Annotated in this window: 102 protein-coding genes, 23 tRNA genes and 3 pseudogenes (1 of these 128 running past the window's edge); 100 read left to right on the plus strand and 28 right to left on the minus strand. The window is 53.5% G+C overall.

The genetic code is table 11. The features are described from left to right. Positions 1–195 precede the first annotated feature (195 nt). From IEV46_RS10710 to IEV46_RS10785, 16 genes are all read left to right on the plus strand, one after another. Positions 196–270 (plus strand) — tRNA-Asn (locus IEV46_RS10710). Positions 271–272: 2 nt separating this feature from the next. Then, positions 273–348, plus strand: a tRNA-Thr gene (locus IEV46_RS10715). Positions 349–352: 4 nt separating this feature from the next. Continuing rightward, positions 353–428: transfer RNA gene (locus tag IEV46_RS10720), tRNA-Glu, on the plus strand. 4 nt (positions 429–432) lie between these two features. Continuing rightward, a tRNA-Val gene (locus tag IEV46_RS10725) sits at positions 433–508 on the plus strand. A 19-nt stretch (positions 509–527) separates the two neighbouring features. After that, a tRNA-Tyr gene (locus IEV46_RS10730) sits at positions 528–612 on the plus strand. Between the two features lie 5 nt (positions 613–617). Continuing rightward, positions 618–692 (plus strand) — tRNA-Gln (locus IEV46_RS10735). 3 nt (positions 693–695) lie between these two features. Further along, positions 696–771 (plus strand) — tRNA-Lys (locus IEV46_RS10740). Between the two features lie 31 nt (positions 772–802). After that, positions 803–878, plus strand: a tRNA-Lys gene (locus IEV46_RS10745). A gap of 14 nt (positions 879–892) precedes the next feature. Then, positions 893–967: transfer RNA gene (locus IEV46_RS10750), tRNA-Gly, on the plus strand. 321 nt (positions 968–1,288) lie between these two features. Then, positions 1,289–2,191 (plus strand): arginase, encoded by a 903-nt coding sequence (rocF, locus tag IEV46_RS10755; protein WP_188432573.1) that lies wholly within the window; start codon positions 1,289–1,291, stop codon positions 2,189–2,191. A 333-nt stretch (positions 2,192–2,524) separates the two neighbouring features. Further along, positions 2,525–3,100: a sigma-70 family RNA polymerase sigma factor gene (locus tag IEV46_RS10760; RefSeq protein WP_188432574.1), complete on the plus strand. Its 576-nt coding sequence runs from the start codon at positions 2,525–2,527 to the stop codon at positions 3,098–3,100. 143 nt (positions 3,101–3,243) lie between these two features. Further along, a complete protein-coding gene (cdaA, locus tag IEV46_RS10765; protein ID WP_188432575.1) occupies positions 3,244–4,068 on the plus strand; it encodes a diadenylate cyclase CdaA in 825 nt (274 codons plus the stop codon). Continuing rightward, positions 4,061–5,257: a CdaR family protein gene (locus IEV46_RS10770; RefSeq protein WP_188432576.1), complete on the plus strand. Its 1,197-nt coding sequence runs from the start codon at positions 4,061–4,063 to the stop codon at positions 5,255–5,257. Before cdaA ends, IEV46_RS10770 begins: the two co-directional genes overlap by 8 nt. Before the next feature lie 28 nt (positions 5,258–5,285). Beyond that, positions 5,286–6,638 carry a phosphoglucosamine mutase gene (gene glmM / locus IEV46_RS10775; RefSeq protein WP_188432577.1) on the plus strand — a complete coding sequence of 451 codons (1,353 nt, stop codon included), beginning with the start codon at positions 5,286–5,288 and terminating at the stop codon, positions 6,636–6,638. A 501-nt stretch (positions 6,639–7,139) separates the two neighbouring features. Then, positions 7,140–8,966: a glutamine--fructose-6-phosphate transaminase (isomerizing) gene (gene glmS / locus IEV46_RS10780; protein ID WP_188432578.1), complete on the plus strand. Its 1,827-nt coding sequence runs from the start codon at positions 7,140–7,142 to the stop codon at positions 8,964–8,966. 782 nt (positions 8,967–9,748) lie between these two features. Continuing rightward, positions 9,749–11,293 carry a class I adenylate-forming enzyme family protein gene (locus tag IEV46_RS10785; protein ID WP_188432579.1) on the plus strand — a complete coding sequence of 515 codons (1,545 nt, stop codon included), beginning with the start codon at positions 9,749–9,751 and terminating at the stop codon, positions 11,291–11,293. 422 nt (positions 11,294–11,715) lie between these two features. On the opposite strand, the gene IEV46_RS10790 is transcribed toward IEV46_RS10785, so the two are convergent. Continuing rightward, positions 11,716–13,239 (minus strand): class I adenylate-forming enzyme family protein, encoded by a 1,524-nt coding sequence (locus IEV46_RS10790; protein ID WP_188432580.1) that lies wholly within the window; start codon positions 13,237–13,239, stop codon positions 11,716–11,718. Between the two features lie 505 nt (positions 13,240–13,744). Here IEV46_RS10790 and IEV46_RS10795 point away from each other — a divergent pair. The 9 genes from IEV46_RS10795 to IEV46_RS10835 all read left to right on the plus strand — a co-directional run bounded on the left by IEV46_RS10795 (position 13,745) and on the right by IEV46_RS10835 (position 24,738). Beyond that, positions 13,745–14,353, plus strand: coding sequence for a class I SAM-dependent methyltransferase (locus tag IEV46_RS10795; protein WP_188432581.1), 609 nt, complete (start codon positions 13,745–13,747; stop codon positions 14,351–14,353). 22 nt (positions 14,354–14,375) lie between these two features. Continuing rightward, positions 14,376–14,771 (plus strand): DinB family protein, encoded by a 396-nt coding sequence (locus IEV46_RS10800; protein WP_229736046.1) that lies wholly within the window; start codon positions 14,376–14,378, stop codon positions 14,769–14,771. A 226-nt stretch (positions 14,772–14,997) separates the two neighbouring features. Beyond that, the gene (locus IEV46_RS10805) at positions 14,998–15,234 is read left to right on the plus strand and encodes an AbrB/MazE/SpoVT family DNA-binding domain-containing protein (RefSeq protein ID WP_373284600.1); all 237 of its coding nucleotides are present in this window, start codon (positions 14,998–15,000) and stop codon (positions 15,232–15,234) included. Beyond that, the gene (locus IEV46_RS10810) at positions 15,234–15,563 is read left to right on the plus strand and encodes a type II toxin-antitoxin system PemK/MazF family toxin (protein ID WP_188432583.1); all 330 of its coding nucleotides are present in this window, start codon (positions 15,234–15,236) and stop codon (positions 15,561–15,563) included. Before IEV46_RS10805 ends, IEV46_RS10810 begins: the two co-directional genes overlap by 1 nt. A 249-nt stretch (positions 15,564–15,812) precedes the next feature. After that, entirely contained in the window at positions 15,813–18,230 is a 2,418-nt protein-coding gene (locus IEV46_RS10815; protein ID WP_188432584.1) for a type I restriction-modification system subunit M, read from the plus strand. Then, entirely contained in the window at positions 18,217–19,503 is a 1,287-nt protein-coding gene (locus IEV46_RS10820) for a restriction endonuclease subunit S (protein ID WP_188432585.1), read from the plus strand. Before IEV46_RS10815 ends, IEV46_RS10820 begins: the two co-directional genes overlap by 14 nt. Continuing rightward, the gene (locus IEV46_RS10825; RefSeq protein WP_229736047.1) at positions 19,500–20,693 is read left to right on the plus strand and encodes a restriction endonuclease; all 1,194 of its coding nucleotides are present in this window, start codon (positions 19,500–19,502) and stop codon (positions 20,691–20,693) included. The genes IEV46_RS10820 and IEV46_RS10825 overlap by 4 nt, the downstream gene beginning before the upstream one ends. After that, complete coding sequence (locus IEV46_RS10830) at positions 20,690–24,028, plus strand: type I restriction endonuclease subunit R (RefSeq protein WP_229736048.1); 3,339 nt, start codon at positions 20,690–20,692, stop codon at positions 24,026–24,028. Before IEV46_RS10825 ends, IEV46_RS10830 begins: the two co-directional genes overlap by 4 nt. After that, positions 24,025–24,738 (plus strand): M48 family metallopeptidase, encoded by a 714-nt coding sequence (locus tag IEV46_RS10835; RefSeq protein ID WP_229736049.1) that lies wholly within the window; start codon positions 24,025–24,027, stop codon positions 24,736–24,738. Before IEV46_RS10830 ends, IEV46_RS10835 begins: the two co-directional genes overlap by 4 nt. 61 nt (positions 24,739–24,799) lie before the next feature. Here IEV46_RS10835 and IEV46_RS10840 read toward each other — a convergent pair whose 3' ends face one another. Further along, positions 24,800–26,116 (minus strand): acetamidase/formamidase family protein, encoded by a 1,317-nt coding sequence (locus IEV46_RS10840; RefSeq protein ID WP_188432586.1) that lies wholly within the window; start codon positions 26,114–26,116, stop codon positions 24,800–24,802. A gap of 463 nt (positions 26,117–26,579) precedes the next feature. On the opposite strand from IEV46_RS10840, the pseudogene IEV46_RS10845 reads away from it, so the two are divergent. Continuing rightward, positions 26,580–27,476 (plus strand): annotated as a pseudogene (locus IEV46_RS10845) (APC family permease); the annotation flags it as partial. Between the two features lie 117 nt (positions 27,477–27,593). On the opposite strand, the gene IEV46_RS10850 reads toward IEV46_RS10845, so the two are convergent. After that, positions 27,594–27,661 (minus strand) — tRNA-Asp (locus IEV46_RS10850). Beyond that, a tRNA-Asp gene (locus IEV46_RS10855) sits at positions 27,660–27,728 on the minus strand. Before IEV46_RS10855 ends, IEV46_RS10850 begins: the two co-directional genes overlap by 2 nt. 53 nt (positions 27,729–27,781) lie before the next feature. Between IEV46_RS10855 and IEV46_RS10860 the strand changes: the two genes are divergently transcribed. The 5 genes from IEV46_RS10860 to IEV46_RS10880 all read left to right on the plus strand — a co-directional run bounded on the left by IEV46_RS10860 (position 27,782) and on the right by IEV46_RS10880 (position 34,420). Next, the gene (locus IEV46_RS10860) at positions 27,782–28,354 is read left to right on the plus strand and encodes an SDR family NAD(P)-dependent oxidoreductase (RefSeq protein ID WP_229736050.1); all 573 of its coding nucleotides are present in this window, start codon (positions 27,782–27,784) and stop codon (positions 28,352–28,354) included. Between the two features lie 25 nt (positions 28,355–28,379). Beyond that, positions 28,380–29,555 carry a dicarboxylate/amino acid:cation symporter gene (locus IEV46_RS10865; protein ID WP_188432589.1) on the plus strand — a complete coding sequence of 392 codons (1,176 nt, stop codon included), beginning with the start codon at positions 28,380–28,382 and terminating at the stop codon, positions 29,553–29,555. A gap of 573 nt (positions 29,556–30,128) precedes the next feature. Next, a complete protein-coding gene (locus IEV46_RS10870) occupies positions 30,129–31,736 on the plus strand; it encodes a peptide ABC transporter substrate-binding protein (protein WP_188432590.1) in 1,608 nt (535 codons plus the stop codon). A gap of 462 nt (positions 31,737–32,198) precedes the next feature. Further along, positions 32,199–33,104: a LysM peptidoglycan-binding domain-containing C40 family peptidase gene (locus IEV46_RS10875; protein ID WP_188432591.1), complete on the plus strand. Its 906-nt coding sequence runs from the start codon at positions 32,199–32,201 to the stop codon at positions 33,102–33,104. A 158-nt stretch (positions 33,105–33,262) separates the two neighbouring features. Next, positions 33,263–34,420 carry a C39 family peptidase gene (locus IEV46_RS10880; protein WP_188432592.1) on the plus strand — a complete coding sequence of 386 codons (1,158 nt, stop codon included), beginning with the start codon at positions 33,263–33,265 and terminating at the stop codon, positions 34,418–34,420. A gap of 145 nt (positions 34,421–34,565) precedes the next feature. On the opposite strand, the gene IEV46_RS10885 is transcribed toward IEV46_RS10880, so the two are convergent. Continuing rightward, complete coding sequence (locus IEV46_RS10885; RefSeq protein ID WP_188432593.1) at positions 34,566–34,937, minus strand: DUF423 domain-containing protein; 372 nt, start codon at positions 34,935–34,937, stop codon at positions 34,566–34,568. Positions 34,938–35,349: 412 nt separating this feature from the next. Between IEV46_RS10885 and IEV46_RS10890 the strand changes: the two genes are divergently transcribed. The 5 genes from IEV46_RS10890 to IEV46_RS10910 all read left to right on the plus strand — a co-directional run bounded on the left by IEV46_RS10890 (position 35,350) and on the right by IEV46_RS10910 (position 41,472). Then, a complete protein-coding gene (locus IEV46_RS10890; protein WP_373284604.1) occupies positions 35,350–37,245 on the plus strand; it encodes a heavy metal translocating P-type ATPase in 1,896 nt (631 codons plus the stop codon). A 374-nt stretch (positions 37,246–37,619) separates the two neighbouring features. Beyond that, entirely contained in the window at positions 37,620–38,876 is a 1,257-nt protein-coding gene (locus IEV46_RS10895) for an MFS transporter (RefSeq protein WP_188432595.1), read from the plus strand. Between the two features lie 75 nt (positions 38,877–38,951). Then, positions 38,952–39,653 (plus strand): winged helix-turn-helix domain-containing protein, encoded by a 702-nt coding sequence (locus IEV46_RS10900; protein WP_188432596.1) that lies wholly within the window; start codon positions 38,952–38,954, stop codon positions 39,651–39,653. 219 nt (positions 39,654–39,872) lie between these two features. After that, positions 39,873–40,487 (plus strand): sigma-70 family RNA polymerase sigma factor, encoded by a 615-nt coding sequence (locus tag IEV46_RS10905; RefSeq protein WP_188432597.1) that lies wholly within the window; start codon positions 39,873–39,875, stop codon positions 40,485–40,487. Next, positions 40,456–41,472, plus strand: a complete 1,017-nt coding sequence (locus tag IEV46_RS10910; RefSeq protein ID WP_188432598.1) for a DUF4030 domain-containing protein — start codon at positions 40,456–40,458, stop codon at positions 41,470–41,472. Before IEV46_RS10905 ends, IEV46_RS10910 begins: the two co-directional genes overlap by 32 nt. Positions 41,473–41,642: 170 nt before the next feature. Here IEV46_RS10910 and floT read toward each other — a convergent pair whose 3' ends face one another. The 5 genes from floT to IEV46_RS10935 form a co-directional block, all read right to left on the minus strand. After that, complete coding sequence (gene floT / locus IEV46_RS10915) at positions 41,643–43,148, minus strand: flotillin lipid rafts scaffold protein FloT (protein ID WP_188432599.1); 1,506 nt, start codon at positions 43,146–43,148, stop codon at positions 41,643–41,645. Next, positions 43,145–43,690 (minus strand): NfeD family protein, encoded by a 546-nt coding sequence (locus tag IEV46_RS10920; RefSeq protein WP_188432600.1) that lies wholly within the window; start codon positions 43,688–43,690, stop codon positions 43,145–43,147. Before IEV46_RS10920 ends, floT begins: the two co-directional genes overlap by 4 nt. A 120-nt stretch (positions 43,691–43,810) precedes the next feature. Beyond that, on the minus strand, positions 43,811–44,263 hold the full coding sequence (locus tag IEV46_RS10925; protein WP_188432601.1) for a hypothetical protein: 453 nt from the start codon (positions 44,261–44,263) through the stop codon (positions 43,811–43,813). 42 nt (positions 44,264–44,305) lie between these two features. After that, a complete protein-coding gene (locus tag IEV46_RS10930; RefSeq protein WP_188432602.1) occupies positions 44,306–44,599 on the minus strand; it encodes an antibiotic biosynthesis monooxygenase family protein in 294 nt (97 codons plus the stop codon). A 571-nt stretch (positions 44,600–45,170) separates the two neighbouring features. Next, complete coding sequence (locus IEV46_RS10935; RefSeq protein ID WP_188432603.1) at positions 45,171–47,408, minus strand: transglycosylase domain-containing protein; 2,238 nt, start codon at positions 47,406–47,408, stop codon at positions 45,171–45,173. Positions 47,409–47,967: 559 nt separating this feature from the next. Here IEV46_RS10935 and IEV46_RS10940 point away from each other — a divergent pair. The 14 genes from IEV46_RS10940 (at position 47,968) to sigB (ending at position 59,408) form a co-directional block, all read left to right on the plus strand. Further along, a complete protein-coding gene (locus IEV46_RS10940; RefSeq protein WP_188432604.1) occupies positions 47,968–48,393 on the plus strand; it encodes a DUF2621 family protein in 426 nt (141 codons plus the stop codon). Between the two features lie 139 nt (positions 48,394–48,532). Continuing rightward, the gene (locus tag IEV46_RS10945; protein ID WP_188432605.1) at positions 48,533–49,459 is read left to right on the plus strand and encodes an ABC transporter ATP-binding protein; all 927 of its coding nucleotides are present in this window, start codon (positions 48,533–48,535) and stop codon (positions 49,457–49,459) included. Further along, a complete protein-coding gene (locus IEV46_RS10950) occupies positions 49,456–50,580 on the plus strand; it encodes an ABC transporter permease (RefSeq protein ID WP_188432606.1) in 1,125 nt (374 codons plus the stop codon). Before IEV46_RS10945 ends, IEV46_RS10950 begins: the two co-directional genes overlap by 4 nt. Before the next feature lie 19 nt (positions 50,581–50,599). After that, on the plus strand, positions 50,600–50,974 hold the full coding sequence (gene acpS, locus IEV46_RS10955) for a holo-ACP synthase (RefSeq protein ID WP_188432607.1): 375 nt from the start codon (positions 50,600–50,602) through the stop codon (positions 50,972–50,974). 80 nt (positions 50,975–51,054) lie between these two features. Beyond that, entirely contained in the window at positions 51,055–52,578 is a 1,524-nt protein-coding gene (locus tag IEV46_RS10960) for an NAD(P)H-hydrate epimerase (RefSeq protein WP_188432608.1), read from the plus strand. 75 nt (positions 52,579–52,653) lie between these two features. Beyond that, the gene (locus IEV46_RS10965; RefSeq protein WP_188432609.1) at positions 52,654–53,682 is read left to right on the plus strand and encodes a LolA family protein; all 1,029 of its coding nucleotides are present in this window, start codon (positions 52,654–52,656) and stop codon (positions 53,680–53,682) included. A 243-nt stretch (positions 53,683–53,925) separates the two neighbouring features. Next, complete coding sequence (locus tag IEV46_RS10970) at positions 53,926–54,366, plus strand: hypothetical protein (protein ID WP_188432610.1); 441 nt, start codon at positions 53,926–53,928, stop codon at positions 54,364–54,366. Further along, entirely contained in the window at positions 54,353–55,591 is a 1,239-nt protein-coding gene (alr, locus tag IEV46_RS10975; RefSeq protein WP_188432611.1) for an alanine racemase, read from the plus strand. The genes IEV46_RS10970 and alr overlap by 14 nt, the downstream gene beginning before the upstream one ends. A 183-nt stretch (positions 55,592–55,774) precedes the next feature. After that, positions 55,775–56,026 carry a CopG family ribbon-helix-helix protein gene (locus IEV46_RS10980; protein ID WP_188432678.1) on the plus strand — a complete coding sequence of 84 codons (252 nt, stop codon included), beginning with the start codon at positions 55,775–55,777 and terminating at the stop codon, positions 56,024–56,026. A gap of 5 nt (positions 56,027–56,031) precedes the next feature. After that, complete coding sequence (locus IEV46_RS10985) at positions 56,032–56,382, plus strand: type II toxin-antitoxin system PemK/MazF family toxin (protein WP_009711015.1); 351 nt, start codon at positions 56,032–56,034, stop codon at positions 56,380–56,382. Between the two features lie 184 nt (positions 56,383–56,566). Then, positions 56,567–57,577 carry a PP2C family protein-serine/threonine phosphatase gene (locus tag IEV46_RS10990; RefSeq protein ID WP_188432612.1) on the plus strand — a complete coding sequence of 337 codons (1,011 nt, stop codon included), beginning with the start codon at positions 56,567–56,569 and terminating at the stop codon, positions 57,575–57,577. A gap of 258 nt (positions 57,578–57,835) precedes the next feature. Further along, a complete protein-coding gene (locus IEV46_RS10995; RefSeq protein ID WP_188432613.1) occupies positions 57,836–58,156 on the plus strand; it encodes an STAS domain-containing protein in 321 nt (106 codons plus the stop codon). Between the two features lie 15 nt (positions 58,157–58,171). Then, positions 58,172–58,660 carry an anti-sigma B factor RsbW gene (gene rsbW / locus IEV46_RS11000; RefSeq protein WP_188432614.1) on the plus strand — a complete coding sequence of 163 codons (489 nt, stop codon included), beginning with the start codon at positions 58,172–58,174 and terminating at the stop codon, positions 58,658–58,660. Further along, positions 58,623–59,408 (plus strand): RNA polymerase sigma factor SigB, encoded by a 786-nt coding sequence (gene sigB, locus IEV46_RS11005; RefSeq protein WP_188432615.1) that lies wholly within the window; start codon positions 58,623–58,625, stop codon positions 59,406–59,408. The genes rsbW and sigB overlap by 38 nt, the downstream gene beginning before the upstream one ends. Before the next feature lie 57 nt (positions 59,409–59,465). Here sigB and fdhD read toward each other — a convergent pair whose 3' ends face one another. Further along, positions 59,466–60,323 carry a formate dehydrogenase accessory sulfurtransferase FdhD gene (fdhD, locus tag IEV46_RS11010; RefSeq protein WP_188432616.1) on the minus strand — a complete coding sequence of 286 codons (858 nt, stop codon included), beginning with the start codon at positions 60,321–60,323 and terminating at the stop codon, positions 59,466–59,468. A 143-nt stretch (positions 60,324–60,466) separates the two neighbouring features. On the opposite strand from fdhD, the gene IEV46_RS18130 reads away from it, so the two are divergent. Further along, entirely contained in the window at positions 60,467–60,565 is a 99-nt protein-coding gene (locus IEV46_RS18130; RefSeq protein ID WP_229736051.1) for a cation diffusion facilitator family transporter, read from the plus strand. A gap of 195 nt (positions 60,566–60,760) precedes the next feature. Continuing rightward, the gene (locus IEV46_RS11015) at positions 60,761–61,810 is read left to right on the plus strand and encodes a CHAP domain-containing protein (RefSeq protein WP_188432617.1); all 1,050 of its coding nucleotides are present in this window, start codon (positions 60,761–60,763) and stop codon (positions 61,808–61,810) included. A 40-nt stretch (positions 61,811–61,850) separates the two neighbouring features. Here the strand turns inward: IEV46_RS11015 and nadE are convergent, their stop codons facing one another. After that, positions 61,851–62,681: an NAD(+) synthase gene (nadE, locus tag IEV46_RS11020; RefSeq protein WP_188432618.1), complete on the minus strand. Its 831-nt coding sequence runs from the start codon at positions 62,679–62,681 to the stop codon at positions 61,851–61,853. A 181-nt stretch (positions 62,682–62,862) separates the two neighbouring features. Here nadE and IEV46_RS11025 point away from each other — a divergent pair, with 181 nt between their 5' ends. From IEV46_RS11025 to IEV46_RS11035, 3 genes are all read left to right on the plus strand, one after another. Then, on the plus strand, positions 62,863–65,007 hold the full coding sequence (locus IEV46_RS11025) for a Tex family protein (protein ID WP_188432619.1): 2,145 nt from the start codon (positions 62,863–62,865) through the stop codon (positions 65,005–65,007). A 201-nt stretch (positions 65,008–65,208) separates the two neighbouring features. Then, entirely contained in the window at positions 65,209–66,048 is an 840-nt protein-coding gene (locus IEV46_RS11030; RefSeq protein WP_188432620.1) for a M23 family metallopeptidase, read from the plus strand. A gap of 201 nt (positions 66,049–66,249) precedes the next feature. After that, positions 66,250–66,699, plus strand: a complete 450-nt coding sequence (locus tag IEV46_RS11035) for a hypothetical protein (protein ID WP_188432621.1) — start codon at positions 66,250–66,252, stop codon at positions 66,697–66,699. Between the two features lie 103 nt (positions 66,700–66,802). Here IEV46_RS11035 and cmpA read toward each other — a convergent pair whose 3' ends face one another. Further along, the gene (gene cmpA / locus IEV46_RS11040) at positions 66,803–66,937 is read right to left on the minus strand and encodes a cortex morphogenetic protein CmpA (RefSeq protein WP_188432622.1); all 135 of its coding nucleotides are present in this window, start codon (positions 66,935–66,937) and stop codon (positions 66,803–66,805) included. Positions 66,938–67,001: 64 nt separating this feature from the next. Between cmpA and IEV46_RS11045 the strand changes: the two genes are divergently transcribed. Next, complete coding sequence (locus IEV46_RS11045; RefSeq protein ID WP_188432623.1) at positions 67,002–67,505, plus strand: SprT family protein; 504 nt, start codon at positions 67,002–67,004, stop codon at positions 67,503–67,505. A gap of 306 nt (positions 67,506–67,811) precedes the next feature. Beyond that, positions 67,812–67,976, plus strand: a complete 165-nt coding sequence (locus tag IEV46_RS11050) for a hypothetical protein (protein ID WP_188432624.1) — start codon at positions 67,812–67,814, stop codon at positions 67,974–67,976. Between the two features lie 286 nt (positions 67,977–68,262). Here the strand turns inward: IEV46_RS11050 and IEV46_RS18660 are convergent. Both IEV46_RS18660 and IEV46_RS18665 read right to left on the minus strand, forming a co-directional pair. Then, positions 68,263–68,445, minus strand: a pseudogene (locus tag IEV46_RS18660) (EamA/RhaT family transporter); the annotation flags it as partial. 151 nt (positions 68,446–68,596) lie between these two features. Further along, positions 68,597–68,833: pseudogene (locus IEV46_RS18665) on the minus strand (EamA family transporter); the annotation flags it as partial. 581 nt (positions 68,834–69,414) lie between these two features. Here IEV46_RS18665 and IEV46_RS11060 point away from each other — a divergent pair. The 3 genes from IEV46_RS11060 (at position 69,415) to IEV46_RS11070 (ending at position 73,303) form a co-directional block, all read left to right on the plus strand. Then, positions 69,415–69,981 carry a thioredoxin family protein gene (locus IEV46_RS11060; RefSeq protein ID WP_188432626.1) on the plus strand — a complete coding sequence of 189 codons (567 nt, stop codon included), beginning with the start codon at positions 69,415–69,417 and terminating at the stop codon, positions 69,979–69,981. A gap of 19 nt (positions 69,982–70,000) precedes the next feature. After that, on the plus strand, positions 70,001–70,906 hold the full coding sequence (locus tag IEV46_RS11065; protein ID WP_188432627.1) for an NAD(P)-dependent oxidoreductase: 906 nt from the start codon (positions 70,001–70,003) through the stop codon (positions 70,904–70,906). A gap of 153 nt (positions 70,907–71,059) precedes the next feature. Further along, complete coding sequence (locus tag IEV46_RS11070) at positions 71,060–73,303, plus strand: endolytic transglycosylase MltG (protein ID WP_188432628.1); 2,244 nt, start codon at positions 71,060–71,062, stop codon at positions 73,301–73,303. Positions 73,304–73,793: 490 nt separating this feature from the next. Here the strand turns inward: IEV46_RS11070 and IEV46_RS11075 are convergent, their stop codons facing one another. After that, the gene (locus IEV46_RS11075; protein WP_188432629.1) at positions 73,794–74,828 is read right to left on the minus strand and encodes a ThiF family adenylyltransferase; all 1,035 of its coding nucleotides are present in this window, start codon (positions 74,826–74,828) and stop codon (positions 73,794–73,796) included. 132 nt (positions 74,829–74,960) lie between these two features. Then, a complete protein-coding gene (gene moaD / locus IEV46_RS11080) occupies positions 74,961–75,692 on the minus strand; it encodes a molybdopterin converting factor subunit 1 (protein WP_188432679.1) in 732 nt (243 codons plus the stop codon). Between the two features lie 140 nt (positions 75,693–75,832). Here moaD and IEV46_RS11085 point away from each other — a divergent pair, with 140 nt between their 5' ends. Further along, complete coding sequence (locus tag IEV46_RS11085; RefSeq protein WP_188432630.1) at positions 75,833–76,273, plus strand: hypothetical protein; 441 nt, start codon at positions 75,833–75,835, stop codon at positions 76,271–76,273. Between the two features lie 107 nt (positions 76,274–76,380). Further along, positions 76,381–77,055: a Bax inhibitor-1/YccA family protein gene (locus IEV46_RS11090; protein WP_188432631.1), complete on the plus strand. Its 675-nt coding sequence runs from the start codon at positions 76,381–76,383 to the stop codon at positions 77,053–77,055. 55 nt (positions 77,056–77,110) lie between these two features. On the opposite strand, the gene IEV46_RS11095 is transcribed toward IEV46_RS11090, so the two are convergent. Continuing rightward, complete coding sequence (locus tag IEV46_RS11095) at positions 77,111–78,214, minus strand: aminotransferase class I/II-fold pyridoxal phosphate-dependent enzyme (RefSeq protein ID WP_188432632.1); 1,104 nt, start codon at positions 78,212–78,214, stop codon at positions 77,111–77,113. Positions 78,215–78,448: 234 nt separating this feature from the next. Between IEV46_RS11095 and IEV46_RS11100 the strand changes: the two genes are divergently transcribed. From IEV46_RS11100 to IEV46_RS11225, 26 genes are all read left to right on the plus strand, one after another. Next, on the plus strand, positions 78,449–80,350 hold the full coding sequence (locus tag IEV46_RS11100) for a molybdopterin-binding protein (RefSeq protein WP_188432633.1): 1,902 nt from the start codon (positions 78,449–78,451) through the stop codon (positions 80,348–80,350). Continuing rightward, positions 80,338–81,375: a GTP 3',8-cyclase MoaA gene (moaA, locus tag IEV46_RS11105; protein ID WP_229736053.1), complete on the plus strand. Its 1,038-nt coding sequence runs from the start codon at positions 80,338–80,340 to the stop codon at positions 81,373–81,375. The genes IEV46_RS11100 and moaA overlap by 13 nt, the downstream gene beginning before the upstream one ends. Before the next feature lie 57 nt (positions 81,376–81,432). Further along, on the plus strand, positions 81,433–81,915 hold the full coding sequence (gene moaC, locus IEV46_RS11110) for a cyclic pyranopterin monophosphate synthase MoaC (protein ID WP_308420303.1): 483 nt from the start codon (positions 81,433–81,435) through the stop codon (positions 81,913–81,915). Continuing rightward, entirely contained in the window at positions 81,912–82,421 is a 510-nt protein-coding gene (locus tag IEV46_RS11115; RefSeq protein ID WP_188432635.1) for a MogA/MoaB family molybdenum cofactor biosynthesis protein, read from the plus strand. Before moaC ends, IEV46_RS11115 begins: the two co-directional genes overlap by 4 nt. Positions 82,422–82,683: 262 nt before the next feature. Then, positions 82,684–83,406 carry a D-Ala-D-Ala carboxypeptidase family metallohydrolase gene (locus tag IEV46_RS18500; RefSeq protein ID WP_188432636.1) on the plus strand — a complete coding sequence of 241 codons (723 nt, stop codon included), beginning with the start codon at positions 82,684–82,686 and terminating at the stop codon, positions 83,404–83,406. 218 nt (positions 83,407–83,624) lie between these two features. Next, a tRNA-Asn gene (locus IEV46_RS11125) sits at positions 83,625–83,699 on the plus strand. Positions 83,700–83,705: 6 nt separating this feature from the next. Then, positions 83,706–83,797: transfer RNA gene (locus IEV46_RS11130), tRNA-Ser, on the plus strand. Between the two features lie 17 nt (positions 83,798–83,814). Continuing rightward, a tRNA-Glu gene (locus IEV46_RS11135) sits at positions 83,815–83,890 on the plus strand. A gap of 70 nt (positions 83,891–83,960) precedes the next feature. Continuing rightward, a tRNA-Val gene (locus IEV46_RS11140) sits at positions 83,961–84,035 on the plus strand. A gap of 25 nt (positions 84,036–84,060) precedes the next feature. After that, positions 84,061–84,137 (plus strand) — tRNA-Asp (locus tag IEV46_RS11145). An 11-nt stretch (positions 84,138–84,148) separates the two neighbouring features. Beyond that, positions 84,149–84,223: transfer RNA gene (locus IEV46_RS11150), tRNA-His, on the plus strand. Between the two features lie 17 nt (positions 84,224–84,240). After that, positions 84,241–84,315, plus strand: a tRNA-Gln gene (locus IEV46_RS11155). A gap of 9 nt (positions 84,316–84,324) precedes the next feature. Next, positions 84,325–84,400, plus strand: a tRNA-Lys gene (locus IEV46_RS11160). 154 nt (positions 84,401–84,554) lie between these two features. Continuing rightward, a tRNA-Leu gene (locus IEV46_RS11165) sits at positions 84,555–84,638 on the plus strand. A 20-nt stretch (positions 84,639–84,658) separates the two neighbouring features. Further along, a tRNA-Leu gene (locus tag IEV46_RS11170) sits at positions 84,659–84,745 on the plus strand. Positions 84,746–84,761: 16 nt separating this feature from the next. After that, a tRNA-Pro gene (locus IEV46_RS11175) sits at positions 84,762–84,838 on the plus strand. A 21-nt stretch (positions 84,839–84,859) separates the two neighbouring features. Beyond that, positions 84,860–84,933: transfer RNA gene (locus IEV46_RS11180), tRNA-Gly, on the plus strand. Positions 84,934–85,159: 226 nt separating this feature from the next. Then, a complete protein-coding gene (tsaE, locus tag IEV46_RS11185) occupies positions 85,160–85,621 on the plus strand; it encodes a tRNA (adenosine(37)-N6)-threonylcarbamoyltransferase complex ATPase subunit type 1 TsaE (RefSeq protein ID WP_188432637.1) in 462 nt (153 codons plus the stop codon). Further along, positions 85,618–86,331 (plus strand): tRNA (adenosine(37)-N6)-threonylcarbamoyltransferase complex dimerization subunit type 1 TsaB, encoded by a 714-nt coding sequence (tsaB, locus tag IEV46_RS11190; RefSeq protein WP_188432638.1) that lies wholly within the window; start codon positions 85,618–85,620, stop codon positions 86,329–86,331. The genes tsaE and tsaB overlap by 4 nt, the downstream gene beginning before the upstream one ends. Beyond that, the gene (rimI, locus tag IEV46_RS11195; protein WP_229736054.1) at positions 86,328–86,822 is read left to right on the plus strand and encodes a ribosomal protein S18-alanine N-acetyltransferase; all 495 of its coding nucleotides are present in this window, start codon (positions 86,328–86,330) and stop codon (positions 86,820–86,822) included. Before tsaB ends, rimI begins: the two co-directional genes overlap by 4 nt. Beyond that, the gene (gene tsaD / locus IEV46_RS11200) at positions 86,794–87,801 is read left to right on the plus strand and encodes a tRNA (adenosine(37)-N6)-threonylcarbamoyltransferase complex transferase subunit TsaD (RefSeq protein WP_188432640.1); all 1,008 of its coding nucleotides are present in this window, start codon (positions 86,794–86,796) and stop codon (positions 87,799–87,801) included. Before rimI ends, tsaD begins: the two co-directional genes overlap by 29 nt. A 308-nt stretch (positions 87,802–88,109) precedes the next feature. Then, the gene (locus IEV46_RS11205) at positions 88,110–90,338 is read left to right on the plus strand and encodes an alkaline phosphatase family protein (protein WP_188432641.1); all 2,229 of its coding nucleotides are present in this window, start codon (positions 88,110–88,112) and stop codon (positions 90,336–90,338) included. 170 nt (positions 90,339–90,508) lie between these two features. Further along, positions 90,509–91,252, plus strand: a complete 744-nt coding sequence (pxpB, locus tag IEV46_RS11210) for a 5-oxoprolinase subunit PxpB (protein WP_188432642.1) — start codon at positions 90,509–90,511, stop codon at positions 91,250–91,252. Next, positions 91,209–91,991 carry a LamB/YcsF family protein gene (locus tag IEV46_RS11215; RefSeq protein ID WP_229736055.1) on the plus strand — a complete coding sequence of 261 codons (783 nt, stop codon included), beginning with the start codon at positions 91,209–91,211 and terminating at the stop codon, positions 91,989–91,991. Before pxpB ends, IEV46_RS11215 begins: the two co-directional genes overlap by 44 nt. A gap of 4 nt (positions 91,992–91,995) precedes the next feature. Then, positions 91,996–92,943 carry a 5-oxoprolinase subunit C family protein gene (locus IEV46_RS11220; RefSeq protein WP_188432643.1) on the plus strand — a complete coding sequence of 316 codons (948 nt, stop codon included), beginning with the start codon at positions 91,996–91,998 and terminating at the stop codon, positions 92,941–92,943. Positions 92,944–92,954: 11 nt separating this feature from the next. After that, positions 92,955–93,734, plus strand: a complete 780-nt coding sequence (locus IEV46_RS11225) for a putative hydro-lyase (protein ID WP_188432644.1) — start codon at positions 92,955–92,957, stop codon at positions 93,732–93,734. Between the two features lie 301 nt (positions 93,735–94,035). On the opposite strand, the gene IEV46_RS11230 is transcribed toward IEV46_RS11225, so the two are convergent. The 3 genes from IEV46_RS11230 to abc-f all read right to left on the minus strand — a co-directional run bounded on the left by IEV46_RS11230 (position 94,036) and on the right by abc-f (position 97,976). Next, complete coding sequence (locus IEV46_RS11230; protein WP_188432645.1) at positions 94,036–94,509, minus strand: hypothetical protein; 474 nt, start codon at positions 94,507–94,509, stop codon at positions 94,036–94,038. A gap of 25 nt (positions 94,510–94,534) precedes the next feature. Further along, on the minus strand, positions 94,535–95,926 hold the full coding sequence (locus IEV46_RS11235; RefSeq protein WP_188432646.1) for a vWA domain-containing protein: 1,392 nt from the start codon (positions 95,924–95,926) through the stop codon (positions 94,535–94,537). A gap of 136 nt (positions 95,927–96,062) precedes the next feature. Continuing rightward, complete coding sequence (gene abc-f / locus IEV46_RS11240; RefSeq protein ID WP_188432647.1) at positions 96,063–97,976, minus strand: ribosomal protection-like ABC-F family protein; 1,914 nt, start codon at positions 97,974–97,976, stop codon at positions 96,063–96,065. Between the two features lie 200 nt (positions 97,977–98,176). Between abc-f and IEV46_RS11245 the strand changes: the two genes are divergently transcribed. Both IEV46_RS11245 and IEV46_RS11250 read left to right on the plus strand, forming a co-directional pair. Beyond that, positions 98,177–98,767, plus strand: coding sequence for a 5-formyltetrahydrofolate cyclo-ligase (locus IEV46_RS11245; protein ID WP_188432648.1), 591 nt, complete (start codon positions 98,177–98,179; stop codon positions 98,765–98,767). A 126-nt stretch (positions 98,768–98,893) separates the two neighbouring features. Next, on the plus strand, positions 98,894–99,196 hold the full coding sequence (locus tag IEV46_RS11250; RefSeq protein ID WP_188432649.1) for an Asp23/Gls24 family envelope stress response protein: 303 nt from the start codon (positions 98,894–98,896) through the stop codon (positions 99,194–99,196). Positions 99,197–99,460: 264 nt separating this feature from the next. On the opposite strand, the gene IEV46_RS11255 is transcribed toward IEV46_RS11250, so the two are convergent. After that, positions 99,461–99,667 (minus strand): hypothetical protein, encoded by a 207-nt coding sequence (locus IEV46_RS11255; protein WP_188432650.1) that lies wholly within the window; start codon positions 99,665–99,667, stop codon positions 99,461–99,463. Positions 99,668–100,037: 370 nt separating this feature from the next. On the opposite strand from IEV46_RS11255, the gene IEV46_RS11260 reads away from it, so the two are divergent. The 7 genes from IEV46_RS11260 to IEV46_RS11290 all read left to right on the plus strand — a co-directional run bounded on the left by IEV46_RS11260 (position 100,038) and on the right by IEV46_RS11290 (position 105,654). Then, positions 100,038–101,033 (plus strand): molybdopterin-binding protein, encoded by a 996-nt coding sequence (locus tag IEV46_RS11260; protein ID WP_188432651.1) that lies wholly within the window; start codon positions 100,038–100,040, stop codon positions 101,031–101,033. A 61-nt stretch (positions 101,034–101,094) separates the two neighbouring features. Beyond that, on the plus strand, positions 101,095–101,781 hold the full coding sequence (locus IEV46_RS11265; RefSeq protein WP_188432682.1) for a redox-sensing transcriptional repressor Rex: 687 nt from the start codon (positions 101,095–101,097) through the stop codon (positions 101,779–101,781). Between the two features lie 36 nt (positions 101,782–101,817). Next, positions 101,818–102,615 (plus strand): twin-arginine translocase subunit TatC, encoded by a 798-nt coding sequence (tatC, locus tag IEV46_RS11270; protein ID WP_188432652.1) that lies wholly within the window; start codon positions 101,818–101,820, stop codon positions 102,613–102,615. Positions 102,616–102,866: 251 nt separating this feature from the next. After that, positions 102,867–103,148: a co-chaperone GroES gene (gene groES / locus IEV46_RS11275; protein ID WP_188432653.1), complete on the plus strand. Its 282-nt coding sequence runs from the start codon at positions 102,867–102,869 to the stop codon at positions 103,146–103,148. Between the two features lie 50 nt (positions 103,149–103,198). Continuing rightward, positions 103,199–104,833 carry a chaperonin GroEL gene (gene groL / locus IEV46_RS11280; RefSeq protein WP_188432654.1) on the plus strand — a complete coding sequence of 545 codons (1,635 nt, stop codon included), beginning with the start codon at positions 103,199–103,201 and terminating at the stop codon, positions 104,831–104,833. A gap of 165 nt (positions 104,834–104,998) precedes the next feature. Beyond that, complete coding sequence (locus tag IEV46_RS11285; protein ID WP_229736056.1) at positions 104,999–105,358, plus strand: DUF4870 domain-containing protein; 360 nt, start codon at positions 104,999–105,001, stop codon at positions 105,356–105,358. Between the two features lie 89 nt (positions 105,359–105,447). Next, the gene (locus tag IEV46_RS11290) at positions 105,448–105,654 is read left to right on the plus strand and encodes a CDGSH iron-sulfur domain-containing protein (protein WP_188432655.1); all 207 of its coding nucleotides are present in this window, start codon (positions 105,448–105,450) and stop codon (positions 105,652–105,654) included. Positions 105,655–105,746: 92 nt separating this feature from the next. On the opposite strand, the gene IEV46_RS11295 is transcribed toward IEV46_RS11290, so the two are convergent. From IEV46_RS11295 to IEV46_RS11320, 6 genes are all read right to left on the minus strand, one after another. Then, positions 105,747–107,111: a 6-phospho-beta-glucosidase gene (locus tag IEV46_RS11295; protein ID WP_188432656.1), complete on the minus strand. Its 1,365-nt coding sequence runs from the start codon at positions 107,109–107,111 to the stop codon at positions 105,747–105,749. Continuing rightward, entirely contained in the window at positions 107,108–107,440 is a 333-nt protein-coding gene (locus IEV46_RS11300; protein ID WP_188432657.1) for a PTS lactose/cellobiose transporter subunit IIA, read from the minus strand. The genes IEV46_RS11295 and IEV46_RS11300 overlap by 4 nt, the downstream gene beginning before the upstream one ends. Positions 107,441–107,462: 22 nt before the next feature. Beyond that, positions 107,463–108,209, minus strand: a complete 747-nt coding sequence (gene chbG, locus IEV46_RS11305) for a chitin disaccharide deacetylase (protein WP_188432658.1) — start codon at positions 108,207–108,209, stop codon at positions 107,463–107,465. A 149-nt stretch (positions 108,210–108,358) separates the two neighbouring features. Continuing rightward, positions 108,359–109,666, minus strand: coding sequence for a PTS cellobiose transporter subunit IIC (celB, locus tag IEV46_RS11310; RefSeq protein ID WP_188432684.1), 1,308 nt, complete (start codon positions 109,664–109,666; stop codon positions 108,359–108,361). 52 nt (positions 109,667–109,718) lie between these two features. Continuing rightward, positions 109,719–110,018: a PTS sugar transporter subunit IIB gene (locus IEV46_RS11315; protein ID WP_188432659.1), complete on the minus strand. Its 300-nt coding sequence runs from the start codon at positions 110,016–110,018 to the stop codon at positions 109,719–109,721. A 279-nt stretch (positions 110,019–110,297) separates the two neighbouring features. Further along, positions 110,298–113,003 (minus strand): sigma-54-dependent transcriptional regulator, encoded by a 2,706-nt coding sequence (locus IEV46_RS11320; RefSeq protein ID WP_229736057.1) that lies wholly within the window; start codon positions 113,001–113,003, stop codon positions 110,298–110,300. Positions 113,004–113,317: 314 nt separating this feature from the next. Between IEV46_RS11320 and IEV46_RS11325 the strand changes: the two genes are divergently transcribed. The 3 genes from IEV46_RS11325 to IEV46_RS11335 all read left to right on the plus strand — a co-directional run. Further along, a complete protein-coding gene (locus tag IEV46_RS11325) occupies positions 113,318–113,527 on the plus strand; it encodes a hypothetical protein (protein WP_188432660.1) in 210 nt (69 codons plus the stop codon). A 390-nt stretch (positions 113,528–113,917) separates the two neighbouring features. Beyond that, positions 113,918–114,421, plus strand: a complete 504-nt coding sequence (locus tag IEV46_RS11330; protein ID WP_229736062.1) for a DUF4097 family beta strand repeat-containing protein — start codon at positions 113,918–113,920, stop codon at positions 114,419–114,421. Between the two features lie 396 nt (positions 114,422–114,817). Further along, positions 114,818–115,343, plus strand: partial view of a hypothetical protein gene (locus IEV46_RS11335; RefSeq protein ID WP_188432662.1) — the 5' portion only. 143 nt of this gene lie beyond the right edge of the window; the window shows 526 of its 669 coding nt (coding positions 1–526); its start codon is at positions 114,818–114,820; its stop codon lies beyond the right edge, outside the window.

Genomic DNA, 115,343 nt, shown 5'->3' on the forward strand with positions numbered 1-115,343 from the left:
GGTAACACGTTCAGCTGACGGATACGAATCGGTCGAGGACTTCTCCTGAGTTGCTTCTGAGGTTGGCTCAGTGTTCTGTATCCGGTTTTCAGGGTCGCATCCCTGGGCAACCCATATGGGAAAAATTCCTCTTGATATTCGAAGAGAAACGTTATATAATATGATTTGTCCGTTGAAAAATGGATTCGATCATGATCCTCAGTAGCTCAATGGTAGAGCGCCCGGCTGTTAACCGGTAGGTTGCAGGTTCGAGTCCTGCCTGAGGAGCCAATGCTCCCATAGCTCAGTTGGTAGAGCGCTTCCATGGTAAGGAAGAGGTCACCAGTTCGAGCCTGGTTGGGAGCTCCATCATGGCCCGTTGGTGAAGCGGTTAACACACCAGCCTTTCACGCTGGCATACAGGGGTTCGAATCCCCTACGGGTCACCAGTTCGGACGGTTAGCTCAGCTGGGAGAGCACCTGCCTTACAAGCAGGGGGTCGCAGGTTCGAGCCCTGCACCGTCCACCACCCAAGAAGGTGGCTTCACGGAGGGGTAGCGAAGTGGCCAAACGCAGCAGACTGTAAATCTGCCGGCTTTGCCTTCGTAGGTTCGAATCCTACCCCCTCCACCATCCATTGGGGCGTAGCCAAGCGGTAAGGCAACGGACTTTGACTCCGTGATGCGTAGGTTCGATCCCTACCGCCCCAGCCATGCGACCCATTAGCTCAGTCGGCAGAGCACCTGACTTTTAATCAGGGTGTCCCAGGTTCGAATCCTGGATGGGTCACCACTCCCACTATCCCTTATATTTTAATAGGGATGGGTCGTTAGCTCAGTTGGCAGAGCACCTGACTCTTAATCAGGATGTCGCAGGTTCGAGACCTGCACGACCCACCAAATACATATATTGTGCGGAAGTGGCTCAGGGGTAGAGCATCGCCTTGCCAAGGCGAGGGTCGCGGGTTCGAATCCCGTCTTCCGCTCCAAACAGACACCTGTCGAACTCGACAGGTGTTTTTGTAGTATTACAACATCGTTTCTATTGGACTGCATATGGATTCATTTAAAAAAAGTTACTTTGACTAACGGTTTTTGAAACCCCCATAAATCAACCTTGTCAACAGTTCCCAAATTGACGATTATCCCTAAAATACAGCTTTATACTCACTTTTACATTTAAATAATCATTTTTACTCAATATCATGTATAAATAAGGGTTTTACTGCAAATAAAAGGTCAGACCCGTATCGATATGATAAAATAAAATTAAAGGAAGAACAGACACTGAAGAGAAGGGGGTCTTTCACATGCACAACAAAAAGATCACGATCGTGGGTGTACCGATGGATCTGGGGGCTGACCGCAGGGGGGTCGACATGGGTCCCAGTGCCATCCGGTATGCTTCCTTAAAAGAAAAGCTGACCGGACTGGGATACGATGTGAAAGACAATGGGAATTTGTCGGTTCCTACTCCTGAATCATATGATGTGGGTTCATCCCAACTGAAATATTTGCGAGAAATCGCCCAGGTGTCCGAAGAATTGGCTGTCACCTTGGATAATGTGATTCAAAAGGGACGGTTCCCTTTGGTTTTGGGAGGAGACCACAGTATTGCCATCGGTACCATTGCCGGCGTGGCCAAGCACTACAAGCGGCTTGGAGTCATCTGGTTTGACGCACATGGTGACCTGAACACGGCTGACACCAGTCCCTCGGGAAACATCCACGGGATGCCTTTGGCTGCCAGCTTGGGAATGGGACACCCCGACCTCGTGAACATCGGTGGCTTTTCCCCCAAGATTTGTCCGGAGAATGTGGTGGTGATCGGAGCCCGTGATCTCGATGAAGGGGAACGGGTGTTGATCCGTGAGCAGGGGATCAAAGTCTTTACCATGCATGACATCGACCGATTGGGTATGGGAGCTGTGATGGAAGAGGCTCTGCGCATCGTCAACGATGGTACCGACGGCGTGCATCTGAGTCTGGACTTGGACGGGCTGGATCCCCATGATGCACCGGGGGTGGGAACCCCCGTTGTCGGTGGAATCACCTACCGTGAGGGACACCTGGCTATGGAAATGCTGGCAGCTGCCGATGTTCTCACATCGGCTGAGTTTGTGGAGGTCAACCCGATTCTGGATCATGGCAATCGTACCGCTAAGGCGGCTGTCGCTCTGATCGGTTCTGTATTTGGTGAAAAGGTGCTTTGAAAACAGGGAGAGGTTCCCGGCTCAACAAGAGTCGGGAACTTTTTGTGGATAAGACCCTTCAGATAGAAAAGAACTATACAATTAAGCCTACTATCCTAATCTATTCGATTTATTTTGCATTGAAAACCGGTTAAATGTGTTGAAACAAGTGGAATTTGTGGGATCAATCCATTACTATAATGATTGGAAAAAGAAACAATTTCATTCACATCCGGAAGGATGAGACGGATCTTTGCGGACAGGTGGCAAGGAATGATTTGATCAGAAAGCTTTTTGTGAAAAGATGGCTGTCAAACTTGGTCGATGCATCACTGGAAAAGGCGGGGAACAGTCATGGCGAATACCCAAAGAGACGAAAAAGAATGGATCGCCCTTGCACAGTCCGGAGATAAAAACGCCTTTGTCCAACTGATCCGGCCTTATGAAGATTCTCTTTATATGTTGGCCTATGGAAAGCTGAAGCACCCTCAGGAGGCGGAGGATATCGTTCAGGAAACCTTACTGCGTGTCTATATCCATCTGAACCGATTCAACTGCCAGAATCGATTTTCCTCCTGGATCTACCGGATTGCGTGCAATCTTTGTATTGACAGGATTCGAAAGAAAAAGGCCGATTTTTATTTGGATGCCCCTTTGGAGCAGGGAAAAGAAACCTGTCTGTACCAATATATCCCTGCAAGCGACAAATCCCCGGAGGAACTCTTTTTTGACGGGGAGCGACGTCGGGAAGTCCGACAGGCCATGCATGAGCTGCCCAGCCATTATCAGTCGGTCATGTTTATGAGGTATATGAAAGAAATGCCCCTGGCGGAGATTGGAGAAGCATTATCTGTACCCGTCACCACTGTTAAAACCAGAGTTCACCGTGGGAGAAAAGCCCTCGTGAGACGGCTGGCGCCCACTCATTGATTCTGTTGGATCCACAGTCCTGGGAGTCTCTTTCCCGGGGCATTTCTTTTTTTGGATTCTTACCGCATAATGAAGGGAAGAGGAGGATTTCGCCCAAATGGCTGGTGGCATACTATGGACTGTTGGGGTTGTGGAGGGGACCGATGAGCATACTTGTGAGCATACTGGATGGGATCACCCAATATGTTAATGTGATTGTTGATATATTAATCGTTTCCTATATTATTTATAAGTTGTTGATGCTGGTCAGAGGAACCCGGGCCGTTCAATTGCTGAAAGGGATTTCCGTTGTCCTCGCGGTCTGGATGTTGTCCAGTCTGTTCCAGCTGTCCACGCTTCAGTGGTTGATGGAAAATCTGTTCTCCTGGGGAATTATTGTGGTGATTATCATTTTTCAACCTGAACTCCGTCGGGCCTTGGAACAACTTGGACGCGGACGCTTTTTCAGTCGGAGTGCAGGTGAAGATGAGCAGATGATCACCCGGATCGTGGGAGATATGGTGAAAGCGGTCTCCTATCTCGCCAAACGGCGGATCGGTGCTTTGATTGTGGTCGAAAGACGGACCGGTCTCTCAGATTACGTGGAATCGGGGATTCGATTAGATGCCGATCTGAATTCAGAAATCCTTTCCAATATCTTCACACCGAAAGCCCCCCTTCATGATGGTGCAGTGATTATTCGGCGGGATCGCATAGCAGCGGCTGGCTGTTATTTGCCCTTGTCGGAAAATCCCTTCATCAGCAATGAACTGGGCACCCGGCACCGTGCCGGGATGGGGATCAGTGAGTTGACAGATGCCGTCACCATTATCGTCTCAGAGGAGACGGGGCAGATCTCCTTGGCGATTCAGGGACAATTGGAGCGAGGACTTTCTGAAGAAGAGATGATCTCCCGTCTGTACGAGGAGTTGAAACCCTCCGGTCGGCAGACGTCCTTCTGGAACCGGAAGGGGGAGAAGGATGGATAAATGGCTTCAGAACAACAATGTGATCAAATTGATTGCCTTTTTATTGGCCATCATGCTATGGTTGATTGTCAACGATGAGGGCAATCTCTTTCGAAGTAGGCAAGCCGACAATATTGTCACCAATGTGCCCTTGACGGTTCGATATGATGAAGACCGGTTTGCGATCCGCAAAATGCCCGATTCAGTGGATCTTTATCTTCGCGGGCATATCCCCTCCATGAAGAGGGTCACTCCCTCCCGCTTTGAAGCTTATGTCGACCTTCACAACCAAGGAGAAGGAACCCACCGGGATATTCCGGTGAAGGTGAAAGGGGTCCCCGGCGGGGTGGAGGCGGAGGTTCGTCCCCGGACGGTGGAGGTCACCCTGGAGTCCAAACAAAGCCGGGTGATGCCTGTGGAGGTGGAAGTGATCGGAAATCCCAAGCCAGGTTACAAAGTGGGGAAACCTGTTGTAAAGCCGGAACGGGTGGAGGTGAGGGGGATTCGGTCTGACCTGGAAAAGGTTCGGAGGGTCAAAGCGATGATCAATACCGAAGCCGCCACAGAAACGATCTCCAGATCCGTATCGTTACAAGTATACGGGGAGGATGGTGAATTCAGTGGGGTCGAAGTCAGCCCGCGGGAAGTGAATGTGGAGATCCCGGTGGCCAGTCCCAACCGAAAACTCCCCTTGGCTTTGGAATATTCTGGTGCTCCCCCCAAAGGAATGGCAGTCGAAAGCGTCAAGGCGGAACCGGATATGGTTACGGTGTACGGCAGCAAAGATTATCTTACCGGTCTGAAAACATATCCGGGACCGGTGTTGGATCTGTCGGCTATGAACCGGGATCGGACCGTTGAGATGGAAATCCCTGTCGGTGGTGGAGCCGTCAAAGTGGAACCTGAGCAGATCACGCTGGATGTCAAAGTGGTCAAGGGAAAAGAAAAGACCCTTCGGAATATCCCGGTAAAAATCAGGGGAGCCAAGGGGGAAATGCAAGTGGAGATAGTGGGTTCAAACCGGATTGAACTTACGTTGTTCGGTGCGCCCTCCAGGCTGAAGGGGCTGAAAGCAGGAGATCTGAAAGCCTATGGTACTCTCTCTGTGCAAACCCCGGGAGAATACCAGGTCCCTGTAAAAGTCGAAACGCCGGATTTCATCCAGATGGCGGACGGCCAATCTCCAATGGTGACAGTGCGGATTGAATAGAGAAGGATGGAGCATGAGGAGGAGAAACATGGGAAATTACTTTGGTACCGATGGCATCAGAGGAGTAGCCAACCGGGAGCTCACCCCCGAACTGGCTTATCGATTGGGTCGTGCCGGTGCCTATGTGCTGACACAGCAACGCAATCAACAAGGCGAAAAGCCCTTGGTGATAGTGGGACGGGATACCCGTTTGTCCGGAGAAATGCTGGAGTCGGCATTGGTTGCCGGGATGCTTTCCATTGGAGTCGATGTGGCCCGTCTGGGAGTGATCACCACACCGGGTGTCGCTTGGCTAACCAAGGAGCTGAAAGCCAGCGCTGGAGTGATGATCTCTGCTTCCCATAATCCCTTTGAGGATAACGGAATCAAATTTTTCGGCTACGATGGTTTTAAACTCTTTGATTCTCTGGAAGAGGAGATCGAAGCCTTGCTGGATGCCGAAGAGGACCAGTTGCCCCGGCCCGTGGGAGAACAAATCGGCCGGGTGGAAGATCGTGAGGATGCATATCAACTCTATATTCAACATCTGCAGTCTACCATCCAGACCGATCTCTGCGGGATGGATATCGTGGTCGATTGTTCCAATGGGGCCGCCTCCCGACTAGCCCCCATGCTCCTCCGCGATCTGGGAGCCGATGTGACTGCCATGTGTGCGGACCCTGATGGTGTGAACATCAATGTGGATTGCGGGTCCACCCATCCGGAAAGGTTACAGCAGGAAGTTTTGCATCGGAACGCACATCTGGGTCTTGCCTTTGACGGAGACGCCGACCGGCTGATTGCTGTGGATGAACAGGGAAAGTTGGTAGACGGGGATCAGATCCTTTGTATTTGTGCCGATTTTATGAAGGAACAGGGGGAGCTGAAGAAGGACACTCTCGTTACCACTGTCATGAGCAACATCGGTCTGTACAAAGCGATGGATTCCATGGGAATCCGGACAGAACAAACCCAAGTGGGCGACCGCTATGTGATGGAAAAAATGCGCCAAGGCGGCTTTAATCTCGGTGGAGAGCAATCCGGCCACATTATTTTCCTCGACCATAATACGACCGGAGACGGGATGCTGACCGCTTTGCAATTGTTGCGGGTGGTCAAGGAGAAGGCAACCACTTTGAACCAGCTGGCCCAAACCATGATCCGATATCCGCAAATTCTGGTGAATGTCCGGGTCAGGGAGAAAGAACATTGGGATCAGAATCAGGAGATCATGAGCAAGATCCAGGAAGTGGAACAAGCTCTCGGAAAAGATGGGCGCGTGCTCGTGCGCCCATCAGGAACAGAACCGCTGATTCGGGTGATGGCGGAAGGGCCGGACGAGGAACAGTTGGAATCATATGTAAATGAGATTGCTGATGTGATCCGGACCCAGCTTTCCTGAAAGGGCCAAACCCAGGGAAAGAAAAGACAGAATCATGAGCGGCCGGATTCGGTCGTTCATGATTTCTTTACTTTACAAATGGGAGGTTCTCGCATAGCATAATAGTAGCTTTTTTGGGAGGTGGTGGCCGGAAAGGAACAGGGAGGATCAAGGATTCCAAAAGGTTGTGAAGCGCCAGGACTGTGGAAGAAAGAGCCGCAGTTGACGAGGTGGAGGGGAATCGAGGTTTCGGCGGATCCCTCCCGGCTTTTACACCGAAGCCGAGGAGCCGGAACACAAAAGGACGGGGTGACCTGTCCCACAAAAGTTCCGGTACGGTGTATTATCTCCACGGGAAGTAGAGATGGCAAGGCATCCACAAGAACAAACGCTGTGTTTGAAAAAAATACAAGACAAAACCGCTGCTTCCATGACAGCGGCAAAACCATGATGACATGGGGCGCCGCTTTCCTTGAGGGAGCGGCAATGCCCCGTTGATTCTCCAGGGGGTTGTAGAAACCAATGTGTGGAATCGTGGGATATATCGGATCGAAGCCGGCCCAAGAAATCCTGGTGGAAGGATTGCGCAAGCTGGAGTACCGCGGTTATGATTCTGCGGGCATTGCCTTGTGCCGGGAGGGAAAACTGGAAGCGAAAAAAACGGAAGGCCCTCTCACCGCCCTGGAAAAGCGGTTGCAAGCTGATCCCCTGACCGGACATCTGGGGATCGGTCACACCCGTTGGGCCACTCACGGAAAGCCCTCCGATGAAAACGCCCATCCTCATATGGACCCGGGTCATCAGTTTGCTGTGGTTCACAACGGGATCATTGAAAATTATCTCGGGTTAAAGGAAGAACTTCAGAAAAAAGGATATACGTTTACTTCGGAAACGGACAGTGAAGTGATCGCCCATCTGTTGGCAGATCTGGATGACGGTGATTTGGTGTCCACGGTCCGCCGTGCGGTCCGACGGATGAGGGGAGCCTACGCCTTGGCTATCATCCGCTGTGGAGAACCGGACAAGATGGTGGCGGTCCGCTTGGCCAGTCCGCTGATCATCGGCGTCGGAGACGGAGAAAACTTTATTGCCTCGGATATTCCCGCGATCCTGGAACACACCCGGGATGTCTATGTGCTGGAAGACGGGGAAATGGCGGTGCTCACCCGGGAGTGGGTGGAACTGACTACGATCGGGGGAGACTCCGTCGACAAGGAACTCTTCCATGTGACCTGGGATGCTGTCACCGCTGAAAAGGACGGCTATGATCATTTCATGCAAAAAGAGATTTTTGAACAACCCCGGGCCATCCGGGATACCTTGGCCGGTCGGCTGAAGGATGGCATCGTCGATTTGTACGGGGAACTCTCCTTAGCGGAAGAAGACCTGAAAAAGATCGACCGGATTCATGTGGTCGCTTGCGGCACGGCTTATCATGCTGGTTTGGTGGGTAAAACCATCTTGGAAAAATGGGCCCACATCCCGGTGGAAGTAGATGTGGCATCGGAATACCGATATCGGAATCCGTTGATCACCTCCTCCACCCTGGTGATCGCCATCAGCCAGTCGGGAGAGACGGCGGATACTTTGGCTGCCCTTCGGGAAGCTAAAAAGGGAGGGGCGAAGGTGTTGGGCATCACGAACGTGGTCGGCAGCAGTGTCGCCCGGGAGGCTGATGAGGTCCTGATGACTTGGGCCGGTCCGGAGGTCTCTGTCGCTTCCACCAAGGCGTATACTACCCAGCTGGTCACCCTCGCTCTTTTGGGTCTGCATCTGGCTCGGGTTGTCGGAACCCTGGGCAGGGAGGAGTTGTCTGATACTGCCACTGCCATGCTCCGCCTGCCGGAGCAAGCCGAGTCTCTCCTGACGGACACGGTGGCCATAGAACAATTCGCCCGCGGGATTGCCGGCCAGGAGAATCTCTTTTTTATCGGACGGGGTCTGGATCATGCGGTGGTGATGGAGGGTTCCCTGAAGCTGAAGGAGATCTCCTACATCCATTCGGAAGCTTGTGCTGCAGGGGAACTGAAGCACGGTACCTTGGCTCTGATCGAGGAGGGCTTTCCGGTGATCGCTCTCGCCACCCAGCAAGCAGTTCGTGACAAAATGGTCTCCAATATCATCGAGATGAAGGCGCGGGGAGCCCATGTCCTGGGTCTCGCCTTGGAGGGAGACACTGAAGTGGGTAAATCCGTGGATGAGATTTTGACCATTCCGAAAACCCTCCCTCTTCTCACTCCGGTGCTGTCGGTCATCCCCCTCCAGCTCCTCGCCTATCACACCTCCGTCGTTCGCGGTCTCAACGTCGACAAGCCGCGCAACCTGGCGAAGAGTGTGACGGTGGAATAGCGGATAATCAGTTTCAAACGTGCCATGAAGTATTCATGGCACGTTTTTTATGTTGTGGATCAGATACAGGCCAAGTGAAACCACTTCGGTTTTACGTTCGGCTATCCTTCATTTTAGTATTCGGCTTTTGCCTAACCCGAGAGAGGAAAATGAAAATCATCCGTATGATTGTATCGGAGACGTTGAAAAAAGGAGGTTTTGATACTTCGATCCATAGATGGGAGGCGGTTTTCGCTGCGGAAGGGTTTACATCCGGGTTTGAACCCAATGATTTTCGGTCTGAACCCGGTTACGAATTCCATATCTAATCCCAGCCCAGCTGGGATCTTTCCCTTGCAAGAGTTCCGGAAACGGATCGATCCCCCCACCGACTTATTCCTGGGGATGAGTGCTTCAGCTGTTCTGGCGATTCAAAAACAATGCAAACTCCAATCCTCCTTTCAGACAGCATTTTCTGAACACCCCTAAAAGCATGATTTGGTGCTTACTGAAGAAAGGACAGTCCATTGATGAACCTTTGAGGAATCCAGCTGTCATCAGATTTTTATATACTCAATTAGTATGAATGAAACAATCCAAAATTATTAATACTTCCTTGCTAATTAATTTCTAATGTTATAGAATCTATTTAAAAATACATTATCAAGTACTACATATTGAAGGAGCGTAGGAGAATAGAGACATCCTATCCAGTGGTTTGAACTCATGAGTTCACCACCCTTGCAGCTGTCCACCATCGTTTTGGAGATGTAAAATTCACCATTATCCTTGGAGGTGGCGAAATGACTGTCACAATGGGGGCGATTTTGAGAAATCGCGCAAATCTCAGTCCGGAGATGGATGCTGTGGTCACCCCAAAAAATCGGTATAACTATCGCACTTTTAATCAGCGGGTCAACCAGTTGGCTCATTTTCTTCTGGCTCAAAATGTGAAAAAAGGGGATCGCGTGGCTGTGTTGTGTGGGACGGACCATTATTTTCCGACTGTTTTTTTTGCAACAGCCAAAATCGGTGCGATGGTTGTTCCTCTGAATTATCGGTTGAATGCATCGGAGTTGGAATGGATTATAAGGGATTGTACTCCCAAGGCGCTTTTTTATGATGGAGAGTTTTCACCGCTGGTTTCCGGTTTGGAGGGGTTGAGTTTTTTGAATTTGATGATCCAAACCAGCTTTGACGGGGAGATACATCCTCAATACGGGGAGGTGTTTCGGGAATATCCTGTTACCGAACCGGAGGTGGATGTATGGGGAGAGGATTCCTGTCTTCTGCTTTATACTTCGGGAACCACCGGCAAACCGAAGGGAGTGATCAGCACACATCAGAATTTGTTTGCTTCCGCGATGGCCACTGTCCATCCCTTGTCGGTTCAGGAAAAGGATCGATTGCTGGTCCCGACCCCCCTGTTTCATGTCAGCGGTATTTTTGCGATCACCACTGCTTCATTGATGGGGTATACGCTGATCCTGATGCCCCAGTTCCATCCCGTGCACATCTGGGATTTGGCGGAACAGGAAGGCGCTACGCAAATGGCGGCGGTTCCGATGATGATGAAGCTGATGTTGGCGGCTTTATGGGAGGAAGAACGGGATGTGGGCACCCTCCGGACGATTATTACCGGTGGTTCGGATGTGCCCGTTGAGCTGATCCAACAGTACGACGCGCTGGGTTTTTCCATCACCAATGTTTACGGGGCCAGCGAATTCACCGGCATCGCTGCATACTGGAATTCGGGGATGGGCCTGGATAAAATGGACTCGGTGGGAAAATCCTTGCTCGCCGATATCCGCATTGTAAATCCCGACACGGGAGAGCCGGTGCCCACAGGGGAAGTCGGGGAGATTATCTGCCGCGGTATGCAGGTGTTTCAAGGATATTGGAACAATGAACAGGAAACGAAGAAAGTGTTGCGGGACGGCTGGTACTATACCGGAGATGCGGGAAAGTTCGACGAGGAGGGCTATTTGTACGTCGTCGATCGATATAAGGATGTCATTTTGGTTGACGCCGGTGAAAATGTGTATCCGGCTGAGGTGGAGCGGGTGATCCGCCAATTGGAAGGGATTTCGGAGGTGGCTGTTGTCGGAGTCAAGGATAAGCTGTGGGGAGAGTTGCCCTGGGCTTATGTAGTGTTGGAAGAGGGTTCCACTCTGACGGAAAATGTAATTTTGAGCCATGTCCATCAAGAATTAGCACCCTATAAGTTGTCGCAAGTCCGATTTATCGAAAAGCTCCCTAAAAACGGCTTTGGCAAGGTACAGAAATTTAAACTGAGAGAGCATGCCAATGAGGAGAAAAAGAAAGAGGAAGAACAAAGTCAGGTTTAACCATTTTCCCTCTCGATACAGAGGTATGAGTGGAAGATGCCTGTGACCGTGGGAAATTCCCTTAAGTGTGTTTGGAAAGGAAATTAGAACCCTTGATTTTCCAAGGGTTCTTTTTAAAAGTTGACAGTGCTGCCGGTAACGGGCCACAACCTTGATTCCTCTGGTCCCCTGCTTGAAGAGAAAGAGTGAAGTTGAGAACCTAATCCAAGAGGTGATCTTTTCTCGCTTCCGGGGATGCCCCATATCAGCCGCGGGAAATGGTGGAGGGGAAGTGGGAGTGGATCTGCATCAAACCGGTCCGAAAGAAAATCTCTCTTTTCCCAAGGAGTTTATCAACGGGGAGGGTATTATCTCTTTGGGACTGACCCGGCGTAGTATGGATTAAAGAAGAGAGAGGGTCACTCCTCTCTCTTAGTTTACATTTAGGAAGCCAAAGAGCGGTACATTTCTTTCAACTTTCCTTTATCCACTTTTCCGGTCGCGTTTTTGGGCAGTTGATCGATCAGGATGACTTCGGCTAACTTGTGTTTTTCCATTCGTTCGCGGGCGAATTGCAGGACTTGATCCCGTGTCAGGTCGGTTCCGGCCTTTGGCACAATAAATGCGCAGGGCAACTCTCCCCAACGTTCATTCTGAACGCCGACCACGGAAACTTCAGAGATTTCATCCATTTGCTGAAGGACTTTTTCCACTTGACTTGGATAGATGGCATCCAGTCCGCTGAAATAAATCACATCTTTATAACGATCCACCAGATAGATCAATCCCTCCTCGTCCACCCGAACCGCATCTCCCATCAGCAACCACCCCTTATGAAACGCCTTTTCTGTCGCTTCGGGGTTCCGCCAATATTCTTTAAACACAGTGGGTCCGCGGAACGCCAGCTCTCCGATCTCCCCGGGAGGTACTTCTTCACGGGTGTGCCGGTCGAGCACTTTGACCTCTCCAAAGACAGGCTTTCCGACAGAGCCACTGGTATCGTAACCCATACCGGAGTCCCAAAAGGAGAGGATTCCGGCAGTTTCCGTACATCCGTAACCTTGGAATAAATGATAGCCGATGGACTCGTAATCACGGATCAGCGAAAGCGGCAGATTGGAGCCGCCCGTAGTGATATCTAGCAAGGAACCCAGGTTTCGATCACTGTTGAAGAACATCGGGAGCATGATGTTCAGCAAAGCCGGCGGCAGGAAAGTGGAATTGATCTGTTCTTTTTCAATCGTTTCCAAAAGTAGGTTGGGTTCCAATTGGGGAATAAAGACATAGGTATACCCACACAGAGGCTGAAAGCCGATCACACTGGTTCCAGAAATGTGAAATAAAGGTGTAGCATAGAGAAAGCGAAACCCAATTTGTCGGTTTCTTGCAGAGAACCCGGAAAATACACCTGCTGCACACAGGTTGTGATGGGTGATCACTACGCCTTTTGGTTTTCCGGTAGTGCCTGAAGTAAAGGTAATACAAACGGGGTCCTCGCTGCTCATATTTACATCAGGCGCGGAGGTGGGTAGGGATTGGAGTTCCTCTTCAAATTTAAAGTCCAAATCGTGGAAATAAGAGGTTTTCACAGTGGGGATGGAAGTATGTAAAGATTCCACGAGTGATTGGTAAGTATCATCAAAAAAAATCAATTTTGGTTCCGTGTGTTGGATGGACCACTCCAAGATGTCCGAACTCCAGCGGCAATTGATGGGGACGGTGATGGCCCCGGCTTTTGCCGCACCCAGATAAAGAATGGGAAACAAGACATTGGTATCCGAGAACAGGGCGATGCGATCCCCTTTTTGAATACCGAGCCCAAGAAGATAATGGGCTACTTGATTGGTGATTTGGTCGTATTCCAGATAAGTAAAGCGCCGTTTTGGGCCGATCAAGGCTTCCAAGGTTGGATTTAATCGGGCTCTGTGGCGCAATAATTCGCCAATCGGCATTTGAATGGGATACATATGGAATCACCTCTTTAGGAAGGTTCGCGTTTGGTTGTGAGCTTTTTCCGTATTTGGCTTTTGGCTTTCTTCTTCATTCACAGGGAATGAAAGCTTTCAAGAGATCTGTTTTCTCGTCTGTCACTTCCCTTTTATAAATAATTCTATACACTTTAGCTATATTATACATAAAGTGGGGATAGGGAACAATTTTAAATATTCGACATGAGGCGACGCTATCCGCCAAAATTAACATACAACCGCTCCGGAACCGGAGAGTTGCATACATAAATTTATATGGATTAACATTTATATCCTTATATTTATCGGAAATCAGGATCCATCCCATACTGCTCCTGCACCAGCTCCAGGATTCCCAATAGTAGATCTTTTTGAAAGATGGTAGCCGGAAAGGAAGAAGGACCACCGAGATTCCCTCTCTGTTTTTTAGTTTGGAAAAGGATGGGGATTGACGAACGTAGAATACAGAAAAGTGGGTATTTAATTTAAGGGAGGGGACATTTTCATGAGCAGAAATACGCTGGAAGATTGGAATGCTTATTATGCCAGCGGGGAATACCGGCAACATTGGGATTATTCCCATCCTTCCAGTGAATTGGTCGCATTTGTCGCCGCGGGTTCATGGCCGACGGGGGCGGCGGCACTGGATGTGGGATGTGGAGCGGGGAGGGAGGCGATCTTTCTGGCCGGACAGGGATTTCAGGTCACTGGCGTCGATTTGAGCGAAGAAGCCCTCCGGATTGCCCGGGATCGTGCCGCGGAAGCGGGAGTCCATGTGGAATGGAAGAAAGGGAATGCCTTGGAACTGCCGCTTCCCGATGCATCTGTCGATTTGGTCAATGATCGGGGCTGTTTCCACATCATCGGAGAAGAAGACCGACCCCGCTATGCTGCTGAAGTGGCCCGGGTGTTGAAGCCCGGAGGCAGGGTACTGCTCCGGGGGTGTCGTGGGAAACAGTGGGAAGATCAGCCCTTCGTCCTGGTCACCCGGGAAGCGCTGGAACGCCATTTCAGTGATGCTTTCGACATCAGTCCGGTCCTGCCTGTCCAACTGATCACAGACTCGATGCCGGAAGGGTTGAATGCCAATCTGGCGGTGTTGCAAAAAAAGTGATGCTAACAGAGTGGGCTCTTCCATGAAGCATCCTGCAAAGCAATGGGTTGATTATCATCACTGGGCGAATCAAAGGATCATCCACCGCTTGAAAGAATTGCCGGAGCAGGCTTACCATCAGAAAATGCAGAGTGTTTTTCCTTCCATTTCCGAAGTCATGGTTCATCTGTACGTCACCGACGATTTATGGTTGGATGTGATGTCGGGTCGGGACAGGGAAGAGTCCATCGCACGGGCGACCCGGACATCGGAAGAAACCAAGGGGACGGGCCTTGGGGAACTGGAAAAGCTGTTTGCCGACGAAATACCGGGATTTTCTCGACAGCCAGGAGGATCTCGATCGGCCGATGATTCTCGAACATCTACAAGCCGGACGGTTGGAACCCCATCTCTCCCAAGTGGTGTTGCACGTGGTTAACGGGCAACATCACAGCCATGTTGCGTCAACAGGGTCACGCCGGGGTGATGACGGATTATGTGGCGTATTTGTATGAGAGGAGTTCGTCGGAAGGATCTTGTACGAGATTTGGGGTGTAAAAGCCCCGTTTTTTTGATTTTATGTATCCCTTTCCGGAACGCTGTATACACTATGTATATACAATTGGTTTTGAGGTGATATAATGGATTCAAGAGGAGTGATTCACATGACAACGAGGGTTCAAAAATGGGGGAATAGCCTTGCGATTCGCATTCCCAAAGATATTGCAGATCAATTGGCTATTCATCAAGGTTCCGAATTGGAGTTGATTGTAGGAAACCATACAATCACACTAAAACCCAAAAAGAAAAAGCCTACGCTGGATGATCTTTTGGCAAAAGTAACACCGGAAAACCGTCACACTGAAATTGATTTTGGGAAAGAAGGGAATGAGTTAATCTGATGCCAACGCCTGAACGTGGGGATCTGGTTTATCTGAATTTTAATCCGCAGGCAGGGCATGGACAGGAAGTGGCGCGACCAGGAATTGTTCTTTCGCCAAAAGCATTCAATCAGGTCACAGGATTTGCGGTTGTCTGCCCAATCACCCGACAACAGAAAGGATATCCCTTTGAAGTCGCCTTGCCTGATGGCTTGGTTTTCAACGGGGTGATCTTGACAGACCAAGTGAAGAGTCTGGATTGGCGGGCCCGCCGATTCAAAATTAAAGGACGGGCCCCGGATCCAGTGATTGAGGATTGTTTAGACCTGATACATACCTTTTTGTCATAAGATCCTCTGTTGAAAATCGACAGTGGATTTTTTGTGAGGAGCCACCAAGAAGAATACAGAATCCGGGTAAAGAGAGATACAAAGGACCGATCTTTTCGAATAATGAATACATACGAGAAGATAATAGGATTTTCCCTAATACCTGCAGTATCGGCCGATTGAAGCTCCTGCTGAATCCAGGTAAACTGAATGGAGGACTGATTTTTGGATCTCACTTTTCCCTCATTCATAGAAGAAGGAGCATGATTCATGGCCAAACTGACTTTGTCCCAACTGGAACGACACCTGTTTGCCGCCGCCGATATCCTGCGGGGCAAGATGGACGCTTCCGAGTTTAAGGAATACATATTCGGCATGTTGTTTCTGAAGCGCTGTTCCGATGTCTTTGATGAGAAGTATGAGGAAATCATCCAGGAGAATCTGAAGCGGGGCCGTACCGAGGAGGAAGCCCGGCAGCGGGCGGAGCGGCCCATCAGCTACCGGGACACCTTTTTCGTCCCGGAGCAGGCCCGCTGGGATTACATCCTGAATGAACTCCACAGCGACCTGGGCAATGCCCTCAACAAGGCCCTCAAAGGACTGGAGGATGAGAACCGGGTCCTGGAGGGGGTGGTCGGTCACATCGATTTCAACCGCCGGGTGGGACAGACCCGCCTCTCCGATCAAAAACTGCGGGATCTGATCCAGCATTTCAATAAACACCGCCTCCGCAATGAGGATTTTGAAAATCCCGACCTCCTCGGTGCCGCCTATGAGTATCTGATCCGCGAGTTTGCCGACTCCGCCGGGAAGAAGGGCGGTGAGTTTTACACCCCCCGGGAAGTGGTTCGGCTGATGGTCCAGTTGACCCGCCCGGAACAGGGGATGCGGATCTATGACCCCTGCTGCGGTTCCGGGGGGATGCTGATCCACGCCCATCGCTATGTGGAGGAGCACGGCGACAACACCCGGGATCTGAGTCTCTACGGCCAGGATAACAACGGCGGGGTGTGGGCCATCTGCAAGATGAATCTCCTCCTTCACGGAATCAATGCCAACCAGGACATTCGCAATGAGGATACCATCGCCAATCCACTTCACGTGGATGGCGGGGAGCTGATGCGTTTTGACCGGGTGCTCAGCAATCCTCCCTTCAGCCAGAATTACAGCCAGAGCGAACTCAACTTCCGCGAGCGCTTTCGCTACGGCCTCTGCCCGGAAACGGGGAAAAAGGCGGACTTGATGTTTGTTCAGCATATGCTGTCCGTCCTGCGCAGCGACGGGATGCTGGCCACGGTGATGCCCCATGGAGTTCTTTTCCGGGGCGGGGCGGAGAAGGAGATCCGCAAGGGCTTTATCGAAGATGATCTTTTGGAAGCGGTGATCGGCCTCCCCCCCAACCTCTTCTACGGCACCGGTATTCCGGCCTGCATCCTCGTCATGCGTGCTCCCGGAGCCAAGCCCGATGCCCGGAAGGGGAAAGTCCTGTTCATCAACGCCGATGCCGAGTATCATGCCGGTCGGGCTCAGAACCATCTGCGTCCCGAGGACATCGAGAAGATCGTCTCCACCTTTGAAGACTTTGCAACGGTTCCCGGCTACGCCGCCGTGGTCACCCGGGAGCAGCTGGCGGAGAATGACTGGAACCTCAACATCCGCCGTTACGCCGACAACGCCCCCGCCCCGGAACCCCATGATGTCCGGGCCCACCTGGAAGGCGGGGTGCCCCGGACGGAGGTGGAGGCGAAACGCCCCCTCTTCGACGCCCACGGCTTTGACCCCGCTTCCCTGCTGGTGGAGCGGGGGGACGGATATCTGGAGTTCATCCCGGAGCTGAAGGAGAAGGGGGAGATCGCATTCCGGATCCAGTCCGACCCCGGCCTGCGCACCCGGGAAGAAAAGTTGAACCGGGCTTTTTCGGTTTGGTGGCAGGAAAGTGAACAGCACCTGATCGCCCTCCCGGAGAACCGGAAACTGATGGCCTTGCGGCAGGAGCTGTTCACCTCCTTCGCCCAGGCTCTCACCCGGGTGGGCCTCCTGGACCGGTTCCAGGTGACCGGCGCCATCGCCGGCTGGTGGTATGACGCCCAATATGACCTGCGGACCCTGGCCGCCCAGGGCTTTGCGGGAGCCGTCGATGCCTGGGTGACGGCGCTGAAAGCGGCCCTGGAGGACAAGGATCAGAAGAAGAAACAGAACCTCGACCCCCGCACCCACCCCCTCACCCGCCGCCTCCTCCCCGACTATTTGAAGCAGTTGGATGATCTGGAGGGGGAACGGGCGGAGCTGGAAGGAAAACTGGAAGCCGCCAAGAGCCATGACGCCGAGGAAGAGGGGGAAGGAGAGGAGACCCTCTCTGAAGCCGAAATGAAAGCGATCAAGAAGGAGCTGAACGCCCGCAAGCGTCAGCAGAAGCAGCTGGAAGACGCTCTCCTCCCCTACCTGGAACAGGCCCGGGCCGCTCTTTCCGAGGAAGCCTGCCGGGAGTTGATCCTGTCCATCCTGCGGGAAAACCTCACCATCCAACTGGACCGCTCCGTCACCGCCCACCGGCAACAGGTAGTGGCCGCGGTGGAAAACTGGTGGGACAAATACCACACCCCCCTGCGGGAGATCGAGCAGGAGCGGGACGAGGCGAAGGAGAAGCTGGAGGCGTTTTTGAGGGGGTTGGGATATGTACAAAACTAGACATCAGGAATTTATAAATAATTTACCAACTGATTGGGATATCGTTTCATTAAACTCCATAGGTGAAATTAGGTCGGGTGGTACTCCAAGCCGGGATAAGGAGGATTTTTGGAACGGAAAAATTCCTTGGGTCACACCCAGTGAACTCACTTCACTAAAAACCAAATACCTTCTGTCAACACAAGAGAACATAACGGAAAAAGGATTGAGAAGTAGTGCAGCCAAATTGTTACCGATTGGTTCGTTGTTAGTTACAACCAGGGCTACAATCGGAAATGTTGCTATTGCATCCATGTCTGTCAGTACAAACCAAGGATTTAAGAACATTGTCCCTGGAAAAGAAATAGACTCTACTTTTTACTATTACTTGTTGGGGAAAATTTCTTTTGAGATGAAAAGACTAGCAACAGGTACAACATTTGATGAAATCTCGCGAAGAGATTTTGAGGCAATATTAGTACCTAAGCCGTCGCTTAGTGAACAACGCCGCATCGCCGAGATCCTCGATACCTTGGACGAGACGATCCGGAAGACCGAGGCGTTGATCGGGAAGCTGAAACAGGTGAAAATGGGCCTGCTTCACGACCTGCTCACCCGGGGCATCGACGAACAGGGCCAACTCCGCAACCCCGCCACCCACCCCGAACAATTCAAGGACTCCCCTTTGGGGCGGATTCCGAGGGAGTGGGGGGTAAGTGTACTTGAAGATATTGCAGAAGTAATTATGGGTCAATCTCCTCCTGGCCACAGTTACAACCAAAAAGAAATTGGTATTCCATTGATTAATGGTCCTGTAGAGTTTGGATTTAGGTATCCTCGTAAGCTTCAATGGACAACAAAACCAACAAAGGTTTGTAAGTATGGTGATATATTATTTTGTGTTCGTGGAAGCACTACAGGGAGAATCAATATATCCAATGATGAATACTGCATTGGACGTGGAGTTGCAGCAATCAGAGGAAAAGAAGGAATATCATTAACAGGCTTCGTTGAACACTTTTTAGTTCGGCTCGCAGAAGAAATCCTTTCCGAAGCAAAAGGGAATGGTTCAACGTTTCCAAGTGTTAATTCAAAGAGACTTTCATCGACATTAGTTATGAAACCAAGTCTAAAAGAACAAGGGAAGATTCTCAGTATTATTGAGTCACATAATAGACGCATCCAAAAAGAACAATCCTACCTCAACAAACTCCAGCAACTCAAGAAAGGCCTCATGGAGGATCTGCTCACGGGCAAGGTGCGAGTGAATGAGCTGGAGGAGGTGCAGGCGTGACCCCCTCACCACATCAGGTGCGGACGCCTCTTTTTCCCCTGTACTCGGAAGTGGGTAAGATGTTGAAGCTGTACCGGGGGGAGAAAAAAGAGGTGGTCTACGGCATGATCAAGTCCATCGATAAACACACCGGAACCCCTCAGAACCCGGTGGATTGGACCGATCCTGACAGGTGGATCGGGGAACGGCTGGCGGGGGAGGAGGCGGGGTTTGCCCGGAAGGTCTGGGCTCAGGGGGTGAACCCGAGGCATGTCTATGGTTCTTATCTGTTGATCAACGGATATCAGCTGGCGGTCCCCGGAGCCGACGGTTGCTATGAGGTGACCCCCCGAGGCGAAGCCTTCCTGCGGGGAGAGCCGGAAGCGGTTTATGCCTTGGATGAGGCTGAGGGGTTGGTGGAGCTTCTCTCCATCATCGCCACCAAGGAGAAGGCACAACGGAAAGACCTGCTGCCGGAGTGGGGGGCGTTTCTGCGCCGATCCTCCAAGTTTGGAACCGAATCCACGATCAAGGACACCCTCCGCCGGCGCCTGGCCAATCTGGTGGATCGGGGGCTGGTTCAGCGAAGCGGGTTCAGTTATGCCATCACCCGGGAAGGATTGCGCTATGCCGCAGTGGAGCAAAGGGCGGTGGAGGATCCCAAAAAGTCGGTTCTGGATCAGGTGGCCCGGTTTAACCGCAAGCAGAAGCAGGTGTTGCAACAAAAACTGGGGAGCATGCATCCCTACCGATTTGAGCAGTTGGTGCGGGATCTGTTGGAAGCGATGGGCTACGAGGATGTCACCGTGACCAAGGAGAGCGGTGACAAGGGGGTGGATGTGGTGGCCAATGTGCAGTTCGGGATCACCACCATCACCGAAGTGGTGCAAGTGAAACGCCAGCAGGGGAATATCGGCCGTCCGGTGCTGGATCAGTTGCGGGGGGCTCTCCCTTACCATAAAGCCTTGCGGGGCACGATTATCACCACGGGGGACTTCAGCGCGGGCTGCAAGGAGGCGGCTCTGTTTCCAGGAGCCGCTCCCATTACACTGATTAACGGAGAGAAGTTGATGGAACTGCTGATCGGGCACGAGATCGGGATCACGAAACGCTCGGTGGAGTTGCACCAATTGGACGATGAATACTTCAGGGAACCCTCGGAACAGGAACAGGCGGAGGAAGCTCTGGAAGCGGAGGAGATGAAGCCGTGACCGTCAATCGTTTGCACCCCGATGAATACACTCATGTGGAAAAGCCCTTCATCGACCAGCTGGTGTCGATGGGCTGGCAGTGGATCGAGGGAAACACCCGGGACCCCTCTGTCACGGGACGGTCAGACTTCCGGGAGGTGTTGCTGGAGGGGCGGGTGAAAGCGGCCTTGCGCCGGATCAACCGGGAGCAGGGCCGGGACTGGCTGGATGAGGCCCGGGTGAACCAAGCCTTCAGCGCCCTGGACCGGTTGGGTGCCCACCAGCTGCTGGAGGCCAACCAGCGGGCGCTGGAGCTGTTGTTGAAGGGGATGGAGGTGGAGGGAGATCCGGATCTTCACGGGGGGAAGGATCAAACCCTCCACTTCATCGATTATGAACACCCGGACAACAACGAGTTTCTGGTGATCAACCAGTTCCGGGTCGATCCTCCGGGGAGTCGGCGGTATATCATTCCGGATCTGGTCCTGTTTGTTAACGGGATTCCCCTGGCGGTGGTGGAGTGCAAAAGCCCCCACATCAATGAACCGATGGAGGCGGCGGTGGAACAACTCCTCTCTTATTCCAACCAGCGGGACTGGGTGGAGGGGGACGAAGGGGCGGAACGCCTCTTTCACTACAATCAGTTTATGGTGGCCACTTTTGGGGAGAAAGCCCGGGTCGGGACCGTGGGGGCCCTGCCTGAGCACTATCTGGAATGGAAGGACACCAGTCCCGTCCCTCAATCCCAGGTGGCACAGGAGTTGGGGGTGAAGCGGCTGTCGGGTCAGCAGACTCTGGTGGCAGGAATGCTCAGAAAAGAGCATCTCTTGGACCTGGTCCGCAACTTCACTCTTTTCTCTCAGGCGGGGTCGCGGCGGATCAAGGTGGTGGCCCGTTACCAGCAGTTCCGGGCGGTGCAGGAAGCGATCCGGCGTCTGTCCAAGGGTCAGACCCTCCGGGAGCACGGGGAGGCGGATCAGCGGGGCGGGATCATCTGGCACACCCAGGGCTCCGGCAAAAGCCTGACCATGGTGTTCCTGGTGCGCAAGATGCGAACCCTCCCCGGACTGCGCCGGTTCAAGGTGGTCTTTGTCACCGACCGGCGGGATCTGGAGAAACAGCTTTCCGAGACGGCGGCCCTCACCGGGGAGACGGTGTATAAGGCACGGAACATCGATGAGCTGAACCGGTTGTTGCGCCAGCCGGGTTCCGGCCTTGTCTTCACCATGATCCAGAAGTATCAGGAGAAGGAGGAAGCGGCAGAAGAATTCCTTTATGAATTACCTGACAGCAAGCCGGTCGTATTTGAAGAAAGAGCCGCCGACCCAGGGCAAGGCTACGGAGAGGACTCCCGCAAACTGCGACTGATGGTCAGAGCCAAACCGATGGAGGTGCTGAATGACTCCGAGGAGATTGTGGTGCTGGTAGATGAGGCCCACCGCTCCCAATCCAGCGACCTCCATGCCAATCTGATGCGGGCCCTGCCTAACTGCGCCAAGATCGGGTTTACCGGAACACCGATCATCATCGGGGAGCGGAAGAAAACCCATGACATCTTCGGTGACTATATCGACCGCTACACCATCCAGCAGTCGGAAGCCGATGGGGCCACGGTCAAAATCCTGTACGAGGGACGGACCGCCTCCGGGGAAGTGGAGGATGGGCGGAACGTGGATGAGCTGTTTGAGGACCTGTTCCGGGAACGGACGCCGGAGGAACTGGAGGTCCTGAAGAAGAAGTACGCCACCAAGGGAAACGTGCTGGAAGCGAAGCGGCTGATCGCCAAAAAAGCGGAGGATATGCTGCGCCACTATGTGCTGAACATTTTGCCCAACGGGTTTAAGGCCCAGGTGGTCGCTTCCAGCCGCCTCGCCGCTGTCCGCTATCATGAGGCTTTTCTGGAGGCGAAAGAAGCCCTGCTCCGACGGCTGGATAGTTACATCCCCCCGGAGATGGATGAGGAAGAAGCCTTAAGGTTGCCGGTGGCGGACCGCTATCTGTGGATCGCCCACCGTCAGCGGGAACGGATCCGGGAGTTGGAGTTCGCCGTGGTGATCTCCCCCCGCAACACCGGTAAGGGGAAGGATCCGGAAGGTTGGAAGGAATGGACGGACAAGGGAAAACAGGAAACCCGGATCAAGCGGTTCAAGAAACCTCTGCTGCACCGGGACCCCGCCAAGCGGGATCCGTTGGCCTTCCTGATCGTCAACAGCATGCTGCTTACCGGCTTTGATGCTCCCGTGGAGCAGGTTCTCTACCTCGACCGTTCCTTGAAAGGGCATGACCTGCTGCAGGCCATCGCCCGGGTCAACCGGACCTATCCCGACAAGCGGCACGGTTGGGTGGTGGATTACTACGGGGTGGGGAATCACCTGAAGGAAGCCCTGCGCGTCTACAGCGACGACGATGTGGAGGGGGCACTCACCCGCTGGCGGGATGAACTGCCGATCCTGCGGGACCGCCACCGCCGGGTGCTGGATGTGTTTCAGACCCGGGGGATCGCCGCCATCGATCAGATCGATGACTGCGTCCATCTGCTCCGGGATGTGCGGATCCGGGCGGATTTCACCGTGAAGCTGAAGCTGTTTCTCCAGAGCCTGGATATGGTCATGCCCCGCCCGGAGGCTTTGAATTACACCCGGGACGCCAAGATTCTGGGCTTTATCAATAAAAGTGCCGCCAACCTTTACCGGGATGAACAGCTGAATCTGATCGGGGCGGGGGCGAAGGTCCGGAAACTGATCGATGATCATATCACCGCCACCGACGTTCAATTGAAAATTGAGCCCACCTCCATTTTGGATGCCGATTTTGAACAGGCGGTGGATGCCCATGTCTCCAACCGGGCCAAGGCGTCGGAGATGGAGCACGCCGCCCGCTACCAGATCCGCAAGCATTTTGATGAGGATCCGGTTTACTATAAGAAGCTGAGCGAGAAACTGGAGGAGATCCTGCAGCGCTTTCAGGACGACTGGGAGCAGCTGGAGCTGGCCTTGCGGGAGTACACCCGGGAATTCAGGCAAGGACGGCAAGAGGAGCAAGATGAGGGTCTTGATCCCCGCACCCAGGCTCCTTTCTTTGACTTGCTGGTGGAAGCACTGGGGAAGGAAAAGCAAGAATTGGCCCCCGGCGAGCGGGAGCAGTTGATCCGGGTGACGGTGGAGATGGTGGAGCACATCCGCCAGGAAATCCGGGCCGTCGACTTCTGGCGGAACGACCAGGCCCAGGAGTTGTTGCGGGGTTGGATCGTGGACAGACTGGATGAGGAGAATATAGTGCCCTTCGATCGGCAGGAGAAAGTGGCTTGTGATGTGGTACAATTGGCGAAAAACCGCCATGGGAGTCTGACATCATGAAGGAAACATTGATCGTGGAAGACCTGCATTTCTCCCTCTGCCGCAGTGACCGGCGCAAAACGGTGGGCATCACCGTGGAGAGGGATGGGAGTCTGATCCTGTCCGCTCCTGGGGACACCCCGGAACATCAACTGCGGGAAGTGGTGGAGGAGAAGCGGGAGTGGATCTACACCAAACTGGCCCGGAAGGAACTCCTTTTCCCATCCCGTCCACCCAAGGAGTTCGTCAACGGAGAAGGCTTTTTCTATCTGGGACGGAGCTATCGTCTCCAGCTGGTCGCACCGCTGACCGAACAAGGCAAGAAGCGGCCACCGCTGCGGCTGAACCGGGGTCGCTTTGAACTTCGCCGGGATGAAGCCGACCGGGGCCGGGAGCACTTCATCCGCTGGTATCGGGAACATGCCCAACCTTGGCTGGAGCGGAAAGTCCACCTCTGGAAAAACCGGATGGGCGTCCACCCAACACAGGTCCGCGTTCAGGACCTGGGCTACCGTTGGGGCTCCTGTGGTGCCAAGGGCCATCTCAATTTCCACTGGCGGACGATCCTCCTCCCCGCCTCCATCGTGGAATACATCGTCGCCCACGAATTGGCCCACCTCCTCGAACCCCACCACACCCCGGCCTTCTGGCAACACCTTGACCGCACCCTGCCAGACTACATCCGCCGCAAACAATGGCTGGCGGAGAACGGAGCGGAGTACAGGTTATAAAAAGAGAGGGGATTTCCCCTCTCTTTTACTTTGATATATCGAAGCTCTTCCGTGTTGGGAGTCAGTCTCCCATCCCATACTGTTCTTCCACCAAATCCAATATTCCCATCTCTTTGATCTTGCCGACGGGAACGAGGAAGGTGACGGTGACGACGCCGGGGTGGCGGCCGATCTGGATGGCTCCGGTGATGGTGGCCCGGTTCAGGACTTCGGGGATGGAGATGTCCAACAATTGAGCGGCTCGCCGGAGTCCATTGTCAGTGGCCTCATTCAGGTTGGAGCCGGTCCCGATGAAGGAGACGGGGAGGGATTCTTCCAGCTGGTCCTGAGGAAGCGCCCACTGTTGCGCCAGTTTGGCTGCTTTCGCTTTTTCTTCCGCTGTAAAGGGTTGTGCCAAATACGGCAGATCTTCTTTGACCGGCAGCAGGATCGGTCCGTCCAAGGTCAAGCCCTTGATCACATGTACCTGCAGGGTGACAATGCCGGAGACGTCTGTCGTATGTCCGGCGATTTCGCCGTCCCCCTGCATGGCGTGCATATCCCCCAGGTAGACGCCACCGCCCGCCACTTTTACCGGACAGATCAGGATCGCATCTTCCCGCACCCGGTTGATATCCATATGGCCATCCGTGCGATGCTCATCCAATTGTTCCTGGGACAGGGCATAATCATGGGGGGCGTTAATCAGAAAGGAGCCAAAATCCCCGGCATTATGGGAATCCGGGATGGGATGGGACGGGGTGGTTCCCAGTTGCCCCAGAAAAGGTCTCACCCTGGCCATCACTCCCGGTAAATCGTGGGGAGCAAAGGCCACAATGGGATTTTGCTGAGAGTTTTCCGGTGTGGCCATATAGGCGCGTCCGTTCCGGGCAATTTTTTCTGCCGCATTCCGGTGCAGTGTCAGCCCCACCTTTTTGGTGTCATCAAAGGTCATGGTGTACCCGTTGGTGAAGAGAAAAGGGGTTGCTTCCGCTCCGCAACCAACACAACGAACCGATCCCGGACCGATTCCCTCCACTTTGGTTTCCGGGTGGAGGGTTCCACATTGGGGACATTTGGCGGCAACGAAGGCATCACCCAAGAATCTCCCCTCCACAGTCTCATCGTTTCCCGATGCGGTTGCCACGGAAGTGACCTGGATGGACCGGATCCGGATCGCGATGGCATCCCCCACCTCTGCCCCTTCCACATAGACCGGTTGGGTAACTTCATGGCCTCCTTTCAAGCACGGGGTGATCATCGGTCCCCAACAACCCGGGGTGGTGTTGGCCACGATGGTTCCCCCGTTTTTTACCGGCCCCAGCATCGGTTGGATTGGATCCAGCACCCCATCGGTGAAGGTATTCACATAGACAGTCTGTTTCGCTTTCTGCTCCATCCATTCATCCTCCCATTCAATCCAGGATATTGCCTGTCTTTATCCTTCCGTTGGTCTGGAAAATATACTCAATGAAGCGACAAAGCCAGCCAGAGTATCATTTCCCTTTTTTAAAGGAGGGTATGCAAAAATAGGCCATCCTTCGCTCCGAGAATGTCCGATTCCTCGACCGTGGCAAAGTCAGGATGGCGGAGACCTCGACATCACGGCAGACGACATTCCCTTTTAGGCCTGTACCCCGGGATACACCGGGGTCTAATAATTACATCGCAAAAAAAACAGACGATTTTTGTGGAGAAAAAATGATATATACAAAGAAGATATTACAATGGATCGATATAATCCGTGGATAATGATTATTGCTTTATGTATGATTCAAAGTCCTCTTCTCATCTGTTGTGTAGTTCAAATGGGAAAATTTTTGGGGATCAATAAAAACGCATGGAAAAGGAGGTTTAAACACATGAATAGAACCATTAACTTATCGCAAGCAATTGCCTTATACATTTCAGCGATCCTAGGATCAGGTATTCTGTTTCTGTCGGCAAGCACAGCTTCGGTAGCTGGCCCTGCTTCCATTGTATCCTGGGTCGTTATGGTCGCTTTTAGCTTTCCTTTGGCCTATACCTTTGCGGCTTTGTCCAGTTCTTATCCGGATGCAGGGGGAGCAGCCACGTTTGTTCGAATGGCCTTTGGTGAACACCCCGGCAATCTTGTGGGGTGGTTTTACTTCCTTACAGCTTCTGTTGGACAAATCATTGTATCTTTGACAGGGGCAAGTTATATAGGGTTATCTTTTCAGTGGTCCCCTATTCAAATCGCAGGAATTGCCTGTGTGATATTGTTGATTGCTGGAATATCCAATCATTATGGAATCCGAGTGAGCGGGAGGATTTCACTTGTACTCAGCTCTTTGCTATTGATTATGTTAATTGTGGCAATAATAATCACCCTGTCCTTTGTTCGATGGAAAAACTTTCATCCATTTGCCCCCAAAGGTTGGTTTCCGGTTGGAACGGCTGTGATCATGATTTTCTGGTCATTTTTTGGATGGGAAGCGATCTGCAATCTATCTGATCGGTTTAAGAACCCTGAAAAAAATATGATACGAAGCGCATTAATCAGTGCTTTAGTGATTGGAGTCGTCTTCCTGTCACTCAGTTTTGTCACCGTTGGCAGCGGAACTTATGGGAACTTGGAAAGTGACTCCTCTCCGATTGGGGTGATGGTACACCGGTCCTTAGGGTTTGGAGCTCAATTGGTCACGGCTCTGTTAGCCTTTATTATCTGTACGGGGACAGTAAATGCATTTGTTGCCAGTCTAACGCAGCTGGGTCATGCTCTGAGTCGGGATCAGGCCCCACGCCCCCGCCCTTAGCGGGCTTCCGCGGTTAATGTAGCTTTGATAATCATCTCCGCTGAAAAATCAAAAGCCCCCGGGTGCAGGTTGTGCACGGGGGGCTGATTTGTTCGGTTGAACTGCGGGAAGGATTGGACCTTCATCCCCTGCTTGATAGGCAGGTGTTTTAATTAAACTACCGCAGTACACAGGAAGGATTGAGACCTTCATCCCCTGCTTGATAGGCAGATGCTTTTATTAAGCTACTGTGCACCTGGATATTAGCATATGTTAATATATTTGTAAACAGAGAAAGGTGATAAATGTTGAGTCAAAAAAAGCAAAAGGGGTACAAATGCTATGTGTGCAAACAACCATTTACCGCTAAGCATCCCCGCTATGTAAAGCTCTGCCTTGAATGCGGGAATTTTAATGAACAAAAAAAGTTGGCCAAGCATGATTTAAGTTCCTATATCGCCTTGGTTACCGGTGGAAGAACCAAGATTGGATACCATACAGCCTTGCGGTTGTTGCGGGATGGGGCACGGGTGGTCGTCACCAGTCGATTTCCATATGATGCGTTGCAACGTTTGATTCAAGAACCGGATTTTGAAGATTGGAAGGACCGGATCCATATCTATGGGTTGGATTTCAGGCAAGTTCAAAGGGTGGAGGAGTTTGCGCTCTTTTTGGGGAATCATTTCCCGTATATTGATATAGTCATCAATAATGCGGCACAGACGGTCCGTATGCCGGAAGAAGAATACCGGACTTTGGCTGTGAACGAGACGGAATTGAAAAATCGATTATCTGGCAATCAACTGTCACGGTTGGCATCCGGGGAGACCCTGGTTTCCCGATTCGGATTTTCCGGGTCAACGTCCCCCGATCAGGGATAACCAGTTTGAAAAGGGAGGTTGAATCATGTCAAAAATCGGTCTTTTGCCCAGGCTGATCATTGCCATAACTCTTGGGATTCTCATCGGTGCTGTCAGTCCGGAATGGATCGTTAAATTGTTGGCTACCTTTAACAGTATTTTTGGCAGTTTCCTTGGATTTATCATTCCATTGATCATCATCGGCTTTGTGGCGCCCGGAATCGGTGCACTGGGTAAAGGTGCCGGAAAGTTGCTGGGCCTTACGACAGGGATTGCCTACCTGTCCACCATTGTCGCGGGAGTCTTGGCTTTTTTGGTGGGCTCTTCTCTCTTTCCCTCTTTTTTGGCTGAGGGGAGTTTATCCATGAAGGCTAAAAATCCGGAAGATGCGCTGGTTGGGCCGTTTTTTGAGTTGGAGATTCCGGAGATCATGGGTGTCATGAGTGCTTTGGTGTTCGCATTTTTGATCGGGATTGGGCTCGCCGTGATTCAAGGTGACACGATCAAGCGGTTTATGGGCGAGTTTCAGCTCATCATTGAAAAGGTGATCACGGCTGTGATCATTCCCTTATTGCCAATCCACATTCTAGGTATTTTTACCAATATGACGTATACGGGACAAGTGGCCACGATCCTGTCTGTCTTTGCAAAAGTGTTTGCTGTCATCATCTCTCTCCATTTGTGCTATCTGGTCGTCTTGTATTTGATCGGGGGGACTATGGCAGGGGGAAATCCATTTAAACTTATGAAGATGATGGCACCGGCATACTTTACTGCCCTGGGTACCCAATCGTCGGCGGCCACCATTCCGGTCACTTTGCGGCAAATCAAGAAGACAGGAGTAAATGAGGGAATTGCGGAGTTTGGAATTCCTTTGTTGGCGACAATTCATCTGTCGGGGAGTACGATTACGATTGTAAGTTGTGCAATGGCCGTGATGTTGCTCAATGATATGCCTTTCACTTTATCGTCGATGATTCCGGTGATCTTGATGCTCGGGATCACCATGGTGGCAGCCCCGGGTGTACCGGGTGGGGCCATTATGGCAGCCTTGGGTGTCTTGCAGACCATGCTCGGTTTTAATGAAACCTTACTATCATTGATGATCGCGCTGTATTTAGCACAGGACAGTTTTGGAACTGCTGCCAATGTGACAGGGGATGGGGCTTTAACCTTGATGCTCAATAAGATGAACAAGCACGGGTTGAAACAAGCTGGCTAAACCCAGTCAGACGGGTCGTCTCACCCTCCGCGGGAAGAGTGGCTCACTTTCGTTGGATATTTTACGGGATCCCGGCCGTTTATTTGCAAATGGCGGGTATTTTTTTAAGCATTGTGAAAAGACTGTCATTACCCACAGGGCACAGTCTCGCCAAGGTCGCTTTCGCTCTCAGGTCTCGCTATGCACCCACAGGGCACAAGTCTCGCCAAGGTCGCTTTCGCTCTCAGGTCTCGCTATGCACCCACAGGGCACAAGTCTCGCCAAGGTCGCTTTCGCTCCCAGGTCTCGCTATGCACCCACAGGGCACAAGTCTCGCCAAGGTCGCTTTCGCTCCCAGGTCTCGCTATGCAGGGAGGGGTGGTTTTTTTTAACAGTTCAGAACAACGAAGAGGTCATGTGAAAGCCCATTCCGACCCCTCCAAGTACGATTTAAATCATAACGCTTCAAGAGTGTGGTTCAACTCGTCCTCCCAAAATGTGGCTTACCAACATCCCTGATTTCCCCTACCATTTCTGTCATTCCGGTAGTAATATGTATATATCCAACTAAGCCTACTTGGGAGGTGTGGATTGGTGAAACTGAGACAGAGTTTATGGATTTTCGCAGCCATGGCCTTGATCCTGTCCGGCTGCGGTGGACCGTCTTCATCTGCTGACAAGGAGAGCGAACAGGTGCTCCACATGTCCGAGGAACAGGAACCGCCGATGTTGGACAGTGCCAAGAGTTCCGACGGCATCTCCTTCACCGTTCTGGCCAATACCATGGAAGGGTTGATGACCTTCGATTCCCGCCAACGGTTGGTGCCAGGGGTGGCAAAAGAGATGCCAAAGGTGAGCCGGGACGGAAAGACATACACCTTCCATCTGCGGGATGCCCGCTGGTCTGACGGTTCCCCCGTCACGGCACAGGATTTTGAGTATGCTTGGAAACGGGCGCTCCATCCTGAAACTGCCTCCGAATATGCCTTTATTTTCTATGATATAGAAAACGCCCAACAGTACAATCAGGGAAAAGTTAAAGCCGACAGGGTCGGGGTGAAAGCGCTGGATGACAAAACCTTGAAAGTCACCCTGAAGCATCCGGTTTCCGCCTTCTTAAGCAAAACAACAGTCCCCTCCTTCTACCCGCAAAAAAAAGCCTTTGTGGAGAAAATGGGGAATCGCTACGCCAAGGAGGCCGACACCCTGCTGTATAACGGCCCATTCAAACTGGCAGAGTGGAAACACAACTCAGGATGGAAGTATATAAAAAACGACCAATATTGGGACAAAGACCGTGTCAAACTGGACAAGGTTTCCTGGAAAGTGGTGAAAGATCCGGCGACAGGAGTGAACCTGTATAACACCGGGAAGCTGGATGTTACCAAGTTGAGCGGGGATTTTTCCACCCAGTATAAGGGACGGAAAGATTTCAAAGCGGTGACCGGTGCTTCCTTGGGTTATCTGGTACTGAATCAAGAGCAAAAGCTGTTCTCCAATGAAAAAGTTCGCCGTGCGGTGGCTTCGGCCATCGACCGGGAGGCCCACTCCAAAGTAGTGCTGAAGGATGTGGCCCCGGCGGCCTATGGCTTTGTTCCTCCCGGAATCACGGGAGACGGAGAAAAAACATACCGGGAAGTTGTCGATGAAAGGAAACCGGAAGCGGATCCGGCCAAAGCGAAAAAATGGTTCCAGGAAGGTTTGAAGGAATTGGGGTTGAAGAAGGCGCCTGTGATTGAGTATCTCACTGATGACACGGAGCTGAACCGGAAGACTGCGGAATTCGTTCAGGAGCAGCTGAAGGACAATCTGGGATTGGAAGTGAAGATCCGCACTCAGCCCTTGAAAGTCTATCTGGATTCGGTGATGAAGAAGGAGTTTGATATCGCCTTCGCCACCTGGGGTGCCGCTTACAATGACCCCCTTTATTTCATGGATGTTTGGGTGACGGGTGCCCCTTATAATTATGGGGGCTGGAGTGATCCTGAATACGACCGGTTGATCCGTGCCGCCCAGAATACCCGTGAGCTGGGGAAACAGGTGAGAATAGCTGGGAAAGCGGAACAGATTTTGGTGGAGCAAGCGCCGATGGTTCCGCTGTATTATCGCTCCTATACCTACTTGTGGCGGGAAAACGTCAAAGGCTTGATCCGTCCCCCGGCGGGTCCGTCTTTCCTGCTCAAACATGCCTTTGTGGAATAACAATCGGGATTGTAAGAAAGCCCGCCGATGACCGCCGGCGGGTTTTTTGTTTGTCAGGGGCAATGCTGTTGGAAAATGCGTCCCTTTAGAAGGAGTGTGAAAAGGATGTCATACCCAAGGGGCACAAGTCGTGCCCAGGGTCGCTTCGCCTCCCTGGTCACGCTATGCAGGGAGGGTTGGGTTTCACATGGAGTGATTTTGGCAGTTCAGAACAACGAAAAAATCATGTGAAACCCCATCCCGACCAACCTGGCTAGCATTCATTCACAACGCTTTAAGGGGGAGATCCCGGTGTGGCTGACTCTTTTGGTCCGTCGGAAGGACATATTTCCAAAACAGGATCCATATATATGAAAAATCATCATCCTATCCAATGTCAGAAGGACCCGGTTACTGGTTTCCGTCATGGAGGTGGATCCCTGTTTCAGGGCCGGGATGATTAAAAAGAAATGGAGGAGTTTGATGGTTTATCATCCTGACAAGAAGGTGATGACTTCCCTGACTCTGGCGGGTTCCCTGCTGTTGGGCTCCCAATCAGTCCAAGCTGCGGCCGTCTTTGAGCAGGATGCAAAAACAGCTTCCCATGGAAATAAAGGCCGTGAATGGGTTCAGAAGGTTCCCCCTGTTCAACAAGCACCCCAAAAGCTGGAGTTTCATGTGCTTTCTGCCGGAATCCAGATGAACATGGGGGCTGCCCCGGGCATTACGAGTACCGGACAGACCGACTCCAAGGGATCCACAGGTGATTATGTGGTCAAGAAGGGAGACACCCTGAGCGAAATTGCGGCGAAACATGAGATGGGTTTGAAAGTCCTGATGAAGATGAATCCACAAGTGGAAAACCCCGACCGGATCTATGTCGGGGATCAGATCCGAGTCAGGGGTTCAGCCAAAGCTCCGGACCACACCTTTTCTTCAGCATCTGTGGAGGAATCGGAAGAGAGAAAAGGGAAGACCAAACTGTCCGGGGAATCCCAAACCCGGGGAGGTTGGAAAGGAACGGCGGATGCCATTATCCGGGAAGCACGTGCCCGCTTGAATGCCACTTATCAGTACGGAGCAGAGGGGCCTGATCGTTTTGATTGTTCCGGATTTACCCGATTTGTATTTAAGCGAAACGGATACAATCTCCCCCGGACCAGCTCATCCCAGGCTGCTTATGGATCTTTCGTCAGCCGGACGAACCTGAGGAAAGGGGATCTCCTCTTTTTCAGGACCGGGGGTGGAGGGATCAGCCATGTGGCCATCTACATGGGGGATGGGAAAATGATCCATGCCACGAATCCCCGGAATGACGTGACCATCAGCAGTCTGAGTGAACGCTACTGGAGCGAGCGTTATGCCGGCGCCCGCCGCGTGATCCGATAACAAAAAAAGCCCGTCGTCCGGATCCTTTTGGACAACGGGCTTTTTTTGTTTGGAGGAGAGGTTCGAAAATTAATCCAATATTCAAATTATTTTGCAGGAACAGGGAGGAGTGAGGGAGAAATGTTTTGGTGAATCCATTTAGATAGGGAGGGGCCCGCATGAAGCGCTGGTTGTGGCTTACAGCTCTTTCTTTGCTGTTGATCACAGGGATAGTGTCACCGGCGGTGGAGGCACAGGAGAAAGTGGGAAATAAGACCTTCCGGGAAGTGAAGGATTTTAAGGGTGGGCGCTTTGACGGAACCCATAAAAAAGGGTCCAACCTGGTGTTGAACCGGGGCAGGCTTCATAAGGGAACGGATCGATCGGGTCGGTATAACGGCGGTGATTATTATTACGGCCGTTGGACCGCTCCGGTGGACTCGGTGGATTTTGATGAAGCGATTGCTTCCTGGCAAGCTGTGACCCCGGAGGGGACGTGGGTGGAGGTGGAGTTGCGGGCCCGGACGGAGGCAGGGTGGACGGGTTGGTACAGCATGGGGGTTTGGCACTCCAACGACCAACCCTTCCAACGGCACTCGGTCAGCGGACAGAGGGATGAACATGGTCGGGTGGCGACGGATACACTGGTGATGAATCATCCGGCTTCCCAGGTGCAAGCCCGGGTCACCCTGTTTACCGAGGATCGGTTCCTCAGCCCGACATTCCGTTCCTTTGGGGTCACCTTCTCTCTGGGAGAGAATGAACCCGGAAGGGTTCCATTCAGCGGAGTGACTCCTTCACTGGATGTTCCGATGCGCTCCCAGATGATCTATCCAGACGGCGGGGAAGTCTGGTGCTCTCCCACCTCCACATCCATGGTGATGGCATACTGGGCGAATGTCACAGGAAAAAACGAGTGGAACCAATCGGTGCCCACCGTGGTGAAGGGTGTCTGGGACTATGTTTATGACGGGGGAGGAAACTGGCCCTACAATACGGCGTATGCCGCCTCCTTGGGATTGGAGGGCAAGGTGGTCCGGATGGAAAGCATGGCTGAGATGGAAAGATGGGTGGAGTCAGGAGTCCCCGTCATCATCAGTCTGGCTTATCAAGAGGGGGAACTCACCGGAAGTCCGATCAAAAGCTCCGGTGGCCACCTTTTGGTAGTGCGGGGTTTTGACAACCATGGTGACGTTTTGGTCAATGACCCGGCGGGGCCCACGGATGATCAGGTCCGGTTCACCTACAAGCGGGAAGAGCTGGAGAGATTGTGGCTGAAACATTCCAACGGAACCACCTATCTGATCCATCCGCCAGGATGGAAAACCCCGAAATAGGATATGGGTGAAAATGAGATCTCGTGCGCTTGGCCCAGGCCGGGGGAAAACTCCCGGAACGGGGTCTTGGAACGTGGCATAACAGATTGGTTACTTACAAATTAAAGACCACCCCTCCCGTCGGGGATGAGGGTGGTCTTTGAATTCACAGCTGTTTCACGGCGGCGGTGGCGATCAGCGCCCAGCCGATCAAGAAGGAGACACCACCGATGGGGGTGATGGCACCCAAAGCTTTCACTTGGGTCAGGGCCATTACATACAAACTTCCGGAAAACAGCACAATTCCGGCCAGCAACAACCAACCGCCGATGAGAGCCGGAGTGGAGACACCGATTCGGCCCACCAACAGACCGACAAAGAGGAGACCCAAGGCGTGGGCCATGTGATAGTGAGCCCCGGTCTGCCAGTTGGCCAGCATTCGCTCAGGCACATTGCCTTCCAGGCCGTGGGCGCCGAAGGCTCCCAAGGCGATGCTTAAAAACATGTTAATGGCGCCGAGGAGGATGAACAGCTTCATCCCGCAAACCTCCCTTGAAGCAGAAGACCGGTTTGAACTCAGTATAAAGCTTTCCCGAACAAAACGCACGCGGGTTCAACCCTTTGACAAAATTGAAGAATGGATTGCGACACCACGGCAGGAAGTGCACTGTCCTCATTTGGATTTCGTCTCTGGAAACCGTTTTGGAGACAAGGGTTTACAAATAATAAGTATTATATTATAATCGTTATAAATTCGTTGACCTAAACCAAATCTCTTTCTGGACGCCAAAATCGATAATCATTCTCAAGCTTGATCGTGCTGTTTGCCGAAAGGGCAAACAGCATGTTTCGTTCCCAGAGGAGTAACAATGAATTTTATTCTCAATCCAACTTATCGCAGAGGGCAGGTGCGACCATTGATTGATACAAATGTAAAAGCGCCGGTTCGGATGGCGAAGGGGAACAGTCAACTCAAATCCGGCAGCAAGACCTGGTCTGATGTGCTTCATACCCACGGGGAGGCGTTCGCAGCAGGTGTGAGTGGTCTCTTGATCGTGTTGGCTTGGTTGGGCGAAAGCCGCCTCGGGGCCATCTCCGTTCTTTTGTATCTGGCTGCATATGTGATCGGGGGGGTTGCCAAAGCCAAAGAGGGTGTTCTTGCTCTTGTAAAAGAAAGGAAATTGGATGTCAACCTCCTGATGCTCCTGGCTGCCGCCGGAGCAGCAGGGATCGGATATTGGGCCGAAGGGGCGCTTCTGATCTTTATTTTTGCCTTGAGTGGTGCTTTAGAGGAGTATTCCCAGCAAAGGAGTCGCAGAGATCTGTCGGCTCTCCTCTCCCTGAAGCCGGAAACGGCGCGGATTTTGGTGAACGGGGAAGAGCGGGTGGTATCCATCGACGAATTGAGCGTGGGGGATTCGGTGCTGGTGAAACCCGGCGAACAGATTCCCGCTGACGGAACGGTAATCCGGGGAGCATCGGAAGTGAACCAGGCAACCATCACCGGGGAGTCGGTTCCTGTGGAAAAAAACAAGGGGATGGAGGTTTTTGCCGGCACGATGAACGGAACCGGCTCCCTGCTCATTCGGGTGGATCGAAGGGAGGAGGAGAGCACTTTTTCCAAAATACTGCGTCTGGTTCGGGAAGCTGAGCAACAGGCTCCCCCTTCCCAAGGTAAGATCGACCGGTTGGAAGGGATCTATGTCAAAGTCGTACTCGTGGTGACCGGTCTGTTGCTTCTTCTGCCTCCCGTCCTCCTCGGATGGAGCTGGGGAGACACGGTTTACCGGGCAATGGTGTTTATGGTGGTGGCTTCCCCCTGTGCCGTGGTCGCCTCGATTATGCCGGCGGTCCTCTCTGCCATGTCCCAGGGGGCTCGCAAGGGCCTCCTGTTCAAAGGTGGGGCTTATGTTCAAACGCTCTCCGAAATCCAGGTGGTCGCTTTTGATAAGACGGGGACTCTGACCCGGGGGGAACTTGCGGTCACGGATCTGATCCCGCTGGAAGGGATCGATGAGGGGCGGCTGTTGCAGGAGGCGGCGACTATGGAGTCTCTGTCGGAGCACCCCCTCGCCAGAGCCATTGTCAGTGAAGCGGAAGAGCGGGGGATCGCCTTTCGGCAGCCGGAACGGTTTGAATCCAAAACCGGCTGGGGTGTGAAGGCCGAATGGGACGGACAGGTTCGACGCCTGGGCAAGCCGGCGTGGCTTTTACCCGAGGGAATGTGGACTGATCCATTGAAGCGGTTGGAAGCGGAGGGAAAGACGGTGGTCTGTCTCGCCGATGAATCGGGACCTATGGGGCTGATCGCTTTAAAGGATACGATCCGTCCAGAAGCGAAGGAAGCTGTGGAACAGTTGAAGAAGCTGGGGGTGACCCCGGTGATGCTGACAGGGGATCGTTCCTGGACAGCGGAGGCGATCGCCCGGCAAGCGGGAATCGAACAGGTCCGGGCAGAGCTGCTCCCGGAAGAGAAGGTAAAAGCGATCCGTGAACTGGAGAAAACCTACGGTCCCACGGTCATGGTGGGGGACGGGGTGAATGATGCACCAGCGCTGGCGGGTGCCACCGTTGGAATTGCCATGGGAGCGGCGGGAAGTGATGTTGCCCTGGAGACAGCCCGGGTGGTCCTGATGAATGATGATCTGAACAAAGTGGCGGAGGCGATCGCTCTTGGCAAGCGAACCTGGAAGATCATCCGGCAGAACTTGATCTTTGCTCTTGGGGTGATCGCACTCCTGATCACCGCCAACTTCATCCAGGGGATCCCGTTGCCTTTGGGGGTGGTGGGCCATGAAGGCAGCACCTTGCTGGTGATCCTGAACGGTTTGCGACTGTTGAAATAACCGGTTCTGCAAAAATAAACGAAATCCGGCCCTGGGAAACAGGTCCGGTTTTTTTGTGGGTTCCGTTAGGCAGTCCGCTTTATCGGATCTCCGAGAAAGAGTCGCAGAATAACTTTTTCCATTGTCCGGGACAAGGCCGGTGTTTTCCTATAGTGATAATTTCCTGCTTGTTCCGATGGGTTGGGATTTCCTGTCAAACGGAGACAAAATCGTGATGTTCCTTTTCCCCTTTACTAAAGTCAATTTCACCACTAAAATAAATTTTGACGATGAAATATGTTTTACAAAACCCGTCCGTAGACGGGGGGATGGCCAACCGAAGCCGGTGGGATGTCTCGGGTCGGCGGGTTAGGATGGACCGAGGGGGGATGCAAGTGGATAATCTTGCGGTAAATATGGAATTAGAAGCAGAAAAAACCGGGGGGCCGTTGTTTCGCAATCGCCGGTTTATGATGGTGTGGTTGGCGGGCACTCTGTCCGGGCTCGCCTTATCTGTCTATTTGTTGACAGAGTCCTGGTATGTGGTGCGGGGATTGGGACACCCGGAAGGATTGGGATGGGTATTGATGGTCACCTCCCTCCCCCGGCTCTTTCTGATGGTGCTTGGAGGAGTGGCAGCGGATCGCTTTTCCAAGACACGGATTCTTTTTTGGTCGGATTTTACCCGGTGTCTGCTGGTGGCGGGGATGGTGGGATTGTTGGCCGTTGGAGGTCTTTCCTATGGAGTGTTGATCGTTTTTGCATTGTGTTTCGGTGTTTTGGATGCTTTCTTTTGGCCGGCGGCCCAATCCCTCATCCCCCTTCTGGTAACCAGAGAGCAACTCACCCGGGCCAATGCCCTGGTACAGACGACTCAGCAGGTTTCCATGGTGGTGGGGCCGGCGCTGGCGGGCTTCGCCGTCGCTTATGGCTCCTTCACCGCCTCCTTCGGATTGGCCGCCGTGTTTCTGCTACTGGCGAGTATCGTCATCCTGTTTGTCAAGATGGAACAGGCGGGAAGTAGTTTATCCCGGCCAGCCACTTCTCCGTTGGAGGAGTTGAAAGAGGGAATCCGTTATGCCCGGCAAACCCGGTTTGTGTTTGTCATTATCGGAATCAGCATGTTCACCAATTTGGTTTTGGTTGGGCCGGGACAGATCTCCCTTCCGGTGATGGTGGATCAATATCTGAAGGGAAATGCGCTCGATCTCAGCTATCTGGAGAGTGCCTTCGCCGGCGGCATGGTGCTGGGAGCGGTGTGGATCGGCTGGCTCAATCTCCGGCGCCGGCGGGCGGTGATCAATATTTTCCTCATCAGTCTGGTGGGGGTGATGCTTGCGCTTTTCGGGCAAGTGAGCACCATGTGGCAGGCCTTGCCTGTCTTGGTCTTTTTCGGTGCCTTCCTGTCGGCGGGCAACATCCTGGGACAATCGATGATTCAGGAAAGGGTGGAACCGGATAAATTAGGGAGAGTCTCCAGTCTGCTGGCCACAGGTTCCATGGGGCTCATCCCTCTTTCCCACGGATTGGTCTCCATCATTCTGTCCATGGGAGTTCCGATGCCTTGGATCCTCCTGGTCGCAGGCATCATGATGACTTTCTTTATGTGGGGTGTTCTGTGGCGGGCGAAAATGGTTTGGACTTGGGATTGAACCCTTGCTCGTACAGGCTGGGTCGGGTGTGTTATCCTGTGGGAAAGCGCTTCAGGGACAAGGAGGCACCCGGTTTTGACCAAATGGAGAAAGATTGACAATATCGAGCTGATGAAGTTGGTCTCCGATCCCCGTCGGCATCGGATCCTTCATCTGTGCACCGATGAGCCGCGGACGGTGAAACAACTGGCGGAAGCCTTGGGGGAGCAGCCTTCCCGTCTCTATTATCACGTGAACAAACTGGTGGAGTTTCAGATGCTGGAAGTGGTCGAGACCCGTCAAGTGGGTAACCTGACGGAGCGATTTTACAGAGCGGTCAACCTCAGTGATGTTTTCTATCGGACCGATCCGAAAGTGCTGGCGGAGAACCCCCATCTGGCGATTGCGGCGATCCGGCAGAAGGTGGATCCCGGTCTGGGCATGTTTGCAAAGATGCCCCGCATCTTGCAAGAGAGGGAGCAGGCGGGTCAGGAGATCGAGAAGTTCCCCTATCACCTTACGATCGACAGCAACACCGAATACATCACCGCCAAAGAATGGATGGAGTCCCTCAGGCGAATTCATGAGGCCTGGGGGCAAGCGCGAGAAGGGATCACTCAGTGGCCGGATCCTGATTTCCCCTACCCTTTTGAGGAGGAGAATGAAAAGGGCACCTATCAATATGTGTTGATCAGTTATCGGATCGAAGACGCCCAGCGGTTGGGCTTGATTCCTCCATACGGTGATGAAGAAGAGACGCGGAAACAGCAGGAGACTGACGAGGATAAAAGCCCCTGAACCGGATCATGGGACCAAAGTCTGAGAGCGGCCCCGTCCGGGACGGGGCTTTTTTTGTAGCCGAATGACAGGCTTCTGCAGGAGGAGTGGAAAAAAGGGAATGACATCCTCTTTTTGAAAAAAAGGATACTTCTCTGCCGGTATTTTTTGCCGAATTTTTTTTGAAACGTTTAGGGGGGGGTCGTTGTCTAACAGGTGGGAAGGAAAGGAGGGTGAACAATGATATTGAAGTCGGCTCATTCGCTCCCGGCAAAATCCAGAATCCAAACTTCCACCGATAGTCGGACGGAGAAGTGGAGAGATCGGATCGAGAAAGCGAGAAAGGGAGATGCCCAGGCATTTCAAGAACTGATTGAAGAAGAAAAAAACAAACTTTACCGCATGGCCTATCTGTATGTGAGAAATGAAAATGATGCTCTGGATCTTGTACAAGAGACTGTATACAAAGCCTATGTATCCATTCAGGGCTTAAAGAACGGGATCCACTTTCCGACTTGGTTGACCCGGATCTTAATCAACAATGCACTGAACCTGTTGAAAAAAAAGAAACGGGTGCTTCCGATGCATGAACTGGTTTCTTTCCAGCCGTATACAGATCAGCGAAGGGAAGAGAGGATGGACTTGCTCGAAGCAGTCAACAAATTGGAAGAAAAATATAAAACCGTTGTGATTCTCAGGTATTACAGGGATTTGACGATCGGACAAATCGCTGAAGTGTTGCAATGTCCCGAAGGGACGGTAAAGACAAATCTGCACCGTGCGATTGCACAATTAAAATCGATGTTAAAGGAGGAGGGATCAGATGAACCGCCTTTTGTCCAATCTGAAAAATGAGGTTGAACAAATCAAGGTCCCTGAAGACAAGTTGGATGCTGCGATTAAACGTGCAATCAAAAAAGGGGATAAGAAAAAATGGAGCTGGGGAAAGAAGATTGCATTCTTCAACAGTGCAGCAGTCCTGCTGGTCAGTTTGTTGATCGGATCGGCCTTTGTTTCCCCCGCAATGGCCGAAGTTGCTTCCAAAATCCCCTATTTAAATCAAGTTTTCCAATCCAGAGATGTGGGAACCTTGATTCATGAGGAATTAAAGAATAAAGGTTACAAAATCCAGGGGATTGGTGTGATGTACAGTCCAAGAAAAACACTGACCATCGATATGAAGGGGTCAGAGCAATATATTGACGATGTGAAAGAAGAGGTCAAACAAATTGCGAAGGATGTATTGGAGTCAAAAGGCTATGATGCCTACAGGATTGAGGTGAACAAAGCTGTAGAGCCTGACCCGGATCCCGAGACCCGGGAGGAAGTCAAGAATTTTGATCAATTGTATAAGAAGATCACAAAAGAGTTAAAGAGCAGGAAACTCAACTTTGTCTCGATGGGGATCACACTCAAACCGAAGACGATCAGTATTGAGGTTCCTGATACAGAGGCACGGCTGGATGAGGTTAGAAAAACAGTTCATCAGGTTTTGGAAAAGGAGGGGCTGAAGAAGTTTTCGGTAGAAATTCGAAGCGTCAAACTTGAAGCGAAACAAAAAGAAGATAAATGGGCTCATATCGTCGGCGAGATCGCGGAAGGACTTATGGCCAAAAAGGAATACAAGGTGACCGGTATATCCTATTCCCTCCAACATGAAGCACTTCAAATCACATTGACAACCTCGGTGCAAAGTGGGGATCCAGAGGCCAAAAAACATGGTAAGAAGATTGAACAAACGATTCAACAATTTTTGGAGTCAAAGGAGATGAAGGATTGGGTGGAAGATCAACGGTACGGTATTGTAGTATATAGCAAAGATAAAAAGAAAATAAACTGACCATCGATCTGCTTTGAGAACAGATTCCATTGCATATCGGTTCAGTTGCAAAGAGCCAAAAATCTGACTGGGCAGGTTTTTGGCTCTTTTTTTGAAAACAGGAGACTGGTAATCTCCCGAGGATTCAGCTTTTGTTCCCGCTCTTTTTATATTCGAAAGACCTCGGGAGATCACTCCTGTGTCGCTTTCTTTTCTTTGGTCGGGAGGGACTGGAGAGGTTTTTCTTCCTCCTCTCCGGAGGTGGTGTTTCGGATCATCTCGTTCAGGTCGAGGCCGGAGACTTGTTTCACCATTTCCGGGGCTTGGGCCATCAGTTGGGTGATATAGTTGCTCACCTTAGCGGCCCCATCTCCGCCGTTGCCGGAATCGACAACAGTGATCTTGTCGATGCGGGACATCGGTTCTGCCACCTTACCGGCCAATTCAGGCAGCATCTTGGCGATCAGATCGAGGATAGCCGCCTGGCCGTAGCGTTCAAAGGCTTCCGCCAACTTTTCTTTGGCTTCCGCCTCGGCCAGCCCTTTGGCCCGGATCACATCAGCTTGGGCCATCCCTTCGGATTTTTCAACTTCCGCCCGGGCTTTCCCCTGGGCTTTTTGTGCTTCCGCATCAGCGATCCCTTTGGTGCGGATCGCTTCCGCTTCGGCCCGGGCTTGGGCTTCCCGTTCAAAGCGGGCGGCTTCGGCGGACTGTTCCTTGGCGTAACGGTCGGCGTCCGCCTTTTTGCGGACCTCGGCATCATATTGTTTTTCCCGGCGGAGAATCTCTTTCTCCTCCAGCTCGATGGCTTTCTGTTTCCGCACCAGTTCGATCTTCATCTCTTCATCGACAACCTGCTGTTTATAGCGGTTTTCCTGCAGTTGATAAGCTTGGTCGGCTTCCGCTTTTTTCATGTCCTGTTCAATCTTGAACTGGGCGATCTTCAGTTCTTTCTCTTTTTCCGCCTCAGCGATGTTCGTTTCGGAGATTAAAGTGGCTTTGGTCCCTTCTTCCCGGGCTTTGGAAGTCTGGATTTCCGTATCCCGGCGGGCATTGGCTTCGGCGATGTCCGCATCCCGGCGAACGGCGGCGATCCGGGGACGGCCCAGGGCATCCAGGTAGCCGTTGTTGTCACGGACATCCTTGATGGTGAACGAGACGATGGACAATCCCATCTTCTTTAGATCTTTGGCTGCCACGGTGTGCACTTCCTGGGCGAACCGATCACGGTTTTTGTAGATCTCCTCCACGGTCATCGTCCCCAGAATGGCCCGGAGATGGCCTTCCAGTACCTCTTCGGCCTCATCCTTGAGGGTGTCCACATCCTTGCCCATAAATTGTTCGGCGGCAGTGGCCACATCTTCCAGAGAGCCGCCGATTTTGATGATGGCGACGCCGTCGGCCATCACCGGCACACCCTGTTCAGTGTAGACTTCCGGGGTGGAAACGGTCAGTTTGTGGGAGAGAAGGGAGAGGCGTTCTGCCCGTTGAAAGATCGGAAGGATAAAGGCGCCGCCGCCCCGGATGATCTTCATCTTTTTTCCCGAGGCGTCAGTGGTGGAATTTTTTCCGCCCAGCATACTTCCGGTTACAATCATGGCTTCATCGGCACCGACGGTTTTATACCGAGCCCAAAAGCAAATGGCCAGCACGATGAAGACGATGGCGGCCAAGGCCACGGTGGTCAGGGTGGTCACAGTTGGTTCACTCCTTTGTCTGAATGCGGTTCAAGCGGGGTGACCCACAGAACGGACTTTTCCACCTTGCGAATGGTGACGCGGGTCCCCTGAGGGATCGGGTGGTGATGAAGACTGGAGGCGATCTGGTTGGTGTGTCCGCCACCTGTCCAAACCAGCAACTCTCCACATCCCTCAGCAGGAATGGCTGTGATCACTTCCCCTTGCTGCCCGATCAGGTCCGACATTCGGAATCCGACAGAACTCTCTGCATGTTTTATCGGTTGAATCACCAGAAGATAAAGCAGGACAGCGGCGGCCGCAGCCAGTCCTAGGGCTGATAAGCTGAGGAAGGCCCCCTCCAGCGGGGTGGTTTTTGACAAAATGAGGCCTGCCGCTCCGAAGGATGTCAAAGCCCCCACCCAAACCACGGGGTGGAACATCGAAGAGCCCCCGGTGATCTCTGCCGTCAATCCCTCCAACAGGTCTCCGATGATCCAGGACAGGGCTGTCAGCAGGATTCCGGTCAGAAAACATCCCCAAAAAACAAGGGTCCAGTCCATTCACAGCATCCCCCCATTACGGTTGTCTCTTTATATATTTACGGATGAGCCGTCCACAAGTTTCGCCGGACACCAAAAAAATCCGCCGACCTTGGAAATGGCGGCGGAGGCCTGGTTTTTTCACTGGAATTTGAAGGTGACGACCAGAATGATGAAGGCGAGCAGGAGCAATGTCAGGTTGAGCAAGTTGATATACCCTTTGACACGGGCAACTTTGGCAGCCGGATCCGTCTCTCCCTGCAACTTTTTGAAGAGGCGTCCGCCATAAATTGGAAATCCAATCACATAGGCGAGGACGATCAAGCTGCCGAACCGTTCTTTAATCACCAGGTACAAAGGTTTGCTGTCGCCAAACTGGATCAACATATACAATCCGGCGATAAAAGACAGAATCGCCACAGGGACCATCATGCGGACGTTCAGGTTGTGGACGTTTTTCAGACTTTGGTCCATGGAGATGCCTGCATCATGCAGTTTGGTCGATTTGCGCAGCCAGACAGCCATCACCGCCAGACCGCCAAACCAGCTGGCGATACTCAATACATGAACAAACAAGGCGATTTTGTAACCCATCTTTGATTCTCTCCTTTTCTGACGATCTGTGGAACCATGGTTTTAACCGATGAGGATTTCAAATCCCTTCGCACCGGTGTTCTGTGACTGGTCGGAACTCTTTCGTCCCCCATGAGCCCGGGCGAAGTGTTCACTCTCCGTCCAGCGGAGAAAATCCTCCTTGCTGTTGAAAACCGTCTCCGCCACCAAGTGGGTTTCGTCCTCCGCCTTCAGCAATCGAAAGGAAATGAAGCCGGGAACCTGTTTCATCCTTTCAGGGGCTTGACGGAACCGTTCCACCAGTGACTCCAGGTGTTCTTGGGAGTCCACCGGGATTCGGTTGTTCACCTGATACATGAGAAACCCCTCCTTCTCCCTCATTTTACACAAATCCATTCGGCTTTTGTCCTGTTTTCGTTCAATCGCCCCTGACCGTTCAGAAAGACTCATCATTTTGTCATATCCAGGCATGTTAATAAGCCATTCATTTTGGCTATGGAGTTCCAAATGACGGTTGCACCCATAGGGCACAAGTCTCGCCAGGGTCGCTTTCGCTCCCGGGTCTCGCTATGCACCCATAGGGCACAAGTCTCGCCAGGGTCGCTTTCGCTCCCGGGTCTCGCTATGCACCCATAGGGCACAAGTCTCGCCAGGGTCGCTTTCGCTCCCGGGTCTCGCTATGCACCCATAGGGCACAAGTCTCGCCAGGGTCGCTTTTGCTCCCGGGTCTCGCTATGCACCCATAGGGCATAAGTCTCGCCAGGGTCGCTTTCGCTCCTGGGTCTCGCTATGCACCCATAGGGCACAAGTCTCGCCAGGGTCGCTATGTAGGCACATTTGCTCCCGGTCTCGTTGCGACAGCACCCGACGTTCGATCCAATCAAAAGAACAGACCCACTGGGTCTGTTCTTGATCATTGGGTTGGGTTTTATCCGCCGCTTTCAGTACCGCCGGGGTTTCCCTGGTCACCGCCGGGGGGAGTGTCATCGTTGTCGCCGCCACCGGGGTTACCGTTGTCGCCGCCACCTGGTGGCCTGCTGGTGTCACCCGATCCGTCACCCGGATTTCTCCCGTGATCAGGTCCCCCGGGGCGATGGCCGGGAGGGGTGTCTCCATTCTGATCCCGGTGTTGATCCGGTGGGTTGTCTCCGTTCCGGTTGTGATCGCGGTTCTGGTTGGAGTTGTCCCAATGGTGTCTTGGTTCTTGCTTGCCGTCATCTTCGTCACCGTAGAAGGTTTTCCAACCTCCGTCGCCTTGATTGCTTCCCCGGGAGGAGCCGCCCCCGGACGGGGCTTTGAACCGGCTGACCTTGGTTCCTTGCACAGCATCGTTCATCACTTTACGAAAGATCCGGGCCGGATATTCACCGCCGGTCAAGTCTACTTGGCCGCCATTGTCATTGAAGACGGTGGTGGCCATCACATATTCGGGAGTGTACCCTACAAACCAAGCGACCTTACTGCCCTGGGTGGTTCCCGTCTTGCCCGCCACGTCCCTGCCGTCGGGAAGTTGAGCATTCTGTCCGGTGCCGTAGTCCACGGCGTACTTCAGAATCCGGGTCATGGTCCGGGATGTATCCTTGGAGAAGACCTTCACATCTTTTTTCACTTTCTTTTTGGGTTCCACCAGATTGCCGTCCACATCCAGGATCTTGATGATGGTATGGGCTTCGGTGTACATGCCGTCATGTACAAAAGTGGAGTAGGCTTGGGCCATTTGCAGCGTGCTGACTCCCTTCGTCAGACCTCCCAGTGCCAAGGGAGCCGGTGACTTGTCCGCCGGTTCCAGTTTCAGGCCCAGCTTTTGAGCATATTCATAAGACTTGTTTACCCCCACCACTTCAGTGAGCAGGCGCGCCGTCGACACATTGAGAGATTTTCCGGCGACGACTCTCAAGGGAACGCTTCCATGGTAGGTCCGATCCATATTTCGCGGCGACCAACCATTATAGGTAAAGGGAGCATCGGATACCAGACTGTTATCGTTGTACCCTTTATCTTGGATGGCTGGTGCGTAGACGGTCAGGGGTTTGATCGATGAACCCGGCTGAATCGGAGCCAAAGCCCGGTTGGGGAAACCGGGAAGGTAATGGCGACCGCCTCCGATTGCGGCAATGGCCCCGGTTTTGGGATCGATCATGGTGGCTCCGGCATCCAACTTGTCGCTCCCCTTGTAGTAGGAGTCATTCTTGAGTGCCCGTTCCAGGGAGAGTTGGGCCTTTTTGTTCAGGCCGGTGTATATTTTATACCGCCCGTTCACCAGCTCCTGTGAATTGAGTCCGTAGCGCTCTTCCGCCTCTTTCAGCAAATGTTCCCTGTAGGCCTGAAAATGTTCCGGCTTTTTGTATTTATTGAGATGTTTCTGATTGATCCCCAGGTCCATCTTCTGATACTTTTCTTTCTCTTCCTCGGTGATCAACTCAAATTCGGCCATCTTCTTCAGCACCACATTGCGTCGCTGTTTGGCGGCTTTTGGGTTTTGATAGGGATTGTATCCCTCGGGAGCCTTGGGCAATCCCGCCAGAAGAGCGATCTCATGGGGTTCAAGTTTTTCCTTGGTCAGATCTTTGCCAAAGTAGATTTTGGATGCCATCTGGATTCCGGATACGCCGTTTCCCAAATAAATATAATTCAGATAACCTTCCAGGATTTCCTTTTTGGTGTATTTTCGCTCCAGGTTGTAGGCAAGGGCAATTTCGCTCACCTTACGCATGAAGGTTTTGTCTCTGTCATTGAGGATCAGGTTGCGGGCTACCTGCATGGTGATCGTGCTACCGCCCTCAGCGGGGCTCATGGTGAGTAAGTCCACCGCAAGCGCACGGCCGAGACCTTTCAGGTCCGCCCCATGATGTTTGTAAAAGCGTTCATCTTCGACATAGACAAAGGTTTGAGCCAATTCCGGGGACTTAATCTTGTCCAATTCCACGTACTCTCTTTGTGCATCTCCCAGGGTGGTTGCTTTTTTTCCCTTATGGTCGTAGATGGTGGTGACGAATTGCATGTTTTTTAAACTTTCCAGGTCATAAAGGTTGGTGGTCATCATCACGGCGGTGCATCCCCCCATGATGATGAGTAGCGTGGTGGAGAGAACCAGCATCCACCATTTTTTGGTCATCATCGCTTTCCAAAATAGCCGACCCATGGATTTAAATTTTCGAGCGTTCATCCCTTTTTCTCTCCTCCCAAGATACAATATATATCATACTGGATGTCCGGAGAAAAAAGAACCTTCCTTTTTCACACAGCCATTACAAATTATAAAGGCGTGTTGGCTAGAAGTATTGTGACTTACTGTGTTTGAAGGCGGTCGGGATTGAGTTTCAGATGACCTTTTCGTTGTTCTGTCGATCCAAAATCACTCCATGTGAAACCCAACCCTCCCTGTGAACGACTTTTTCACAACGCTTCCAGTGATTTCGGGTGGTCTGTCTGATCCACCTATTGCCGGGGGTGGGGCCGGTGTGACCACGGAGAGCCTTTGGGCTCCGGAAGGCACAAGTCTCGCCAGGGTCGCGTTCGCTCCCAGGTCTCTCTATGCACTGTCTGTAAGGGTTCCCCGTCATATGTTGATGAGTGCGCAGGCGGGATCAGCTTGCGGGGAGCCTGGATTTCATCCTATAATGGTCGGGAAGGAGTTGCCTCCGTCCTGAGGCGGAATAAATGATGATCAAAACAGCAGATACTGTCGGGGTGCATCTGTTGTAACCCTTTTGAGGTGATTCCCCATGCCGGACTGGATCATATGGGTGATGATCCCCTGGTTTTTGTTCATGTTCTGGTTTTTTGCGACCGGCGGATATTTCATGTTCCGCAAGTTCTTGAAGGGAATGCCCAAAGAAGATGGAAAGTCTGATTTGGACTGGCAAGATTACTATATAGAAAAAACCAGCCATCTTTGGACCGATGAGCAACGGGCTCTGCTGGAAGAGTTGACGCAGCCGGTCCCCAAATTATTTCGTGAGACGGCACAGCGGACCATCGCCGGGAAGATCGGTGAGCTGGCCCTCCGAGAAAAGGCGGATCGGATGAGTGAGCGGCTGATCATCCGCGGCTACATCATGGCCACTCCCAAACGGGATCACAAGTGGCTGATTGAAACCTTGAACAAAAAAGAGATTGACCTCACTCCTTATCGGGAGCTGTTGCAATAATCTCAGGGTATCACCGATCACCGGATTGGTGACAGCCCTTTTTTGTTTTCGTCACCGATTTTTTTGTCATGGGGAGAAGGAGAGGCTGTGCTATACTGAATGGAACCGGCACTTTTTACCGGTATTTCGGACTGCCTAAATGGAGGAGCACATGATACGGGTAAACAATCTGATAAAAAGCTACGGTGGCAAGCGGGTGGTGGACTCCGTGGGCTTTGAAGTGGCCGAGGGAGAGGTGTTCGGCCTGCTGGGTCCCAATGGTGCGGGAAAAACCACCACCATGGAGATGATTGAGGGCTTGAGGAAACCTGATGTCGGGGAGATCCACCTGTTCGGGGTGGATGCCCTTCGCAAACCGAAGGCGGTGAAAGAGCTGATCGGGGTTCAACTTCAGTCCACGGCTCTGTTTGATCATCTGACCACCAGGGAGAGCATCCTGCTGTATGGCAGCTTTTATCGGCACATGCGAAGGGTGGAGGAGCTGTTGCAGGCTTTTGACCTGGTGAAGAAAGAAAAAACGTTGGTGAAACACCTCTCCGGCGGCCAGCGACAGCGACTGGCCATCGCACTGGCGGTGGTTCACGACCCCCGGGTGATCTTCCTGGATGAGCCTACCACTGGATTGGACCCCAAGGCCCGCCGCGACTTGTGGGAGATTATTCTCCGCCTGAAGGAGGAGGGACGGACGGTCTTTTTGTCGACCCACTATATGGAAGAAGCGGAACAGTTGTGTGATCGGGTGGCGATCATGGATTCCGGACGGGTGATCGCCCTGGATACGCCGGCAGAACTGGTCCGACAGCTTGCTTCGGAGAGTGTGGTGGAGTTTGTGACAGAGGCCAAGGTTTCCGAATCCTCCCTTCACGGGCTGACTGGAGTGAAGGATGTGAAGCGCACCGAGGATGGACTCACTTTTCTTCCGACGGATGATTTGCGGGGAACTCTGGCAGAGCTGATCTCTCTGGCAGATGAGACAGGCCTGACCTTGAACGGGCTCAGGACACGGACGGCCACTCTGGAAGATGTTTTCCTTGAACGCACGGGAAAGAGGTTGGCTGACGGATGAAAGCATATTGGCGATTGACTTGGGCGCAGCTGCTGCTCTTTATACGAAATAAGAATACCATCATCTGGACCTTGATCCTTCCCATTCTGATGATTCTGGCCCTGGGCACCTTTTTGGGGAAAGGGACGGATCAGTTTCAATTGACGGTGGCCGTGGCTGACGAAGACGGAACGGACGCCTCCCGGTCCTTGGTGAAGTCCCTCACTGAAACCGGGCTGGACTTTACAACAGTGAAGACCTCTCGCTCAGAAGGATTGTCCAAGGTGAAGAAGGGGGATGTCCAGGTCTTGGTGGTTCTGAGACAGGGGTTGGGGGACCGCTTGCGCTCCGCTGAAGACGGGGCCGAAGATGCGGGGGATTCCTCCACATTGGTTTCTCTCTATCTGGACCAGAGCAATCCCACCGTTTCCCAAATGGGGTCAAAGGTGATCGGTGAAGCGGTGGACCGGCTGAACAAGGAGGCGTTGAATTATCGGCCTCCCGTCGAGATGGAAGTGGTCAACATTCAAACCCGCCCCTTGGGTTATATCGACTTTTTGGTACCGGGGATTTTATCCCTGATGATCATGAGCAATAACCTGAACGGGGTGGCCGCCACCATCGCCTCCTGGCGGGAGCGGGGCATCCTGCGCCGGATGCAGGGAACTCCATTGAAAAGTTCCACCTTTATCGCCGCACAAATCACCGCACGTGTGCTGTTGAACACTTTGCAGGCGGTGCTGGTGATCCTGGTGGCCCATTTCGTCTATGGAGTCCATGTGTATGGGTCATGGGTGCTGTTGCTCATGTTCCTGCTGCTGGGAACACTCACTTTTATGTCCATCGGCTTCATCATTGCCAGCCTGACGCGAACTCCGGAAAGTGCCGGACCCATCGCAGGGATGGTCTCCTTTCCGATGATCTTTGTCGGCGGTATCTTCTTTCCCGTACGGGATCTGCCGGGAATCTTGCAGCCGGTGGTGAAAGCGATCCCCATCGGTTATCTGACCGACGCGCTACGGGCGGTGATGAATGAAGGGGCGACCTTGGTTCAGACGGCGACCCCGGCGATGGTGCTGACGGCTTGGCTCGTTGTTTCATTCACGGTGGCCTCCCTCACTTTCCGGTGGGATGTGAAATAAGGACAGGAGGAAACAGAGCATGATCCTGGGAATCGGTACGGATCTAGCCGAAATTTCCCGAATTCGACGCATTGGACTCCAGCGACTGGCGGGGCGGATCCTCTCCAAAGAAGAAATGGCGTTGATGCCGGCATCTGATGGACGCCGGGCGGAGTGGCTCGCCGGTCGTTTTGCCGCCAAGGAGGCGGTGGCCAAAGCGACGGGAACCGGAATCGGGGGTCGCCTCGGCTTTCAGGAGATCGAGATTTTTAATGACGATAGGGGAAAACCTTCCGTTCGGATCGCCTCCGAAGTGTTGATGGGATTCGGTTGGGAACAGGATGTCACCATCCATCTTTCGATTACCCACAGTGGAGACCACGCCCTCGCTTTTGTGGTTGTGGAAGGCGGATAATCCTTGATCGCCTGTCATCCTTGTCTGCATATCCGGACAGGTCCGTTCATATAGTTATAACGCGGTTGGGAGGGAGTTGTTTGTATCTCTGCACTGCACAGGAGATGCGCGATCTGGACCGGCGCACCATCGACAGGATGGGTTTGCCGGGCATGGTTCTGATGGAAAATGCGGGCCGGGAGGCGGCCCGCGCATTGTTGGAGCGCTTTCCGGAAGCGAAGAAGGTCGCGATTTTGGCCGGTTCGGGAAACAATGGCGGAGACGGTTTTGTCATCGCCCGTCACTTGGCTGCTGCCGGTTGGGATGTTACTGTTTGTCTCGTCGGACAGGTGGAGAAGATGTCTCCGGAGACGCGAACTTTTTACGGGGTCTGCCGGCAGATGGGAATCCCCGTCGAAGGGTGGAACGGGTCGGAGGAGATGATCGGCAAAGTTGATGTGGTGGTGGATGCGCTGTTGGGAACCGGCGTTCGTGGAGAGCTGAGGGAGCCTGTCCGAAGTTCGATCCGCCGGGTGAATCGGACTTGCCGGGGATTTGTTCTCGCCGTTGACATCCCGAGCGGGGTGGACACCGACACGGGAGCTGTGCTCGGGGAGGCGATCCGTGCTGATCTGACGGTCACTTTTGCTGCTGCCAAGTGGTGTCATTACCTGCGTCCCGCTGCCGAATACCGGGGAGAGCTGAAAGTGGTCGATATCGGAATTCCACCGGCGGTGGTAGCACAGAATCCGCCCCGGGCCCGGCTCAACCAGCCGTCCCTGTGGGAGAATCACCTGTCTCCCCGATCTCCCTGGAGCCATAAAGGGACCCATGGTCATCTGCTGGTACTGGGTGGATCCAGGGGAATGCTGGGGGCTGTCGCCCTCTCTGGAATGGCTTCCCTCCGATCCGGAGTCGGGATGACCACCCTGGGTGTCCCCCGGGGACAGGAGGGACCCTTGGCTGCCAAGGTGACAGAACCATTGATATGGGGGTGGCCCGATGGGCGGGAGGGCTTTTTTTCCGGGAAATTCCCGACGGATTGGCAAGAGCGGGCATCCCGATTCTCCGCCCTTGCGATCGGCCCCGGTTTGGGCCGGTTTACAGGGGAGAAGCCTTGGTTGGAACAGTTGCTCCGGGAAGTTTCTGTTCCCGTTGTCCTGGATGCCGATGCACTCAATATTCTTTCCGGAGACCTGTCCATCTTGGAACAACGACAGGGACCGACCGTACTGACCCCCCATCCCGGGGAGATGGCCCGTCTGTTGGGAATCTCCGTGGATGAGGTGGAATCTTCCCGGCACCGGGTGGCTGTGGATTTGTCCGGGAGATTCGGGGTGACGACGGTGTTGAAGGGGACCTTTACCGTGATCGCTTTTCCCGACGGCGGACAAGTGATTCATCCCGAATCGTCTCCCGCCTTGGCCAAGGCGGGGTCTGGGGATGTACTCACGGGGATTCTGGGGGGCCTGTTGGCCCGGGGAATCCCGGTGAAGAGTGCAGTTCCCCTGGGAGTTTATCTGCACAATTCAGCTGGCCGCCTGGCCGTTACCGATTCAGCTCATTCCGTTCTCGCTTCTGATGTGATCCGTCATCTCGGAAGTGCCATCCATCAGATCCGTTGATCGTGCCCGTGCCCGACCGACACATCTCTTGGGAAGCGGCGGCCCCCCGCCTTCCACAGGGAAAGGGATGATGAAATGCGTCGGACCACGTGGGTAATCGTTGTTTTCATGGTGGTTGCAGCCGCACTCTCCGGCTGCGGTGAGAAGAGTCCGGATCAAATCGTGAACGACCTGTCCAAGCTGACGGATCGGATGAAAGGGTACAAAAGCCACGGCAAGATGGTGATCCATTCCGGAACCGCCCCTCAGGAATATGATGTGGAGGTCTGGTACAAAAAGCCTCATTTTTACCGTGTTTCCCTCAAAAACACCAAAAAAGACGTCACCCAGATCCTCCTTAGGAACGACGAAGGCGTTTTTGTATTGACTCCCCATCTGGAGAAGAGTTTCCGCTTTCAAAGCGACTGGCCGGAAAGCGGGGGCGGACAGGTGTATCTGTACCAAACCTTGCTGAAAAGCATCGTCGATGATTCTTCCCGTAAATTCACCCGCTCCGAAAAGGAGTATCAGTTTGATGTCCAGGCCAACTACAGTCAGAACAAATCGATGAACAGACAACGCATCCGGATGGACAAAGACTATATTCCGCAAAAGGTGGAAGTGTTGAACGAGGAGGATCAGGTGTTGGTGGAGGTCACCTTTGATAAATTTGATGCGAATGCCTCCTTTGACAAGAACGCTTTTGACATGGAACGGAACATGACCGGTTATGCGGGCAAAACCGTCCCCACTCTGTCTGAGAAGAAAAAGAAAGAAAAGGAAAAAGAAGTGAAAGCGGTCGCCCCCTCCTGGATTCCGAAAGGTAGCCGGCTGGCGGATGAAACCACCGTGGAGACCCCGGACGGCAAGCGGGTGATCATGCGTTACAAGGGTGAAAAGCCCTTCACCTTGACCCAAAAGCGGCCGGAAGCAGTGGAGGCTAGCCTTCAGGCTTATGGGAAGCCGCTGGATTTGGGATACACGATGGGTGTTTTTCTGGACATGGACGGCAAGAGACATCTCTCCTGGACCTATGATGGAGTGGACTTTGAACTTCTCGGCGAAATGACGGAATCACAGATGGCCCGAATTGCCCGCTCCGTTTTTGAACAGAAAGATAAGTGACCCGCCCGCCACCGGGTGGCGGGTCGTTTTTTTCTTTTGGAGAAGGGAAAATGTGACACTTAGCCAAGGGTCGGTTTTTCTTGCAAAGCTGTTGTTGAATGATAGGATGAAAGAAACCGTGAAACCGGGCTGTCCATGAACCGGTCTCCTCGCTTTGGATCGGACCCTTTGGAAGCTTTGCAATCAGGGTCAGCCAATTGTATGATATTCGTTAGAAACCGCTTTGAAACAAAGGAGAACGAGATGAAAAAGGAACCGATCCACGACGAGCAAACCCGTTTCACCGTTCTGTTATACCGGAAGAGCCGGGGCTTGCGTCTGGGAGAGATCGGGGTGTTTCTGGCCGGGCTGTTGGGGATGTTGCCTTTCTTCGAGTTGAGGTCTGCCCCCTTCGTCATCGCCCTCCTCCTGTGGGCAGCGGTTGTCATGGCCGGCTTGCCCGCTCTGTATCGGGCGTTCTTCCGGCCCAGATACACTCTGTATCCGGACCGGTTGGTGATGCAGATGAAAGGGAGACGGGAAGAAGTCCCCCTGTCCCGGGTGAGGCCCAGTTATCAACTTCCCTACCTGTATCAGATCCGTGGGAAGGAGACAGCGCTTCTGGTCAGTGACTCCTTTTTGGAATCCCTGAATGTGCAACTGAAACTGAATGAAGCCGGGATTAAATCCAATGGAAAAGAGTAACCGCTATTTTCGTGATACCGTGGCACTTGTCGATTTGGATGCGATCGCTCACAATGTGAATCAATTTCGTCGCCGTCTGCCCGACGATTGCCGGCTGATGGCGGCAGTTAAGGCCAATGCGTACGGTCATGGTTCCGTTCCAGTCTCCCGGGCGGCATTGGCTGCCGGTGCCACCGATTTGGCTGTCGCTTTTTTGGACGAGGCTTTGGAGCTGCGGGCGGGAGGAATCACCGCTCCCATCCTTGTGCTCGGACATATCTCCGAACGGGGAATCGAACCGGCACTTGAAGCGGGGATCACACTGACTGTCTTCGATGACGCGGGAGCGGAGAAGATCGCCCGGGTGGCAGCCCGCACCGGCCACCGGGCCCGGCTCCATATCAAAGTGGATACCGGAATGGGCCGGATCGGTCTGTGGGAAGATGCCGTCGTTCCCTTTGCTGAACGGTGGGCCCGGGATCCCCGGGTGACGGTGGAAGGAATCTTTACTCATTTCGCCACTGCCGATGAGATGGACAAGAGTTATGCCATGGAGCAGCATGGGCGTTTTCTGCGGGTGCTCCAGCAGTTGCAGGAACGAAGAATCCGAATTCCCGTAGCCCACTGTGCAAACAGCGCCGCCGCCATCGACCTGCCAAGGTGGTCCCATGGAATGATCCGGTTGGGCATCAGCATGTACGGTTACTACCCTTCGGCACAGGTGAGCCGGGAACGGGTTCGTCTGCGTCCCGCCCTGACTCTGAAAACCCGGATCATCCACCTGAAGCGTCCTCCTGCCGGGACAGGTATCAGTTACGGAAAGACGGTGATGGTTACCGGGAATCAATGGATCGCCACGATTCCCACCGGCTATGCTGACGGATATAGCCGCCGGCTCTCCAACCGGGGGACGGCTTTGGTCCGGGGGCGGAGGGTGCCTGTGATCGGGAGGGTCTGCATGGATCAGTTGATGTTGGATGTGACATCAGCCATGCCGGTGGAAGTGGGGGATGAGGTGGTCCTCTACGGAAAGCAGGGAAACGAGGAGATCCATGTGGATGAGGTGGCCGATCTTTTGGGGACCATCTCTTATGAAATCACCTGCATGCTGGGTCACAGGATCCCCCGGGTCTATCTCCAAGCGGGTCGGGTGATGGAAGTGAACAACCCCCTGCAACAGGCTCCCGGATCCACCGGGGGGGAAGATTGCCCAAAGGGAAGGAATTTTGGTGTGGAGGGCGAATAAATTAGTATTGTCCCTTAAATCGTCGAAATGGTCCGGATCGCTAGGGATTGATCCGGAATGATGGCGGAGCGGGTTCAAGTATATTTTTGCATCAAGTTTATCATAATGGTAGTATTGATTAGGCAAATCGCCAACGGTGATGATTTGTTGGGGGTGCGTACGTTGTCAGAGACAAAGAGAATCATGATCAGCCTACCTCAGCAATTGCTTCAGGAAGTGGATGGGATGGTGGAGAAGGAAAACTCCAACCGGAGTGAATTTGTTCGCCAAGCTATGAAGCTGTATCTTTATGAACGAAAAAAGCGATTGATCCGCGAAATGATGCAACGGGGTTACATGGAGATGGCTAAGATCAATCTGAATATCGCGTCGGAATCCTTTGAGGCGGAAGAAGAGGCGGACGGTACGACCATTCGTCTGGTTAGTGGGGTGTAATTCTTTTGATTGTCAAACGTGGCGATGTCTATTTTGCCGATCTCTCTCCAGTGGTCGGATCTGAACAAGGTGGGGTTCGACCTGTTCTGGTGATACAAAATAACATTGGGAACCGGTTTAGCCCCACTGTGATTGTCGCCGCGATTACTGCCCAAATCCAGAAGGCGAAACTCCCCACCCATGTGGAAATCGACGCCAGGAATTATGGGTTTGACCGGGATTCGGTGATTTTGTTGGAACAGATCAGAACTATAGATAAACAACGGCTTACAGATAAAATCACCCATCTGGATGAAGAGATGATGATGCGGGTGAATGAGGCACTCAACATCAGTCTGGGTTTGATCGACTTTTGATCCGACGACATGGGTGATTGGGAGGTGCGATTGCGGCATCTCCTTTTTTTATGTTCACAATTGTATAATGAATAGGTGGACGTGCCGGAAGAGAGGGGGACCGATGAGTTGCAGCTGTTCTATTTCGCTCCCATTTCCCTCCTCTCACCTCCCAAATGCGGTTTCCATATGGAGGAAAACTAATATGAACGATGAAATGATTGAGCGATATCAGCAGTTGCTCATCTCCTATTTATTGGACCGGCAGGAAGACCAGTTGTATGAGGCCCAGCAGATGAGCAAGTGGATGATAGAGCAGAAAATCCCACCGGAGGAAATAGTCAGTATGCATGCGGAGGCGGTCAAAGAATACTTGCCGCACCTGCCGGAAGATGTCCAGCTCTCTTTCAACCTCTTGATTGAAATGATGATCGGATACGGAACCGCCCTCCGAGAGCATGAAAATCTTCTCAATCGACAGCGGGAATTGGAGTATGAGATCGAAGTCGCCGTCGGGATGCAACAGACTCTGCTGCCCGATGCTCCGCCGGACATTCCGGATCTGGATGTTGGCGTGGTCAGTGTTCCGGCGCAACAGATGAGCGGGGATTATTATAACTTTGTCAACCATGGCGGAGGGTGTATCGGAGTCGCTCTTTCGGATATTATCGGAAAGGGAATTCCCGCTGCCTTGTGTATGTCCATGATCAAATACGCCATGGATCAGATGGACAACACCTCGGGCCCGTCGGAAATCCTGCGTCGTCTGAATATCGTGGTGGAGAGAAATGTGGACCCCAGTATGTTCATCACGATGGTCTACGGGGTGTACGATACCAATCGCCATCATTTTCAGTACGCCACTGCCGGACATGAACCGGGTCTTTTGTACAGAGACCGGGAGGATGTCTTTGAAGATCTGAATACTGGGGGGTTGGTGCTGGGGGTCACCGAGGGGGTCGCCTATGAGGAGTACGGATTGGATCTGGCTCCTGGTGACACCGTGATTCTTTTTTCCGACGGAGTGACTGAGGCCCGGATCGATGGCCACTTTCTGGGTCGGGAACCTCTGAAGGAACTGATCCGATCCAGTCTGCATCTGCCTGCGCAACAGGCGGTGGAGGCGATTCATCAGAATCTGTATGAAAGGGCCCATTACAGGCTAAAAGATGATCAGACGATCCTGTTGTTGCGAAGGCCCAAGGTTGTTGATTAACCAGGAGGAGGGAGTCGTGTACTGTCGTAGCGAGACCGGGAGCGAAGCGCGACTTGTGCCCTAAGGGTGCAACGGTCGCGTAGTAGAACACGATCTCCCCATCTAAAATGTGGTTCATCAACACGTCCGGCACAGACCGAAATTTTGACCGGACTTTAGATCAGGTTTTAAAACCGAATGACAGGGTAAAGTGGATGGGAAGGAGAAGAGAAGGGATTTGTTCTTCCCATCTTTCGGAAGTGATGGAGGGAAATTGCGATGGATGTATCGATCCGGGAAAAAAAACAATCGGAACAAATCGTGACTTTGATTGTCTCCGGTGAGGTGGATGCTTTTACAGCACCACAGCTTCGAGAAAAATTGATGCCACTGTGTCAGAAGATGCGTGAAGTGCATCTGAATCTGTCACAGGTGGACTATATGGACAGCACCGCCTTGGGTGTGCTGATCGGTGCCTATAAACAGCTCCGCTCCAGAAAGGGGCGGCTGGTTCTCACGGGGATGACCCCCCGTCTGAAACGTCTGTTTCGCATCACCGGGTTGACCGAAGTGATTGATATTGAAGAAGATGGTGCTTAGGAGGAGCGGATAGGAATGGATCAAACCAAGGATATAGTTCTGACCATACCTGCCGAGGCACAGTATGTGGGGGTGGTCCGTTTAACTGTCTCCGGGATCGCCAATCGTTTGGGTTTCCATTATGACGATATAGAAGATATCAAGCTGGCTGTGGCGGAGGCCTGTACCAATGCGGTGGACCATGCATACAAGGAGCTGGAGTGTCAGGGAAGAGTCATGGTCACTTTTCGCATCTTTGGGGATCGACTGGAGATCAGGGTGAAGGATGAAGGGAACAGCTTTGATATTGAAACTGTGAAAAAGAAATCGGGCCCCATTGAGAGCCATCTTCCCTTCACCACGATGCGGGAGAGGGGATTGGGTCTTCACCTGATGGAAACTTTGATGGATCATGTGGACATCCAGGTCGGAAAAGGCGTCGTGGTCACCCTTACCAAGTTTATCCAAAGGGACGAGGTGGATCGGGATGTCAACCCGCCCGCAAAGACAGAGTCTCATGGATGACGGTATTTCCGACCTGATTCGCCGTTATCAGGAGGAGTCGGATGAGGGCATCCAGGAAGTATTGGTGGATCAATTCACCCCTCTGGTGGAAACCTTGGCTTCCAAGTTTACAAAGGGAGCGGAACCTTTTGAAGACTTGGTCCAAGTCGGGATGATCGGGTTGTTGGCTGCGTTGAAACGGTATGACCCTGACTTTGGAAAAAACTTCGAAAGCTTTGCGGTACCCACCATCGTGGGGGAGATTAAACGCCATATTCGCGATAAGACTTGGAGTGTCCATGTCCCCCGCCGAATCAAAGAACTGGGCCCTCGCATCAAAAAGGCCGCAGAGGAATTGACGATCCGTTATCAAAGGTCACCATCGGTGGATGAGATCGCCGAATACCTGGACGTCACTTCCGAAGAGGTGTTGGAGACGATGGAGATGGGTCGCAGTTACAACGCAGTCTCTGTGGACAGTCCCATCGAAGCCAATAACGACGGAAACCAAGTCACCCTGCTGGATCTTGTTGGAAACCAGGATGCAGGGTACGAACAGGTGGATCAACAGCTGCTTCTGCAAAAAGCTTTTCAGGTGTTGACCGACCGGGAGCAGGAGATTATCCGGATGACATTTTTTGACAATCTGAGTCAAAAGCAAGCCGGTGATGAATTAGGAATCTCCCAAATGCATGTTTCTCGACTGCAACGTCGGGCCCTGCGAAAACTAAGGGAGGCGATCCGTGTTGCTCCCAGCGAAATTATTTGATTCTTTTTTGAAGCCGGCGGATCGACCCCCGGTTTTGATGTGGAGATTCTAAAGAGGTCACTCCCCGATCCGGATCCGTTTTCCTCCGGTGTAAATATTGAAGCGTTCTCCTCTGGCAAATCCGATCAAGGTGATCCCGAATTTCTTGGCCACTTCACAGGCGAGACTGGATGGGGCGGAGACGGCAGTGACCACGGGGATGCCGGCCACCGCCGCTTTTTGCATGATTTCAAAACTGGTACGACCGCTGACCATCAGGATTCCTTCCGTCAGTGGGAGCCCATCGTGGAGAAACAGGTGACCGATCAACTTATCCACGGCATTGTGTCGCCCCACATCTTCCCGCAGGGTGATGAGATTTCCCTCCTCATCGAACCAACCTGCCGCGTGGAGACCCCCGGTTTTTTCGAAGATTTCCTGCTTCTGTCGAAGTGCTTCTCCCAGCCTCGGGATGAGCGAGGCCGGCAGAGTGAAATCCCCCTGGACAGGCTTTACACCGCGGACCTGAATCGCTTCCAGGGAAGCCTTTCCGCACACTCCGCAACTGGAGCTGGTGTAAAAGTTCCTTCTCAGGCGTTCCAGCTCGACAGAGACTCCGGGTCTCAGATTGACGTTGACGATATTGTACCGCTGGGCTCCATCAGTCTCGGGATCTCTGCAATAAGTGATGGAATGGATGGAATCTTTCGAATCAAGGATGCCTTCTGTCACCAGAAAGCCGGCGGCCAGATCAAAATCATTCCCCGGTGTTCGCATGGTGACGGAGACGGGCACCGGTTCGGGTATTTGCGGGAAGTGGAGGCGGATCTCCATAGGCTCCTCCACGGTCAGGACATCCCGGACTCTGCGAGTGGATCCTCCCTCCACCTGTTGTACCCATCCTTTGGCGGCACGGGAGCGGGATCTGTCGTTCATCATAGGATCTTCTCCTTCCCTGGTTCTCTGTTTAAAGATATCCCGGAAAGCGAGACGCTTCAACTCCCAGAAGCGTTGTGAAAAAGCTGTCATACCCACAGGGCACAAGTCGTGCCCAGGGTCCTTCGCTCCCAGGTCACGCTATGCAGGGAGGGTTGGGTTTCACATGGAGTGATTTTGGCAGTTCAGAACAACGAAAAGATCATGTGAAATCCAATCCCGACCGTCCGAGAACGCACTAAATCACACAACGCCAGCTTTCGGTTTTTTGTGACGGTGAGGAAAGGGCTTGTTAAGATCTTAACAGGACTATCCGTCGAATCGACGGGGAGCGCCTGATGTGTACTCCAAAAGTATAATTTTGTCGGGAATGGGAAACCGGAGGGCTGATCCTGTCGTTATCCCAGTAAGGAAACGTTTAACGGGTGAGGTGAATGATGATCTCAGTAAAGCGGATGCTGCTGACAGGCGTGGTCACCACTGGTTTGATTGCGGGCATGATCCCCCCGGGAGTCCATGCGGAAGGAAACGTGAGTTCCAAAAAGCAGGAACTGGAAAACGTGAAGCAGCAAAAGAAAGAGGCACAGGAAACCATCGACAAACTGATGGAAAAGATCCAACCCCACAAAGAAAAAGTGGAAGACTTGGAGAGAAAGATCGCCAAAACCAACAAGAAAATACAAAAGGCTGAAAAGGCAACCGAGAAGAATGCCGAAAAACTGAAATACTATGAGGAGCAGTTCAAAAACCGTGTCCGACTGATGTATGAAAACGGGGAAATGGGATCGATGCGGGCACTGTTTGAGGCAGGGAGCTTCGGTGAATTTTTGCAACGGTTTGAAGTGCTTCGTCTGATCCTGATCCGTGATCGGGAGCTTTTCGACAAATACAACCAGATCCGCCAGAAACACGAAGAATTGAAGAAGAAGCACGCGACCCTGTTGAAGGAACAGGAAAAAGAGGCTGAGGATGCCCGCAAGATCTACGACAAGATCCACGAGGAGATTGAGAAAACAAAGAAAGAACTCGCATCTCTCAGTACAAAAGAGAACAATCTCCAATCCCAGATCGATATGCTCACCCTGGTGGATGCCTCCTTGTACCCTTATCGGTTTGCCAGTGTGTCGGGTGTGGACCCCTGGGGCTTCTACAATCGGCAATGTACGTCTTTTGTCGCTTGGCGGATCAATCAAAGGGGTTACCACTTCACCAACCATATGCGCGGAGGACATTTTGGAAATGCAACGAACTGGGCCAACAACGCCCGTCGAATCGGTCTCCGTGTGAATAACCAGCCTGCAGTTGGAGCGATCGCCCAATTTAATGCCGGCGCTTCCGGGGCCAGCGGCACATATGGCCACGTCGCCTATGTGACTGCAGTCAACGGTTCCACCATCACCATCGAGGAGTACAACTATCGGCGTTATGCCTTCAGCAGGCGGGTCATCCCCGCAAATTCAGTCAGCAATTACATTCATATGAACTGATTTTACCAAAAGAGGGAAACGGCTGAAGGCCGCTCCCTCTTTATTTGAATTTCCACCAATCATCGAAGGGAGAGGCCGGAGTGGTGCGCTTGTGGCGGGAGGAAAGATATTTTTGTTGGATACGCTCCGCCACGTCAACTTTTACCTCTTTTCCTTCCAGGTAGTCATCAATCTGCTCATAGGTGATGCCCAATTCCTCTTCATCCGCCCGCCCCGGTCGTTCGTCCAAAAGGTCCGCCGTCGGGATCTTCATGTAGAGGGAAGAGGGGGCTCCCAAGTGTTTCAGCAGCTGTTTGCCCTGCCGTTTGTTCAGTCCGTACAGGGGGACCAGATCACATCCTCCATCCCCGTACTTGGTGAAAAAACCGGTGACTGCTTCGGCGGCGTGGTCTGTCCCCACCACCAGGAGATTTCGGACTCCGGCGATCTGGTACTGGGCGATCATTCGCTCCCGGGCTTTGACATTTCCCTTGACATAGTCGGGGAGAGCCTGGCCGGTGGCATCATGGAAGGCCCGGACGGATCCGTCCACAGCGTCTTGGATATTAAAAGTCAAGGTCTCGTCGGGCTGAATAAATCGAAGTGCCTGTTGAGCGTCCGCCTCGTCATTCTGCACTCCGTAGGGCAGGCGCATGGCGACGAACCGAAATTTCTTTTTACTTTCCTTCCGCAACTCATCGATGGCCATTTGGGCCAGTCTGCCCGCCAAGGTGGAATCCTGACCACCGGAGATGCCGAGCACCAGTCCCTCCGTAGCGGTGGCTTTTACATACTCTTTGATAAATTTCACTCGCATCCGCACTTCCCTTTCGGGATCGATGGCGGGCTTCACGTGCAGCTCTGCGATGATCTGCCGCTGGATCGAACTCATATGATGAATCCTCCCTGTTTATTTTCGGGTCGTGGAATCAACCTCCCTATCACTTTACCCCAACCAGAACCCCGATGCACGGATGGTTGGGCGGGAAGTGTCGAACCATGATAAATTGCGTCGTTACGGGCAAAAGGGTAGAATGGGAAAGCGGAAACCCTATCCAAAAACGGAGGCATGTATGGAAGAAAAGGAACGATTCCGAGCGATCGCCGACGAACTCAGTCTGGATCCGGCTCAAGTGGAAGCAGCCGTACACTTGATGGAAGAGGGAAATACAATTCCATTTATCGCCCGTTACCGGAAAGAGATGACGGGAGAGCTGGATGAAGAGCAGCTGCGTGGGATTGAGGAAAGAAACCGTTACCTGATCCAGCTGGATCAAAAGAAAGAAGAAGTGATCCGGCTGATCGACGAACAGGGAAAGTTGACTGAGGAATTGCGGCAAAAGATTGAGGCCGCAGTAAAACTGCAGACCGTGGAGGATCTTTACCGTCCCTATCGGCCCAAGCGGAAAACCCGCGCTTCTCAAGCACGGGAGCGGGGTCTGGCCCCACTGGCAGAACTTCTGGGACAGATCCAAAGTGAGGAAGCGGCCGAAGAGAAGGCGAGCTCTTTCATCGATCCCGAGAAAGAGGTGGAGACGGTGGAAGAGGCTCTGCAAGGTGCGATGGACATCCTGGCTGAAGAATTGGCCGATGATCCCGAGATCCGCAGATGGGTCCGGGAGTTTCACTGGAAGCGGGGCGAGTTGGTCACGGAGGCGAAAAAGGCCGATGAGCGGTCTGTTTACGAGATGTATTACGATTACAGGGAACCGGTTCGCAAAATGCCCTCCCATCGTGTCCTGGCCGTGAATCGGGGGGAACGGGAGGGGGTTCTTAAAGTCCGGTTGGAGGTGGAAGGGACAGAACAGGTGTTGGAACATCTGAAGCGCCACTTGTCCAAGCATCCTCACCGGTATCTGACAGAGACGGCGGAAGATGCTTACAAACGGTTGATTGCTCCTTCCATCGAGCGAGAGATCCGTTCGACGATGACGGAAAATGCCGAAGAGCAGGCGATCCATATTTTCTCCGAAAACCTGAGAAACCTGTTGCTGCAACCCCCCGTACGAGGTAAAAAAGTGCTCGGGATTGACCCGGCGTACCGGACGGGCTGCAAGTTGGCGGTGGTGGACGAAACAGGAAAGGTGCATCATGTGGGCGTCATCTTTCCCACCCTATCCCAAAGCAAAGTGAAGGAAGCCGGTGAGACAGTCCTCCGACTGGTGGAGGAATATGATATCGATATTATCGCCATTGGAAACGGAACCGCCTCCAGAGAGACGGAATCCTTTATTGCGGAATTGATTCGGGGGTGGGACCGGCAGGTTTACTACATCATCGTCAATGAAGCGGGAGCCAGTGTCTATTCCGCTTCTAAACTGGCCCGGGAGGAGTTCCCGGATCTGGATGTGGCCCAGCGGAGTGCTATCTCCATCGCCCGGCGCCTTCAGGATCCTCTCGCCGAACTGGTGAAAATTGAACCCAAGGCGATTGGAGTGGGGCAGTATCAACATGATGTCTCCCAAAAGCGATTGGCGGAAAGCCTGTCTGCCGTGGTGGAGTCGGCAGTGAACCATGTCGGTGTCGATGTTAACACGGCTTCTGTCTCCCTGCTTCAGTACGTTTCCGGCATAAATGTCACAGTGGCCAAAAACATCATCAAAAAGAGGGAAGAAGAAGGTCGATACACCGACCGCAACCAGCTGAAAAAGGTTCCCCGCCTCGGGTCCAAAACCTATGAACAGTGTATCGGATTTCTGCGGGTGACTGACGGGGACAACCCCCTGGATAAGACACCGATCCATCCGGAGTCTTATCCGGTGGTGGAGGCCCTGTTGAAGGAAGTGGAAAGCACCCCCGGGGCGATCGGAACTCCTGATCTGAATGAAGCCCTGCGCCAGGTGGATGTGGAGAAGATGGCGGAAGTGTTGGAGTGTGGTGTTCCCACCCTGCGAGATATCATTGATGCTCTCCGTCGTCCCGGCCGCGACCCGCGGGAGGAGCTGCCTGCCCCTGTCCTTCGTTCCGATGTATTGCAACTGGAGGACTTGAAGGAAGGGATGCAGCTGAAGGGAACTGTCCGCAATGTGGTTGATTTTGGCGCCTTTGTGGATATTGGTCTCAAAAATGACGGCTTGGTCCATATCTCCAAGATGAGTGATCGTTTTGTCCATCATCCGATGGATCTCGTCGGAGTCGGCGATGTGGTGGATGTCTGGGTGCTCCAGGTGGACCCTGAACGGGAACGGGTCTCCCTCAGCATGGTACCCGTGGAATGATAGATTGTTGTTGATTAGCTGGAAATTGGGCGTGGAAAAGGAACCGCATGCTGGCGTGGCGAGACCGGGAGCGAAGCGAATCTTGCGAGACTTGTGCCCTCTGGCTGTATCGGTCGCATGGTAGAATACGATCTCCTCATCCGAATTATGGGATAATCAATACACCCGGCCATGACATTTTCCTAAAATGGGGGGGAGAGGATGAAATGGTTCTTCCGGGTGCTCCTGCTGGTCGCCCTGGCAGCAGGGGCGCTTCTCATATACCACCAGACCCGGGCGATTCCGATTCCTGAGATGAAGGTTCCTGAGAAACTGGCTCCGGAATATTTGGAGATCGGCAAATCATCGGGAATCCCCTGGCCTTATCTCGCCGCCTGGGATGAGGTGGAAACGGACTATCAGGGAGTCAACCGGGACACCATCCGGGAGCGGGTGAAGAAAATCAGACGGGCGGCGGGAACGGATCGACCCGGTGAACACCAGATTCGGGAGGCCATCCGAAAGGAGATGCCGGGGAAAAAGGCAGATCAAATTCTGGAGTTGGCAAAGTCTTACGCTTGGGCCGCCGCTCCTCTGGGGGAACCGTATCTGTTTCCCTTTGCGGAGGATTCCGGTGTCACCTACGGGGACACCTGGGGAGCCAGCCGCACCTACGGTGGGGAACGAACTCATGAAGGAACCGACCTCATGGCCAAAAAGGGAACCCCAATCCGTTCTGTGGGTAACGGGCGGGTGATCTCGAAAGGATGGAACCGGTTGGGGGGCTGGCGCCTCACCATTCTGGATACTGACCACCCCCAGATCTCATTTTACTATGCCCACCTGTCCAGATACGCCGATGGGATCGAAACCGGCTCCAAGGTGAAAAAAGGACAAGTGATCGGGTATGTCGGGGACAGCGGATACGGCCCCGAAGGAACGACGGGCCAGTTTGCCCCCCACTTGCACCTGGGCATCTATGTCCGGGAAAGCACTTTCTCCCCCAACCGGGAGACGATCAATCCCTATCTGTTTCTTAAAGTGTGGGAAAAAAAGAAGTGAAGAACAGTCGTTGTGCCTTACGGGCATGACGGCTGTCGTTTTTGGAAGATGGAAGTGAAAAGCCGTCACAGTTTTGGCAGTGAACAATGAAAAGGTCATGTGAAGCCCCATCCTGAATCGACCCGGAAGGTACAAATTCACAAGGATTCTAGAGAATGGAATCCTCCCGACTGGGAAAAACAAAGGAAAAGGAGGATGCTTATGACCGAAACCAATGTTTCCCGGGAAATCAGCAAAAAAATGGCGAAACTGGCGGAATCTTGCAGTTCATATTTTCAGAATTCCCCGGCTGAACTGGCGGAGATCGCCGCCTTTGTGGAAGCGGAGATGAAAGGGCAGGAACTGCCCGGCGCGGCCCGCAATCGGGATGAATTCGTCGGCCGCACCTTTGAACGGCTTTACCCGATGGCACTCGCCTCAGACCGCTGCCGTCAGGCCGTGGAAAACATGATGCATAAACAGAAGGGCGCTCCGAACCGATCCCCCTTTTCCCCCCGGGAGGAATCCCCCCAATATGCCATCGATTCCACTCTCGCTGAAGCGCTCTATTTGACCGGCAGTGCTGTCATCGGTTCCATCCTGATGGTCACCTCCGGCGAGAGCGGCGGTTCCATCGAGCAAAGGCAGCAGGAAGGCATTCCTAACATGTAACTGTTCCATCCCCCGGGAAGGGGGATTCTTTTTGTGAAGCAAGCTTCTATGTAAAGAGCCAAAGAGTCCGATGCCGGAGAACCCTTTGGCTCTTTTTACATGATTATCCTTCCGTATGGTATTGCAGCTCTTCATTTTTTTGTTGATACTGAAACCAGCAGTCATTTAAGATACGGATCTGTCTTCGGTCCTTTCCCAAAAACGCCCGCTGCAATTGTCTACGCAACCAATAGGGCATACCTGAAACGCCTCCCGGATGGCGTAGTCGTCTTATTCAAGTGTATGAAGGGGGATGGGGTTCTGTGAATCCGAATCATTCATCCACTGGGGTTCATGTACGGCCGGGGGATGATCACGCCCTGCAGTGTTGGGTGGAAGCACTCTCTCTGGAGTACTTTGGAAAACCTTTCACCCATAAGGCCCGTTTCAATTCCCGGTTGCGAACCACCGGTGGCCGGTATTTTCTTGAGGATCACCGGATCGAGATCAGCCCGCGGCATCTGGAGGAGTTGGGAATGAAGGTGGTGGGTGGAATCATCCGGCACGAGCTGTGTCATTATCATCTTCACCTGAAGGGAAGAGGATACCATCACCGGGATGCCGACTTTAAAAATCTGCTGAAACAGGTGAACGGCCTTCGCTACACACCTTTGCTTCCGGGAAACAGCGGACGGAGAAAGCAACCGGTTCGCTATGTTCTTCAGTGTCAAACTTGCGGTCGCCAAGCTTGGCGCAAAAAACGAATGGATCCCAGCCGTTACCGCTGTGGCGCCTGTGGCGGGCAATTGAGTCTGGACGAGGTGTGAAAGAAAGCTTCTTTCCGTTCTGCATGGACGGGGAATTTGGCGGGGGACACCGACCGGAGACGGATGAAAAGAATACTTTATAGGAACTAACAAAAACCGGCCATTCTGTGGATTGGCCGGTTGGGTCCTCTTCGGGTATTCTGAGATCGGGTTGATCCCTCCTCATCTGTTGATCCATAGATCATGTGTCCGTCCTGGTTTTGTTTTGATGGACGGACTCTTTTTTTAAACGTGAATAGTGACTGTTCAGGAAATGCAGCGAGATGAAAGAAACCGTGAAAACGGGTATTGAGAGGAGTGCAGGGAATGGGTGTACTTTACGAATGGGTCCGGGAAGCCAAGCGGAATAAAAAACGGGCCAGACAGCAAATGATGGCGTGGTTGGGATCCGAGGGAAAGAAAGAGCCTCTGGATCCGGAACTAAAAATTTTCCGGAATTGCAAAGGGAAGTTTCCTCTTTCCCGATACTAGATGATTCAAAAAGGTCATCACGTGCCTTGAGGCGTGTTTGATCCGGGGAGAGTTTTTTCTTCTCCTTTCGTCTGCGGCCCCGGAACCGAAGAAGACCCCGGCGACGATCAGAAAGAAGCTGGCGATTTGGGGGAGATGGATTGTCTCCTGAAGAAAAAATGAGGATCCCATCAGGGAGAACAAGGGTGTCAGTGGATAAAAATAGCCGACTGCCCCGGTCCCAACCGGTGAATAATGAATTATAAAGCAAATGTCCCAATCCGGTGGTGATCACTCCGGAGCCGAAGAAGATCCCCCATACCCAGGCCGGGGTGTCCAGGGCTTCCACCCACCCACGGGGATGGATAAACAGACTGATGATGAAGATAACGACCGAACCTGTCAGGAACATCAGGGAGGTTACCTGTTTGGCGTCCATGGTGTCGGTCGCTTTTTTGATATAGATAAAGCTGGCGGCCTGGGTGGCCATGCCTCCCAACACCCACAGATCTCTGCCGGTGTGTCCACCCAGACCGGTGTTTCCCCGCAAAGCAACAAAGGTGACCCCAAAAAATCCCAGTAAAAATACCCGCTCCCCGCAGCCAACTGATCATCCGCTCTTCCAGGAAGACTACGGCCATCAGTGCCGTGGTGAGCGGGACCAGTCCAAGGATCAAGGCGGCGTTGGTAGCGGAGGTTTGTTCCAATCCGAGGGCGAGACAGGAATGGTGGCCCACCACTCCAAACAGGATCGCTCCGGCCAAGTGATGCCACTGTCCCGCTTTGGGAGTTGGCCATTGGTTTCGGAGTAGCAGGAATGGGAAGAGCACCAGTCCCGCCACTTTGAGGGCCACTGTATTTAACCCCCAAAACAACATGATAAGCGGCACACTTGGTCAAGGCAGTAGCCCTCCTTCTCATATATTTGCACTTGGGTAACTTTAGGGAATCGAAGTTTCCCCCGCAACCCGTGATACGTAAAAGCATTGTGAAAAACGATTGTCGCAGGGAGGACTGGGTTTCACATGAAGTGATTTTGGCAGTTCAGAACAACGAAAAGGTCATGTGAAATCCAATCCAACCATCTCGGCCAGCACTCGTTCACAACGCTTCCAAATCACAACGTTTTTAACAGGCTCAAACAGAAAGTCCCGGCACTTTCACTCTGTCCGTTAAAGAAAAGAGACAGATCCCGGCTCTTACGATTTGGGGCAGCCACGATGCTGTGGATCAGGGGAGGAGGCGAATCATGCCTCATATCTTTAGCCTACCACACCAAGAATGACGCACCAGTTTTCCCCGACGGCCAAAGGTGGGGCCCGTCTACAAAACCCGCCGGATGGGGCTTATTTTTCAAATCAGCCGGGATCAAAAAGTTCCAACCTATCGAAACGGGGTTGCTCTCAGATTCCTCCGCTCGGTTACAATAGAAGGAGTAAAGGATTAAGGAGGGCAAAAGATGGACCTGAATCAGTGGTTTGACAAGGGCATGACCTGGCAAGCATATGTGGACGGCATGAAGGTGAATCGTGAAGGGTTGCAGAAGATCTATGACAGCTATCATTTGCCGGAGGAAGATCTTTCTTTTTATGAGGGGTTGGCAGAAGAGAAACTGCGGGCAGTCGTCCTGACTGCAGACTGGTGTGGGGATGCCATGCTGTGTCTGCCGATTCTGAAACGAATCGCCGAGGCGGCCCGGATCCAGATGCGGTATCTCATTCGGGACGAGAATCTGGAATTGATGGATCAGTATCTGACCAATGGGAAATCTCGGTCCATCCCGATCTTTGTCTTTTTTGACTCCCAGGGAAATGAACGGGCGGTCTGGGGTCCCCGCTCCCCGGAAGTGCAGTGGCTGGTGGACGAGATGAAGGCGAAAATGCCGGCGGAAGGGGAGCCGGACTTTGCCGAGAAGCAGAAAGATCTGTACCGCGACTTCAAGAAGCGTTTGTTGGAGGAGCCGTCCCTGTGGGAGACGGTCAACCGGAGTGTCCGGGTCCGCCTTCAGGAGAAGCTGGGTTCCTGAGGAGAGAGAGGGGATTTTGATGGGAAAACAGTCGCTGCATGTGGGGTTTATCGGGCTGGGGATCATGGGTCGGTCGATGTCCCGCAATCTGCACCGGGCCGGTTTTTCCATAACCGTTTGGAATCGGACAGCATCCCGGATGGAAGAAGCCAAGGCCTGGGGTGCCAAAATCGCTCCTTCGCCCCGGGAGGTGGCCGCCCAAAGTGATGTGGTGATCACCATGGTGGGGGATACTCCCGATGTACGGGAAGTGGTAGAAGGTCCGGCGGGAGTTCTCGCAGGGGCCCAGGAAGGATTGATCCTGATCGACATGAGCACGATCTCACCGGATGCTACCCGGCAAATGGCCGCTCGGGCGGCAGAAAAAGGGGTGAAGATGCTGGATGCCCCAGTGAGCGGGGGGGATGTGGGCGCTCGGGAAGGGACTTTGTCCATCATGGTCGGGGGGGAAAAAGAAACCTTGGAGAAGGTAAAGCCCCTCTTGGAAGCGATGGGGGAGAACGTCGTCCATTGTGGTCCGATCGGAGCGGGTCAGACAGTAAAAGCCTGCAACCAGATCATGTGCGGACTCAATCTGCTGGGAATGGTGGAGGCCCTTTCCTTTGCCAAAAAAGCCGGGGTGGATCCGGAGACGATGATTCAGGTGACCACCCGGGGGGCCGCCGGTTCCTGGGCCCTCGCCAACCTGGCACCCCGGGTGGTTCGAGGGGACTTGGATCCCGGCTTCTCTGTCCGTTTTCAACAGAAGGACTTGCGGATTGTTTTGGAGGAGGCGGATCGTCTGGACCTCCCTCTCCTGGGAACAGCCCAGGTCCACCAACTTCTCCGTTCGGTCCAGGCCCACGGCGGGGATGATGATGGTACCCAGGCGCTGGTTAGGGTCATGGAAAACCTGGGCCGTGTAAAGGTCACACCTCATGAATGACAGATAAAAGGCAGCCGTGAATGGCTGCCTTTTCGTCGAACTTTTGTTATAGGGAAAATAGGCCCTCCCAGTCATTTACGAATATCAGCTAAAAATATAGAATGGGAATTGCATTTAAAGGACGCTATTGATCACAGTGTGGGAGAAGCCTTTATGGACAGCGTTTATAAAAATGGGGGGGCCTCCTTATCCCGAAAAGAAAAATACAAATGGAAAAATTATGGGGGTTACCATCCAATCGTATGGATCTTGATTCTGGGGACGGCGATCACCCGGACCGCTTCTTTTATGAGCCTTCCCTTTCTCGTGATCCATCTTTCGGAAAATCTAGGGATAGATTCCCTGTCTGTCGGACTCACCTTGGGAGCGGCAGGATTGACCGGAGCTTTTGGGAGCTTTGTCGGAGGTTATCTGTCTGACCGCTGGGGGCGCCGATTGATCCTTCTCACCTCCTTGTTTGTGTGGATGGGGACATTTCTCGGATTCGCACTCGGAAAAACTTTTTTGCACTTTTTAGTTTTGAATGCTTTAAACGGGTTATGCCGGTCTTTTTTTGAGACCACTTCCCAGGCCTTGATGTCTGATATTTCCACCCCGGAGAAGCGATTGAAGATTTTCGGTTACCGCTATATCGCCGTCAATATCGGGATGGTGGCCGGGCCGATGCTGGGTGCCCTTCTTTTTCAAATGATGGGGATGCGGATTTTTGTCTATACCGCAGTGGTCTATCTCTTTTATTTTATGGTTCTTTTCCAGGTATTTATCCTATTTCGCAGGGACCTGCAACCCCAAACAGGAGAACGGGTACGTTTTGTTGAATGTCTCGGTGTGATTCGCAGGGACCGCTCTCTCGGTTATTTTGTTCTTGCAGGGATCCTTTTTTTTACAACCTTCTCCCAAATCGAATCATCGTTGCCGATCCATCTGGGCGAGTTGGGGAAAGATGCGGAGCTTTTTGCCCTGCTGTTAACGATCAACGCAGTGGTGGTCATTCTGCTGCAGTATCCCATGAATCACTGGGCGGGGAAGAAAAGTGTGTTGACCGGCCTGGTGGTGGGAAGTGTTCTGTGTATTGCCGGCTATTTCGCTTTCGGTGTCGGCGACAGCAATCTCTCATTTATTTTGGGGATTGTTCTCCTTACGTTGGGGGAGGTCCTGGTCTTTCCTGTTTCCAGTCTTTTTATCGACCGGATCGCCGATGACCGGATGCGGGGAATCTATTACGGTGCCAATGGATTCGGTCAGTTGGGCCTTTTTATCGGTCCCCTCCTCGGAGGATGGTTGTTGGAGGTGATCGGTGGGAGGAGTCTCTGGTTTTTGATGGTATTGCTGATGGCTTATGCCCTGTTATTTTACGGGATGGGCTATCGCGCTTACGGGCGCAGGCGAAAGGTGACTCTGTTGGTTATTGTGCGAAGGGTTCTGCTCGATCTGCGGTTGATCTTCGCGATCAAACAGACGGCGAAGATTTTGCCTCCGTTGCTTCTGACGGTGGCCTTCACCGTATTTATTTCCGACCAATGGGTAAGCCGGGCTCTCGCCAGTCCACCCCGAATCGACCAAGTCAGCATCCGGATTTCGGAAGATGCTTCCCTGCTTGAAATCGGACGGGAGTTGAAAAGGAAGGGGATTATCAGTAACGAATGGCTGTTCCCTCTGTATGGGATCCGGTATACGATTCAGGAACAAACCCGCTTTCAGCCCGGTACCTATCAGATTCAACCGGAGATGGGCTTGAAAAGTGTGATGAAGACGATGTCCCGAGGCACCTGGTCGGTGGTGATTCCGGAGGGGTCCACGGTTCAGGAGGTGGGACTGGTGCTGAAATACCATGGAATCTCCGAAGAAGAGTGGACCCGTGCTGTAAACAGTGAAGTTTACGACTACTCTTTTCTGGATTCCATTCCGAAGAACCGCCCCTACCGTCTGGAAGGGTATCTGGCGCCGGGACGCTATGAGTTCAACAGAGGGGTCGATGCGGAAGAGGTGGTCGAGGCGATGTTGAGACGTTTCGACGAGGGTATCGGTCCAAAGATCAAGGCGGAGTTGAAACAGAATCAACTGAGTGTCGACTATTGGGTTACCGTGGCGTCACTGATCGAGAAACAAGAACCGGATCCTCGCAAAAAATCTGCGATTGCCCGGGATTTCAAGGATCGGCTCCGGCGGGGCGTTCCCTTGGGAGTGCGCACCTTGCCGGCACCCTATGGGGATCTTTATGATTACCAGGTTTGGATGCACCAAGGGTTGCCGCCGGGTCCGGTGAGCAATCCCGGTTCCGCCTCCCTTGAGGCAGCCCTCTTATTCGTTGATCCCAATCATTCATCTCCTGCTCCGGAATCAGAGGAGGAAAGTCATCCGGGCCTGGCCGGATCTCGCGAAACAAGTAGTCGTTAAGGACAACACGTTTCATGTGGCAGTTCCTTCCTTGGTAGACTGGTATAGAAGATTTGAGAAGGTCTGGGGCAGGTCGCAACTTCCTGGTCTCCACAAAAGCAAACGCCCCCGATCCCAAGCGTCAAGGTTAGCACCCTTCGCTCAGATGGGGGCATGTTCCGTTTCCCAAGGTACCGGCCTAAACCAGTCTCTTGTGCATGGACCGTCGGGTGGCTCCCCCGACGGTTTTTAACATTCTATACTTAAATCATAGCCGACAAAAAAATTTAAGTCAGGTATGTTGACTAGCCATATTTTTAGTTGGGGAGATCACGTGTTCCCAGCTCCGATTGCACCTCACAGGGCACAAGTCTCGCCAGGGTCGCTTCGTTCCTGTTCTCGCTGTGTCGACATATGACTCCCTTTTCTGGTAATCAACAGCCCTGATCTTTTGTAAGAAAATGTCTTTTAAAATCCCAAAGTGTCAAGACAGATACAATGTTTCCCTGTCTTATGCCCCCACATAGCGGGCTACCAGGGAGCGGGCCAATTTCGGGTCATCTGTTCCCTGAACGAGGATCCGGCCGTCAGGGAAGAGGACCAATCGGTGAGCCTCATCCACCTGAGCCCGGAGCAAAAAGCGGTTACGCTCCACTTTGCCCAAAGATGAGAGAACCTTCTCTAGACGGTCGAGATCCAGGGGACGGGGATGTCCTGGGGAGATCTGAACAGTGTCCCGTCCGCACAGAGAGACAGCAGTCTCCCCGCTGCCACCGGCTTCCAAGTATTCAAACCGGTGTTGAGCGCAGGTGGGACAATCCTCGCGTTTTCGTTCTTTCACTTCAAAGGCGGCCTCATGGTTGTACCACAATTCAAAGTGGCGGAGACGGGGATCCAGAGCATCCACATCCCCTACCAACAGTTTGAGTGCTTCTGTGGCCTGAAAAGCCGTCACCAGCTGGACCGCCGGTCCGATCACACCGGAGGTGTCACAGGTTTCCCCCGATCCGGGCGTGGGGATTTCCGGGAAGAGACAACGAAGGCAGGGAGTGATTCCGGGACGGACGGTGAATGTCATCCCCCGGGAACTGACAATGCCTCCATAGACCCAGGGGATTCCATGTTTCACACTGACATCGTTGACGAGATAGCGAAGGGCAAAGTTGTCCGATCCGTCCAGAATCAGATCGACGCCTGTCAGCAGTTCTTCGGCGTTGTCCGCTGTGATGTCGGTGATATGGGCCTCCAGTTCCGTCCGGGAGTTGATGGCCGCCAGTTTTGTTTTTGCGGCGACCGCTTTGGGTAGCCCTTGGTCCGCATCGGACTCATCGAAAAGCATCTGCCGTTGTAAGTTGCTCGGCTCCACAAAATCCCGGTCGATCAGCCGGACAAATCCCACTCCGGCCCGTACCATGTGATGGGACAGTGAGGTTCCGAGAGCGCCCAGTCCGACCACGGCCACCCGGGAGAGGGCCAGTCGCTGTTGCCCTTCCTCCCCGATCGGTGGAAACAGGATCTGTCGGGAATATCGGCTCCAGTCGAGCATGGATGGCTTTCCTCCTTTGATTTGCCGTCAGGTCACCCGCAATAGAGGGCGATGGCCCCGGCGGCAATCATTGAAACTGTGATAAAATAATAAATAAACGGGATAGGATTTTTTGGCTGGGTGACTCATGAGTCACGTGTCTGTTTCCAAAGGAGGGGCTGAATTCTTTTTTCGACGGGGATCCCAGGGGCCTGTCTGCGGCCCTTTCCATTGAGAACCGTCTTCCCATATCTCTTTTTTCCAGATAGGCACGATCTCTTTCAGGCGTTCAATGGCGTAGCGGCCGGCTTCAAAAGCTTCATCCCGGTGGGGGGAAGCGACGGCGATGAGGAGACTGATCTCCCCGATTGCCAGTTTCCCAGTCCGGTGGCCCATGGCGACACGCACTTCAGGCCAATGCTGCCGGATCTCCCCCACGATCTCCTCCATTTTGCGAAGGGCCATCGGGGCATAAGCTTCATATTCCAAGGCCACTGTTCTTTGTCCATAGGTGTACTCCCGCACGATCCCGGCGAAGGTGAGGACAGCCCCGGCTGATGGATTGGAAACTTCACAGATCAGGTGATCGGCGGAGAGGGGTTCCTCCGTGATGAAGAGTAACGGTGTCGGTTGTTTCTCTTCTCCTCCGCTGACCGGGGGAATCAGGGCAACTTCATCACCTGGTCGGATGAATTGGTTCTCTTCGGCGTAATCCTGGTTCAGAGCGATGACCGAGTGCCGGATCAGGTCTGCAGCAACGGGGTATTCCGTTGCCAATCGATCGATCAGGGTTTGGACGGTGGCCTTTTCAGGCAGATTCAAACGAAGATTTCGTTTTCCGACGGCGTCAGCCACTCCGGCAAACAGCAACACGTTGATTTGCATGAACAACGGCGAAAAATACGCCTTTCCTCCTTTCAGAACGGGAGATGGAATCTACCCGGTTGCAAGGGATTTGATTTCAGAGTATCGAAAATCAGAGAAAGAAGCCAGACGGGAAAGTCATCCGCAAGGATGGGGGGGAAGTGGGATCCATGGAAAAGGAACGGGAGATTACCTATCTGCTTTTCGACTTGATCGTCAAACAACTGGAAAGGATGTCGGAACAGAATCGGGCGATCCGTCGGGTGGAAGTGACCGATTCGTCCCTGGAGCTCACCATGAAAACAGGCGAAGAATACCGGATCGACATCAATCGGGTACATTTGACCGGAGAAGAGAAGGGGCGTATCACAAGGATGGATCGACAGCAGAGCAAAAGAGGAGTGCGGATTGCCCAGGAAGATTGGGCCAGGCTGACGCACAGCTGTGAAACTGTGATTCAGTTTTTGGAGTACGACAAACGAAAGATGGAGGAGCTGGCCACTCTGCTCCCGGACTTTCCCTGGAAAAAGCGTTCCCTAATGATCGAGGAGATTCTGGGCCAGCTCCGGGAATCCCTGGCCAGGGCGTCGGGACGGGAATAAGGGAGATCACACGGATCTGCGGGAAAGGACTGGTTTCAACAGTTGCATGGACCATCATCAGACTCTATACTTAGGGGAGGAAAACATCTCCAAAGGAGGGGATTTTAATGGAAACCAGTGTCAGCCGCAGCCATGCCGGTCTGATGACCCGGGTTTTTTCCTGGATGTTTGCCGGCCTCTCCCTGACCGGAATTATCTCGTTTCTGCTCATATCCGATGGAGGGGCGATCCATTATTTCCGTCAGAATATCGGAGTCCTGTATGGATTGATGATCGTCGAGCTGCTTCTCGTCTTTTTTTTGGCAGCCCGCGTTCATAAAATGGCGGCGGGGACGGCCACCTTTGTCTTTTTTCTGTATGCTGCCTTCAACGGGGTGACTCTTGCTCCGTTGCTTTATATCTATACCCCGGTATCCGTTGTGCAGGTTTTCTTCATCACGGCAGGGATGTTCGGGGTGTTTGCCCTCTATGGGGCGGTGACGAAGCGGGATCTCTCCAAGCTGGGCAGTATCCTCTTCATGGCACTGATCGGTTTGATCATCGCATCCGTCGTCAACTGGTTCATGCAGAGCTCCACCCTGTACTGGGTGGTCTCCTACCTGGGCGTCATCATCTTCTGTGGACTGACAGCCTTCGATATCCAGAAGATCAAACGGATTCAGGATGAAAACATGGATTACGACACCCACACCAAAGCGGCGATCATGGGAGCGTTGGCCCTCTATCTCGACTTTATCAACATGTTTATCTACCTTCTGCGAATCTTGGGCAGCCGGGATTGAACCGGAGGAAAACCACCTGTTGGGGGTGCAGATCACCCAATAGGTGGTTTTTGGTTTACAATTCTTGCACCACCTCGCGCAGGATGCGGACGAACTCCTGTCGTTCAGCCGGTGTTCCCACACTGACGCGGAGGCAGCGGTTGAGGGGGGCGACACCGGGGATCCGGATGAAAACCCCGCGTTGCCAGAGGGCCTCCCGGATGGCGGCGGCCCGGTTGGCATCCCCTGTGTCGATGGCAACGAAGTTGGTTGCTGAGGGATAGGCGGTAAAGCCCAGCGTCTTCGCCACGGCTTCATATTCCCGGCGGCCGGCGGCCACTTCCCTCACCACTTGTCGGACAAAGCCTTCATCCTTCAGGGCGGCCAGTGCACCGGTCTGGGCGATCCGGCTCACTCCGAAGTGGTTGCGGATTTTATCAAAAGCGGTGATGATTTCCCGATGGGCAAAGGCGTAACCGACTCGTAAGCCCGCCATGCCGTGGGCTTTGGAAAAGGTGCGTGTCCGGATTACCCCGGGATCCGCGGGATCCACGGGAAAATGAGCTTTTTCGGGAGCAAATTCGATATAGGCTTCATCCAGGAGGAGCAGACAATCGGCGGGAAGTTGCCTGCGGAACTCCTTCAGTTCGTCGGCGGTGAACCAAGTCCCCGTCGGGTTGTCGGGATTGGCCAGGTAGACGATGCGGGAGCCGGTGTGGCGGGCCGTATCCGCCAGGGCGTCCAGGTCGTTTTTTCCCTTGCGGTAGGGAACCTGGTGCAGGCGGCCCCCAAATCCCGCCACATGATAATGAAAGGTGGGATAGCTGCCGAGAGAGGCGGTGACCGGTTCGCCAGGGTTGAGAAACACCCGGGCGATCCAGCCCAGCAGTTCATCGATGCCCCCCGCCACGGTGATCATCTCTTTCCCAATCCCGTGGCGTGCCGCCAGTTCTTCTTTGAGATCAAAGCTGAGTGCATCCCCGTACAAATGATTCTCTCCCAGGGAATTCGCCATCGCCTCCCGGGCCAGGGGGGACATGCCAAAGCTGCTTTCATTGGCACCCAGCCGAAGACGGATCTTCACTCCGGTCTTCCGTTCCAATTCCTCCGGCGGAACAAAGGGCACCGTTTCCGGAAGATCGGTGACAATTCGGGAAAAAAGAAGTGATTGGTCTGCCATATCTCATCCCTCCAGGGAGTAAATGAAAGCGGGACGGGTGGATTAAGGGAATTTCCCCGGTTTCCCTCAGCGGATTTCTTTCTTGAGTCCTACGGTACCAAAAATTCAGTATAATTCCCATCCCTTTTCCGACGGACCGGCCCTTTCTGCCTCGACATGAAGGGAGGATGGGTGCTATGCTGGATTTACGGAGAATATTCTGAAGGCGAATGGAATCATCAAGGGGAGGATCACTTGCGGAAGTCCAGGTTGGATACCTTATCTCGAAAAGAAGCGCTGAGCCGTCTGTTGGCCGCGATCACCTTTCACCCCCGAAAGGAGACGGTTCCCGTCACAGATGCCCGGGGGCGGGTGACGGCGGAGCCTGTGATTGCTCGGATGTCCATGCCTCCCTACCCAGCCGCGGCGATGGATGGCATCGCCCTCCGGACGAAGGTGACCTGGGGGGCTTCTCCCTTGCGTCCGGTCCGTCTCCGGGAGGGAAGGGATTTCACATATATCAATACAGGGGATCCGCTGCCGGAGAATGCGGACAGTGTGGTCAGGATTGAAAAAGTGAATATCCTGGAAGGGGGAGGGGTGGAGCTGACCGAACCGGCTCTTCCTTGGAAACATGTTCGACAGCCGGGGGAAGATGTGGCCGCAGGGGAAGTGGTGTTGCCGGCGGGTCACCGGATTCGTCCGGTGGATCAGGGAGCGCTCCTGGCGGCGGGGGTGGAGCGGCTGACCGTTGTGTGCCCTCCGCGGGTGGGAATCCTCCCCACAGGCTCCGAATTGGTCCCCCCGGGGCATCCTTTGAAACCGGGACAGTTGAGGGAATTCAACAGCACCGTGTTGGCTGGGTTTCTGGAGGAGTGCGGGGCGGTGCCAGACTGTCAGGAGGTGGTTCCCGATCGGAAAGAAGCGCTCCGGGCAGCTTTTTTGAGTGCGGCGGATCGTTGTGACATCGTGGTGGTGAATGCTGGATCTTCCGCCGGCAGCAAGGATTTCACCCCCCGGGTGCTGGCGGAAGTGGGAAAGGTCCTTCTCCATGGAGTGGCCGCCCGTCCGGGTCGGCCGGTGGTGCTGGCGATCATCGGGGAGACTCCGGTGGTTGGTCTGCCAGGCTACCCGGTATCCGCCTACCTCGCTTTTGACTGGTTTGTCCGGCCTCTGATCCGGCACTGGTATCGATCAGGGGCGGAGGTTGTCCCTCCGCTACTTGCCCGGTTGGGCCGGGAGGTTCGGGGTGGTTTGGGGACGGAGGACTTTATCCGGATGCGTGTGGCCCATGTGGATGGTCAGTATACAGCTTTTCCCCTGGCGCGGGGGGGAGGAATCACCATGTCCATGGTTCGGGCGGATGCTTGGCTTCGTCTCCCACCGGACACAGCGAGAGTGAACGCCGGGGAACAGATGGAATTGGAGTGGGTGCGGACGCCGACAGAGGTGGAGCACACGCTGGTTCTCACTGGCTGTGATGATCCCCTGTTGGATCGGATCGGGGCTTTGATCGGTCGCATCTCCCCCGGTTGGTCTCTATTTCGGGAGTATACCGGCCATGAGGTGGGATTCGAACTTTTGCGGAAAGGGGGGTGTCACGCTGTTGCCATCCATGGCGATCGTTGGGAAGGGGGGTTCTCCGGGATAATCCGGATCCGGGTGGCGGAACGGGAGATGGGATGGATCACATCGGCCACCGCTCCTGAACCGGTCAGCGGGGTGGCAGATCTGATCCGGCTCGGACTCCGCTTGATCAATCGTCCACCGGGGTCCGCCACTCGGAAACGGTTGACACAGCTCCTGAATGAACAGAAGGCGGGGAGGCTTCCTTCGGGCTGGGAGCGGACGGAAGGATCCCATTGGAAGGCGGCGGCTTCCCTGGCAGGTGGGACCGCAGATGTGACGGTGGGTCCCCGATCCGTGGCGAAAGCTTTCAATCTGGTGTGGCGGCCGGCCTGGAGGGAGCCGCTGGACTTGGTGTTGCCCCGATCTGTGGCGGAGAGTGATGCGGGAAGGGCCCTTATCGGGACCCTGCGTTGCCGGGATTTTCGGGAGATGGCAGCGCAGCTGGGGGGGTACGACCATTCCCGGGCGGGGGAAATCATCGATCCCCCTGTCACCAAGAATTCCAAGGGAGGCAGGTGGGAGTTGTGAATAAAGGGATCACCTGGACTGATGTCCTGGATCGTCCGCTCCGGGATCTTCGCATCTCGGTGACGGACCGGTGCAATTTTCGATGCCGCTACTGCATGCCGGCGGAGGTGTTCGGCCCGGATTATTCATTTCTGCCACGGGAGGAGTTGCTCACCTTTGAGGAGATCCTGCGATTGGTCCGGCTGTTTGCCGCCGGGGGGGTGGAGAAGGTGCGGATCACCGGTGGGGAGCCCTTGCTGCGCCGGAACTTGCCCCGGCGGTTGGTGGAGATGGTGAAGGGGGTAGAGGGGATTAAGGATGTGGCATTGACCACCAATGCCTCTCTCTTGGCCGGGCAGGCTAAGCTCCTGAAAGAGGCGGGACTGGATCGGGTAAATGTCAGTCTGGATGCCTTGGATCCCCAGGTGTTTGCGCGGATGAACGGTCACCGTTCTGATCTTAGCAGGGTATTGACGGGGATTGAGGCGGCGGAGGCAGCGGGGTTGAGAGTGAAGGTGAATATGGTGGTGCAAAAAGGGGTGAATGAGGATCAGATCCTGCCCATGGCTCGCTATTTCCGGGAGAAGGGCCCCATCCTCCGCCTGATTGAATTTATGGATGTGGGCAACAGCAACAATTGGGATTTGAAACAAGTGGTGCCCAAGTGGGAGATGTTGGAGATGATCCGCGAGGAGATGCCTTTGGAAAAGATGAAGCCCAATTACTACGGGGAAGTGGCTGATCGTTACCGCTACCGGGGGAGTGACCGGGAGATCGGGGTGATCGCGTCAGTGACGGACACCTTCTGCTCCAGTTGCACCCGGGCCCGCCTCTCGGCGGATGGCCGTCTGTTCACTTGCCTGTTTGCAACAGAAGGAACCGACCTGCGGGGGCCGCTGCGGGGAGGAGCCGGGGACGAGGAGTTGCTGAACAGGATCCGGGCGGTCTGGTCCCGGCGGCGGGATCGTTATTCTGATGAGCGCCACACATGGACGCAGGATCTGCCCCGCAAAAAGAAAGTGGAGATGTCTTTTATCGGTGGTTGAACAGGAGGCGATCGCTTGGCTGAATTCACTCATCTCAACGAACAGGGACGGGCACGGATGGTGGATGTATCCGATAAAAAAGTAACCCGTCGCACCGCTGTCGCGCAAGCCCGGATCCGGATGAATCCGGAGACATTACGGAAAATCCGGGAAGGGGGGGTTCATAAGGGGGATGTATTGGCGGTGGCCCAAGTGGCGGGAATTATGGCCGCCAAAAAAACCTGGGATCTGATTCCCATGTGTCATCCCATCCCTCTTAAAAGTGTAGATATCCGTTTCCGGGAAGAAGGGGGCACTCTGTTGACGGTGGAAGTGGAGGCGAAAACGGAAAATGTGACGGGGGTGGAGATGGAAGCATTGACCGCGGCCAGCATCGCAGCCCTTACCATCTATGACATGTGCAAATCCCTCGACAAATCAATGGTGGTGGAGGAAACCTGCCTAATCAGCAAGACTGGTGGCAAAAGTGGGGATTATCGACGACAGGAGGAAGTGCCGGGACGGGCGGGAGTGTCGGTGAGGAAGGAGGGAAGGGGATGAGGCGGGTCGGAATCGTGACTGCCAGTGACAAGGGATTTCACGAAAAGCGTGAAGATCGGAGCGGGGAGGAGATCCGACGGCTAATCCGGGAGCTGGGGCTGGAGGTGGCCATCTGGGAAGTGGTGCCCGATGAGGAGGAAAGGATCAAGGAAGTGTTGATCCGGATGACCGACACCGAAGGGGTGGATCTGGTGTTAACCACAGGTGGAACCGGCCTGGCGCCCCGGGATGTGACACCGGAGGCGACCCGTGCCGTCATCCACCGGGAAGTGCCTGGCATTCCGGAAGCGATGCGGCTCGCCTCACTCCGCCAGACCCCTTATGGAATGCTTTCACGCGGGGTTGCCGGGTTGCGGGGGAAAACCCTGATCATCAATCTTCCCGGAAGTCCAAAGGCGGTCCGGGAATGTTTGGAGGCGGTATTGCCGGTTTTGCCCCACGCTTTGGAGACGATGACCGGGGAGTTTGGAGATCACGGGGAGTCATCATCAAAGCAGAAGAGTTAACCGGGCGGGTTCGGTAAGCAGAGGAGATGGAATCAAGCCGTTGTCCAAGGCTTCAGGAATAGATGGATAAGAAGGATCACTCCGGCAAGCATTGTCGGGGTTTTTATTTTATTCAAAAAAGTCAGGTGAACAGGCAGGATTTTTTCGATGCTCCGCCGAACTTGGAACCGACTTCTGTTTTGAAGGGATGTGGATGAATTCTTAGGAATCATGGATCAGACCCGGTTTATCGTTTCAACTGTAAAATAAGGGGAGGGGAAGTATGAACAAAAGACTTTTCCGGGTATTGGTATTCGTGTTTGCCCTGGCACTCATCTTGCCGGTGGCTATGCCGTCCCAAGTGGATGCTTACAGCTGGAGCCGAACGCTGAAACGGGGTGACAGCGGGGCGGATGTACGGGAGTTGCAGATCCGTGTCGCAGGTTGGGCCGCCGACAGTCCGTCCCGAACTTATGTGGCGGTGGACGGGGTGTTCGGACCTGCAACGGAGGCGGCGGTCAAGCGATTCCAACGGGCTTACGGTCTGACTGTGGATGGAGTGGTGGGTCCGGACACTCAACGTGTTCTCAACAGCTTGGAGAGTTCCGACGGGTCCACAGCCCATTTTGCGTGGAGTGAATTTTATTCCAAGGACGGGAGCGGGTTTTCCGGCGGAAATGCGAACTCAGCTGCTGTGAAGGAGAACGTGAGGCGGTTGATGTACAAGTTGGAAGCTTTGCGGAAAAAGGCGGGAAATGCACCGGTAATCATCAACTCAGGCTTCCGTAGTATCAATCACAATCGCAATGTCGGGGGAGCTTCCAACAGTATGCATACTTACGGAATTGCAGCTGATATCGTGGTGAGTGGCAAGACTCCGGCCCAAGTGAGAGAGATTGCCAAGACTTGTGGGTTCAGTGGAATCAAGCGATATAGTTCATTTGTTCATGTGGACAGTCGCATCGAGTATCCCTATGGTGCCCAGACTTGGTGGTGGGTGGACTGATCAACCAGGGAGTCACCGGATCTTCATAGGGGGATCCGGTGACTTTATGTGAGGGAGAACATGTCGAAAAAACTGTTGACGAAACCCATCTGTTTGTGTTAAGTTAAGTAGGCGTTTGTGAGGAACAATTCGTGAGGCGACCCGGAAAGGCTTTTTAAAAAACCTCTTGCAAAATTGGACGCAATCGGTTACAATTAAACATGTCGCTTCGAAAATGTTCCTCAGTAGCTCAATGGTAGAGCGTCCGGCTGTTAACCGGCAGGTTGCAGGTTCGAGTCCTGCCTGAGGAGCCACTCTGCGGAGAGATACTCAAGAGGCCGAAGAGGACGGTTTGCTAAACCGTTAGGGGGTTTATAATCCCGCGCGGGTTCGAATCCCGCTCTCTCCGCCATCGCTCGTGGATCATGGGGCCCGTTGGTGAAGCGGTTAACACACCAGCCTTTCACGCTGGCATACAGGGGTTCGAATCCCCTACGGGTCACCAGTTCAGAGGTTGGAGGTTGGATATCAGAGGTGAATTTCTTACCTCTAACCTCCTACCCTACATCTGTTTCGGACGGTTAGCTCAGCGGGAGAGCACCTGCTTCACACGCAGGGGGTCGGCGGTTCGATCCCGTCACCGTCCACCATCACCGGATTCCCCGGCCTATACGCGGAGCTGTGGTGAAGTTGGAGTTCACGCCGGCCTGTCACGCCGGAGGTCGCGGGTTCGAGTCCCGTCAGCTCCGCCATTTTATTTATGGCGGCCATGGCGAAGTGGTTAACGCACCGGATTGTGGCTCCGGCATCGTGGGTTCGATTCCCACTGGTCGCCCCACTTTGCAATATGAGTGCTGGGGCGTAGCCAAGCGGTAAGGCAACGGACTTTGACTCCGTGATGCGTAGGTTCGATCCCTACCGCCCCAGCCATTCAAATAAGACCCATTAGCTCAGTCGGCAGAGCACCTGACTTTTAATCAGGGTGTCCCAGGTTCGAATCCTGGATGGGTCACCAGTGATCGATACAGGGACGGGCGCGACGTCTGCGTGCCCGTTTTCAAATATCGGATCGTCTCGTTTCTCTGCCAGGGGACCGCTTAGAAAAAAACACTTGACAGCTATTCAAAGTCATGATAGTATAGTCCTTGTCGTTACAGGACACAACCTTCGCGGGTGTGGCGGAATTGGCAGACGCACTAGATTTAGGATCTGGCGCCTTCGGCGTGGGGGTTCGAGTCCCTCCACCCGCACCAAAGCTGAATGGATCCTCTGTGCGGTCGTGGTGGAATCGGCAGACACGCTATCTTGAGGGGGTAGTGGCCGCGAGGCCGTGCGAGTTCGAGTCTCGCCGACCGCACCATTTAACACTTCATTTCCGGGGTGTGGCTCAGCTTGGTAGAGCGCCTCGTTCGGGACGAGGAGGCCGCAGGTTCAAATCCTGTCACCCCGACCACTGGTTTTCAGTCAATTTCATGCGGGTGTAGTTCAATGGTAGAACATCGGCCTTCCAAGCCGAATGCGAGGGTTCGATTCCCTTCACCCGCTCCAACCGACCGCAGCCTTCCAGGCTGCGGTTTTGTTATATCCGGAGAGATGCCGCTTCAAAAGGGTGTATCCCAATGGTGCACCTGTGGTACTATGGTGAAGACTGGCCGTTTTTTACATAAAAAGGTGTGTATACATCACCCCGCTCCCTTTCTTGGTTCCGAAATAAGGAGAAAGTCGGAGGGAGTCCGGGGCGGGGATTGATCAATTGCGACGGGTGATGATAAAAATGGAAAAGGTTTGTCAGTTTAAAAGTTACAGCCCGGAGGAAACCCGGACTCTGGCCCGTCATCTGGCGCGGCGTTTTCAACCGGGGGATGTGGTTCTCCTCGAAGGGGATCTCGGTGCGGGAAAAACCACATTTGCCCAGGGAGTGGCAATCGGTCTCGGGATTGAGGATCCAGTGGACAGCCCGACTTTCACCTTGATCAAGGAGTATCACGGGGGGAGAGTTCCCCTTTATCATATGGATGTTTACCGGATCCAATCGCCTGAGGAAGAGTTGGGGTGGGATGAATACTTTTACGGTGAGGGTGTCACCCTCATCGAGTGGGCCAGCCGCATCTTACCGTGGTTGCCGGAGAAGGCGATTCATGTGGAACTTTCCCATGCACAGAACTGCCGCAATATCCGGATTGAACCACCTCCGGAAGAAGCGGGACGAATCTGTGGGGGGTTGAATCCGAGATGAAGATCTTGGCGATCGATACCTCCACCTTGGTGCTTGGAGTGGCGGTTACGGAAGAAGGGTCCCTGCTGGGTGAAGTGACTACCAATCTCCATAAAAACCATTCCGTTCGGTTGATGCCCACGATCGCCCGGTTGCTGAAGGAGCTGGAGTTGCAGGTGGAGGATCTGGATGCGGTGGCAGTGGCGGCAGGCCCCGGCTCCTACACCGGAATCCGGATCGGTTTCACCACAGCCAAAACCATCGCCTGGAGCAGAGGGATTCCATGGGTCCCTGTTTCCAGTTTGGCTGCCTTGGCCATGAACGGAATCCGATTTCCCGGAAAAATCGTCCCTCTTTTCGATGCCCGGCGCCATCGGGTCTATACCGGATTGTTTCGGGGGAATGAGGGGGTGTCGGTTCCGGTGAAAGAAGAACGGGTTACCGATCTGACAGCATGGCTCAAAGAGCTTCGGGAGGAGGGACCGCTCCTCTTCTTGGGGGAGGATGTTTCCCGGTTTCGAGAGGAGATGGTTCGGATGTTGGGTGGACAAGCGGTATTCGGTATGGGACGGGAGAATGCGGTGAGTGCCACACATCTGGGGCAGTTGGCATTCGCCCGACTCCGGTCCGGAGAAAAAACGGAGGATATGGAAGCCGCCCCCAACTATCTGCAACTGACTGAAGCGGAGGCCAAATGGGTCCGGTCCCGGAAGAGAGGGGAACCGAGATGAAGGAGCACCCCAAGGTAAAATTCCGTCAGATGACCCCGGCTGACATCGCCGGGGTGCTCGTGGTGGAACGGGCTTCCTTTTCCACACCGTGGACGCGTCAGGCCTTTTTTAATGAGTTGGTTCACAACCAGTTTTCCACTTATATCCTGGCGATGACAAATGATCGGATCATAGGTTACGGAGGAATGTGGCTGATATTAAAGGAGGCCCATATCACCAATATTGCGGTTCACCCGGATTGGCGGGGGCGGGGAATCGGGGAGTCCATGTTTGATTATCTGATGGCCTTGGCGCATCTTTCCGGAGCGGAAAAGATGACTTTGGAAGTGAGGGTATCCAACGAAATCGCTCAAAACCTCTACCGTAAAAAAGGCTTCAAGGCGACGGGAATCCGGCCCCGCTATTATACGGACAATCAGGAAGATGCTCTCATCATGTGGGCGGAGTTGGGTGGTGAAAACGATGAAAAAATGTTGGGTGCTGGGAATTGAAACCAGCTGTGACGAGACCGCTGCGGCGGTGGTGGAAAACGGAGACCGGCTTTGCTCCAATGTGATCTCTTCCCAGATGCAAATTCACCGTCGGTTTGGTGGAGTGGTGCCGGAGGTCGCTTCCCGCCGCCATGTGGAGAAAATCACCGGGATCCTCCAGCAAGCTCTGGATGAGGCCGGGGTGCGACAGGAGGAATTATCGGCGATCGCGGTCACCCAGGGTCCGGGGTTGGTCGGGGCTCTTCTGATCGGGGTGGCAGCGGCCAAGGCCCTCTCTTTTGCCACTGGGGTACCGCTCGTGGGTGTCCACCATATCGCAGGTCACATCTACGCCAATCACTTGGTGAAACCCCTGCGCTTTCCACTGGTGGCTTTGGTCGTCTCGGGAGGGCATACCGAACTGATCCATATGCCGGAGCATAACCGGTTTGAGAGATTGGGCCGGACACGGGACGATGCCGCCGGGGAAGCATATGACAAAGTGGCTCGGGTGTTGGGATTGACTTATCCGGGGGGGCCGGAGATCGACCGTCTGGCCAAACAGGGAAAACCGGTGATCGATTTTCCACGTGCCTGGTTGGAACCGGACTCCTTGGACTTCAGTTTTAGCGGGCTCAAATCGGCAGTCATCAACTATTTGCACAATGCGGAACAACGGGGAGAAAGGGTGGACAAGGCCGATCTGGCGGCCAGCTTCCAGGAGGCAGTGATGGAGGTGCTGACGGAAAAGGCGGTTCGTGCCGCCCGGTTCAAAGGAGTGAGCAATCTGGTGTTGGCCGGCGGCGTTTCCGCCAACTCCGCGCTGAGAGAATCCTTGGCCGCCCGCTGTCGACAAGAAGGAATCCAATTGTCCTTCCCCCCGTTGGAACTGTGTACCGATAATGCTGCCATGATCGCCGCGGCGGGGACGTACCGTTTTTTGGACGGGGAGCGGGCAGGATTGGAACTGAATGCGGAACCCAATTTGAAATTGGTGTAAAACCGTACACCGGCTGATCATGGCCGGTTTTTTTGTTTATCCACAAAGCCGAAGGGACGGGGTGTCGGATTCATTGATTAAAAACAGATTTTCCTGTCGTTCAGGTCCCGAAAATCTTTGGTTGCAGGCAGGATGTGGATAGAAAAGTCCTAGTACCTGTGGATAATGTGGATAAGTTGTGTACACAACCCAGCTTCAAGGGTTCTTCTGTGGATAACTATGTGGATAAATTGTGGATGAGGATCGGCGACATACTTCTTTTGACTGAGGGAAGGATACGGAGAGAGTCAGAGAAACGGGGGTTGAAGGTGAAGGTCAAAAAGGCAATCTTGTTCTCTCTCTGTCTGGTATTGTGGCTGGTCGGCATCCGGGAAGGGTTTTGTGCCCCGCTGTCGGATGCCCCCCTTCAACAGGTTTGGTGGTTCAATGTTCCCGGTCTCAGCTTGCAGGATCTTCGCACTCCGGGTCAGCCCCATCTGGAATGGATGATGGAACATGCTTCAGTGGGTGCCATGAATATGAAGACAGGAGGAAGAGAGACTCTTTCCAACAGTTATGCCGCTTTGGGGGCGGGTACCCGAGCGGTGGCACCGGCTGATGAAGGGTTTTATCATCCCGATGAACCGGTGGTGGATGTGGGTGGGTTGGAAAGCACAACCGCCGGACTCCTCTACACCCGGCGCATGGGGGAAGAGGCCCCGCGCGGGTCGGTCGTTTACCCCGGAATTATGAGGTATCGGGCGGAAAATGAAAAGATTCATTTTACCGTGAAGCCGGGTGCACTGGGAGAGGCCCTTCAGCAAAAGGGTTTGTCCACCTTGGTGTTGGGTAATCTGGATGAGGGAAACAAACCGGTTCGTTATGCGCCATTGTTGACCATGAACAGTCGGGGAATCACTCCGGAAGGGTCTGTGGGCAAAGGGATGCTGGTTTCTGACCCGAAGAGACCCTACGGTGTGAAAACCCATTACCGACGAATCGGGGATCGGCTGTTTTCCTGGAGAAAATCGGGATTGGCAGTGGTGGATCTCGGGGATCTGTACCGTCTGGAAAAGTTCGGTGAAACCATGTCTCCGACGGTGCGGCAAAAGATGCGTCAGCAAATTCTCATGGAGTTGGATGCTTTTCTGGGCCAGGTGTTGAGCCGGGCGGGAGAGAATCGGTTGGTGATGCTCACCTCCACCAGCGGCGGATTGCCGGAGGAAGAAGGGTTGTTTCCGGTTCTCATGTATCAATCCTCGGAAAAACAACCCGGGCTGCTGACCTCATCCACCACCCGCCGGACCGGCATGATCAGTAATATCGATCTGGCCCCTACCCTGTTGGATCGCATGGGAGTGGAGATTCCGGATGAGATGATGGGAAGACCGATGAAAGTGGTGACCGGAAACAACGGGATGTTCTGGAGTACGGTGGATCGGGTGGAATCGATCAATCGCTTGCGACCGTCGGTTCTCTATTCTTATATCTTGATTCAGATGCTGGTGCTAGTTACCGGACTCACCCTGATTTTGAAAAACGGTCGGGGAAGAGGTTGGATGGAATCAGTTTTTTTGGCGGTGATGTTGACACCGTTTCTGTTTCTGATTCTTTCAGATGTGACTGCCGGCTCCTGGTGGATGGTCTCCGGGACGTTGGTCTTGACAGGATTGGCATTCTCAAAGGTGCTCACTCGGGCATCCACTCTTCCCCTGCTGTTCTGGGCGGGCTTGCTCGGGTTTTTGCCGGTGGTGGTGGATGGCTTGCTGGGAGGGCCGTTAATCCGGCACTCTTTCCTTGGGTACGATCCTATCAAAGGAGCCCGCTATTACGGAGTGGGCAATGAATATATGGGAGTCGTTCTCGGATCTTCCATCCTCGCTTGTGCCGCCTGGTTGGAGCGTCGTCCATCTTTTTCCCGCCGGGTGCGTCTGGGTGTGGGACTGTTTTTTTTCGCCTTGTTGGTCTTCTTTGCAGCCCCGTTTTGGGGAACCAATGCAGGGGGGGCGCTGGCGTCCGCTGTTGGCTTCGGGGTGGCATACCTCCGTTTTTTCAAAGCAAAGTGGAGCCGGAGGGCGACCCTTAAAATGATGGGAATGGCGGCGATCGGCATATTGACATTGGTGGCGTTGAATGTCTGGTTTCCGGTGGAATCCCCTTCCCATATCGGAAAAGCTCTCTCGGATCTTCAAGGGGGAAACTTCGAAGAAATCGTTCAAGTCATCAACCGGAAATTGGAGATGAACCTGAAACTGATCCGTTTCTCCTCTTGGGGGAAAGTTTTTCTGCTGTCCCTGTTGGCGATGGCGGTGCTCGCGTTCCGGCCCGCCGGTGGTTTGAAGATGTTAACCCAGAGATACCCACAGCTGTTTAACGGTTTTACGGCGATTTTGGCGGGGTCGCTGGCAGCACTTGCCTTCAATGACTCCGGAATCGTATCGGCTGCCACCGCCATTGTATATGTGGTCATGCCGGTCATGATCATTGGCATCCGGGAATGGACCGGGGGCAGAGACCGAGTGGGAAGTGCTGCTCACCCTGAAAAAGGCGGTCCCTGAATTGAGAACAAAACGGGCAGAGATTTGCCCGTTTTGTTGATCTTTCTACATGGTAACATTTGTTTTGGAAAATTCGACAAACCCAGTGTAGAATATGTTTTGACTGGGGGCCTTGAAAGCCTTCGATGAACGAAAGAGATATTATGACCGGTGGAGGGGGGAGGAGGGTTTTGTCGATCAGATTCCAACCGGTGGGGGATTCCGGGATCCGGGTCGGTTTTGGAGAGAGGATAGATCCGAAGATCAACCGGGAAATACAAAGTTTTGTCAATGAACTGGAACGCACCCCGATTCCTGGGGTGGTGGAGTGGGTTCCCACGTATTGTGCAGTGACGGTTTACTATCATCCCCACCGGATTCGTTATCGGGAATTGTGTCAGCAGCTGGAGGCGATCGAGAAGAAAAGAGTGCCGGTGACGGAAAAAGATGTGCGGGTGGTGGAGTTGCCTGTGGTCTACGGGGGAGAATATGGACCGGATCTGGAGGGTGTGGCGGGAGAAAATGGCCTCTCTCCCCAAGAAGTGATCCGGATCCACAGTGACCCCTCCTATAGGGTTTATATGATGGGGTTTGTTCCGGGATTTCCCTATCTGGGGGGGATGTCGGAAAAAATCGCCACTCCGCGCCTAAAAGATCCCCGTCCCCGGATTCCCGCCGGGTCCGTGGGGATTGCCGGATCCCAGACCGGTGTGTATCCCTTGGAAACTCCCGGGGGATGGCGAATTATTGGAAGAACGCCAATCCGGTTGTACGATCCGGACCGAAATCCGCCGGTTCTATTGCGGGCAGGGGATTTGGTTCGATTTCGACCGATTCCTGTGGACGCATATCGGGAGATGGAGATGAAGGGGAGTGAAGGAGTTGAACCGGATGAAGACGTCTCCGATGGAATGGACCATCGACCTGAACAGTGATCTGGGAGAAAGTTTTGGCAACTATGTTATGGGACAGGACGAGGCGATTTTGCATCATGTCACTTCAGCCAACATCGCCTGCGGATACCATGCGGGGGATCATAACGTGATGCGACAGACAGTCCGGATGGCGGCGGAACAGGGGGTGGCTCTGGGAGCACATCCCGGTCTGCCGGATTTGCTCGGATTTGGACGCCGTTATCTGGCTGTCGACCCGGAAGATGTGTTCAATATGACGGTTTACCAGATTGGTGCTTTGCAATGTTTCGCCGCTTTGGAGGGAAAGCGGTTGCAACATGTGAAGCCCCATGGGGCTCTCTACAATATGGCAGGTAAGGAAAGTGCGGTGGCTCAGGCGATTGCCGAGGCGGTAGCCGCAGTGGACAAGGAACTGATCCTCTTCGGCCTGGCGGGAAGTCAATTGGTGAAAGCGGGGGAAAAGGCGGGACTCCGGGTGGCACGGGAGGTGTTCGCCGATCGGACGGTTCAATCCGATGGAAGTCTGACTCCCCGAAGCCGCCCCGAAGCCCATATCGAGGACCCGGAGCAGGCGGTCTGCCGGGTGGTCCGAATGGTGAAGGAAGGCAAAGTGACGGCGGTGGACGGTACAGAGGTGGATATTGAGGCGGACACGGTCTGTGTCCATGGAGACGACCCCAAGGCCCTGGCCTTTGCGAAAGGGTTGCGCAAGAGACTGGAGGAACACGGGATCGGGGTCTGCAGGATCGGAGAGAGATGATCCAATGATCACAGTGATAAAACCGGGATTGCTGACCACGGTACAGGATCTGGGACGGACGGGTTATCAGCAGTACGGTATGGTGGTGGCGGGAGCGATGGATTCCTACTCCCTCCAGGTGGGCAATTTATTGGTGGGCAATCGGCGCGGCGAGGCGGGGTTGGAGATCACCTGGTTGGGCCCGGTGCTCCGTTTCGAGGAGGATGCGGTGATTGCCCTGACCGGGGCGGATCTGGGTCCGCTTTTGGACGGAAAATCGGTGCCCCTGTGGAAAAGTATTCCCGTCAGCAAAGGACAAGAGTTACGATTTCAGGGACCGGTGGCAGGGATGCGCACCTATCTTTGTGTCGCCGGAGGGATTCGGGTTCCCGACGTGATGGGAAGCCGTTCCACCTACCTCAAAGGTCGGATTGGGGGAGTTCACGGACGGGCTTTGCAATCCGGGGATGTCCTGGAGACAGGGCGGTCCCCGCAGCTCGCCGACAGGGTCGGCCGCCAACCGGCCCCTTCCATGCGTCCCCGTTATGGGAAGGACCTCCGGTTGCGTGTCATCCCCGGGCCCCAGGCAGAGGCGTTTACGGAAGAAGGGATCCATACTTTCTACCATGCCAGTTATGAAGTGACTTCCCGGTCGGATCGGATGGGTTACCGTCTGGATGGGCCGGCCGTCGGTCATCGTGCCGGTGCTGACATCATCTCTGACGCCATCGCACCTGGGTCGGTTCAAATTCCAGCGGAAGGGCGGCCCATCATCCTGATGGCGGATCGGCAGACCACCGGGGGATACACCAAAATCGCCACAGTGATCTCTGTGGATCTGCCCCGCTTGGCTCAGGCAGGGCCGGGAACCCGGATCACCTTTCAGGAGGTGGGTGTGGATGAAGCCCAGGATCTGGCAGAGGAGCAGGAAAATCTGTTGATGATCTTGGAGATCGGAATTCGGTCAAAGTGAGGGATATCTGAATGAATAAGGAAAGCATGGAAGACGTGAGAAAAGCGATTCGTACAGGTGAATGGGAGGGGCCCACCGCCGGCTTAGCCCCTGATTTTGTCCAGGCCAATCTGGTGATTCTCCCCCAATCTCTGGCCGCCGACTTTTTGCTCTTTTGCACCCGCAACCCCAAACCTTGTCCGCTGTTGGAAGTGACAGATCCGGGAGACCCGGTTCCGCGGAAAACAGCGCCAGGGGCTGATCTCCGGACGGATCTCCCCCGTTACCGGATCTGGCGTCATGGGGAGTTGGTGGAAGAGAGGAGGGAGATTCGGGATCTCTGGAGGAAAGATGCGGTCGCTTTCCTGGTGGGATGCAGCTTTTCCTTTGAATCCATCCTCTTGCAGAGTGGAGTGCCGGTCCGTCATATCGAAGAGGGGAGAAATGTTCCCATGTACCGCACTTCCATTCCCTGCGAACCAGCAGGCTCCTTCCATGGGAATCTGGTGGTCAGCATGCGCCCTCTCCCTCCCCAGGAGGCGATCCGTGCTGTTGAGATCACCTCCCGCTATCCACAGGTCCATGGGGCGCCGGTACATCTGGGGGATCCCGCCGGGATCGGCATCAGGGATCTAAACCGGCCGGATTACGGAGATGCGGTTACCGTCCGCCCGGGAGAGCTCCCGGTCTTCTGGGCCTGCGGCGTCACCCCTCAGGCAGTGGCTGTCGCCAGCCGTCCCGAGTGGATGATCACCCACGCCCCGGGACATATGTTCATCACCGAGATGAAACAGAGTGAACTGGTGAACTAAGAAGTGTTGTGATTTTCTGCGTTTGAAGGCGGTCGGGATTGGGTTTCGCATGACCTTTTCGTTGTTCTTACGATCCAAAATCACTCCATGTGAAACCCAACCCTCCCTGCATAGCGTGACCGGGGAGCGAAGCGACCCTGGGCACGACTTGTGCCCTGTGGGTATGATGGCTTTTTCACAATGCTTCTCTAGAATGTGATGATTTACTGCTTCCACGGAAAAACTTGAATTGACCTGTCATCCCCAAAAACACCTCCACCGGGGGTGTTTTTGTATCAAAAAAAGACCGCCAAGTGCGGTCTTATTGATCGACGATCGTCAGCGTCCCTTCCGCCAGCAAATCTTCCCCCCGGAGGACCTGGATTTTGTAATCGCCGGGGTCGTAGAAGCCGTGGAAATCGCTGTTACTGGTGAATTCCGACTTCAGGCCTTTCCAGGATGGATCCAACTCATCCGTAATAAATTCTTCGATCAATTTCTCCCCAGGTTGTTTCAGGACTTTGATCTTCAGGATTTTCGTGTCCAGTTTCTGACCTTTTGGAAGTTTGAAAGAGAGTGAGATATCCTCATCCTTCCCAAAATGACTGCGGGTTTTGATCAAACCCTTGATGCTGTCATCCTCCGGATAATCCCCGAAAGTGATCTTGGCCACCTTGGGTTCCTTGGGCTTGTCCGCCTCTACTTTCTCTTGGCTCTCCTCTGTGAGCAGGCCGCATCCGCTGCCCAGGACCGCCATGCTGAGGAGCAGAAGCAGGGCCAGGGTTCGTTTCAGCAAAGGGATAACCTCCTCTTGTTCCTCTTTATCTGGAGTTGGAGATTTCATTCTGCTCTGTGTCACGCTTATGGGTGATTTTGTTTTGGATCTGGTCCCTTCGATCGATCACTTCAGTTTGCAACGCGTCCCGTTGGTCGATGGAGTAGCCTTGAAGAGTGTCTCTTCGCTCATAGATCCGGGATTGGACCTCACTGATCACATCATAGTCGAAGTCATGTTTCTCTTTGAGGTATTCAGTGGCCGCATAGAGACGATGTTTCTCTTTTTCCGCCTGTTCGTAAAGAACTTGTTTGAGGTCACCGGCCCGATCATACTTGATGCTGGCCACATACTGGGCCTTGTCGTAATGGTCGCGGGCCCATTTGCCCCATTGGTCGTACAGGCGGTCGTACTCCCCTTTAAAATACTCCTGGAGCCCCACCTTGGAACCGACGGTTTTGTAAGTGCCGCCGCCGGCGTCCGCCACTTCTTTCAGGGCTTTCTGTCCCTCGTTGTCCACATCGAAGCCTATGATGTTGACCACAGCTTTCATATTGGATTCGTTCAGTTGCTCAGCCGCTTTCACCGGGTCGCCATCACAGGTTTCCACGCCGTCGCTGACCACATATACGATATTCTGGACGTTGCTCCCCGTGTGGGAGGCCAGCTTCTCTTGGGCCAATCGCATGGAGCCGGCCAAGGGAGTCCACCCGGTGGGTTTGAACTTGTTCAGGGAACTCTGAAATGTTTTTCCGTCATAAGCGCCCAGGGGATAAATCTCCTCGGTGCTTCCGCAGGAGACTTTTTTGTCCGCTCCGGCGTTGGATCCCTTGTGGCCGTAGACGACCAGGGAAACATTGGCTCCCTCCGGCATATTGGAGACGAATTCCTTCACCGCTTTTTTGGCCAGGTCCATCTTGACCCCGCCTTTCACCTTATCAGCCATGCTGCCGCTGGAGTCGAGCAGGATCATGATGTTCACTTCCTGACTTTCCGGCACTTTCAAAGCACGGATGCCTCCGGGTCCGTCGGTCACATCGATGATGGAGGTGTCAAAGGTCTCCAAGGCATGAATTGACGGACGGTAATCCTCCGCCATCAGATTGAGGAGTCGTTTGTACAGTTCATCGGCGTTGACATACTTGGGGATCCTCTTCAGTTCGGGCCGGATCTTGTTCAGATCATAGGCGTCTCCTCCGTAATGGCCGGCTCCCTCCTGAATGTGTTGCAAATCTTTCAGAGCAGAGGGAACTTGATCCAATTGGACAGATGATTCCGATTTCCCGGAGCCCTCTGGTTTGGATTCCTTCGCTTCGGTTGGAGAGACCTCTTTCTTCTCAGTCTCGGCAAAGGGATTGGGCAGAGAACAACCGGAACTGAGGATTAGAGCCGCAATCAACCAACCGGTTCCCCAGTGTTTGAGCTTGGGCAAACTCATCATCACCTCTCTTTTCCAAACCTGTGAATACGATAGCAATTTTAAACAAAGTATCCCCCATTGTCATTAGCCCATAAGGTGTAAAGGCCTGGGCTCTGCTTGGATGGATGCTCCCTAGGTTTTTAGTGATCCGCTCCTACTCCGCAATCTCCGCCCAGCGTTCTGTTTTCTCCGCAAGGGAGGCTTCCAGCTCAATGAGGCGGCGTTGCCGGGGGAGACTTTCTTCCGGGCGGGTGTATATTTCTTCACGACACAGCTCCTCCTGGATTCGGGCTTTCTCCTTCTCCAGGGCTTCGATCTCCTCCTCCAGCCGGACGGCTTCTTCGCGACGACGGCGGTCTTCCCGCTCTCTCATCCGTTTTTTCCGGGTCTCCTCGGTATCATCCGCCACAGGTTTCGCTGAGTCGGTATTGGAGGTGGGGCTCTCCTTTTTCTGTTCCAGAAATTCTTCGTAGCTTCCGTCGAAGACGGTGATGCGTCCATCCTTCACTTCCCAGATCCCGGTGGCCAACCGGTTGATGAAGTAGCGATCATGGGAGACGAACAACAGGGTGCCCGGGAAGGACTCCAACCCTTCTTCCAGCCGTTCTTTGCTCTCCAGATCCAGATGGTTGGTCGGTTCGTCCATCAGGAGCAGGTTGGCCCGGTTCAGAAGGCGCTTCAGCAGAGAGAGACGGGCTTTTTCCCCGCCGCTGAGGGAGGAGACCCGTTTGAACACTTCCTCTCCGGTGAACAGGAACTGGCCCAGGTACGAGCGGATTTGCGTTTGATCCAGCCGGGGGTGAGCATTCCACACTTCCTCCAGAACTGTCTGTTTTTCATTCAATTCCTCCTGCTCCTGATCATAGAAATCCAGGCGGACCTGGGTGCCGAAGGTGATTTTTCCGGATAGGGGCGGAAGACTGCCGACGAGGGTTTTCAACAAACTGGACTTGCCGGCCCCGTTGGGGCCGAGCAGAGCGATCCGATCCCCTCGCTTCAGTCGGAGGCGGGCAGGGGCGATGAGGGGGTGGGCCGAATCGTATCCCACCGTGAGCTCCTCCGTCTCCAACACTTGTTGTCCGCTGGTAACAGAGGGGATAAAGCGGATCGCCGCCTTTTTTCTGTCACCGGGAGGGCGCTCGATCCGTTCCATCCGCTCCAGGGCCTTTTGTCGACTCTGGGCCCGTTTGGTTGTGGAGGCCCGGGCCATATTGCGCCGGACGAACTCTTCCATCCGTCGGATTTCCTGCTGTTGTTGTTCATATGCCTTTTCCTGCCGGACGTTCTGCTCTTCCCGTTGCCGGATATATTGGGTGTAGTTCCCTTTGTAGCGGGTGATGCGGGTTCGATCCAATTCATAGATGACCGAGACGATCCGATCGAGAAAATATCGATCATGGGAGACGACCAGCAAGGCGCCGGGGTAACTTTCCAGTGTCTGTTCCAGCCAGGCGAGAGCGTCCATATCCAGATAGTTGGTCGGCTCATCCAGGATGATCAGGTCCGGCTGTTCCAGGAGCAGCCGGGCCAAAGCGAGACGGGTTTTCTGGCCGCCACTGATTGCGTGGACGGATGTCTTTTTCCAGTCGAGACCGCCTAATCCCAGGCCGGTAAGGGTTCCCCGAGCCCGGGCTTCATGGCTGTATCCTCCCGCTTGCTCAAAGGATTCCTGCAAGCGGGCGTACTGTTCCGTCACCTGGAGATAGCGCTTCTCATCAGCGAGAACGGAGGGTCGGCCCATCTCTTGTTCCAGATCACGGAGTTGGGTTTCCATCTCCCGAAGGTGGAGAAAGGCTTTCATCACCTCATCCCAGACCGTCCCCTCCGCGTCCGGCTCTATGCTTTGTGCCAGATAGCCGACACGGGCTTTTTTGGAGATGTGGATCTCGCCACTGTCTGCGGGGATGCGGGAGGTGATCACTTTCAAAAGGGTGGATTTTCCTGCCCCGTTGGGTCCGATGAGGCCGACCCGCTCCTTTTCTTCCACTTTGAGGCTGATTCCCTTCAAGACAGGGGTTGCGCCGAAGGATTTGTCAATATGATTCACTTGCAGAATACTCAACTTCATTCACCTGTATTTCGTGTAGGATGTTCCACCTCTCAGGGTGGAAGGAATAAAAAAACCGCCGGGTTTCAAGCGAGGGGAGTTGACCTTTTGAGCACATGCCGATTTCATTGTATCCCATGCAAGTCGGGGAAAAAAGAGGGCCAAAGCCCGTCTGTGGTACAATCGATGTAAAGGTTCGGGTGGAATGGAGGGAAATGATCATGAGTACCGAAAAAGAGGAGCTTCGGACCCGTTTGCTCTCTTTGCGGGAGGGGATGGATCCTGCCGTCGCCAGGAGGGAATCCGCTGCCGTCTGCGGTGTGTTGGGAGCGGACCCTGTTTATCAGGCAGCGGAAAAGATTCTTTTCTATATGCCCCACAGAGGGGAGGTGGATCTTCGCCCATTGATGGAGCTTGGTTGGCGGGAGGGAAAGCAAGTGGTTCTCCCCCGGTCGGTTCCCCATACACGGGAGTTGGAATTGTACCGGATCGATAGTTTCGGGGACGTGGTCCGGGGAACCTATGGCATCCGGGAGCCGGTGCCGATGGAGGGGAACCGGGTGGCTCCAGAGGATGTGGAGTTGGTATTGGTACCCGGGATCGGTTTTGATGAAGTCGGTTACCGTCTTGGATATGGTGGAGGTTATTATGACCGGTTTTTTGCCGGCAAGGGGGGAGATGCCATCCGGATCGGGGTGGCCTATTCCTTTCAATGGGTGCCCACTGTTTACCCGGAGTCCCACGATCAACCCTTGCACGGGGTGGTGACACCGACAGAGATCCGGTTTGTGAAGGGAGGAAAGAGGGGATGAGTGGATCGGGTGACCGGCTTCCATCGGGGACGGGCTTTTTGTTTTTGGGGAAGGAAGGGCTGTGGTTGTCGGAGAAAAGGAAAACAGACGCCCGAGGGGTGAAAATTTACAAGGGAGAGGGAACACGTGTGTCTCAAGAAGGACGCAACCCCGGTCCAAAATGCTTTAGAAGTCGCTGTTGAGGCTGCCGCGGCACACACCAAGGGAATCCGGTCCGTGGCCGGATGCGAGGTGCAAGTGATTCCGTCGGAGGAGGCAGCGGACCGGGGGGTTACTGTCCGGCTGAAGATGGTGGTGGAGTACGGTTCCAACATCCCGGAGATCGGGAAAAGAGTGACCGGGGAAGTCCGGCGGGTCCTTTTCCGGATCTTCGGGTTGAGCGTGGCAGAGATCGTGTTGGAGGTGGAAGGTGTTCACCTGCCTGAATAGTCCCGGAAGAAGGGGGCTGAGGAAGGGAAAACCGGACGGTTCAAGACTGTTGATTAACCACTTTTTTTCTTGTCCCAATCGTAAGCTGGTCTTCTGATCCGTATTCATCTGTCTGCGGTGCGATGAAGGGATGGACTTTGCATCCATTTGATTCCGGCGGGGCCACAACGTCATCCTGTACACAGACCACCAGCACCCCGAGCGACGGTCCGGATCGAGCAGGTTTGGATATTGTGCAACAACCCTTCTCCCATTCAGACGGGTCTATTCCTCCTCTACGAAACAGGCGAGCAATCCCAACTTTTCTTGCAGGCGACAAAGCTCCATATTCCAAAAAGTGAGATCGGCAGTCAGTGTCTCGGCGGTTTGCCGGTGACCCGCCGCTATGGCTTGATCCCGGAGTTTGCCTCCCTCCCGGATTTTTTCCGTTAAAAAGAGTGCCCGTTGTTGTTCACGATAAATCTGGGACATGGAAGATCTTCCTTTACATGAAAGTGAAACAGCCCGCGTAATGCGGGCTGTTGAACAGAGGATAAGGGAATAATGGTATGAATGAGTCCGCTGCGGACATATTCAGTGTATTCCGGAAATGTCTCCATTACAATAGGACGGAAGATGCATTTTACTAGGTGATTCAGCTGTCATCCTCCCGTCGGGTCCCATCGCCCCAAGGGGGTAGGAGGTGAACCTGGAGAGGAAAGGCGTTAAGATCTTGTGAATCCGTACACAAAACCGGGGAAGGTTGATAAAATGTAGACACGGATCCTTGCATCCTGCTCTCTTTTGTCTGTCTCAAGTGGGGAAAAATCAATCCTCCCTGGGTTGAAGGGGGAGACGAACCATGAAAAGCTCCTTGCGGGAAGTGCATGTGACAGAGGCGGTGGGAATGGTGTTGGCACACGACCTGACCCAAGTGGTTCCGGGGCGGTTTAAGGGACCCCTTTTCCGCAAAGGACACGTGATTCGGGAAGAGGATTTTGAAGCCCTCTTGTCGATTGGAAAGGAACATATCTATGTGATGGAGTTGGCGGCGGGAGAACTCCATGAGAATGACGCCGCCTGTCGGATTGCCCAGGCAGTCGGCGGGCCGGGACTCACCCTGACTGCACCGGTGGAAGGGAAGGTTCAGTTGGTTTCCGATGGGGATGGGCTATTAAAAGTGGACGCCACCCGGGTTCTTGCCATCAATGAAGTGGAACAGGCGGTTTTATCCACCCTGAAAACGGACATACCGGTTAAAGAAGGAGAAGTGGTGGCGGCATCGAGGGTGATTCCCTTGATCTATCCCGTGGACAGGATTGAACAGGTGGAGCGAATCGCTGCTGATGGGGAAAGGCCGGTATTGGAGGTGCTTCCATTTCGGCGCTTGAAGGTGGGAGTGGTCACCACCGGCAGTGAAATTTACCATGGGCGTATTCCGGATCGGTTCGGCCCGGTGATTCAGGAGAAGCTTCAATCTTTCGGTTCCACTGTGATGGGACAGACACTGGCCGGTGATGACAAGGAATTGATCCAGGCACAGATTCGTGCGTTTGTGGATCGGGGGGCCGATCTGGTCTTGGTGACCGGGGGCATGTCTGTCGATCCTGATGACCGGACCCCCGGTGCGATCGCATCCCTCGGTGCAGAAGTGGTCAGTTATGGAACCCCGATGTTGCCGGGATCTATGTTGATGATCGCTTATTATCGGGAGATTCCGATCCTGGGTCTTCCCGGATGTGTGATTCATGATGAATACACTTCCTTTGATCTCTTCTTGCCCCGCATTCTGACCGGGGAGAAGGTGAAACGGGAGGATATCGTCCGGTTGGGATACGGCGGGCTGCATTCATGCTGACCCGATCATCCGCCGGCAAAGTGAGCCGGCGCTCTCAAAATCCCGATCGATGCTTCGGAGGCTGGATATGTCAGATATGAGGATTCCCCAGGTGACGGCTAAGCGGTTGCCGCTTTATTACCGCTACCTGGAGAAACTGCACGCCATCGGAAAAAGGCGCGTCTCTTCGGCGCAATTGAGCGATGCTTTGCAGATCGACCCCGCCACAATCCGCCGGGATTTTTCTTACCTGGGGGAACTGGGGAAAAAGGGATATGGCTACAATGTCAACTATCTGCTGCAGTTTCTGCGGGATTTTTTGCGCCAGGACGAGGTGACCAATGTGGTCCTGGTGGGAGTTGGCCATCTGGGCACTGCATTGTTGGGGTACAACTTTTATCGGAGTCACAGTACCAAGATCGTGGCAGGCTTTGATACGGATCCGGGCAAAGTGGGGACAGAGGTGGAGGGGATTCCCGTATTCCCCATGGACCGATTTGCCGAAGTGAGAGAGTTGCACCATGTGGAGGTGGCCATTTTGACGGTTCCGGCCAATGAGGCGCAGGCCACCACTGATCGGATCGTTGCCAGCGGGATCCGGGGAATACTCAATTTTACTCCGGCCCGGCTGACGGTGCCGAAAAATGTCCGGCTGCATCATATCGATCTGACGATCGAACTGCAGACACTGATCTATTTTCTGAAAAATTTCCCGCCGGAAGAGGACATCCCCCCTGCGGAAGATGGGCACACAGATGGACGGGGCTGACAAGACGGGTGGAAAAGGGAGAGGGAAGGGACAGCCATGAGTGGTGAAGAACAGAAGCATTGGACCGAACATTTGGGTGAACTTCGCAGCCGAATTCTGATCACCCTGGCCACATTCATCATCATGTTGTTCATCGGCTTTTTGTTTGCACAACCGATGATTCACTTTATGAAAGAGGATCTGTTGCAAGGGTCTCTTCATGAGACCCTGAAGCTTCATATCTTTTCTCCGGGTGAGGCCCTCAGCATCTATATGCAGTTCGCCTTTGTGGTTGCGGTCACATTTACACTTCCCGTCGCGTTGTACCAGGCTTGGGCCTTTGTCCGGCCGGGGTTGACGACTCGGGAGCAACGGGCGACATTGCGTTACATTCCTTCTGCCGTCCTGTTGTTTTTGGTGGGACTCTTATTCGGTTATTCCTGGATCTTTCCTTTCCTTCTCAACTTCATGTTTAAGTTGACAGCTTCGCTGGGGGCGACGGAAACCTACGGGATGTATGAATTTTTTCGCTTTATGTTCCGGGTGGTGTTCCCGATTGCCGTTTTGTTTGAGATGCCGGTAATCATCCTGTTCCTGACGCGGATTCGGCTGTTAAATCCGCATCTTTTGCGTAAAGGGCGCCGTTTCGCTTATCTGATGATGGTGGTGCTGGCCGCCCTGGTGACCCCGCCGGATTTTGTCAGTAACATCCTGGTGACGATTCCGCTCATTCTTCTCTATGAAGTGAGTATCTGGCTGTCGTCACGGGTCTACAGCCGGATTGAAGCGGAAGATGAAGAGCGGGAGCGTCAATGGAAAGAACGGGAGAAAGCGGATGCAGAAGACGGATGGTAAACGGAAAAGCGGGAAGGGGGGCCCCTTCTCTTTTTCTTGTGCGGTTTGAAGCGTAGGTTTGGAAGACCGAAATTGCGATTGATCCGGGGGTGGGGGGTTTTCCCCGGCTTCCGCCACCATGGTGAACAAATTTTTTCGGAGGGGGTCTTGCAAAACAGGGCCAATGGGGATATTATGTAATTGGTGTTAGCACTCAGGCTTGATGAGTGCTAACAGAAAAACATTTCACCCATAAAGGAGGGTGTACAGACGTGATCAAACCCTTGGGGGATCGAGTCGTTCTGCAAGCTATCGAGCAAGAGGAGAAAACGGCCAGCGGCATTGTCCTGCCGGAGACGGCCAAGGAGAAGCCTCAGGAAGGCAAAGTGATCGCGGTAGGCACCGGGCGCTATGAAAATGGACAAAAAGTCAACCTCGAAGTCAAAGAGGGCGACCGGGTGATCTTCTCCAAATATGCGGGTACGGAAGTGAAAGTGGGAGACACGGAATATCTCATTCTGCGTGAAAGTGATATTCTGGCTGTACTCGACTGATCTTTCCACCCTGTCGAATAAAAACCCCTACATAGGAGGGAGAAGCAACAATGGCGAAAGAGATCAAGTTCAGTGAAGAATCCCGCCGTTCTTTGCTGCGCGGTGTGGATGCCCTGGCCGACGCCGTGAAGGTGACGCTCGGGCCCAAAGGGCGTAATGTGGTGCTGGAGAAAAAGTTCGGTTCTCCGTTGATCACCAATGATGGTGTCACTATTGCCAAGGAAATCGAACTGGATGACAAGTTTGAAAACATGGGTGCCCAATTGGTGAAAGAAGTGGCCACCAAAACCAACGATGTGGCCGGTGACGGAACCACTACCGCGACAGTGTTGGCCCAGGCCATGATTCGCGAGGGTCTGAAAAATGTCGCCGCCGGAGCCAACCCGATGGTGATCCGCCGCGGGATTGAAAAAGCGGTCAAGACCGCTGTCGATGAAATTAAGAACATCGCCAGGCCGGTGGAAGGAAAAGAGTCCATCGCCCAAGTTGCGGCCATCTCCGCCAACGATGAGGAAGTCGGCCAGCTGATCGCCGAAGCGATGGAAAAAGTGGGTAACGACGGTGTGGTCACGGTGGAAGAATCCAAAGGGTTCGTCACCGAATTGGAAGTCGTCGAAGGGATGCAGTTTGATCGCGGTTACATCTCTCCCTACATGGTGACCGACAACGACAAGATGGAAGCGGTGTTGGACGACCCCTACATCCTCATCACCGACAAGAAAATCTCCAATGTGCAGGAGATCCTGCCCCTGCTGGAACGGGTGGTGCAACAGGGCAAACCTCTCCTGATCATTGCGGAAGACCTGGAAGGGGAAGCTCTGGCCACCCTCGTGGTCAACAAACTGCGGGGCACCTTCAACGCGGTGGCTGTCAAAGCCCCTGGATTCGGTGACCGTCGTAAAGCCATGCTGCAGGATATCGCCATCCTGACCGGCGGCCAAGTGGTCACCGAAGATTTGGGTATGGACCTGAAAAATGTCGACTTCAGCGTACTGGGACGTTCCCGTCAAGTGCGCGTCACCAAAGATGACACGATCGTCGTCGACGGTGCCGGGGATCGCAGTGAGATCAGCAGCCGGATCAACCAGATCCGACAACAGCTGGAAGAGACCACTTCCGAGTTTGACAAAGAGAAACTGCAGGAGCGTCTGGCCAAGCTCGCCGGCGGCGTAGCCGTCATCAAAGTGGGTGCCGCCACTGAAACCGAATTGAAAGAGCGCAAACTGCGGATCGAAGATGCTCTCAACTCCACCCGTGCCGGTGTGGAAGAAGGGATGGTATCCGGCGGTGGCATCGCTCTGGTCAATGTCATTCACGCTGTGGAAAACCTGAAAGGCAACGATGATGATGAACAAACCGGGATCAACATCATCCGTCGCGCCTTGGAAGAACCGCTCCGTCAAATCGCTTTCAACGCGGGTCTCGAAGGTTCCGTGGTGGTGGAACAGGCCAAGAAAGAAGAAGTGGGCATCGGCTTCAACGCCGCCACCGGCGAATGGGTAGATATGATCAAAGCCGGAATCGTCGACCCGGCCAAAGTGACCCGTTCCGCTCTGCAAAATGCGGCTTCCGTGGCGGCCATGGTGCTGACCACCGAAGCGGTTGTAGCTGACAAGCCGGAACCGGAAGAGAAAGCCGGTGCTGGCGGCATGGGCGACATGGGCGGTATGGGCGGCATGATGTAAGCTCCCAACCCAAAGTCAACCCTGTGGATCCCTCCGCAGGGTTTTTTCCGTTCAGTGGGGGGAGCCTTCCCTCTGGGCTTGAAGCGGGAAATGATTTTCCGATATACTTTGCGTGAAGCAACCGGTCCAGACAGCAGGCCGGGAACATCGGTTGGGAGGCGGATGATGGAACAGGAGAACAATCCCCCGTCCGAGAATCGGAAATCAAAATCGTCGGTCGACCTGGATCCCAAAGTGGCGGCAGTGTTAAGTTATCTACTGGGATGGGTGAGCGGTCTCATCTTTTTACTCCTGGAAAAGGAGAACCGGTTTGTCAGGTTCCACGCGGCACAATCGATCGTCACCTTTGGTTCCCTGACGCTTTTAAATTTGGTGGCGGGAGTGATCCCGATTCTGGGAGGGATCATTCACTTTCTAATCTGGCCGGTCACGCTGATCCTTTGGATCGTCTTGATGGTGAAAGCCTACCAAGAGGAGTGGTACCGCTTGCCGGTGGCCGGCGAAATCTCGGAGAAACTGTTGTAATCAGTGTTTCCCCACAGGTTCGGTTGACTGTTTATCCAACAGGAAAGAATATCGAGAACAAGTGAATTTCACAAGTAGGGAGTGATTTCATGGCGAATGTCAAGATTCAAATCAGGGATAAAGGTCCCTTGATTGTACGCGGCGATGTAGAGTTGACAGATGCGGAGGGAAACCGCTTTGAAACCAAACAACAATTCGCCCTCTGCAGATGTGGTCTGTCCCGGAACAAACCTTTCTGTGATGCCAGTCACAAAGATCAATTTGAAGACTGTGCCAGGGCGAAAAAGGTATTGTGAAAGCCCGTGTAAAGAGAAATCACCCGCCTCCGACGGGAGCGGGTGATTTCTGCCTTTGTTGGCAACCATTCCTGGGAAATGAGACCACACTGTTACTGGCTGTTTATGGGGGGAGTCCCTCCGATTGCAGAGGTTCGGTTCTCCCGGAAAAATTGTGGCAGATGATCCCGATGGGCTTCCAGCATTTCATCCAGGATCTGTTTGGCAACGGTGTCTGACGGGACCAAGGGATGGATCGTCATGGCCAACAGGGCTTGGTGATAATCTCCTGTGACGGCGGCCTCGATCGCGACCCGTTCAAAGGATTTGATCTGTTGGACCAATCCCCGGACCGCTACCGGAAGCTTACCAACAGTGATCGGCCGGGGGCCCTCCCGGGTGATCACACAGTTGACCTCCACCGCCGATTCGGGGGAGATGTCGGTGATGGCTCCGTTGTTTCGCACGTTGACCGGCTGGATATCCCCTGTGTCGTTATGGATGGAATGGATCAGGTTGCAAGCCGCGTCACTGTAATAGGCCCCCCCGCGTTTTTCAAGTTGGGGAGGCTTGATGTTCAAATCGGGATCTTTGTATAACTCAAACAGCTCCTGCTCCAACTGTTTGACCACTTCGGCCCGGGTTCCCTTTTCCTGTGCGGCCGCTTTTTCTTCTTTCAGGATCTTGTCGGTCTGGTAGTAATAGCGGTGATAGGGGCAGGGCAACAATCGCAACCCTTTGATAAAATCGGGTTCCCAACCGAGATCGGTGATATTTTCCATGGTGACGCCGGATAAGTTCCCGCTGGTTAACTGTTCCAGCAATCGGTCGGTGATATTTTTGCCGTCGAGATACACATTCAGACCGAACACCATATGGTTCAAACCGGCGAAATCGATCTGAACGCGATCCGCCTCCACTTCGAGCAGTTTGGCGATCCCCATGCGCATGCCGATGGGAACATTGCACAGACCGACGACTTTTTGGATGTTACTGTGCCGGAGGACGGCCTCGGTGATCATCCCGGCGGGATTGGAAAAGTTGATCATCCAAGCTTGTGGACACAGCTCCTCCATTTCCCGGGCGATGTCGAGTATGACTGGAATGGTGCGAAGCCCTTTCATCAATCCCCCGGGGCCGTTGGTTTCCTGTCCGATCACCCCGTATTTCAGGGGGATCCGTTCATCTTTGATCCGGGCTTCCAACAATCCGACGCGAATCTGTGTGGTGACGAAGTCGGCATCCTTCAATGCCTCCCGGCGATCCAGAGTCAAGTGGATCTTCATCGGGATGCCGGCTTTCTCCACCATTCGTCGGGCCAGTGCACCGACGATGTCCAGTTTCTTTTTCCCTTCCGGAATGTCGACCAGCCATAGCTCCTGCACCGGAAGTTCTTCATATCGCTTGATAAATCCTTCCACCAATTCGGGAGTGTAGCTGGACCCTCCACCGATCGTGGCAATTTTCAGCCCTTTCACCTTTGAACACCTCCGGAAATATGAATTCTTTCATACAGATCGACAAATTCCGAGGCAAGATCTTGAATGGAGATGGCATTCATCAGATGATCCTGTGCATGCACCATTAACAAGGTGATCGGTTGGGAATTTCCCCCGGCTTCCCGTTGAATCAAGGTGGTCTGGATCCGGTGGGCTTTAGTGATCTCTTCCCCGGCTTGCGCCAGTTTTTCTCTTGCATTGACAAAGTCTCCTTTTTTTGCAAGGCGGATCGCTTCCATGGCGCAACTCCGTGCGTTGCCCCCGTACAGGATCATTTCAAACACGGTTTCCTCCGAAGATGCATCCATCGGCATTCTCCCCTTATCCATATCAGACTTTCCATTCTCTATATGAAATCAATTTCAATCCCTGTGTCCGGATCCAATCCTTGATTTCGGGATCGGTCAAGATAACCAGCTCCTTGGCCCGCGGCAGGGAATAGGAGCTTCCGGTCAGCAGATTGTGGTCGAGATAAGCGGGGTGACACATGATCTCCGCGGTTTCAACGGCTGCCCCTCGCTCCAGTACCTGCAGGAATCCGTTCTTCGTCACTCCATCCCCGTAGAAGTCGGAGAGGAAGAGATCCGTTGTCCGGACCTCCCGGTTGGTGGAATGTAAGGGATCGTCTGAAACTTTACGGATCGGCAGGCGATACTGTTTGGCCAACTTCAGGACAATGGGCGCCACCTTCCCATGGCTGTGGACATGATGATGACTGTCAAGGTGAGTCGGTTTCAGTCCGAGAGAGAAAAAGGCTTCCACTTGTCGGGTCAATTCCCGCTCGATGTGGTCCGGTTCGGCCACTTTCTCCAGTTCCCTCCTGGATCGAAAGACACCCTGATCGTCCACCAAAGAGGGAACATCTTTGCACAAGGGAGAGCCGCATGTCAGCACCAGGTGAATCCCGACACCCAGTTCAGGATGTTCCCTGGCCAGTTTTGCGGCATGTTCGGCACAGGGCATATTGGTCATCAGAGTGGTGGAGGTGACCACCCCATTTTTGAAACTTTCCAGGATTCCCAGATTGACTCCCTTGGAATAGCCGAAGTCATCGGCGTTGATAATCAGTTGGGTCATACCACACCTACTTTCTACAAGCGTTGTGATTTACTCCGTTTGAAGGCGGTCGGGATTGGGTTTCACATGTCGTTTTCGTTGTTCTGACGATCCAAAATCACTCCATGTGAAACCCAATCCTCCCTCTGAAAGACTTTTTCACAACACTTCTACACGGCTGCTTGGTTGGAAGGTTGCTCCATTCCCTGCTCTTCCTTCAGTTTTTGTTTGTCCCAGATTCTCAGGAAGGGATAGTAGATGGCGATGGCGATGACAAAATTGATCCCTTGCATGATCACGCTGGATATCTTCCCGCCGGTTGCCAAGTAACCGCTGATCAGAGGCGGGGTCGTCCAGGGAACCGCGACACCGTTGGGTTTGGCGACGAGGCCGGTGGACATGGCCACATAGGTGGTCACTGTCAGCACGAGGGGGGTCAGCACAAAGGGAATGATCAGTAGGGGATTCAACACGATCGGCATGCCGAAGGTGATCGGCTCATTAATGTTGAAGATTCCCGGTCCGATGGCCAAGCGTCCCAAGCTTTTCATCTGGGCGCTCTTTGCGCTCAGAATCATGGCCACCACCAAGGCGAGGGTGGCACCTGAGCCCCCAATGTAGACCCAAAGATCAAAAAATTGTTGTGTGATCACATTGGGTAATTCAGCGGAAGGGTCCGCCTGGAACACTTTTCGGTTCTCGTCCATCAGGGACAGCCAGATCGGCCCCATCACCCCACCCACGATGGCTGCACCATGCAAGCCCGCAGACCATAGGAGGTGAACCAGCAATACGGCGATAAGGGCACCGAACAGACTGCCGCCTAGAAGCCCCAGGGGCTTGCTGAGAAGTGTAGAGACCACATTGTGAATACTCTCGAAGGGAGTGAGCTCAATCAACAGGCGGACCACCCACACCACCAAAATGACAACCAGACCGGGAATCAGGGCGACAAAGGACCTGGAAACCGCCGGCGGCACCCCTTCCGGCAACTGGATGATAATGTTTCTCTGAATGATGTAGCGGTAAATTTCCGTTGCGACCAGTCCCAGCAGCATCGCCACAAATAAGCCTTGGCTACCCATGAATTGAGCCGGGATCACCCCGGCGACATCGACGGCATCCTTGGCCCCTTCCGGCGTGAAGGAGAAGGTAAAGGGGGTGGCCAACAAAAAGGCCGACACGGAAATGGCACCCGCTGACACCGGATCGACGTTGTATTTTTCCGCCAGCCGGTAGGCAACCCCAAAGCTGACGATCAGGGCCATGATGTCAAAGGTGGCGTTCACCGGATACAACAATTTATCCTGCCATTGTTCTCCGAACAGATTTGCCATAAATTCCGGAAAACCCGGGATTGGCAGGGCGGCCACCACCAAGAAAATGGACCCGATAATCAACAAAGGCATGGCCAAAATCAGTCCGTCACGAATCGCTTGCAAATGCCTTTGCTCGGCAATTCTCCCCGCAACCGGCATCACATGTTTTTCCAAAAAACCCACCAGACCTCCCACAGGAAATCCCTCCTTATCAGATCAGGTTGAGTGCAAACTCCAGAACTTTCTTTCCGTCCACTCTCCCATAATCCGCCGGATTGATGACATCCACCGGGATCCCTTGTTGATCCGCCGCTTTTTTCAACTGCGGCAGCTTGTAGCGGATCTGGGGACCCACCAGCAATACATCGGCATCTTTGAGATGGTTGTTCACTTCATCGGCCGAAACCGCCCAAATTTTTGCTTTAACCCCCTTTTCCTGAGCGGCCTGTTCCATCCGGGACACTAATAAACTCGTCGACATTCCCGATGCACAGCACAGTAAAATATTCATGGAACATTCCCCCTTTTCGGATGCACCTGATTTTTAAAGCAAAAGTTGTGCCAATCTTATTGGATCTTGTGGGAGGCTGATAGGTTTCCTACTGTGTAAAATGTGTCATCAGTGTGTCGCTCACGGATGATTTATATGTACACTTTATAAGCGCTGTGAAAAACGACGTTACAGGGAGGATTGGGTTTCACATGGAGCGTGTTTGGCAGTAAAGAACAACGAATAGGTCATGTGAAACCCCATCCCGACCGACACGGAAATCACTAAGTCACAACGCTTCTATGGAGTGGTCCGTTTGGAAGAATCGAAAAAGCTCATCATGTAACAGATCTCGTCATCAGACAACTGAATGCGGTAAGCGTTCTCCAGTGTGCTCAGCACATTCCGTGTGGTGGTGTAGAGAGAGGGGTGGGACCGAATATATTTCTCTTTGTTTTTGAAGATCACTGATGAATCCCCTGCGAGCAGGCGATCCACCATACAACAGGCATGAAGCACCACCCCGATCAGGTCCTTGGTCGGAACGGAAATCTTCAGACGCTGTTGAAGTTTCTCAAAGCAGGTCTTCACATCGGGGACCACTTGGCTCGGGTCGGCATGCAACAGGTGGTGTTGCAGGGTATCGGCCATTTTGTCATAGGCTTCTTCTGTGTCGATCAGGTGTTGAATCCGTTCGATCGCATTAAGGCTGATCACCTCATCCGGATGGAATTGCCACAGATCCATCCGGAGGGAAAAATCGCTCACGATGCATACAATCGGTCTCGATTGTTTCAAGTGCAAAAGTTTCCGTTCCAGCTCTTTCCGGTCGGCAATCTCCAAGGGGATGATTTCCAGTCCTGCGGGATCAAAGCGCAAATTTTTGGTCAACACCTTCTGAATCGCGCAAGGGTCGCCGTGACCCGATGAACAAACCGTCACAATGGCCCGCATGTTCTCTTTGTTGCCCCCGTTTTTCAACGGCGGGTTGGATTCAAAGAGGGTGAGTTGTTTGATGTCCTCCACCAACTGTTCCAGGGAGTATCCGAGGATGGACTTTCTCGTCGCTTCCAAAACGTGAGGTGTACTCACCATCGGGATGGTTTCGATCGGGACTCCGAGCTCCCCTTCCAACATTTCACCGAAGGCCATCAGCGATCCCATGTCCACCATCAGTAACACCCCCTTTTGGGAGGCATGTTTTTTCAGATGACTTTTGGTTAGTTCATAGATCTCTCTGGGATCCATATGGAGAGGCATGTCGATGGCAACGGGTGACTCGGTACCCAATAGTTCCCGGGTGACCTCTGCCATCGCAGTCGCGCCGCCATTGCCGTGGCTGATCACCAGAATGTGCACATTTTCCTCCGTTTCCTCCGCATCGATATCGTCGAGCACAAAAAACATGGTGAGGAATCCGGCTTCATCGATCGGGATATCCACCCCCGTCTTTTCCTCTATCGTTTTTATACAGTCCAGTGCCACACCAAACTCTTCCTTATACATTCGTCGCACATGGTTGAGTTGTGGATTGATGATGGTTTTTCCGTTTTCGATGCGCTGGATGGAAGTTTGGATATGCAGGGCCAGCCCTTGCATCACCTTCTTGCTCAACTTGGTGTTCAGTTTGGCTTCCGCATAGCGGACAATCTCTTCTGTCAGCTGAATCATGTCGGGGTGGACCATCTTGGCCAAGTTGCCTTTTCCCAGCTTCCGGTTCATCCTTTTGAAGTATTGCGTAAAGTAATTTTCGATATCGATCGCCATCAGCGAATGGAGTTCTTCCTCCTGCAGGCCGCGGGATTTCAGTTCGCTGTATCTCTTTTCTATTTTTTTGTAAATGGAGGGGGAGGGGTCCTCCGGTGCCACGGCGAAGAGGATCTCCGCCTGTCGGGGATGAAACAGATACAGACTGTCATGAAGATCCACGGTTTTTTGGGATCCTTTGCTCAAAAGGAGTCCTTCCTTGGCATCAGTGGGCAGATCGGAGCTGTGGATCTGGATACGCTCTTTTTTTGCACTGACGAAATCGGCGTATACTTTGGCACAGGTGAGTTGAATGTCGGTTTTCAGCTGACCGATGTTGTTCAGACAAGGATAATGCAATAAGGCCCGAATCGTGTTGGGGGAGACACGGATCTCTTTTCCCAGGCGAATCGCCTCTTCTTTGAAAAAATGCAATACCAGCTGATACCGCTCTTCTACACTCCGTTCTCTCAAGGGTGGAATCCGGATCACCATGGGGATTCTCCTCTTGAACGTCCGCAACAGTCCGGAATCCGGATCCTCGGTGGTGGCGGCGATCAGGAGCACCTGGGCATTCCTTTCTGTTTCCGACTCTCCCAGACGACGAAAAATGCCTTTATCGATCAATGTGAACAACATTTCCTGTCCCTCGGCGGGCAGACGGTGAACTTCATCCAAAAACAGGATCCCGCCATGAGCTTTCTCGACCATCCCTTTCTGTTCGCGTGCTCCGGTGAAGGCCCCCTGATGAACGCCGAATAACTGACCCAGCAGCAATTGGGGGTTGTTCGTGTAGTCGGCGCAATTAAAGATGACGAAGGGGGCATCATCGGCCAGCTTCTTCACTTCGATGGCATAGCGGTGCAGACATTCTGCCAGCATCGATTTGCCGACGCCGGTTTCGCCCAGAAGGAGGATGTGCATGCCGTGGGGGGGATAGAGAAGGGCCGCTCTCCCCTGGTGGACCACATTTTTCAAGCTTCCGTCCCTTCCCAATAACCGATCCAGGGTGGCCCGGCCGGGCAGGGGATGCTCCCCCCCGGCGGCAGTGAAAAGGACAGGACGTCCCGTCCTTTTGCTCACCTTTCCCTCCCGCCACAGTTGGTTCAACAGACGGCTCACATTGGCCCGGTCCAACTTCAACAAATCAGCCAGTTCTCCGGCACTGATTTCCCGGTTTGTCCCCAGTTCTTTCAGCTTCCGCAATATGCTCTCTTTTCTGTTCAGAGACGTTTTGATGGGTTCCCGATGTTTGGACACCTCTCTTCCCTCCTTTGCGACTGCTGTTGACAATTTCTCCACCTTCCAATGAAGTCCTTTTCACGAGGGGACTTGGCCGGAGGATATGGGGAATATCGGGTGACTAACCCGATTGGGAACAAGCCCGTCGTGGGGCTAATAGAATCGAAAGGATCAAACCTGACGGAAAAGATAGTTGCCTCCATACAAAAAGCATCCATTGGGGGGGATGGCTTTTGAGTAGAGAAGGATTAAGGGAAGGTTCGGTGCTGATTTCGTGTTGTATAATGATTCCATACACCCGGCCTGACGGGGAACCGGGGAGAAAAAGCGGGGTGAAGCAGATGCTAAAGGATGACAATCAGGGGAGAAAATTGTACCATCACCTGGTGAGTAAGATGGAACTGACTCCGGAGCAAAAACAGGTACTGTGGGATGAACTGCAAAGGTGGTTCGGAACGGATCCGGAGGAATCCCCGGCGCCGCCGGAGACGGAGGAGTCGGCAAAAGAGCAGGTTTTGCAACTGATTCAGCGGATGGGGTAGAAGCAGGCATACTGCGGGACAATTGAATCCATCGATCTCTTTTGAAACCGGTTCCCTCACAAGGAACCGGTTTGGTTGTGCAGAATGTACTGGGGGTTTCCCTCCAGCTCCCGAACATGGCAACCTTGATGTTATGATGCCGGGCCGGGGGAGGGACAAGACACCACCTGTAAAAGGATGGAGAATTTTCAGGGGGAAAAGTGATGAAGAAAAAGACATCTCTTTGGTTCTTGCGGCGCTTATGGCAGTACTGATGGTCTCAGGGTGTTCGGCATACGGCGATCCGGTAACCGTGAAGGACCGGGTGAATGCCGCCGGTGTGAAAACCATAGCGGTCGATTATCGGAGTACTCATGTGATCGTTGAAAATGGGATTCAAATCAGTTGAAAGTGGAGTTGGAAACTTATGAACGGGGCCCGGAACTCTTCATGGATAAAAATGGGAATCATGTGGATCTTGTGGTGGAAGGGGGCCTTTTCCAGCTGGGTTGGATCAAAGTGGGCGGTGTGATCGGAAAATCACCCCGGCTGACCGTCAAGCTTCCGAAAAACTACAGTCAAAACCTGAAATTGGATGGATCCTCCGGAATTTTGAAACTCCGAAACCTTACACTGAACGATGTTCATTTTTCAACCACGTCCGGCCACGTGGACGGATCCGGTTTGACTGTCCGCCGAATCGGAGGTAACAGTACCAGCGGGAATATTCGGTTGAAATTGAATGATCAAAGTCCGGATCTGACTTTGGAAACCACCACGGCTTCCGGTGGCAGGGATATTGACTTTGCTATCAAGGGATCGGAGAGGGGGAATCGATTTTCGGGAAGGATCGGGAAGGGAACGAATCAGGTTCGTTTGAAAACCTCTTCAGGAAACATCGCGATCGCACCTTAGAAGCATTATGAAAAACTCGTCACTGGGAGGATTGGGAGGGTTTCACATGGAGCGTATTTAGATCACCGGAACAAAAGAAGCGGAATGTGAAACCCAATTCCGACCTTCCAAGAATCTTTAAATCACAACGCTTTTAGAAATGCTGTGAAAAGTCCAGGGGTGGGGGTCCGTACCTGTGTAAGGATGGTTTCCGACCCGGAAGAGCTTGGATACACTGGGGTCCCGCCAGAGCTTATTACTCAGGGTTTCATCTCATACCGGATCATAGGTGTGAAACAAGCGGGAATGGATGCTCTGTTTTTTATTGACATACTATATACTGAGTATACAGGAGGGGAGCGTTTATGTTTATGACTTGGAAACGGATGAATTGAGAGAGAACGGGGGAACAATACGTTGTTGGAGTGGATTGCGTCTCACCGCTGGTGGTTTTTCATCGCCGTCGAGATCTCTTTTTGGGTGTTGGTTATCGGGTTTCTGGTCATGCGCTATGGCTTTGGGATTCGGTCCCATCGGGTGTTCCTATGGCTGTTGGCTTTGAATCTGCTCAGTTTTCTGGCTCTAGGGATCATCGACTTCCGGGAAACGGGGCAATTTTCCACCTTTCAGGTGGTGGTAGTGGTCGCTTTGGTTTACAGTGTCACCTACGGTCCCAAAGACATGAAACGTCTGGATCGGTACATGAGACTCAAAATCGCCCGTTGGAAAGGGGAAAGCCTCCCTCCGGAAGAGGAAGCCCGCCTGCTGGAAGAAAGAGAAAAGGAAGAAAAGAGAAAATATGGGCGCCTTCATGCCCGGGAGCAACGCAGGGGTTGGTATCTCCATCTGCTGCTGTTCTTGATCGCTCATTTTGTCTTTGCCACTCTGTTTGGATGGAAAACGGCGAGTGGAATCGGGGGATGGGTGGAGACTTGGATTGATA

The organism is Kroppenstedtia guangzhouensis, from assembly GCF_014637345.1.
Classification (GTDB): Bacteria; Bacillota; Bacilli; order Thermoactinomycetales; family DSM-45169; genus Kroppenstedtia; species Kroppenstedtia guangzhouensis.

Excerpts from the sequence above, each read along its gene's own strand:
- IEV46_RS10945 (WP_188432605.1), top strand. The coding sequence starts at position 48,533 with ATGGAGGAGCACATGATACGGGTAAACAATCTGATAAAAAGCTACGGT.
- tatC (WP_188432652.1), top strand. The coding sequence starts at position 101,818 with ATGAGTGGTGAAGAACAGAAGCATTGGACCGAACATTTGGGTGAACTT.
- IEV46_RS11095 (WP_188432632.1), bottom strand. The coding sequence starts at position 78,214 with ATGGCAGACCAATCACTTCTTTTTTCCCGAATTGTCACCGATCTTCCG.
- IEV46_RS11220 (WP_188432643.1), top strand. The coding sequence starts at position 91,996 with ATGATCACAGTGATAAAACCGGGATTGCTGACCACGGTACAGGATCTG.
- IEV46_RS10965 (WP_188432609.1), top strand. The coding sequence starts at position 52,654 with ATGCGTCGGACCACGTGGGTAATCGTTGTTTTCATGGTGGTTGCAGCC.
- IEV46_RS10925 (WP_188432601.1), bottom strand. The coding sequence starts at position 44,263 with ATGGGTTACAAAATCGCCTTGTTTGTTCATGTATTGAGTATCGCCAGC.
- IEV46_RS10790 (WP_188432580.1), bottom strand. The coding sequence starts at position 13,239 with ATGTATCCCATTCAAATGCCGATTGGCGAATTATTGCGCCACAGAGCC.
- rocF (WP_188432573.1), top strand. The coding sequence starts at position 1,289 with ATGCACAACAAAAAGATCACGATCGTGGGTGTACCGATGGATCTGGGG.
- IEV46_RS11025 (WP_188432619.1), top strand. The coding sequence starts at position 62,863 with ATGGAAGAAAAGGAACGATTCCGAGCGATCGCCGACGAACTCAGTCTG.
- celB (WP_188432684.1), bottom strand. The coding sequence starts at position 109,666 with ATGCCGGTTGCGGGGAGAATTGCCGAGCAAAGGCATTTGCAAGCGATT.
- IEV46_RS11245 (WP_188432648.1), top strand. The coding sequence starts at position 98,177 with ATGAGTACCGAAAAAGAGGAGCTTCGGACCCGTTTGCTCTCTTTGCGG.
- IEV46_RS10820 (WP_188432585.1), top strand. The coding sequence starts at position 18,217 with ATGTACAAAACTAGACATCAGGAATTTATAAATAATTTACCAACTGAT.
- fdhD (WP_188432616.1), bottom strand. The coding sequence starts at position 60,323 with ATGAACGACAGATCCCGCTCCCGTGCCGCCAAAGGATGGGTACAACAG.
- IEV46_RS10875 (WP_188432591.1), top strand. The coding sequence starts at position 32,199 with ATGGTTTATCATCCTGACAAGAAGGTGATGACTTCCCTGACTCTGGCG.
- rimI (WP_229736054.1), top strand. The coding sequence starts at position 86,328 with ATGAAGGAGCACCCCAAGGTAAAATTCCGTCAGATGACCCCGGCTGAC.
- glmS (WP_188432578.1), top strand. The coding sequence starts at position 7,140 with ATGTGTGGAATCGTGGGATATATCGGATCGAAGCCGGCCCAAGAAATC.
- IEV46_RS11255 (WP_188432650.1), bottom strand. The coding sequence starts at position 99,667 with ATGTCCCAGATTTATCGTGAACAACAACGGGCACTCTTTTTAACGGAA.
- sigB (WP_188432615.1), top strand. The coding sequence starts at position 58,623 with ATGTCAACCCGCCCGCAAAGACAGAGTCTCATGGATGACGGTATTTCC.
- tsaD (WP_188432640.1), top strand. The coding sequence starts at position 86,794 with ATGAAAAAATGTTGGGTGCTGGGAATTGAAACCAGCTGTGACGAGACC.
- IEV46_RS11215 (WP_229736055.1), top strand. The coding sequence starts at position 91,209 with ATGAAGACGTCTCCGATGGAATGGACCATCGACCTGAACAGTGATCTG.
- IEV46_RS11285 (WP_229736056.1), top strand. The coding sequence starts at position 104,999 with ATGGAACAGGAGAACAATCCCCCGTCCGAGAATCGGAAATCAAAATCG.
- IEV46_RS10770 (WP_188432576.1), top strand. The coding sequence starts at position 4,061 with ATGGATAAATGGCTTCAGAACAACAATGTGATCAAATTGATTGCCTTT.
- IEV46_RS11050 (WP_188432624.1), top strand. The coding sequence starts at position 67,812 with ATGGGTGTACTTTACGAATGGGTCCGGGAAGCCAAGCGGAATAAAAAA.
- moaD (WP_188432679.1), bottom strand. The coding sequence starts at position 75,692 with ATGCAAATCAACGTGTTGCTGTTTGCCGGAGTGGCTGACGCCGTCGGA.
- IEV46_RS10795 (WP_188432581.1), top strand. The coding sequence starts at position 13,745 with ATGAGCAGAAATACGCTGGAAGATTGGAATGCTTATTATGCCAGCGGG.
- IEV46_RS11065 (WP_188432627.1), top strand. The coding sequence starts at position 70,001 with ATGGGAAAACAGTCGCTGCATGTGGGGTTTATCGGGCTGGGGATCATG.
- IEV46_RS10905 (WP_188432597.1), top strand. The coding sequence starts at position 39,873 with ATGATATTGAAGTCGGCTCATTCGCTCCCGGCAAAATCCAGAATCCAA.
- IEV46_RS11015 (WP_188432617.1), top strand. The coding sequence starts at position 60,761 with ATGATCTCAGTAAAGCGGATGCTGCTGACAGGCGTGGTCACCACTGGT.
- IEV46_RS10890 (WP_373284604.1), top strand. The coding sequence starts at position 35,350 with ATGGCGAAGGGGAACAGTCAACTCAAATCCGGCAGCAAGACCTGGTCT.
- IEV46_RS11290 (WP_188432655.1), top strand. The coding sequence starts at position 105,448 with ATGGCGAATGTCAAGATTCAAATCAGGGATAAAGGTCCCTTGATTGTA.
- IEV46_RS11060 (WP_188432626.1), top strand. The coding sequence starts at position 69,415 with ATGGACCTGAATCAGTGGTTTGACAAGGGCATGACCTGGCAAGCATAT.
- IEV46_RS10885 (WP_188432593.1), bottom strand. The coding sequence starts at position 34,937 with ATGAAGCTGTTCATCCTCCTCGGCGCCATTAACATGTTTTTAAGCATC.
- IEV46_RS10930 (WP_188432602.1), bottom strand. The coding sequence starts at position 44,599 with ATGTATCAGGTGAACAACCGAATCCCGGTGGACTCCCAAGAACACCTG.
- IEV46_RS18500 (WP_188432636.1), top strand. The coding sequence starts at position 82,684 with ATGAACAAAAGACTTTTCCGGGTATTGGTATTCGTGTTTGCCCTGGCA.
- IEV46_RS10865 (WP_188432589.1), top strand. The coding sequence starts at position 28,380 with ATGTCAAAAATCGGTCTTTTGCCCAGGCTGATCATTGCCATAACTCTT.
- IEV46_RS10815 (WP_188432584.1), top strand. The coding sequence starts at position 15,813 with ATGGCCAAACTGACTTTGTCCCAACTGGAACGACACCTGTTTGCCGCC.
- IEV46_RS10970 (WP_188432610.1), top strand. The coding sequence starts at position 53,926 with ATGAAAAAGGAACCGATCCACGACGAGCAAACCCGTTTCACCGTTCTG.
- IEV46_RS11070 (WP_188432628.1), top strand. The coding sequence starts at position 71,060 with ATGGACAGCGTTTATAAAAATGGGGGGGCCTCCTTATCCCGAAAAGAA.
- IEV46_RS10880 (WP_188432592.1), top strand. The coding sequence starts at position 33,263 with ATGAAGCGCTGGTTGTGGCTTACAGCTCTTTCTTTGCTGTTGATCACA.
- IEV46_RS10810 (WP_188432583.1), top strand. The coding sequence starts at position 15,234 with ATGCCAACGCCTGAACGTGGGGATCTGGTTTATCTGAATTTTAATCCG.
- IEV46_RS10940 (WP_188432604.1), top strand. The coding sequence starts at position 47,968 with ATGCCGGACTGGATCATATGGGTGATGATCCCCTGGTTTTTGTTCATG.
- glmM (WP_188432577.1), top strand. The coding sequence starts at position 5,286 with ATGGGAAATTACTTTGGTACCGATGGCATCAGAGGAGTAGCCAACCGG.
- IEV46_RS11030 (WP_188432620.1), top strand. The coding sequence starts at position 65,209 with ATGAAATGGTTCTTCCGGGTGCTCCTGCTGGTCGCCCTGGCAGCAGGG.
- tsaE (WP_188432637.1), top strand. The coding sequence starts at position 85,160 with ATGGAAAAGGTTTGTCAGTTTAAAAGTTACAGCCCGGAGGAAACCCGG.
- IEV46_RS10920 (WP_188432600.1), bottom strand. The coding sequence starts at position 43,690 with ATGGACTGGACCCTTGTTTTTTGGGGATGTTTTCTGACCGGAATCCTG.
- IEV46_RS11075 (WP_188432629.1), bottom strand. The coding sequence starts at position 74,828 with ATGCTCGACTGGAGCCGATATTCCCGACAGATCCTGTTTCCACCGATC.
- IEV46_RS10805 (WP_373284600.1), top strand. The coding sequence starts at position 14,998 with ATGACAACGAGGGTTCAAAAATGGGGGAATAGCCTTGCGATTCGCATT.
- IEV46_RS11235 (WP_188432646.1), bottom strand. The coding sequence starts at position 95,926 with ATGAGTTTGCCCAAGCTCAAACACTGGGGAACCGGTTGGTTGATTGCG.
- nadE (WP_188432618.1), bottom strand. The coding sequence starts at position 62,681 with ATGAGTTCGATCCAGCGGCAGATCATCGCAGAGCTGCACGTGAAGCCC.
- IEV46_RS10835 (WP_229736049.1), top strand. The coding sequence starts at position 24,025 with ATGAAGGAAACATTGATCGTGGAAGACCTGCATTTCTCCCTCTGCCGC.
- IEV46_RS11300 (WP_188432657.1), bottom strand. The coding sequence starts at position 107,440 with ATGGATGCATCTTCGGAGGAAACCGTGTTTGAAATGATCCTGTACGGG.
- IEV46_RS18130 (WP_229736051.1), top strand. The coding sequence starts at position 60,467 with ATGCAGGGAGGGTTGGGTTTCACATGGAGTGATTTTGGCAGTTCAGAA.
- IEV46_RS10995 (WP_188432613.1), top strand. The coding sequence starts at position 57,836 with ATGGATGTATCGATCCGGGAAAAAAAACAATCGGAACAAATCGTGACT.
- IEV46_RS11260 (WP_188432651.1), top strand. The coding sequence starts at position 100,038 with ATGAAAAGCTCCTTGCGGGAAGTGCATGTGACAGAGGCGGTGGGAATG.
- IEV46_RS10910 (WP_188432598.1), top strand. The coding sequence starts at position 40,456 with ATGAACCGCCTTTTGTCCAATCTGAAAAATGAGGTTGAACAAATCAAG.
- rsbW (WP_188432614.1), top strand. The coding sequence starts at position 58,172 with ATGGATCAAACCAAGGATATAGTTCTGACCATACCTGCCGAGGCACAG.
- tsaB (WP_188432638.1), top strand. The coding sequence starts at position 85,618 with ATGAAGATCTTGGCGATCGATACCTCCACCTTGGTGCTTGGAGTGGCG.
- IEV46_RS10990 (WP_188432612.1), top strand. The coding sequence starts at position 56,567 with ATGAACGATGAAATGATTGAGCGATATCAGCAGTTGCTCATCTCCTAT.
- IEV46_RS11225 (WP_188432644.1), top strand. The coding sequence starts at position 92,955 with ATGAATAAGGAAAGCATGGAAGACGTGAGAAAAGCGATTCGTACAGGT.
- chbG (WP_188432658.1), bottom strand. The coding sequence starts at position 108,209 with ATGACCCAACTGATTATCAACGCCGATGACTTCGGCTATTCCAAGGGA.
- IEV46_RS10950 (WP_188432606.1), top strand. The coding sequence starts at position 49,456 with ATGAAAGCATATTGGCGATTGACTTGGGCGCAGCTGCTGCTCTTTATA.
- cdaA (WP_188432575.1), top strand. The coding sequence starts at position 3,244 with ATGAGCATACTTGTGAGCATACTGGATGGGATCACCCAATATGTTAAT.
- acpS (WP_188432607.1), top strand. The coding sequence starts at position 50,600 with ATGATCCTGGGAATCGGTACGGATCTAGCCGAAATTTCCCGAATTCGA.
- cmpA (WP_188432622.1), bottom strand. The coding sequence starts at position 66,937 with ATGCCCTATTGGTTGCGTAGACAATTGCAGCGGGCGTTTTTGGGAAAG.
- IEV46_RS10980 (WP_188432678.1), top strand. The coding sequence starts at position 55,775 with ATGATCAGCCTACCTCAGCAATTGCTTCAGGAAGTGGATGGGATGGTG.
- IEV46_RS11090 (WP_188432631.1), top strand. The coding sequence starts at position 76,381 with ATGGAAACCAGTGTCAGCCGCAGCCATGCCGGTCTGATGACCCGGGTT.
- groL (WP_188432654.1), top strand. The coding sequence starts at position 103,199 with ATGGCGAAAGAGATCAAGTTCAGTGAAGAATCCCGCCGTTCTTTGCTG.
- IEV46_RS11035 (WP_188432621.1), top strand. The coding sequence starts at position 66,250 with ATGACCGAAACCAATGTTTCCCGGGAAATCAGCAAAAAAATGGCGAAA.
- IEV46_RS10800 (WP_229736046.1), top strand. The coding sequence starts at position 14,376 with ATGAAGCATCCTGCAAAGCAATGGGTTGATTATCATCACTGGGCGAAT.
- IEV46_RS10785 (WP_188432579.1), top strand. The coding sequence starts at position 9,749 with ATGACTGTCACAATGGGGGCGATTTTGAGAAATCGCGCAAATCTCAGT.
- moaC (WP_308420303.1), top strand. The coding sequence starts at position 81,433 with ATGGTGGATGTATCCGATAAAAAAGTAACCCGTCGCACCGCTGTCGCG.
- IEV46_RS10840 (WP_188432586.1), bottom strand. The coding sequence starts at position 26,116 with ATGGAGCAGAAAGCGAAACAGACTGTCTATGTGAATACCTTCACCGAT.
- abc-f (WP_188432647.1), bottom strand. The coding sequence starts at position 97,976 with ATGAAGTTGAGTATTCTGCAAGTGAATCATATTGACAAATCCTTCGGC.
- IEV46_RS11115 (WP_188432635.1), top strand. The coding sequence starts at position 81,912 with ATGAGGCGGGTCGGAATCGTGACTGCCAGTGACAAGGGATTTCACGAA.
- IEV46_RS11315 (WP_188432659.1), bottom strand. The coding sequence starts at position 110,018 with ATGAATATTTTACTGTGCTGTGCATCGGGAATGTCGACGAGTTTATTA.
- IEV46_RS10935 (WP_188432603.1), bottom strand. The coding sequence starts at position 47,408 with ATGAACGCTCGAAAATTTAAATCCATGGGTCGGCTATTTTGGAAAGCG.
- alr (WP_188432611.1), top strand. The coding sequence starts at position 54,353 with ATGGAAAAGAGTAACCGCTATTTTCGTGATACCGTGGCACTTGTCGAT.
- IEV46_RS10760 (WP_188432574.1), top strand. The coding sequence starts at position 2,525 with ATGGCGAATACCCAAAGAGACGAAAAAGAATGGATCGCCCTTGCACAG.